Genomic DNA, 99495 nt, shown 5'->3' with positions numbered 1-99495 from the left:
GCTGGCCTCCATCGCAGATACCGGCTTGAATCACGATCAGCGGGCGCTGTGAATCCCTTTTGTCAACACGACCTAAGCGCTGCAATAGGTTTAAATCGCCCGCTGAATTCCAGCGTCCAGACAAGATCGAACCAGGACCCTAAAGCCAATCCCGCAAAATCGGGATCAACGGCACATCTGCCGCAGGCATCGGGTAACTGCGCAGATCATTCGCACGCACCCATTTCAGCGCCTGTCCTTCCTTCGATTGTGGAATGCCTTCCCATTTGCGGCAGGCAAACAGCGGCATCAGCAGGTGGAAATCATCATAGCTGTGGCTGGCGAAGGTCAGCGGCGCAAGGCAGGAGGACCATGTGTTGATGCCCAGTTCTTCGTACAGTTCGCGGATCAGGGCGACCTCGGGCGTTTCGCCGGGTTCGATCTTGCCGCCGGGAAACTCCCAAAGGCCAGCCATGGATTTGCCTTCGGGGCGCTGTGCCAGCAGCACCCGGCCCTCAATGTCTATCAGGGCGACCGCAGAAACCAGAACTGTTTTCACGACCGGTAATCCGCGTTGATCTCGATATAGCCATGGGTCAGGTCGCAGGTCCAAACGGTGGATTTACCCGCGCCCAGCCCCAGATCGACGCCGATTACAAGGTCCTGAGCTTTCATGTATTCGGCGGCGTCTTCCTCGCGGTAATCGGGACTGACCCAACCTTTTTCGGCCACAAGGATGTCTCCGAAAGAAATGCTCAGCAGGTCACGGTCGGCAGCTGCACCCGATTTTCCGATGGCCATGACGACGCGGCCCCAATTCGGGTCTTCGCCCGCAATGGCGGTTTTTATCAGTGGTGAATTGGCAATCGCCAATCCATGCACCTTGGCGTCGGCATCGGTGACAGCCCCGGTCACACGAATTTCTACGAATTTCGTGGCGCCCTCGCCGTCGCGGACCACTTGCTGGGCTAGGTCCAGCATCACGGTTTCCAAAGCCTCGGCAAAGGCGGCATTGCCGGTGGCATCCACGCCCGACGCCCCGGTGGCGCACAGCAGCAGGCTGTCCGAGGTCGAGGTATCGCTGTCGACGGTGATGCAGTTGAAGGTGCGGTCGGTTTGCGTACCCAGCATCTGCTGCAGCGCGGATTGTTCGACCTGGGCGTCGGTGAAGATATAAACAAGCATCGTCGCCATATCAGGCGCGATCATGCCAGAACCCTTGGAAATCCCCGCAATAGAGACCGTTTTTCCATCAATCTCGACCTGCGCCGAGGCTCCTTTCGGAAAGGTATCCGTGGTCATGATGGCCCGCGCTGCATCTTCGATTGCGTGGCGACTGAGGCCGGATTTCAGGGCCTCAAGCTGCGCCACGATGCGGTCATGCGGCAAGGGTTCACCGATCACACCAGTTGACGAGGTAAAAACCCGTTCGACCGGTACGCCTGTGGTCTTGGACACTGCTTGCGTCACCTCGGCGACCGAGCTTTGGCCATAATGCCCGGTAAATGCATTGGCATTGCCCGAATTCACAAGGATCGCCGCCGGCCCGTCACTTGGCCCGCCGATCTTGTCCTGACAATCCAGCACGGGTGCCGCGCGTGTGGCAGAGCGGGTAAAGACCCCAGCCACTGATGTGCCCGGATCCAGGACCGCCAGCATCACATCGGTGCGGCCTTGATAGCGTACGCCGGCTTCGACGGTCGCAAAGCGCACACCGTCAATCGCGGGCAATTCGGGAAACGCCGCCGGGGCCAGCGGAGAGACTTTGGTGATCGAGGCCACGGGGTTACTCCTGAATCAGGTCCAACTGACGCACGATGCCCGGGTTCACATCTTCGAGTGCAGGACGTTCGATCTGTGCAGCCTGGGTCAATTCGCCGATACGGGCCTGAATAGCTTCACTTTGCAGATCCTGTGCCAGCTCGTCGCGTACCGCATCAAGTGCGGGCGCTTCGGATTTGCGCTTGTCATTCAGAATGATCACGTGCCAGCCGAACTGTGTCTGCACCGGGTCCGACACCTGATCCTTCTCAAGCGCGACAACGGCGGTTTCAAACTCGGGAACCATCTGCCCCTTGCCGAACCAACCCAGCACCCCGCCATTCGGGCCGGAAGGACCGGTTGATTTTTCTTTGGCCAGCTCGGCAAAGTCGGCGCCATCATCCAACTGAGCCTTAAGGTCTTTTGCCTCATCCTCGGTCTCGACCAGAATATGGCTGGCATTAAACTCATCTTCGCCTTCAAACTCGGCAAAGCGCGCATCATAGGCGGTCTGAATGGTTTCTGCCGTTACAACTTCGTCGATCAGGGCATTTACGGTCTGAACCGCCAGCAACGACCGCGTCTCGTTCTCGATGGCCAAGGCGTTCAGATTGCTCAGCCCTTCTTGCTCCTGGCCCAGCAACTGCTGCTGAATCAGCTGCTCGATGATGAAATCATACAGAACATCATCTTCGACCTGCTGGTAGTTGGGGGGCAGTGTCGCAACTGTTGCGATCACATGCGCCAGAGTGATTTCTTCGCCGTTTACTCGGGCGACCACCGTGCTGGCATCGGGCTTGGTTTCGGCGGCCAATGGCAGCGCCATCACCGTTGCAAGGGCCAGCGATGGCAGAAAAGTGAGGCCTTTGGGCATGGAATCATCCTATTTCTTTGCCACGGCAGGGCGCAGCGTTGACACTCTGGAACCTGCCGCTTACATCGCTTTGAAGCCTTGGACAGGGCCGCCTTTCACCCCCCGTATCTATGGGTTGCGCGCAAGGTGGGCAAGCCTGTCAAAACCAAGACAAGAACAGATCCGCTGGAGTGAACATGCTGGGACTCGGAACGCTCGCCAAAAAGGTGTTCGGAACACCGAACGACCGCAAGATCAAGGCGACCCGCCCCCTGATCGAACAGATCAACGCGCTGGAACCCGAGTTCGAGAATCTGTCGGATGACGGCCTGATCGCAAAGACCGCCGAGCTGCGCAAACGTGCGTTGGAAGGCGAAAGCCTGGATGATCTGCTGCCCGAGGCGTTTGCCAACGTACGCGAAGGGGCAAAACGCGCGCTGGGCCTGCGTGCCTTTGATGTGCAGTTGATGGGCGGCGCCTTCCTGCATCAGGGCAATATTTCCGAGATGAAAACGGGTGAAGGCAAGACATTGGTTGCGACCCTCCCCGCCTATCTGAACGCGCTGACCGGTAAAGGCGTGCACGTGGTCACGGTGAACGAATACCTGGCCAAGCGCGACTCGGAATGGATGGGCAAGGTGTTTGCCGCCGTGGGCATGACCACCGGTGTCATCTGGTCAGGGCAGCCCGATGCCGAGAAAAAGGCTGCTTATGCCTGTGACGTGACCTATGCCACCAACAATGAGCTGGGTTTTGATTATCTGCGCGATAATATGAAGGCGGAACTGGATCAAATTTACCAGAAACACCACAATTTCGCGATCGTGGATGAGGTCGACTCGATCCTGATTGACGAGGCACGGACGCCGCTGGTCATTTCGGGGCCCTCCGAGGACCGGTCGGACCTGTATACCGCGATTGATGCGCTAATCCCATCATTGGGAGAAGATCACTTCACGCTGGACGAAAAGTCCCGGAACGTGACCTTCACGGATGAAGGTAACGAGTTTCTGGAGCAACAGTTGATTGCCAACGGCCTGATCCCAGAAGACCATTCGCTGTATGATCCTGAAAGCACCACAGTCGTTCACCACGTGAACCAGGGCTTGCGCGCGCACAAGCTGTTTACACGTGACAAAGATTACATCGTGCGGGACGGCAATGTCGTTCTGATTGATGAGTTCACCGGTCGCATGATGCCAGGTCGTCGCCTTTCGGAAGGTCTTCATCAGGCCATCGAAGCCAAGGAAAACGTGCAGATCCAGCCCGAAAACGTAACATTGGCCAGCGTGACGTTCCAAAACTATTTCCGTCTGTATGACAAGCTGGGCGGCATGACCGGCACCGCGCTGACCGAGGCTGAGGAATTTGCCGAAATCTACGGTCTGGGCGTTGTCGAAGTACCAACCAACAAACCGATCGCGCGTCTGGATGAGGACGATCAGGTCTTTCGTACCGCGGCCGAAAAATACGGCGCCATGATCGACGAGACAAAGGAAGCCCAGAAAAACGGACAACCGGTCCTTCTGGGCACCACGTCCATCGAAAAGTCCGAATTGCTCAGCCAGATGCTCACCAAAGAGGGTATCCAGCACAATGTTCTGAATGCCCGCCAACACGAGCAAGAGGCGCAGATCGTTGCCGATGCGGGCCGATATGGCGCAGTAACCATCGCCACCAACATGGCCGGTCGCGGTACTGATATTCAGCTGGGCGGCAATGTGGAAATGAAGGTTCTGCAGGCGCTGGCCGAAAACCCCGAGGCAGATCCGGCCGAGCTGCGTGCCGCGGAAGAAGCTCGCCATGCTGAAGAAAAAGAAAAGGTCCTGGCTGCCGGTGGGCTGTATGTCATGGCGTCCGAACGGCACGAGAGCCGCCGTATCGACAACCAGCTGCGGGGCCGGTCCGGCCGTCAGGGTGATCCGGGCCGCACCGTGTTTTACCTCAGCCTCGAAGACGACCTAATGCGCATCTTCGGCTCGGAACGGTTGGACAAGGTTCTGACCACGCTGGGCATGAAAGAAGGTGAGGCCATCGTCCACCCTTGGGTGAACAAATCGCTGGAGCGGGCGCAATCCAAGGTCGAAGGTCGCAACTTTGACATGCGCAAGAACGTCCTGAAATTCGACGATGTGATGAACGACCAGCGTAAGGTGGTATTCAGCCAACGGCGCGAAATCATGTCCGCCGACGATCTGTCCGAAATCGTATCAGACATGCGTGAACAGGTGATCGACGATCTGATCGACGAATATATGCCGCCGAAATCCTATGCTGATCAGTGGGATACCGAGGGTTTGCACGCAGCGGTCAAGGAAAAATTGACCATTGACGCCCCGGTTCAGGATTGGGCCGCTGAGGAAGGCGTGGATGACGAGCAGGTGCGCGAACGGCTGATCAACGCCGCTGACGAGATGATGGCGCAAAAAGTGGCCGCGTTCGGCCCCGAGAACATGCGCAACATCGAAAAGCAGGTCTTGCTGAACACGATCGACAGCAAATGGCGCGAACATCTGCTGACGCTGGAACATCTGCGCTCGGTCGTGGGCTTCCGCGGCTATGCCCAGCGCGACCCGCTGAACGAATACAAGAACGAAAGCTTCCAGCTGTTCGAATCCATGCTGGATTCGTTGCGCGAAACCGTGACCCAGCAGCTGTCCCGCGTGCGACCGCTGACCGAAGAGGAGCAGCGCGAAATGCTGACCCAGATGCAAGCGCAGCAGGCACGGGCGCAGCAGGCGGTAGATCAGGCCACTGGTCACGCCGAAGCGGTGGCCGAGGCCGAAGCCTCGGGTGATGCGCGGCCTGGATTTGTCGAAGACGACCCGGCAACTTGGGGAAACCCGTCGCGCAACGACAAGTGCCCCTGCGGTTCAGGCAAGAAGTTTAAGCATTGCCATGGCCGGTTGACCTAACGTCATCACAATCGAGACACAATGAGTCCGCCTCACGGCCACATATTAGCCGTGATTCAACTGCAGGGTGCGAATCGCTCCTTCAACTGGGGAGGGTGTCTTGTTTGTAATTAAGAACTACGTAACCACTGGCGGCACCGTTGCTTGTGCATTGGCCATTGGCTACCTCATGCAGAACGGAACCCCTGCGCAACCGCGAGGGGAGCGGGCTTCTGTTGATGTGGCATCAGTTACGGATCAGGCTTCAATCATCCCCGGGTTAAGCGAAGTCGTTCTGACCTCATCTGCACCGGCTCACGGAACAAGCAAAGAGACCGGGTCCGACAACCGTTTTATCGAATCCAGTCGATCAGAACCTGTCAATCCCATTGACTGCACCCTCAGTGCGCGCGCTACTGCCGTTCCCGGTGCTGCCGCCCGGCTGGTCGTCAACGCCCCCTGCCACAGTAATGAATCCGTGGAAATTCACCACAGCGGCCTGACAGTCACACAGCGCACCGACGCAGTAGGGCGCATGGACATGACAATCCCGGCCCTGTCAGAATATGCGATCTTTCTGATCTCGTTTGAAGACCAACATGGAACAGTCGCAACCACCCATATCGCTGACATTGCCAATTACGAACGCATTGCCCTGCAATGGCAGGGTGAAACTGACCTGCAAATTCATGCGCTGGAATTCGGGGCCATCTATGGCGGCAATGGCCATGTCTCGGCCGAGACCCCGACCGAAGGCGCCGGACAGGTAGTGCGTCTGGGCAATACCGGAACCGGGGACATGAAAAACATCGAAATCTATTCGTTCCCTGCTGGTCTTTCCAACCAAAACGGGTCGATAGAAATCACTGTCGAAACCGAGGTGACTTCAGAAAATTGCGGGCGCGACCTGAACATCCAGTCGCTTGAATTGCGGGATGATCGGTTGAGATCAAAAGACAGGACGCTGAGTTTTCCTGAATGCTCCCGCACCGGAGAGTTTCTGGTGTTGAATAATCTCTTCCAAGACCTGACAATCGCCGCAAACTAAATCCGCAGGCAGGCTCGGGCATCTTATGACATTCTTTCGTGTGGCAGCGGCTGCACTGGCTTCCGTTACAATCGCTTCGGGCGCACAGGCGCAAGACATCTCGCTTATGTCGCATGACGGCAAGGTCGAAGTCACCGGTGACCTGCTGGGATTTGATGGCGAGTTCTATCGCGTGGCAACACAATTCGGCACGCTGACAGTTGATGGGTCCGGTGTGACCTGTACCGGACCTGCCTGCCCAAGCCTGACCGATTTTGTGGCTGAAATCCGATTTGCCGGATCTTCGGTCATGGCGGAAAAGGTTCTACCAGCGCTGATTGTTGGCTTCGCACAGCAGCAAGGGTTGTCGGCGACCCCAAACAGGCTGACCGCCAACACATTTTCTTACGAACTGCACCAACCCGGGCGGGCAGCACCGCTTGGTCGGTTCTTCTTTGACGCAGGGAACACTGAGCGCGGATTTAGGGCGCAGGCAGAAAACCAGGCTGATATTGTTCTGGCGTTGCGCGAAATCCGACCCGAAGAGGAGCAAGCCGCACAAGCGGTAGGCCTTGGCGATCTGACCCGCACCCGCCGGGCCCGCGTCATCGCGCTTGACGCTTTGGTACCAATCGTTGCCAACTCGAACCCGTTACAGCAAATCTCGCTTGCGGAATTAACCCGGGTGTTTTCGGGCGAGATTACGAGTTGGGCCGAGTTGGGCGGGCCCGATGCGCCAATTTCACTGCACCTTCCGGAAGCCGGTTCGGGTCTGGCCCAGAATGTCGAAGACAGGCTTCTGGGACCCTCCGGCACAGCCCTTTCCGAGGCGGCCATTCGGCATGACCGCAGTACTGATCTGGTGCGTACCGTTGCTGCGGATCCCTTTTCAATAGGTGTCGCAAGCCAAGCCGAAGCCAGCACCGCGCGCGCCCTGCCTTTGACCGGCGGGTGTGGTCATGCGCTGGCGGCAACTCGGGAGTCAATCAAGACCGAAGATTATCCGCTGACCTCGCCTATGTTTCTATACCTGCCGGACCGGCGATTGCCGCGTTTTGCACGTCAGTTCCTGGCCTACACCCAGGGAGCCGAGGCGCAGATGGCAATACGCGAGGCTGGCTTTGTCGATCAAACCCCAGAGACTATGGGTCTTGGGGTGCAAGGGGATCGACTTGCCAATGCGATCGCGTCGGGCGGATCAGAAGTTGGTTTGGAGGAACTTCAGCGGCTGGTCGAGATATTCAGGCCCATGTCCCGCCTGTCATTGTCCTTCCGGTTCGAGCCCGGTTCCTCGCGCCCGGATGCGCAGTCACGGTCCAATATCCGACATCTTGCCCTTCTTTTGGAATCCGGGACCCTCGATGCCCGAAAGCTCAGGTTTGTCGGCTTCAGCGATGGCGAAGGGGCAGCGTCAACCAATGCGCGGATCGCATTGTTGCGGGCAAAAACCGTTCGCAATGCCGTATTGGCCGAGATTGAAACCGCTATCGGGGACAGCGTCGAAATCACGGTCGACGCCTTTGGCGAGGCCATGCCCATGGCCTGCGACGACACGAAATGGGGCCGAAAGGTCAACCGCCGAGTCGAGGTCTGGGTTCAATAGCACTCACAGATAGCCTTCGGACCTGAAGCTCAACTCGTTCGACTTTCCAATGATCAGATGGTCATGCAGCGTCAGGCCCAGTGCCAGGCAGGCATCCTGAATTCGGTTGGTCATGTCGATATCCGATTGCGACGGGGTCGGGTCACCTGACGGATGGTTATGCACAAGTATCAACGCCGAGGCATTCAGCTCCAGCGCCCGTTTGGCAACCTCGCGCGGATAGACAGGGACATGATCCACCGTGCCCTTGGCCTGCTCCTCATCAGCGATCAGCACGTTTTTGCGATCCAGATAGAACACACGGAATTGTTCGGTCTCGCGATGGGCCATGGTGGTGTGGCAATAGTCCAGCAATGCGTCCCATCCGGAAATCACATGTCGCCTCATCACCCGTGCGCGGGCCATGCGATGGGCGCAGGCCTCAAGGATTTTCAGATCGGTGATCACGCTATCCCCGACACCTTTGATTTGGCGCAGCCGTTCCTCGGGCGCGGTCAGCACCCGGTTGAAATCGCCAAACGCCTCCATCAGCGCACGCGCCAGCGGTTTCACATCCTGCCGGGGGATTGAACGGAACAGCACCAACTCCAACAGCTCATAATCCGGCATGGCGGCGGACCCGCCAGACAGGAACCGTGCGCGCAGCCGCTTGCGATGATCTTTGATGTAGGAGGGTAACCGACCCGTCGGCAGCGGCTGCGCGGGGGTTTCGTCTGTATCGAACAGCATTGGGGCTTCGGAAAAGGCGTCCTGTGTCATGCTCTCAGCCTGACGCAGAATCGGTTTCCAGATGGTTAACGCACCTCACCTGCCATGCGGGCAGTGGCGCGGCGGACAGCCATATGCAACACGATGGAAAACACCCCCAAGGTCAGCATTGCGGCGAACATCAGATCGGTCTTTGCACGGCCATTGGCCAACAGCATCAAATATCCCAACCCTTGGGACGAGCCGACCCATTCACCAATCACCGCCCCGATCGGCGCATAGACGGCGGCCAGCCTCATCCCCGACGCCAGCGAGGGCATCGCCGCCGGAATGCGGATATACCACAGCACTGCACGCGGACTGGCCTGCATCGTGCGCGCAAGGTCCAGATAGCCCTGCGGCGTCCGCATCAGCCCATCGAAGAAAGACGAGGTGATCGGGAAATAGATGATCAGCACCGCCATCGCAACCTTGGACCACAGACCATAGCCCAGCCAAAGCGTCAGCAACGGGGCCAGCGCAAAAACCGGCAGAGCCTGCGTGAACACCAGCATCGGCTGTACCAACACTCGCGCCGCCCGCGAATTGGCCAGCTGCAGCGCCGTCACCACCCCCAGAACAGTCCCGAATGCCAGTCCGATCACCACTTCGACCGCGGTGATCCAGGTGTGTTCGGCAATCAGCCAGCGGTTCTGCCACCAGGTCTCAGCCACCACGGCGGGGCTTGGCAGGATGAATTTGGGCAAGCCGGTCGTCCAGACGATCCCCTGCCAGATCGCAATCGCAAACACGGTGGCTGCAAGGGCTGAGAGATATTTCATGCGACCGCCTCGCGCAGCAAGCGCAACAGCGAACCTTGCGTCTCAAGCGTCTCAAGGTCGTCCACATGGCGCGGGGCGAGGGCATGCGGCGGCTTACAGGGGGTCAGGCCTTGTTGCGTCATCACCATGATGGACTGGCCCAACCGCGCAGCCTCACCCGGATCATGGGTGACCAGCAGAACAGTCCGGCCTTGCAACGCCTCGACCGCAAGATCCTGCATGTCGGCGCGGGTGCGAGCATCAAGGGCCGAGAACGGCTCATCCAGCAGAACAATCGGGCGATCTTCCATCAGCGTGCGGGCCAAGGCCACGCGCTGGCGCTGACCGCCGGACAGCTCGGACGGTTTCTTGGTCATATGATCCTGCAGCCGCATGCGCCGTATCAGACGGTTGCGCCGCTCCAGATCTGGCTTTTGACCCCGCAACCGCGCACCTAACGAGACATTCTGTGCGACCGTTGCCCAGGGCAGCAGCAGATCATCCTGCGCCATATAGGCCACGCGGTCCTGCATCGGAGCACCGTCGCCGGCGGTGATCTGCCCGGTGAACACGGCCCCCGTGTCCAGCCCCGCAATCAGACGTAGAATTGTGGTTTTACCGACGCCCGATCCGCCCAACAGGCAAGTCCACTGCCCGGCCCCAAGGGTCAGGGTAAGCGGCGCGAACAACGTCGCCCCGTCAATCGTAGCCGTGCCGTTGATGCTCAGATCGGGCGCCCGTGTCATGGGGTCAGGCCCATTTGCCAGAAGTTGACTTCTAGCTCGGTTGCGGTGCGGAAGGTCTGGCACAGGCGGTCCCAGCGAGGCGAGGCTGCAAAGTTCTCACCAATACGCCGTATTAGAGCCTGATCTAACAGTTCTCCGACCGCTTCGCACGCGCCTTGGTAGTCGTCACTGGCATAGGTATTGATCCAGTCACGATAGACCTCGGATGTAGCTTCAGAGGCCAACCGCGTCCCGATTTCGCCATAGCCCATCACACAGGGGGCCAGAGCCGCCAGCAGGTCCAGCAAATCGCCACTATACCCGGCCTCAAGCACAAAGCGCGTATAGGCCAGGTTTTCGGCGCGTTCAGGGGTAGCGAACAGCTCCTCCTGGGAAATCCCGGCGGCCTCGCAGATACCGATATGCAGCTGCATTTCCTCGGCAACCAACGCATTTACTGTGGCCACAGCCGTCAGCATTTCCGAATGAGTCTCGGACTTAACAACCGCCAGTGCCCAAGCACGGGAAAAATGGATCAGGAACACATAGTCCTGTCGCAGGTAATGCAGGAACGCCGCGCGCGGCAGCGTTCCGTCTTTCATTCCTTCCACAAAGGCGTGGCGGGTGTAATTCCCCCAAGGCCCTTGCGCAGCATCGCGCATCAGCGCGAAAGCTTTGCCGTAATCGCTCATTGCGCGGTCACATCAATGGCAATGTCGCTGACCGGGTTCAGGCTGTCGATCATGCCGCTGTTCTTCAGAAACTCCTCGAACCGCGCATAGCGACCCGCATCAAACGCCGCCGGACGCAGCGCGAACCGGGGCAGCGTGTCGACCCAGGCACGGGCATTCAGTTCATCCTGCAGCTCGGGCGAGGTGGCCGCGAAGATTTCCCAGCTTTTTTCCGGGTTGTTGACGATATACTGGGTCGCTTTTTCGGTCGCGGCCAAGAATCGGGCGATTTTGTCGGCATCCATCGTGTCGGGATTGGCGACATAGATCAGCTCATCATAGGGTGGGATGCCTTCCTCTTCGATATAGAAACAGCGACCCGCGACACCTTCGATATCCATCTGGTTCAGCTCAAAATTCCGGAACGCCCCGATAACCGCATCCACCTGACCGGTCATCAGCGACGGCGACAGCGAGAAGTTGACATTGACCATCTCAATCTCATCCAGACCGATATCATGCTGCCCCAGAAGGGTTGTCAGGATCGCCTCTTCGACACCGGCGACCGAGAAACCGATTTTCTTGCCCCGCAGATCGGCCAGCGACTTGATCGGGCCATCATCCAGCACCAGCAGGCAGTTCAGCGGGGTGGCAACCAGCGTGCCGACCCGTTTCAGCGGCAAGCCCTCATGGATTTGCAGATGCAGCTGCGGCTGATAGGATACCGCCAGATCGGCCTGACCGGCAGCAACCAGGCGCGGCGGCGCGGAGGGGTCCGCAGGCGGGATGATTTCAACCTCAAGCCCCTGGTCGGCAAAATAGCCGTTTTCCTGTGCGACGATAATTGGACCATGGTCCGGGTTCACAAACCAATCCAACAAGACGGTCATCTTATCCTCGGCCCAGGCCGGCGCGGCAGCCAGCAGGGCGATTGCAGCGATCAGTTTTTTCATATCTCGCGGTTCCTTCTGTTCACGAGGTTGAAGCCGCGACAAGAACAATCTCGCCCGGCCAATTCGGTTGAATTCGTTCGGCAGCACGCCAGGCGCGCAATCCGGTAGCACAGCACAATGCCAGCCTTTTGCCTTTATTAGGGTCTATCTGATTCAGATCATCCGGCGATATCCGTTGCGCATCAGGATGTACCGGGCGCGGGGATTCCTTGGGGCTGCGCAGCTCGATGATCTGGTCATCTGTCGTCAGTTGCCCGGCCGAGAGAAACCGGAAACAGCCGTTCGGTTCGGGCGCATCGTCAAAGCGGAAGGCCGTGCTGCGGAGTGTCCGACCATCGTACTGAACCATCTGACCCAGCACCGAGGGCGTCAGTCCAAGGATCAGGTTCAACGCCATCTGTGCCTGCATCGCGCCGACCGTCCCGACGACCGAACCCAGAACACCAGCGGTGGCGCAGCTTGCCCCGCTGTCCGGCGCATCCGGGAACAGCGCCCGCAAAGACGGCGCGCCGCCGCAGAAACCTCCGACATAGCCCGACAGCCCAAGCACCGAGGCGCTGATCAGCGGCTTGCCTTGCGCCAAGCAAGTGTCCGACAGGATATAGCTGGCCGCATAGCTGTCTGCGCAATCCAAGATCACATCCGCCTGAGCGACCAGGTTACTGGCATTTTCGTCTGTTAGAGCCTGTTTTTTGCCGCTGACGTCTATGTCTCCATTGATCGCCTTGCACCGTGCCGCCGCACGCTCGGCCTTGGGGTGTCCGCAATCCGTCTCAGAAAACAAGGTCTGCCGATGCAGGTTGGACAGCTCAACCTGATCCCTATCCAGGATCGTGATCTGCCCGACCCCTGCCCCAGCCAGCAACGGCAGGACCGGGGCGGCCAAACCGCCCGCACCCACCACCAGAACACGGGCCGAGGACAGGCGCGCCTGCCCTTCGGCCCCAACCTCTGGCAACAGCGTCTGACGGGCATATCGGCTCATCTGGTGACCTCGATCCATTGACTCAAACGCGCCTCGGGGTTGGTATCCAGGGTAATATCGGTCACGACCGAGACGATATCCGCCCCAGCCTGCAGGACACCCGGTGCACGCTCGACGCTCATCCCGCCGATGCCAACCAGTGGAGTATCACCAACGCGCGCTTTCCATTCTGTGACGCGGGGCAGACCCTGCTGCTGCCATTTCATCTTTTTCAGGATGGTGGGATAGACCGGGCCAAGCGCCACATAGTCGGGGTCCATGGCCAACACGCGCTCTAACTCATCATCATCATGGGTGGACACGCCCAGTTTCAAACCCGCCTTGCGGATGGCAATCAAATCGGCCTCGTCCAGATCCTCTTGCCCCAAATGCACCCAGTCACAGCCGGCGTCGATGGCCGCCTGCCAATAGTCATTGACCACCAGAACTGTCCCATTTGCGCGGCACAGGTCGCGCGACTTGGCAATCTGGTCACACACCACATCCATGGGCTGGTCCTTGACCCGCAGCTGCACCAGTTTCACACCCAGCGGCAGCATCCGGCGCAGCCAGTCCGAATGATCGAAGATCGGATAAAACCGGTCGAGTGTCATGACAGAAATGCCTTTCCAATAACCGGGGTCGAAGGTTCCGCCATATCGCGCGCCTCGATCGGGTCGGCCTGATGGGCCAGTTGCCCGGCCTCGATCGCGCGGGCCATTGCGCGGGCCATCAACGCGGGGTCTCCGGCACGGGCCACGGCGGTGTTCAGAAGAACGGCGTCATAGCCCAGCTCCATCGCGTGGGCCGCGTGGCTGGGCAGACCGATACCAGCGTCAATCACCAAGGGCACATCCGGGAATTCTGCCCGCATCGCCCGCAGGGCATATTCATTGTTCAGCCCCCGCCCTGACCCAATCGGCGCGCCCCATGGCATCAGCACCTCACACCCGGCGGCAAGCAGCCGTTCGCCAACAATCAGATCGTCGGTCGTATAGGGAAAGACCTGAAACCCGTCGCTGGTCAGAATGCGCGCAGCTTCGACCAGCTGGAACACATCCGGTTGCAGGCTGTCGGTATGGCCGATCAGTTCCAGCTTGATCCACTTGGTATCAAAGACCTCACGCGCCATATGGGCGGTGTTCACCGCCTCTTTGACCGTGTGGCATCCGGCGGTGTTGGGCAGCACCAACACGCCCAGATCGCGGATCATCTGCCAGAATGTCTGCCCTGCACCGGATTCACGTCTGAGCGAGACAGTGGCAACACCCGCCCCGCTTTCGCGAAAGGCCTGCTCCAGAATAGCCGGGCTGGGATATTGCGCCGTGCCCAGCATCAGCGGGTTGGGTAATGTGGTTCCGTAAAAGGATTTCATCCTCAGCCCCCCTGCATCGGCGCGACGATTTCGATCCGATCCCCTTCAACCAAAGCATGGGCAACACGCAGCCCCGAGGGCACGAATTCTTGGTTCACCGCAGTGGCGACACGGCCCGAGTAGCCGCATTCCATCAGCAATTCCGATAGGGTTTCGGCCCGCACCTCGCGCGGCTCGCCATTAAGCACGATCTTCATCGACCATCTCCGAATGTTTGTGTTCAAGCGCCAGATCGGCAACGCCTTGGGCCAGCGCAGGTGCCAGCAGGTACCCGTGGCGGTACAGCCCGTTGGCGTAAATCGTCCCGCCCCGACGCCGGATCCGAGGCAGATTGTCGGGAAAGGCCGGGCGCAGATCGACGCCGATCTCTAGCACCTCGGCCTCGCCAAAAGCGGGGTTCAACGCATAGGCCGCGCTGAGCAGTTCCAGCATCGAGCGCGCGGTGATGCGGGTTTTATCCTCGGATTCAATCATCGTCGCGCCCAGCATGTAGATGCCATCGCCACGCGGCACGATGTAAAGCGGCATCCGGGGATGCAACAGGCGCACGGGCCGGGTCAGCGTCACATCAGGGCAGCGGATCACCAGCATCTCACCCTTTACGCCCCGAAGATCAGACAAGGCGTCCCGCGCCTGAAGACCACGGCAGTCAATCGCGTTCTCCAACCCAGCAGGGGCGGGTTCGCGATGAAAGGCAACGCCCCGCGCGATAAGATTGTCGAAGACATCCTGCAGCGCCATGCGTGGGTCTATATGGGCTTCGTCCTTGAAATACAGACCGTTGCCGAAACCATGTAGATCAGGCTCTAATGCGGCTAGTTCCTGCTGATCTACCTCATGATGCCCCTGCGTTCGACGACCAAATCGACGCAAATCCGGCAAGTCGCGCGCACCGCAAACGACCAAAGTACCGCGCTGATGAACCTTGGTCCGGTTCGCCCACCAGTCAAAAGCACCCTGCCCCAGGCGCAAGACCGGCTCTTCGGCATTTTCGAACTCGCACCACGGGGCCAGCATTCCCCCGGCCCACCAAGAACAGCCATGCGGACCCGGCAGGCCGGCGGGGTCAAAGACCTGCACCCGTGCGCCGCGATGGGCCAATTCGGACGCAACAGCCAAACCGGCCACGCCTGCCCCTATGACAGACCAGATCGTCACGCCGGCCAGACCCAATGGAAATGATGCACCGGACCATGGCCCCGGCCCACGCACAGCCCATCAGCCTGGGCGATAGCGCCTTGCAAATAAGCATGTGCCTCTGCCACGGAACCCTGCAAGCTCAGACCTTTGGCCAACCCGGCGGAAATTGACGAGGACAATGTACACCCGGTTCCGTGGGTGTTCTTTGTGTTCCGGCGCTGCGCTGTGAATTCATCCACCAATCCCGAACCGTCGACCAACAGATCATGACATATCTCGCCCTGTCCATGCCCTCCTTTCATCAAAACAGACGCGGCCCCCTTTGCGCAAAGGGCCTGTCCCTGAACCACCATTTCATCCGGAGACTGCGCTTCGGACTGTCCAAGCAGGCGCGCAGCCTCGGGCAAATTGGGCGTCAGAACAGTCGCGCGTGGTATCAGAAGGTCCATAAGGGTCCGGATTGCATCACCCGCCAGCAATGCATCCCCGGATTTCGCTATCATGACAGGGTCCAAAACTATGGGCCCGGCATAGCCTGAAAGGGCATCTGCAACGGTCTCGATAATCTCGGGAGTTGCCAGCATGCCGATCTTGATCGCCCCGACATCCAGATCGCTCAGCACGGCGTCGATTTGCGCGCGGATCACACTCAGAGGAATGCCATGAACGGCTGACACGGCCAGGGTGTTCTGAGCAGTCACCGCCGTAATAACGCTGGCCCCATAAACGCCCAGCGCAGACATCGCCTTGAGGTCCGCCTGAATTCCGGCCCCGCCTCCGCTGTCGGACCCTGCAATGGTCAGGGCAATTGCCGCCATGTCGTTGCTCCATCTTCTAGGGGCAACGGGGCAGGGAAAACGTCTGTATTCATAAGACCGTTCCCTCCGCCGGTATTGCCCGGATCAGGTTCGATGGGTTGATGCAGCAGCACCTCTCAGCCTTGCGAACAGGGCACCCCAACGGTTGCGCGGACCATCTCAGGAGCGGCGACAATAATCAAGCGGAGATTTGCGAGGCTCTGCCTCGCGCTCCGAGGTATTTTAGCCCGATGAAGAGCGGATCACCTGCTTCATCTGACCCTAAATACCTCGGGGGAGTCGCGGGGGCAGCGCCCCCTTTTTTGGGAAAAGACTTCAGCCCTTCATCCCGTCCCAGAAGGATTTGACGGAGGAGAAAAAGCTGTTGGATTCCGGGTGATTATCTTCACCCAGGTCGTCGAACTCGCGCAGCAGCTCTTTCTGGCGGCTGGTGAGGTTTACCGGAGTTTCCACGGCCAGCTCAATGAACATATCTCCAACACCGCCACCACGTAGGGCTGGCATGCCCTTGCCGCGCAGGCGCATCTGGCGACCCGATTGGCTGCCCGCTGGAATCTGCACACGCCCGCGGCCACCGTCGATGGTCGGAACTTCGATCGAACCACCAAGCGCGGCTTTGGCCATGCTGACCGGCACGCGGCAATAGAGGTTCACGCTGTCACGCTCGAACAGCCTGTGATCTGAGACCTCTACAAAGATGTATAGATCACCCGGAGGGCCACCGCGCATTCCAGCCTCGCCTTCACCGGCCAGACGAATGCGCGTGCCGGTTTCGACACCGGCTGGAATGTTAACGGACAAAGCGCGTTCTTTTTCAACACGGCCCGCACCCTGACAGGATTTGCAGGGGTTCTTGACGATTTGACCCAGGCCCGAACAGGTCGGACAGCTGCGTTCTACTGTGAAAAAGCCTTGTTGCGCACGCACCTTGCCCATACCTGAACAGGTCGGACAGGTGGTGGGCTCAACACCGCCTTCAGCCCCGGATCCGTCGCAGGACGAACAGGCAACCGCTGCCGGGACATTGATGGTTTTCTGCTGACCTGAATACGCCTCTTCCAGCGAGACGCGCAGGTTATAGCGCAGATCCGAACCGCGTGCGGCACGACGTCCACCGCCCCCGCCCCGTTGGCCGCCCATGAAATCGCCGAACAGGTCGTCGAACACATCCGAAAATGCACTGGAAAAGTCGCCCTGACCAAAGCCAGCGCCAGGTCGGCCACCGCCGCCCATGCCATTTTCGAATGCAGCATGACCGAACCTGTCATAAGCCGCCTTGCGTTCAGCATCTTTCAGGACGTCATAGGCCTCGTTCGCTTCTTTGAACTGTGCCTCTGACTCCGGATTGTCCTTGTTGCGGTCGGGATGTAATTCTTTGGCCTTCTTACGAAAGCCTTTCTTGATCTCGTCCGCTGATGCACCCTTGGATACGCCGAGCACATCGTAATAGTCGCGTTTTGACATCAGTATTTCCTTCTGCCTCAACGTAATCGGGCCGGCCCGGTGACCGGACCGGCCCGAATTGGCCCGGTTACCCGTTAGCTACGCTTGTCGTTGTCCAGATCTTCGAACTCGGCATCGACGATGTCATCCTCGCCCGGTGCAGCATCCGCAGCGGCAGGTTCATCTTCGCCGTCTTCAGCTTGCGCTTTGTAGATGGCTTCGCCCAGCTTCATGGCCGCTTCGGTAACGTTCTGGATGCCCGACTTGATCTTGTCGGCATTCTCGGTTTCCAGCTCGTCTTTCAGCGCGGCAATCGCCAGCTCGATGGCTTCGATGGTTGTTGGATCAACCTTGTCGGCATGTTCTTCCATCGACTTTTCTGTCGAGTGGATCAGGCTTTCCGCCTGGTTCTTTGCGTCGACCAGCTCGCGGCGTTCCTTGTCGGCCTCCGCGTTCTCTTCGGCGTCCTTGACCATCTTTTCGATGTCCTCGTCGGACAGGCCGCCGGATGCCTGGATGGTGATCTTCTGCTCTTTGCCAGTGCCTTTGTCCTTGGCCGAAACCGAGACGATGCCGTTGGCGTCAATGTCAAAAGTCACCTCGATCTGCGGCATGCCGCGCGGTGCTGGCGGGATATCTTCGAGGTTGAACTGACCCAGGATCTTGTTGTCCGCAGCCATTTCACGTTCCCCTTGGAAACAGCGAATGGTCACCGCGTTCTGGTTGTCTTCGGCGGTCGAGAAGACCTGAGATTTTTTCGTCGGGATCGTGGTGTTGCGGTCGATCAGTCGGGTGAACACGCCACCCAGCGTCTCGATCCCCAACGACAGCGGTGTCACGTCCAGCAGAACAACGTCTTTGACGTCACCCTGCAGAACACCGGCCTGAATAGCGGCGCCCATGGCAACCACTTCGTCCGGGTTCACACCTTTGTGCGGCTCTTTACCGAAGAATTTAGTGACCTCTTCGATCACTTTCGGCATCCGGGTCATACCACCGACCAGAACAACCTCATCTACATCGCCAGCCGACAGGCCAGCATCTTTCAGAGCAGCCGCGCAGGGCTTCATCGACTTCTTGATCAGGTCGCCAACCAGAGACTCCAGTTTAGCACGGGTCAGTTTCATGACCATGTGCAGCGGCTGGCCGTTGGCGCCCATCGAGATGAACGGCTGGTTGATCTCGGTTTGTGAGGTCGAGGACAGTTCGATCTTGGCTTTTTCCGCAGCTTCTTTCAGACGCTGCAGCGCCATCTTGTCCTGGGACAGATCGACACCGTGTTCCTTTTTGAACTCATCCGCTAGGTAGTTGACGATGCGCATGTCAAAGTCTTCACCACCCAGGAAGGTGTCGCCATTGGTCGATTTAACCTCGAACAACCCGTCGTCGATTTCCAGAATGGTTACGTCGAAGGTACCGCCACCAAGGTCATAAACCGCGATGGTTTGGGTTTCTTCCTTGTCCAGACCATAGGCCAGAGCGGCAGCTGTCGGTTCGTTGATGATCCGCAGCACTTCCAGGCCGGCGATTTTACCGGCATCTTTGGTCGCCTGACGTTGTGCGTCGTTGAAATAGGCCGGAACGGTGATAACGGCTTGTGTGACTTCCTCACCCAAGTAGCTTTCAGCGGTTTCCTTCATCTTGCCCAGAGTGAAGGCCGAAATCTGGCTTGGGGAGTACTTTTCACCGCGGGCTTCGACCCACGCATCGCCATTGCCGCCATCAACGATGGCGTATGGTACCATTTTCTTGTCTTTTTCGACTTCGGCATCATCCACACGACGACCGATCAGGCGTTTGACGCCAAAAACCGTGTTGTCAGGGTTGGTGACCGCCTGGCGTTTCGCAGGCTGACCGACCAGTCGCTCATCTTCGGTGAAGGCGACGATCGAGGGTGTGGTCCGCGCCCCTTCGGCGTTTTCGATGACCTTCGGCTGCGAACCGTCCATGATGGCAACGCACGAGTTGGTGGTGCCGAGGTCAATCCCGATTACTTTTCCCATATGTTCAATCCCTTTCTCTTCAAGGCGATGTCCCGAGGCCCGACCCGTTATGGCATCTGGCCCCGATCTGATTTGCGCAATGGTCCTACACCATCGCGCGTCCCGGCGTATATAAGGACGGGAACAGGGGCCTGCAAGCATTCACAAATGCAGGTTTTCAGGAATCTGCAGCCTTTTTAGCAAGGTTTTGGCAAGGATTGAGGAATCTGGAATGGCGCGGCTGCTTTTACGCGGTTTTGAAATCAGGAAAGCTTACCTTGACGGAGTTGCCCAGGCACAGCTGATCACGCTGTTGCGTCCGATTCTGAAATCAGCACCTTTGTTCCGCCCGACCACCCCTTCGGGCAAGGAAATGTCTGTTCGCATGACCTCGGCCGGGGCGCTGGGTTGGGTCACTGACAAGAACGGGTACAGGTATCAGCCGCACCATCCAAAGGGCATGGAATGGCCCACCATTCCAGACTGCATTCTGGATATCTGGCGCGATCTTGCCAGCCCCGAACGTGACCCCGACTGTTGCTTGGTCAACTACTATGGCGAAGGGGCGCGAATGGGCCTGCATCAGGATAAGGACGAGGCCGATTTTTCCTGGCCGGTCCTTTCGATCTCATTAGGTGACGACGCGTTGTTCCGCATTGGCAACACGACCCGAGGGGGCAAAACGGAATCGATCTGGCTTGGCTCGGGCGATGTTGTTGTGATGGGCGGACCCGCGCGCCTAACCTATCACGGGGTAGATCGCATTCGTTTCGGGTCTTCAAAACTGTTGCCAAAGGGCGGGCGGATCAACCTGACCTTGCGCGTGGCGGGTTAACGGCGTGCGCTCCAGCTTTGCGACACATGCTGGCGGGTAAAGAAAATTCCAAGCAAGCCGATCAACAACAGAGCCAACCCGACCCAGACAGGATATTCCCAGTTGGTATTGCGCGGATAGTAATTCCGAAAAACGAAACCCCGACACTGGTCGATAATGTGAAACAGCGGATTCCAGGCGAACATGGTCAACATGAACCCGCCCAGCGCATTGCCGACGAACATTTTTCCCGAGAACACCATATTCAGGCGCCGGTAAATCGTGCTCATGATCGTCGCAGTGGTCGGAAACCAGGGCTTGATCGCCATGAACACCACGCCGACCGCACAGCCCGTGAACCAGGCCAGCATCAGCATGGCAAAGGCGCCACCGGGCTCCTGAATCTCCAGCGGAGCAACCGATACGCTGTAGACAAACAGAATGATGACGATTGTCAAAACCTGAGTATACAGCGACCCGAAAGCGGCAGCCATAAGCACGACCATCATGTTCATCGGCGAATGCAGCATCATCGGGTTATTACCCGTGTCCACTCCGGAAACCGAACCGACGGCTTTAATGTGCGTCAGAAACAGGAAAACCCCAGACAGCAGATACAGAATGAACTCACCCCGGATTTTGGCAACGCGCGCGCCAAGAAGGGACATGATTACGTAAAACACACTCACCAGCACCAGAACCTGGAAAATATTGATAAGCACCGAAAGCACGGCATTGCTGTGTTGAGACCGGACATTCCGGACCACGGCGTGAAACACCAGTTCCGCCGTCGTAAACGCACCGCCTATAAGCGACCGGTTTCGCTTGTAATAAAACACCCGAAGCGTCTTTCCTGTATTATTGCCTGCAATCTGGCACGAAATTCTTGCCGTTCCGTAACCAGCACAGCATAAGGCCGTCAGGTTATTCGATCAACAAATCACAGGAACGGAGCTTTTTTGTGACCTATGATGCCCTCATCCCCGTCATCCGACGTCTTGCCCTGGAAGCGGGCGATACGATCATGGACATCTATAACTCGGATGAGTTTGACGTGAAGGTCAAATCCGATGCCAGCCCCGTGACCGAAGCAGATGAGGCCGCCGATGCGCTGATCTCGGTCGGTCTGCGCGCGGCGTTCCCCGATATCCTGCTGGTGACTGAGGAACAGGCCGCCTCGCATTCTGAAAAAGGCGATACGTTCCTGATCGTTGATCCGCTGGACGGCACCAAAGAGTTCATCAACCGGCGCGGCGATTTCACCGTTAATATCGCGCTGGTCGAAAACGGCACCCCAACGCGTGGCGTGGTTTATGCGCCAGCCCGCGGCCGGATGTTCTATACTTTGGCCGACGGGCAATCGGTCGAGGAAACCGGCGCGTTGGACAAGGATCAACCCGGCGCCGTGACTCCGATTTCGGTCTCTGATCCAGACAATTCCGCGCTTTTAGTCGTGGCCTCGAAGTCACATCGTGACCAGGCGACCGACGATTACATCAACAAATATCAAGTGCAGGACAGCAAAAGCGCGGGCTCGTCGCTGAAATTCTGCCTAATTGCGACGGGCGAGGCAGATATCTATCCCCGCGTTGGCCGCACGATGGAATGGGATACCGCAGCAGGTCACGCCGTGCTGACAGGTGCGGGCGGCAAAGTTGTCCGGTTCGACAATCATGCGCCGCTGACCTATGGCAAGGACGGCTATGCAAACCCGTTCTTTATCGCCTACGCTCCGGGTGTAGACCTGAAGGAGGCCTGATGTCCGTTCTGATCGCCATTCCCGCCCGCTACGCCTCGACCCGCTATCCGGGCAAACCTCTGGTGCCGCTCACCGGAGCCAGTGGCAATGCAATGACTCTGATCGAGCGGTCATGGCGCGCGGCCAGTTCGGTCTCGGGCGTGGACCGCGTTGTGGTTGCCACCGATGACGACCGCATTCGCGAGGTGGCCGAAGGGTTCGGGGCCGAGGTTGTGATGACCTCGGGAACCTGTGGCAATGGCACCGAACGCTGCGCCGAAGCGCATGATGTGCTGGGCGCAAGCTATGACATTGTGGTGAATCTGCAGGGCGATGCACCGCTGACCCCGCATTGGTTCGTCGAAGATCTGATCACCGGTCTGCGTGCCGCACCCAAGGCTGGGGTGGCCACTCCGGTTCTGCGCTGCGACGGCGATGCGCTCAACAGCCTGCTGAATGACCGCAAACACGGGCGCGTCGGTGGAACAACCGCCGTTTTCGCCGCCGATCACGGAGCGATGTATTTCTCGAAAGAGGTCGTGCCCTTTACTTCACAGACTTATGCGGGTGGGGAGGAAACGCCGGTGTTTCACCATGTCGGCGTCTATGCCTACCGCCCTGACGCGCTGGCGGCTTATCCGTCCTGGCCTGTCGGTCCATTAGAGCAACTGGAAGGGCTGGAACAGCTGCGTTTCATGGAAAACGGGCGTAAGGTTCTGTGTGTTGAAGTCGAATCCAAAGGCCGCCAGTTCTGGGAACTAAACAATCCGCAGGACGTTCCCAAACTTGAAGAGATGATGGCCGCGATGGGGCTGGACTGAGTGCCGCAGGCTGTCGCACCTTGAAAAACCGGAATAACGGGATCTGATATGACACATATCCTTGTAACCGGCGGTGCCGGATATATCGGATCCCATGCCTGCAAGGCACTGGCGCTGGCCGGGTACACACCTGTCACCTATGACAACCTGATCACTGGTTGGCAGGACGCGGTCAAATTTGGCCCGTTCGAACAGGGTGACCTGCTGGACCGGGCGCGCCTGGATGAGGTTTTCGCCAAGTATCAACCCGCCGCCGTGATGCATTTCGCAGCGCTCAGCCAGGTGGGTGAGGCGATGTCCGAACCCGGAAGATATTGGGCGAACAATGTCACCGGTTCGCTGACCCTGATCGAGGCCGCCGTGGCGGCTGGATGTCTGGATTTCGTGTTTTCGTCGACCTGCGCCACCTATGGCGAACATGACAATGTGGTCCTGGACGAAAACACCCTGCAAAATCCACTGAACGCTTACGGCGCCTCCAAACGCGCGATCGAGGATATCCTGCGTGATTTCCAGGCCGCTCACGGGATGAACCATGTGATTTTTCGCTATTTCAACGTGGCTGGCGCCGATCCGGACGGAGAGGTAGGCGAATTCCACCGCCCCGAGACCCATCTGGTTCCGCTGATGTTGGATGCGATTGACGGCAAGCGCGACGGGTTGACTGTGTTCGGAACCGACTATGACACGCCCGATGGCACCTGTATCCGCGATTACGTGCATGTCTGCGATCTGGTTGACGCGCATGTTCTGGGGCTGCGCTGGCTGGAACAGGGCAAAGGCAGTCGCGTTTTCAATCTGGGCACCGGGTCCGGCTTTTCGGTGATGGAGGTGATCGAACAGTCGAAATCCGTCACCAATCGCGCAGTGCCCTATACTATCGGTCCGCGCCGCGCCGGAGATTGCACCAAGCTGGTTTCGGGCTCGGACCGGGCCGGGCAAGAACTGGGCTGGTCCCCCAAAAGGTCCGTGTTAGAGACGATGATTGCCGATGCCTGGCGCTGGCATCAGAACGGGCATTACGACAGATGAGGGCCGCGTGAGCGATACCCTGCCGCCAATCGGATGGGTGCAACGCTATCGCTTGCGCCTGAAACGCAGGCGGCTGTTGTGGCGATCCTTTCGCAGCCGCCATCAGTTAACCCAACTGGTCGACCGAACCGACCAGATACGCCCGGGTGCGATACTGGTCTTTACCACCCTGCGAAATGAAATCACGCGCCTGCCCTGGTATTTCCATCACTACCGGTCGCTGGGCGTTGATCATTTTCTGATCGTGGACAACGGCAGCGATGATGGCTCGGTCGCATATCTGAAAGATCAACCGGATGTATCCTTGTGGCAAACCGATGCCAGCTATCGCGCCTCACGATACGGGCTGGATTGGCTGACCTGGCTACAGATGCGATTTGGTCACGGCCATTGGACTTTGATGGTGGATGCGGATGAGTTGCTTATCTATCCCGAATGGGACAGCCATCCGCTGCAGGATTTGACCCAACAGCTAGAGGTGCAGGGGCGCGACGCTTTCGGAGCCTTGATGTTGGACCTGTACCCCAAAGATCAGCTCGGCACACAGCCCTATGACCCCGGGACCGACCCGATCGAAGTTTTGGGCTGGTTTGATCCAGGCCCGTTGCGCGCCAAACGGCAATCGCCGCTGGGCAATCTCTGGGTTCAGGGCGGTGCACGGGAACGCGTGTTTTTTGCTGACCGGCCCGAGCGGTCACCAACTTTAAACAAAATACCGCTGGTACGCTGGTCGAGGCACTATGCTTACGTGAACTCCTGCCATTCCGCCCTGCCCCGAGATTTGAACGCCACCTATGACGGACCGGGGAGCCACGGCCCTTCGGGCGTGCTACTGCACACAAAGTTCCTGCCCGAGGTGGTCATCAAATCAAGAATCGAGAAAACCCGAGCGCAGCATTTTCACGACCCGGCGGAGTTCGACAGCTATTATGATGGCATAGTTAACCGCCCGATCATGTGGGATCCACAATCGGTGGAATATATCGGATGGCGCCAACTGTGTGAGCTTGGCTTGATGGGCAAAACTGACTGGAAAAACAACGTTCCGGACTAACTACTTTTAAATGCGTTGCTTCATTAGATGGTAAAGTGGCATAAAATGGCATTCGCCCGGCTCCACTCTGGCTTGTTCAGGCCCCGGGTATGCTCGCGTATAAACAAAGGTTGGGCAGTCGCGTGAGCCTGTTGGATTCATACCGAATGAGATTGCGGCGCAAGCGCCGCCTGTTGCGTTGCGTTCGCAAACGACGCGAATTAGAAGCGGTTTCCGACAAAACCAACGCCATTCAACCCGGTGACATCCTGTTGATGAGCGTTGTGCGAAACGAAAAAATCCGCCTGCCCTATTTTCTGGAATATTACCGAAAACTTGGCGTTGATCGTTTTTTGTTTGTGGACAACAACAGCGACGACGGCACCCGCGAGTTTCTGAGTAGTCAGCCGGACGTATCGGTCTGGCAGTCCAACGGCAGCTATAAGCGGGCCACATATGGCACTGATTGGTCGAACTATCTGCTGCGCAAATACGCCGATGGGCACTGGGTTCTGACGGTCGATCCGGATGAGTTCTTCATCTATCCGTTCTGCGACACGCGGCCCATTCGTGCCCTGACCGACTGGCTTGATGGCTGTGCCGTCCGCAGTTTCGGCACCATGCTGATCGACATGTACCCGCAGGGCCCGGTAGATGCCGAACCCTATCGTGAAGGGCAAGACCCCTTCGAAATTGCCCGTTGGTTCGATGCCGGGAATTATGTGATCAGCAAAAACCCTGAATACGGGAATCTCTGGATACAGGGTGGACCGCGCGCCCGTGTCTTTTTCCGCCAGGCTCCGGAAAAGGCGCCTGCGTTGAACAAGATACCGCTGGTCAAGTGGGACCGTCGGTATGTCTATGTCAGTTCGACCCATTCGCTGCTGCCACGCGGGCTGAACCAGGTCTATGACGATTGGGGCGGCGAAAAGACCAGCGGGGCGTTGCTGCATGCCAAGCTGATCAACACCTTGGGCGACAAGGCACATGAAGAGATGGAGCGGCGTCAGCACTATCGCGGGTCCGGCGAATATCGCGCCTATGCCGAAGGGCTGAACGACCGTCCGGTGTTTTGGTGCGACTGGTCCGAGGCATATATCAACTGGCGACAGCTTGAGATTCTTGGCCTCATGTCGAAAGGGAACTGGGCATGAGCAGCCTTGGCGTCATCATGCTGGTGCACGCCGCGCTTCCAAGGGCGCAACAGGTCGCGCGCCATTGGGCGGCATCCGGCTGCCCGGTGGTGATCCATGTCGACCGCAAGGTTGCGGACACTGTTTTTGATGACTTTGTAGCCTCCTGTGCGGACGAACCTCTGATCCGGTTCTCGGAGCGCCACACCTGCAACTGGGGCGGTTGGGGCATTGTTGCAGCCTCGCAATCAGCGGCTGAACTGATGCTGAAGGCCTTTCCCGATGTACACCATATCTTTCTGGCCTCGGGCGCCTGCCTGCCGCTACGGCCCGTCGATGAGCTGGTCACATATCTAGCGGAACGGCCCCGTGTCGACTTTATCGAAAGCGCGACAACAGCCGATGTAAGCTGGACGATTGGCGGACTGGATCAGGAACGATTTACGCTGAGATTTCCGTTCTCGTGGCGTAAACAGCGCAAATTGTTCGACGCTTACGTAAAGCTACAGCGGACCATCGGAATCCGACGGTCGATACCCGAAGGTCTGGTGCCACATATGGGCAGTCAATGGTGGTGCCTGACCCGTCAAACGCTGTCCGCCATTCTGCAAGATCCCAAACGCAAAACATATGATCGCTATTTCCGGCGCGTCTGGATTCCCGACGAAAGCTATTTTCAGACCCTAACTCGACTTTATTCAACACATATCGAAAGTCGCTCTCTGACCCTGTCCAAATTCGATTATCAAGGTCGCCCGCATATCTTTTATGACGATCACCTACAGCTATTGCGACGGTCGGACTGTTTTGTAGCACGCAAGATCTGGCCCCAGGCCAATCGGCTTTATCAGGCGTTTCTGACCAACCAGGCACAGGCGATGAAGCCTACAGAACCCAACCCGGGCAAGATCGACCGGTTATTCTCGAAAGCGGTCGAGCGCAGGACCCGAGGCCGGGATGGCCTGTATATGCAAAGCCGCTTTCCCCGCCACGGCAGCGAGAACGGACTGACGTCGTTCCCCTATTCGGTATTCCAAGGGTTTACCGAACTGTTCGCAGATTTCGAGCCCTGGCTGTCGGAAGCCACCGGAACAAAGGTCCACGGTCACCTCTTCGGTCCCGAACGTGCGGAATTCGCCGGCGGAGCGCCTTTGGTCAACGGCGCACTAAGCGATTGTGCCAGCCTGCGGGACTATAATCCTACGGCATTTTTGTCGAACCTGATCTGGAATACTCGGGGCGAGAAGCAGTGCTTTCAATTTGGCCCCACGGATACGCAGGACATCAACTGGTTTCTGGCGCGCGACAGAAATGCGCAGATTTCCGTTGTCACAGGCGCCTGGGCCATTCCCCTGTTCCGTTCGAATGGAAATTTCGCGGATATCCGTAACGAAGCCGCCCGCCTGCAACAAATCGAGACCAAACAGCTTGAGGTTTTAACTTCGGTCTGGACCAAGGCCAAAGTGCGCACCTGGTCGCTGGCCGAGTTTGTGGAATCTCCGATGGAGCCTCTGCAATCCATTCTGGAAGAAACCGGATGCCAGAACCCCAGCCACCTGACCCAAGCCCCTACGATGGTTGACCTGTCCGGGTTCGGGAAGTTCCTGCAAAACCTAAAGAACCAGGGTATGCACCCTTATCTTATGGGAGATTTTCCAGCCGATGACATTTTTGGCCGGCAACTCAGGCCTTATCGAAAACCATATCTGGTGCAATAGCGTTTCATGTCATCCAAATTCGACTATTTCGTAATACTTGCCGCCATGCGGACCGGATCGAACCTGCTTGAGGCAAATCTGAACGCATTGGAAGGTGTCTCCAGCCATGGTGAGGCCTTCAATCCTCATTTCATTGGCAGGCTAAAGGGGGACAGCCTGCTGGGCGTCACTCTCGAAGAACGCGACAATGACCCTAAAACCCTGCTGAACGCCATCCGATCAGCTGAGGGTGAAATGAACGGGTTTCGCTTTTTCCAGGGCCATGATCCGCGTGTATTAGAGCCTGTTTTGGATGATCCGAGTTGCGCCAAGATCATTCTGACGCGCAACCCTCTGGACAGCTATATCTCATTGAAGATCGCGCGCGAGACCAAGCAATGGCAGCTGAAAAACGTCAAACGGCGGCGCGCCGAGCAGATCGCCTTCAACCCTCGTGAATTCGAAACCTATCTGGACCAGCAACAGGCCTTTCAACTGACTTTGCTGCATCATCTTCAGGCCAGCGGGCAAACCGCCTTTTTCATCGCTTACGACGATCTGAACCGGCTCGACAGCCTGAACGGCCTGGCGGCCTGGCTTGGGGTATCGGGCCGGTTGACCACGATCGACGACACGCTCAAACCCCAAAACCCTGAGCCGGCCTTGTCCAAGGTGACAAACCCTGATGAGACCGAACAGGCCTTGTCGCGCATCGACAGTTTCAGCCTGCACAGAACTCCGAATTTTGAACCTCGGCGTGGCGCGGCCGTTGCGACCTATGTCGCCACGCCGAAAACCCCGTTAATGTATCTGCCCGTGCGGAGCGGCATTGAAGGGGTTGTGAAGCAATGGATGGCAGCGCTTGATTCAATCAGTGCGGATGACCTGATCACTGATCAAAACCGCAAAAAGACCCGCCAGTGGTTACAGGATCATCCGGGGCATCGCAAATTCACCGTGGTGCGGCACCCGCTGGTACGCGCACATTCGGCCTTTTGTTCCTATATCCTCAGCACCGAGCCCGGCGCCTATCTGAAAATCCGCAATATGCTGCGCAACCGGTTCAAGCTTCCGATCCCCGGACAGTTACGCGCTGAAAACTACCCCATCGAACAGCATTATGAGGCATTCTCGGCTTTTCTGACCTTCCTGCGGCAAAACCTGGCGGGACAAACCCCTGTGCGCGTTGACGGCGTTTGGTGCAGTCAGGCGCAGGTGTTGGAGGGCGTAGTCGGTTTTGCCCTGCCGGATCTGATCCTGCGCGAGGAAGAAATTGCAACTGCCCTGCCGGATCTGGCGCGGCGGCTGGGTCATGACAGCCCGCCCGCGCCCGGCAATACCAGACCAGATATCCCGTTTTCACTGAGCGATATCTATGACACCAAACTTGAGGCGCTGGCGGCCGAAACCTACCAGCGCGACTATATGCAATTCGGGTTTGACGTCTGGAAGCCGGTTACGGGCGCAGCGTAATCACTGTGCCGCGATTCACCATCGCATAGATCTCTTCGATCTCTTCATTCTTGACAGCGATGCACCCTGCCGTCCAATCCGATTGCTTCTTGGCACGCTTTTTCTCGGACCGGGTTTTCGGCTCGCCGTGGATGAAAATGTCACCGCCCGGATCAACGCCCGCAGCCTTGGCCTCTGCGATATCCTTCGAATCCGGATAGGAAATCCCCAGCGACAGGTGATAGCGGCTTTTGGGATTGCGCCGGTCGATCAGATAGGTGCCCTCTGGCGTGCGGCCGTCGCCGCGTTTTGTTTTGGTGCCGTTGGGGGCAAAGCCAAGATCGACCTTATATTCCTTGAGGACATGTTCATTGTGCAGAAGATAAAGCTTCCGCGCGCTTTTGTTGATGACCATAGAGGTCACCTCGGGGCCATCATAGGCCAGAAATCTGGGGTTGGCCGAGGCGCAGGCCGAAAGACCCAGCGTAGCCACAGCACCCATTCCAAATGCTCGACGATCCATGTTTAATGCCTGCTTCTGCTTTTTTTTGTGATTATGCCAGAAATCCAGAAAACTGAAATCACTTTTTGCTGTTCGACTGCTCAAGCAAGCGGCGTTCGATGGATTCCAGCCTTTCCAGCACCTCATCACGATAGGCATCGGTTTTCACCTCATCCTCGGCGTGATGGGCATCCTGCATTGAATTCACAATCAGACCAACCAACAGGTTCACCACTGCAAATGTCGTAACCATGATGAATGGCACAAAGAATATCCACGCATAGGGATAAACCTCCATCACCGGGCGCACGATGCCCATGGACCAGCTTTCCAGCGTCATGATCTGGAACAACGTATAGGCCGACAGGCCCAAATCGCCGAACCAGTCCGGGAATGTGCCCGAGAACAGCTTGGTTGAAATTACCGCGCCGATGTAAAACAGGATCGCCATCAGCAGGAAAACGCTGGCCATGCCCGGCAAGGCCGAGATGAAACCCTCAACCACCCGGCGCAGCCGTGGCGCGACCGAGATCACCCGCAAGACCCGCAGGATCCGCAGCGCCCGCAGAACTGACAGGCCACCGGCGCTTGGGATCAGGGCAATGCCAACAACGATGAAATCAAACAGGTTCCAACCATTGGTAAAGAAACGGCGCCCTGTGGCGACCAATTTCATCGCAATCTCAGCCACGAAAATCGTTAGGCAAAGGCTGTCCAGGGCTACGATCAAGGGGCCCGCAGCCTCCATCAGCGTAGGTGAGGTTTCCATGCCAAGCAGAATGGCGTTGAAGATGATGACACCTGTGATGAACCAACCAAAGGTCGGGTTTTCGGTGATATCTTGCAGGCGCTGGGCAAACCCCATTCTGAAACTCTCCTGTTTGGTCATGATGCGGGGTTCAATGCAAACCGCGCGGCAAGTTCCGTGTGTGACGACCATCGAAATTGGTCCACCACCTGTACCCATTCAAGGGTATAGCCTGTGTTAATCAGGTTTTTTGCATCCCGCGCAAAGGTCACGGGGTTGCATGAGACATAGGCGATGACCGGGGGCAGCGCTTGCGCCAGCTCGGCCACCTGCGCCTCAGCCCCGGCGCGGGGCGGGTCCAGGACAACCGCGTCAAAGTTCTTCAGCTCATCAGGCATCAATGGGCGGCGGTACAGGTCGCGCGCCTCGGTCGTGACCCGTTTCAGACCTTGCGCGCGACGCCAGCCTTGATCCAGAGCGGCGGTCATCAGGGCCTCACCCTCAACCGCGTGTACTTCGGCGTCCTCGGCCAGTGGCAATGAGAATGTCCCGCAACCCGCAAACAGGTCCACAACCCGCTTGGCGCCCTTGGTTGCCTGCAATACTGCCTTTAATAGAGCCTGTTCTCCGTCCTTCGTGGCCTGCAGAAATGCCCCTGGAGGCGGCACGACAGCCGCCACGCCAAATCGCTGAATCGGGGCGTGACGCGAGGCGATCACCTCGCCATCCCAGCTGAGCCGCGCAAGCCCATGTGCCTCGGTCGCCTGTGCCAGGGCCAGTTCCAACGGACCGTCCAGCGATTTGCCGCCTTTGACGGCGACATCCAAACCGCCCTCGGACAGGGTCAACGTAACGGCCAACGCCCCCTTTCGGCTACCGCCCAAAAGGGCAAGCGCCTCGGCCACCGGGACAGATGCAATCAGGGCCGGATCAAGCAGATGACAATCGGAAATCTCGGTGATCGTGTCCGAGGCGCGGCCATGGAACCCGGCCATGGTGCCTTTTTTGGTCCGCCGAACCGCAATCGTAGCCCGTCGCCGTGATCGTTCCGGCGAGGTATAGATCGGCCGCATCGGGGCCTCGAGCCCCTGCGCGGCCAGTGCGTTGCGCACGACCTCAACCTTCCAATCAGCGACAAAATCATCTGCGGCATGCTGCAGCTGGCAGCCACCGCAGGCTTTGTAGTGCCGGCATGGTGCTTTGACCCGCTGGTCAGAGGGGGTCTCGACCCGAATGTCGCTCAGCACTTGACCAACCAATGTCCCGCTAACCACCTCCCCCGGCAAGGTGCGGGGGGCGTAGATCGGTCCATCGGCGATGCCGTCGCCCTGATGACCAAGGCGTAAAATGCTGTAATGCCGCGTCATGAGGGCCTGATAGCTGGGCTTTACCCACAACAAAACCCTTATTCGGCGGCGGCGGCCTGAATAAACCCGCCCGATTGGCGATCCCAGAACCGGGCATAAAGCCCGCCCTGCTCCAGCAAGTCGTCATGGCTTCCCATTTCAACGATCTGCCCTTGATCCAGAACGACGATCCGGTCCATCTCGCTTAGCGTCGACAGCCGATGTGCAATCGCCAATACCGTCTTGCCCTGCATCACCCGATGCAACGCGGTCTGGATCGAGGCTTCGACCTCGGAATCCAAGGCCGAGGTCGCCTCATCCAGCACCAGAATCGGCGCGTTTTTCAGGATGGCGCGTGCAAGCGCAATCCGCTGCCGCTGACCGCCGCTCAGTTTGACGCCGCGCTCGCCCAGATGAGCATCATAGCCCTTGCGACCATGGGCATCCCGCAGGCCAAGGATAAATTCATGCGCCTCGGCCTTTTGCGCCGCGGCGATCATATCGTCTTCTAAGGCATCAGGACGGCCATATAGGATATTCTCGCGCGCCGAGCGGTTGAACATCGCAGTTTCCTGCGTGACCATTCCGATTTGACTGCGCAGACTGTCCTGCGTCACCTGTGACACATCCCGCCCATCAATCCGAATTGCGCCGTTTTCCCCTTCATAGAGCCTGAGTAGAAGCGAAACGAGCGTAGATTTCCCCGCACCCGATGCCCCGACGATACCCAGCTTTTCGCCAGGATGTACGGTCATGTGCACGTCGGTCACGCCGCCGATGTCACCGCCATAGGCAAAGCTGACATGGTCGAATTCGATCTGACCTTCTGGCACGCTGAGCCTGACTGCCCCTGCCGCATCCTCGACCCGGTCGCGCTTGGCGAGCGTCTTCATGCCATTCTCGATCTCACCAACATTGGCATAGAGCCCCATTAGCGTGAAACTGACCCAGCCGGTCATCTGCGAAATTCGCACGGACATCGCGCCCGCCGCAACGATATCACCAGCGCTGGCCATCCCGGACCGCCACAGCAGCAAGGTCACCCCCAGCAACAGCACAGGCAACACCCCGGCCAGAACCATCAGTATGAACCTAAAACTGGCGGAGAGCTTGCCAAAGGCCAGCATCTTTTCGCGCAGATCGACCATCGAGTTTCGGGCCGCCTGATCCTCGAACTCGGAATGGGCGAACAGCTTGACGGTTTTGATATTGGTGATCGTGTCGACCACCTGCCCCGACACCATCGCCCGCGCCCCGGCCCGCGCCGCTGAGCGTGCCCGGATGCGTGGCAAATACCAGCGGATCAGCAGGAAATACACCGCCAACCAGGCGGCGAAGGGCAGCATGACCAGAAGATGAATAGACCCTAACAAAAGCAAAGTTCCTGCCAGAGACGCCAGCGCAAAAACCATTGCGCTTATCGTCTCGGACACGACCGAGGCCATCGCGTTCGAAGTTTGCATCTGTTTCTGAGCGATCCGCCCGGCAAAATCGTCGTCGAAATAGGTCACAGACTGACCCAAAGTCCACCGGTTCAGCTTGGCCAGAACCAGGGGCGGGATATTGGGCATGACAATATAGTTGTTGGAAAAGGCCGAAAGACCAAACAGCGCCGGTCGCAGCAGCATGAAAAATGCGGCGACCCCTCCAATTATCCAAAGATTGCCCGCCGTCAGAACCCCATCCGGCCCGCTTTCGTTTGCCATGTCGATCACCAGACCCAGCATCCAGGCGGTTCCGGCCTCCATCGCCCCGGCCGAGGCCGAAAACACGGAGGCAACAAGGATCATCGGCCAAGCTCCGGACAGGCACCAGCGAATGAACGCCCCCAGCCTTTGCGGCGGGGGCGTTTCGGTGGGTTTGAACGGATCTATGAGATCGGCAAGTTTCACTCAGCTGCCTCCGTGTTCAGGAAGCCCCCAGATTGCCGTGCCCAGAACTGGGCGTAAAGCCCGCCCTGTGACAGCAATTCGGAATGGGTGCCCTGCTCGACGATCCGGCCGCCATCCATCACCAGGATGCGATCCATTTGGGCAATGGTGCTGAGGCGGTGGGCAATCGCGATCACGGATTTGCCCTGCATCATGCCATAGAGCGTTTCCTGAATGGACGCTTCAACCTCGGAATCCAGCGCGGAGGTCGCCTCATCCAGCAACAGGATCGGCGCGTCCTTCAGGATCACCCGCGCCAGCGTCACCCGCTGCCGCTGACCACCTGACAACTTCACGCCCCGCTCGCCCACATGCGCATCATAGCCCGTACGCCCCTTCGGGTCCTGCAGGTCAAGGATGAACTCATGCGCCTCGGCCTGTTTGGCGGCGGCAATCATCTGCTCTTCGGAAGCCTCGGGGCGGCCATAGAGGATATTGTCGCGCACCGAGCGGTGCAGCAACGCGCTGTCCTGTTGCACCATACCGATATGGATGCGCAAGCTGTCCTGAGTGACCCGGGCAATGTCCTGATCGTCGATCAAAATGGCCCCCTGCTCCACATCGTAGAACCGAAGTAGGAGCTTAACTAGGGTCGATTTCCCAGCTCCCGACCGTCCGATCAGACCGATCTTTTCGCCCGGCTCGATGGTCAGGTTGATATGGTCCAGCCCGCCGGTATTGCGACCGTAATGATGCGACAGATCACGAATCTCGATCTTGCCGTTGGACAGATGCAGGGGTTTGGCCTGCGGCGCATCCAACAGGTCGATCGGCTGAGCGATTGTCTCCATACCTTCGGCAACGACACCAAGCTGGCGGAAAAAACTGGTCAGCGCCCACATGATCCAGCCGGTCATCGCGTTCAGGCGCAGGGTCAGGGCTGTGGCCGCCGCGACCACACCGACCGTAGCACTGCCCTGCATCCACAGAGCAATCGCCCAGCCAACCACACCAACGATCAGCAGCCCGTTCAATGCAACCAGAACCGCATCCATGATGGTGAAAATCCGCATCTCAGCCTGAAAGGTACGGCGGGTTTCCTCGATCGCTTCGCGCGCATAATCCAGTTCCTGTGCCCCATGGGCAAACATCTTTACGGAATGGATATTGGTATAGCTGTCCACAACCCGGCCCGTTACGGCCGAGCGCGCGTCTGAGGCCGCCTTCGAAGCCGGTCCCACCCGCTGCACCGTCCAATGCACCAGAAACCCATACAGCACGAGCCAGATCAACAACGGCAACAGCAGCCGGGCATCAGCCGTCATCAACAAAATGGCTGCGCCGATCAGGTATGCCAGCGAGAAGGAAATCGCATCAAACACCTGAAACACGGCCTCACCCGCAGCGGGCGGCGTCTGCATGATCCGGTTGGCAATGCGGCCTGCAAAATCATTCTCGAACCAGCCCACCGATTGCCGCAACACGTGCTTATGCGCGCGCCAACGGATCAGAGTGCCAAAATTCGGCAGGATCGTGTTGTTCAGCAACAGCACGTCAACGACATGCAGCATGGGTCGCAGCAGCAGCACAAAAAGCGCCACCAGGATCAGTTCCGTACTATGGGTCTGCCAAACTTCGTCCGGCGGAGCGGACAGCAAGTCAACAACGCGACCCATATAATAGATCAGACCGACCTCAACCGCGGCCACCACGACCGAAATCAATCCGGCCCAGAAGAACACCCGCATAAAAGGGCGGGAATAGTTCAACATAAACGGCCACAGCCGTGTCGGCGGCGTGTCGGTTTCTTCGTAGTCGACAAAAGGGTCGACGAGATTTTCGAAATAGCGAAACATAGAGAGTGCTCCGATTGAGCAGATAACAAGTCATGCGAAAAAAGATGGCGCCAGAACACCACCCCTACGGGTCAAGTGTTATGGCTTTAGCCGAACCAGATCCCGTAATACATTCGCATCCCTCCATTCATGTTACAGGCGCAAGAAAACACAAACGATCCGGCTTGTCATCCCCTTTTGAGACTTCAATTTACTCGACCAGCAACTCGGAGCGCGTCAGGGTGAAACCCGAGGCGATCCAGCGCGCCTCAAGCTCGGCCAGTTTCTTGCCCAGCGCCGGGCCGGTAAAGTCAGGGATCAGGTCAGCGGCCCGCACGGGAAAATCCGCTGCCGCCCCGTCCCGGAGCGCTTGCCGCTTATCCTCGGACCAGGGCTGTTCCAACAAAGCACAACGCAGCAGAACTTCGTGCAGGCCGTCCTCTTCGCCATAACGGAACCCAAGCTCGGCAGTGCCCGCGGTTCCCGCGGCCTCATCCCGCATCCGTGTCAGGCGTTGCATCTGGGCCTTGCTCAGACGCAGGGTCTGGGCAATCTCGGGCGTGGCGATGGAGGAAAGCCGCCGGACCGGCTCGGGCTTTGCCCCAGCCTGCTGTTCCAAGGCGATCAGCGGGGCAAGTGATCGATCCTCAACCCCCGGCAATATCTGTGCCAGAACGCCCGTGCTGCGCATGGCAGCGACCGAAGGCGCAGGGTCAGGCGCGGTCAGCAATTTCATAAACTCGGCCCCAACCCGTTCGCGCGACAGGCCTGCCAATCCGTCCAGATTGGTTGCGATGGCCGACAGCGCTTCGGGATCAAACCCGGCTTCGGCATCCCCATACCAGGCGTGAAACCGAAAATAGCGCAGAGACCGCAGATAGTCCTCGCGGATGCGGTGCTGGGCGTTGCCTATGAACCGAACCTTTCGGGCCTTTAGATCGGGCAATCCATTCAGCGGGTCCAAAAGCGTCCCATCCGGGCGGGCATACAGCGCGTTCATGGTGAAATCGCGCCGGCTGGCATCTTCATCAACATTGTCCGAGAACGCCACAACAGCCCGGCGGCCATCGGTTTCGACATCTCGCCGGAAGGTCGTGATCTCATGCGGGATGCTTTGGCTGACAACGGTTATCGTGCCATGCTCGATCCCAGTTGGAATGGCCTTCAACCCCGCCGCCCGCATCAAATCCAGTACCTGCTGGGGCGGAGCGTCCGTGGCAATATCCAGATCCGAGACCGGCGCCCCCAAAAGCGCGTTGCGGACGCAGCCGCCGACGAAAAGCGCCTGAAAACCGGCATCGATCAAAACGGCGCAGACTGTCTGAGTTGCCGGGTTTGTAACCCAGCTTTCTGATAGCTTCATCATTCACTCACCCGCGCAGCCAAGCCCCGCAACATCCGGGCCGTAGCCCCCCAGATGTAATAAGGGCCATAGGGCACGGTGAAATAGTACCGCCGCTGGCCCCGCCAGCGACGCGACTCAACGATATAATTCGCAGGGTTTAGAACATGCGCAAGTGGGACTGAAAAAACTTCGTCAACTTCACCCGGCTCAGGAATTGGGTCGAACCCGTCTCGTAGGATCGCGACAACCGGGGTTACGACAAAAGACGTCACGGTTTCATGGGTAGGCAAATGCCCGAGAATTTCAGGCATATCCGAGGAAAGGCCAATCTCTTCCTGTGCTTCCCGCAGGGCGGTTGCGGTTATATCCGGATCGGTCTCATCCTGTTTTCCGCCAGGAAAGGCGATCTGGCCGGGATGGTGTTTCAGCGCCGACGAGCGCTTGGTCAAAAGCAGGCGCGGGGCCTCATCCGTCACAAGAATCGGAACCAGAACCCCGGCTGGGCGCAGCTTGCGCCCCGCTGGCAAAACCGCATCAGGGTTCAGATCGAAATCACTGGACCCGTTGCCGGGGCGGCTCAAGGCCGCCCGCAGCTGTTCTGTTGGATCAGGCTTCACCGGCATCGAAGCCAACGGTGACGGGGTCCAATACGTAATGGGCACCACAGAACTGACAATCGGCGGTGACCTGGCCTTCGGGAGTTGTCATCTTTTCGATGTCGCGCGCCGAATAGATCGACAGGCTTTGGCGCACGCGCTCTTCCGAGCAGGTGCAGCCGAACTGAACCGATTGCGCATCATAAACCCGTGGCTGTTCCTCATGAAACAGCCGGATCAACAGGTCGGTTGGCGCAATCGAAGGGCCGATCAGTTCAAGGTCATCAACAGTATCCAGAAGGATGTTGACGCGCCCCCAATTTTCACCTTCCTCACCGTCAACCAGATCATCCGCCGACAGAATCTGACCGTCACCCTCTGCATTGGCTACAAATGGTGACGCTTTGGGCATGTGCTGCAGCATGATGCCGCCTGCGCGCCAGTGCTCACCGACGCCAGGTTCAGTTGATTTGCCGAAACTCAGTGAAAACCGCGTCGGCAACTGTTCGGACTGTGCGAAATACGCCTCTGCGCATGCGCTGAGAGAGCCGCCAGCCAGCGGTGTGATCCCCTGGTAAGGCTGCGTGCCCTCTCCCTGATCAATCATGATGGCGAAATAGCCTTCACCCACCTGATCAAACGGTGTGGAATCGGTCAGGCGGTCCGGGTCAAAACTGGCATAGGCGCGGATGCGAGCCGGTTCGCCCTCGGCCTGCGGAGCGTAGTAATCGGTTGCGATCATCCGAACGGCGCCTTTGGACTGAACCTGAAGCGACAGCTTCCAGCGCAGCGAGACGGTCTGGCCGATCAGAGCAGTCAGCAAGGCCATCTCGGCCACCAAAGCCTCGACCTTTTCGGGATAGTCGTGCTGTTTCAGAATGCCATCCAACACTCCGTCCAGCCGCGCCACACGTCCGCGCATATCCGGTATATCAAGTTGAAAGGGCAGGACGGTGTCGTCCCACGCGATTTTTGTTCCAAGAGACATGGGGTTTCCTTAAACGCCACAGATTGGCATACCGCCAGCATATAGGTCGAAGATTTCGGGTTGTAAGGGGCCATACATGATCAGACGGTTCGGTGAAACCCCACAAGCGGGGCGCAAATACACACGACGTGTGGGTGTATACGCATTGTTGCCTCGAGGACGGCATCTGTTGCTGACCTGCCAGACAGAGCCCGGCCCTGATCTACAGTTGCCGGGTGGCGGTATTGACCCGGGCGAATCGCCCATCACCGCCCTGCATCGCGAAGTCTTTGAAGAAACCGGCTGGTTGATTGCCAGCCCGCGGCGGGTCGGCGCCTTTCGCCGTTTCACATACATGCCCGAATATGACCTGTGGGCCGAAAAGGTCTGTTTGATATATCGAGCCCGCCCTGTGCGCCGCATAGGTCCACCTTCAGAGCCATTCCACGAAGCCCTTTGGCTGGACAGTGCGGATGCCGCGCAGATGCTGGGCAACAGCGGCGACCGACATTTCGCTTCGGGACACCTGATGGGGCTTTAAGGCCCGCTGTATTCAAAGAAAACCGCAGATACGTCATCATCCATACCCTGGTCCGGATCCATGGCCTGTGTCAGCCGCCAGAACATATCGTCCAGAAATTCGGGCCCGCTGAGATCGGTGGCACAATCCGTCACCATTCTGCACAGCCCCTCTTCTTCCAGCAGGGATCCATCCGCCATCCGGCATTCCGTGAACCCGTCTGAATACAGCAACAGCTTGTCACCGGGCTGCATGTAGGTATCGGTTCGCTGAAACGTGACATCCGGCAACAGTCCGATGGGCAGGCCACCTTGCCCCAGATACTCGGTCCCACCATCCTGTCGCAACAACAGCGGATGCGGATGCCCTGCCTGCACCATCTTGAGATGTCCGTTTCGCAGGTCAATAATAGCATAGACCATAGTAAAATACTCTTCGACGCCTGCATCGGCCATAAGGCGGGAATTGAGCATCTCTGCCACCTGATCAGGTGGTAGCAATGCGTAAAATTTATCGAACCGCTTTTCCATCGCCACGTTCTGATCGAAATGTTTGCTGGACAGATACCCGCCCAGCCGTGCTGTCATCATCGCCGAGGTGATGCCGTGGCCGGACACATCGATGCTGTAAAACCCCACACGGTTGACCCCCGGTGAAAACATTCCCACCAGATCGCCACCGATATGCCCACAAGGTTTCAGCAACATGCTGATACGCGACCTACCGAAATCACGCGTGAGTTCGGGGACCAGAGATTCCTGTATCTTACGCGCCTGAATCAGGTCCTTGTCGATCGCATCATGGACCACTTTCAGTTCTTCGAGCGCGGTCTCGATCATACGGTTCTTATCAGACAGCTCACGCTGCATATCCAATATCCGTGCGCCCGCAGATATGCGCGCCCGCAATTCATCGGCCTCAAGAGGTTTGATCAGAAAATCATCCGCCCCGGCATCCAGTCCGCGCGCAACCTCCTGCTTTTCGCTTTTTGAAGTCAGAAGGATGAAATAGCTGTATTCGTCATTCTCCAGCGCCCGAAATGCCTGACAGAATTCCAGCCCGCTCATCCCCGGCATGACCCAGTCGCTCAAGACCAGATCGGGGGACATGGCAGCACAGATTTCGATGGCGGCCACTCCGCTATCGGCCTCGAGCACCTCAAAGCCCCATTTCTTCAGCGAGGCCACAAGGATGCGACGTTGCAGACGACTGTCATCAACGACCAGCACCTTGCGAATCGCACCAAAATCCAGCTCTGCCTTTGTTTCTGCCTGACTGACCTCTGCCACCTGACCCTCAGCTCTGCCACATAATGCGGAACGGGACGACCCTAGCGCACGGCTGTTTAACATCCTGTGAAGGTCGTAAATGCATCCATCTTAACCACGGATTTACCAACGGCCTGTAGTGATAGTCGGGTCGTTATCTTTAGGGAAAGGATGGCCATGATCGACTGGTCCAGGGTCAGACAGCTGCGGGACGAGGTCGGCGCCGACGAGTTTGACGAGGTAGTGGAAATCTTTCTCGATGAGGTGCAACAAGGCCTGGAGCATTTGCAGGGCGATGATGATCGGTCTGACTTCGAACAGAATCTACACTCCTTGAAGGGCAGCGCGCTTAGTCTGGGATTCAGGACATTGGCCAGGCTCTGCCAGGATGGTGAGCGCCATTCGGCACAGGGTCAGGCCGCAACCGTCGATATCGCCGAAATAGTCGGCACATTTCGGACCTCAGCAACGGAGTTTCAGGCAGGATTGAACGAGCTCTGAGCGGCGCCGTACAGGCAGCAAGCAGGTAACTAGCGATGGGTGACAACCCGGCCCTGTATATTGTCTGTTTCAGGCGCAGTTGATCTATCACTGCGACAGACAACATTGCAGTCTGGTCATTTGCTCAGATCACAAACTGGGCGAGGGTCTCGTCCTCGGTGATATCCGTAAAAGTGAACCCGGCTTCATCCAGATGCGCGAACAGACGGGCAAAGTTTTCGGGCTTGCGGGTTTCGATACCAATCAGAACCGAGCCGAAGTTACGTGCCGATTTCTTCATGTATTCAAACCGCGCAATGTCATCCTCGGGGCCAAGGATGTTCAGGAACTCTTTCAATGCGCCAGGGCGCTGTGGCAGGCGCAGGATAAAGTATTTCTTCACCCCCAGATAGCGCTGCGCGCGTTCCTTGACCTCGGGCAGACGTTCGAAATCGAAGTTGCCGCCAGAGGTTACGCAGACAACGGTTTTCCCTCGGATAAAACTCTGAATATCGCTCAGCGCCTCAATCGCGAGGGCCCCGGCGGGTTCCAGGACGATGCCCTCGACATTCAGCATCTCGATCATGGTTGTGCAGATTCGGTCTTCGGACAGGACCAGAGCATCCGACAGATGACGGGATTTCAGCAATTCGAACGGTTTTTCACCGATCCGACCAACCGCAGCACCGTCAACGAAATTGTCCACCTGATCCAATGCCACCGGATGTCCTGCTGCCATTGCCGCGTGCAGACAGGCACCGCCTCTGGGTTCCACAAACAGGCAATGGGTTCGATCGCCAAACCACGTAGCCACGCCCGCAGACATGCCGCCACCGCCTACTGGCAAAAGGATGTGGTCCGGTAACCCACCCAACTGCGCTTCGATCTCAACCGCAAGCGAGGCTTGCCCTTCGATCACATCAACATCGTCAAAGGGCGACAGAAAATGGCCGCCCTGTTCGGTGCACCACGCCTGGGCGGCGGCCAACGTGTCATCGAAATAGTCGCCGGTCAGATGAATCTCGATATTGTCGCCGCCGAAGATACGAGTTTTCTGGATTTTCTGCTGCGGCGTCGTCACGGGCATGAAGATCACACCCTTCACATCCATGTGCTTGCACATAAAGGCCACGCCCTGCGCATGATTTCCCGCGCTGGCGCAGACAAACAGGTTCTGCCCCTGCTGTTTGCGCATGGCGTTGAACGCACCGCGGATCTTGTAGGACCGCACCGGGCTGAGGTCCTCACGTTTCAGCCAGATATCGGCCCCGAAACGATCAGACAGATGGGCATTGCGCTGCAGAGGCGTCACCGGAAACACAGAGCGCATCGCCTGTTCGGCAGCGCGGGCGCGGGTCATGAAATCACTCATGCCGGTTTCCCTGCCCCATCATCGCTGAAAGAGCAAGGAATACATATGTGTACGAGTTCAGGTCAGCTGGCGCTTTTCAACGAACACGCCGTACATGGTGGTCAAGATACTGACATTGATCAGCGGCAAAACCAGAACCCCAAAGAACAGTGAGAGCAAAACACCCAGAACCGGGATGAAAGCGAGCGCTGTAAAGACCAACTGGACCACGACCTGGAACACAAAGCTTACAAGCAAAAGAACGATGATCGCACCACCCGCACCGGCGGTGTTGTTCCAAGCTTGCCCAAGCGTCAACGGTTGCCCAATCGCTGCTGCGGGCAGGATTATGGACAAACGGTAGAAGCAGATGATGAGGAAGACGACAATGACAATGACAAACACAACTGACAATGCTCCACCACCCAGCGCTGAAAGTACCACGCCCGCCGGCAGGAACGCGATAGCCATCAGGATACCCAACAGAAGAACCCGCCCGAAATAGGCCAGAATTCTATCGAACCGGAAGGTTGGGAATATACCTCTTGGATATTCTTCAAGCAGGACAAAGCGGTGCCACGACACCACAATCCAGAACATCGTCACAAATATCACGGCCATAAAGCCCACCAGAAAGCCAATCACCGATCCGCTCGAAACGCCTGCAGGCAACTCTCCGGTGGTTGTATTGAGTTGATCCAGCGGAACGTCCAATACAAAAAACAGGGCGACAATCACCGCTGTCGCAACCAAAGATGGCCCGAAGGTAATCTGCAAAACCTGTTTGAGATTCCCAAAAACCATCCGCACCGAATGTGCAAAAATCTTCCAACCCAACATCTGAAATCTATCCCTTCAACCAATCCTTGTTTTCTTTCCTTCTGTTTCACCCCAAATCCCGACCTGCGTCAACGCAGATAACTTGCCCCCGCGTTCAAAACCCGCTAGGGGCCAGTCGTTCTACGCATAAAGGGAAGTCAGATGTCCGCGCCCAAGAAAGTTGTTCTGGCCTATTCCGGTGGCCTTGATACCTCGATCATCCTGAAATGGCTGCAGACCGAGTATGGTTGTGAGGTCGTAACCTTCACCGCCGATCTGGGTCAGGGCGAGGAGTTGGAGCCCGCCCGCAAGAAGGCCGAGCTGCTGGGGATCAAGCCCGAAAACATCTATATTGAGGACATCCGCGAGGAATTCGTCCGCGATTTCGTCTTTCCGATGTTCCGCGCGAATGCGCAGTATGAGGGCCTGTACCTGCTGGGCACCTCGATTGCGCGCCCGTTGATCTCGAAACGTCTGGTCGAGATTGCCGAGGCGACCGGAGCGGATGCCGTATCTCATGGTGCGACCGGTAAGGGCAACGATCAGGTGCGGTTCGAACTGGCCGCTTACGCGCTGAACCCTGACATCAAGGTGATTGCCCCGTGGCGCGAGTGGGACTTGTCCAGCCGCACCAAGCTGCTGGAATTTGCCGAGGCCAACCAGATTCCGATCGCCAAGGACAAACGTGGCGAGGCGCCGTTCTCGGTTGATGCCAACCTGCTGCACACCTCATCCGAGGGCAAGGTTCTGGAAGACCCCGCCGATATGGCGCCCGATTACGTCTATCAGCGCACGGTCCACCCCGAGGACGCGCCGAATAAACCAGAATTCATCGAGATCGGGTTCGAAAAAGGTGACGCGGTCAGCATCAATGGCGAGGCGATGAGCCCGGCCACCATCCTGACCAAGCTGAACGAATATGGCGGCAAGCACGGCATTGGCCGTCTGGACCTGGTTGAAGGCCGGTTCGTGGGCATGAAATCCCGCGGTATCTATGAAACACCGGGCGGCACAATCCTGTTGGAAGCACACCGTGGCATCGAATCCATCACCATGGATCGGGGCGCGATGCATCTGAAGGACCAGCTGATGCCTCAATATGCAGAGCTGATCTATAACGGCTTCTGGTACTCGCCCGAGCGCGAGATGCTGCAGGCCGCGATCGACAAATCTCAGGATCATGTCACCGGCACCGTGCGCGTGAAGCTGTACAAAGGTCTGGCATCGACCGTTGGCCGCTGGTCGGAACACTCGCTGTATTCCGAGGCGCACGTGACCTTCGAAGAGGATGCTGGTGCCTACGATCAGAAAGACGCTGCGGGATTCATCCAACTGAACGCCCTGCGCTTGAAACTTCTGGCAGCACGCGACAAACGCCTATCGAAGTAAGACAGCTGAGATTTTGACCTGAAGACCCGGCAGCCCCTCAGGATGCCGGGTTTTTTATGCGCCCATTTTTGCCACCTCCCGTCAGGTCACTCTTGCTCCACCGCAGGATATGTCTTTACCCAAGTCACAACACTGAAAGGATGGGGCATGTTGCAGGATATCGCAGAAGGTATTCAGAACGGTCTGAATGGCAAAAACTTCGATGGGTCGTTGAAATTCGATTGCGGCGATGACGGTGTGATCGTTCTGGCCGACAATCAGGCGACGACGCAGGATCAGGACACGGATTGCACCATCCGTATCTCGCAAGAGAACCTGACCAAGCTGTTGACCGGCAAGCTGAACCCGATGACCGGTATTGCCATGGGCAAGCTCAAGATCTCGGGCAATATGGGTGTGGCGATGAAGCTGGGGCAGTTGCTGGGCTAAGGCGATAAACTCGTCTCACCAGCGCGTGAGAACAGATGTCAGCGCGTTGCGCCTGAGGTTTTCCCAAGGCAGTCTGATCATGGAAGGAGACCCACCATGATCCGAACCACATATCTTGATGCAGTCAAGCCATGGCTTTTGTTCGCGTTGATCCTCATCGTCGCAATGCTGCGCGCCGCCCCTGCACCCGCTGCCGGGACCGAAACGCTGACTGTGGCCGGGGGATGTTTCTGGTGCGTTGAATCCGATTTCGAATCCGTGCCGGGCGTGATTCAGGCGGTCTCGGGCTATACCGGCGGCGCAACGGCGGACCCGACCTATGGCGAGGTGTCCAAAGGCGGCACAGGCCATTACGAGGCGGTTCAGATTACCTTTGACCCGGCCCGTGTTTCCCGTGAAACCCTGCTGAACCTGTTTTTCCGCTCGGTCGACCCTACGGATGCGGGCGGACAGTTCTGCGACCGGGGAGAGAGTTACCGCACAGCGATTTTTGTCTCTAATACAGGCGAAAAGGCGTTGGCCGAGGCTGCAAAATCCAAAGCGCAGAACGTCCTGCGTCAAACGATTGTCACCCCGATCCTGCAACAGGACCGGTTTTACCCGGCCGAAGCCTATCATCAGGATTACTATAAGGGCGAAAAACTGGTCTTTACGCGGTTCGGTCCCAAACGCCAGCGCAACGCCTATAAGGCCTATCGCAAAGCCTGCGGTCGCGACGCCCGCGTCAAACAGCTGTGGGGCAGTGACGCGCCCTTTGCCGGGTCTTAATCAAAGCGCGCTTCGCGCACTTCTTTCAGATCAGGAATGACATCCGCCGTACCGTGCCGTGTCACCATCAACGCGGCAGCCCGGTTTGCCTGCAATATTGCCTGCTCCATCGGCATGCCACGATCCATTCCTGCCAGAACGTAACCTGTGAACGTATCGCCCGCACCAGTTGTGTCCACCGCCTGAACCTTGTGAGCCAAAAAATCCGAGGTCGTCCCCTTATGATGATATCGCGCGCCCTTTGATCCGAGGGTCACAATGACATGCTCTATCCCCAACTCGGACAGGCCCTGTCCGGTTGCCTGCCGCAGCTGCTCGGCCTCGACTTCATTTAGGATCAGGAAATCCAGATACGGAAGAACCGCCCGCACTGCATCGGCTTGAAAAGGGGCCGCCGCGTAACAGACAGTCAGCCCCATTTCGCGGCCCATTTTTGCGGCTTCAACCTGCAAGTTGGTTTCGTTTTGCGTCACAATCAGATCACCCTGATCCGCCGATGACAGCGCCTGGCCCAGTTGATCTGACGTAATTGCATGATTCGCGCCTTGAAACAGGATGATGTTGTTTTCACCCTCGGCGTCTACGGCGATAATGGCGTGCCCGGTAGGATCTGAAACCTCGGCAATCCACCGGGTATCGACGCCATATTCGGTCAGCCTGTCACGCGCCCAGCGCCCGTCGGGCCCTATGGCCCCAATATGCGCCACCCGCGCGCCGGCCCGCGCGCCGGCGACGGACATATTCGCGCCCTTGCCGCCCAGAAACCGATCCAAACGGTTGGCCGAAAGCGTCTCACCCGCGCCCGGCAGGTGTGGCACATCATAAATCATGTCTGCGTTGATCGAGCCTAGATTCCAGATTGTCATGGCTTAACCAATATCGCAGGAGGCCAAAATGGCCATGTTCAGAATGTCATTGGCCGTCGATATGGTCGAACAGATCTGAATCGGCTTGTCGATGCCCGACAAGATCGGGCCGATCACCGTGGCCCCACCCATTTCCTGCATCAACTTGGTCGAGATCGAGGCCGAATGCCGTGCTGGGACAATCAGGATATTCGCCGGTCCGGTCAGGCGCTGGAACGGATAGTTTGCCTGCTGGTCGACATTCAGCGCCACGTCCACCGTCATTTCACCTTCGTATTCGAAATCTACGCCACGCTGATCCAGAACGGCAGGAGCGCGGTGCATCTTTTCGGCCCGCTCCGACACCGGGTAGCCAAACGTCGAAAAGCTGACAAAGGCAACGCGCGGCTCCAGCCCCATATGGCGGGCAACGGCTGCTGAGCGCTCGGCGATATTGGCCAGATCGTTTTCGTCCGGCCATTCATGGACTAGAGTGTCGCCGATCAGCACGATCCGCCCCTTGTGCAACAGCGCCGTCACACCCGCCGCGCCACGGGCCGCATCTGCGTCGAACACATGGTTGATCCGATCCAGCACATGCGCCGATTTACGCGTCGCGCCCGAGACCAAACCGTCGCCATGCCCATGCGCCAGCATCAGCGATGAAAACACATGCCGGTCGCGCGCGGCAAGTCGATGAATATCCTTTCGATCAAAGCCTTTACGCTGCAGGCGATCGTACAAAAAATCAGAATAGGTATCGAGATGCGCAGTGTTGGCGGCATTCACGATCTCCAGCTCACGCACAGCATCGCCCAGCCCGGCCTCTTCCAGCTTTTGCTTGACGTCATCCGGGCGGCCTACGACCAGCGCCTTACCAAAGCCCGAGCGTTGATACATCACCGCAGCCCGCAGCACACGCGGATCGTCGCCCTCGGCAAAGATCATTCGGCTTTGCGCCTGACGGGCCCGCGCGTTCAGGCCGCGCAGAATGCTGGCGGTCGGATCCATGCGGGATTTCAGGCTCAGCTCATACGCGTCCATGTCGATAATCGGGCGCCGCGCCGCGCCGGTATCCATCCCAGCCCGCGCAACGGCGGGCGGAATGCGGTGAATCAGGCGCGGATCGAAAGGTGTCGGGATAATATAATCGCGCCCAAAGGTCAGCGACTTACCATAGGCCATCGCGACCTCATCCGGGACATCTTCGCGCGCGAGGTTGGCCAGGGCGTGGGCACAGGCAATTTTCATCTCGTCATTGATGGCGCGGGCGTGGATATCCAGCGCACCGCGGAACAGGTAGGGAAAGCCCAACACGTTGTTGACCTGGTTCGGATAATCGCTGCGCCCTGTGGCGACGATGGCATCTACGCGCACCTCATGCGCCTCTTCCGGTGTGATCTCGGGGTCGGGGTTTGCCATCGCAAAAATCACCGGGTTATCGGCCATGCTGGCTACCATATCTTGCGTCACAGCCCCTTTGACCGACACGCCCAGAAAGACGTCTGCGCCTTTCATGGCGTCTTCCAGCGTACGCAGATCCGTGGTGATCGCATGGGCCGATTTCCACTGGTTCATGCCCTCGGTCCGGCCCTGATAGATCACGCCTTTGGTGTCACACACGATGCAGTTTTCATGCCGCGCGCCCATGGACTTGAGCAGTTCGATACACGCTATCCCAGCAGCCCCAGCACCGTTCAGAACAATCTTCACATCTTCAATCTTCTTGCCCGAGATACGCAGCGCATTCAGCAGGCCCGCTGCACAGATCACCGCCGTGCCATGCTGATCATCGTGGAAGACGGGGATATCCATTTCTTCCTTCAGGCGCTGTTCGATGATGAAACACTCGGGCGCCTTGATGTCTTCCAGATTGATGCCACCAAAGGTCGGGCCCATCAGACGCACGGCGCGGCAGAACTCATCCGGGTCTTCGGTGTCCAGCTCGATATCGATCGAGTTTACGTCAGCGAAACGCTTGAACAGGACTGACTTGCCCTCCATCACCGGTTTTGAGCCCAGCGCGCCCAGATTACCAAGACCCAAAACCGCCGTCCCATTTGAAATCACGGCGACCAGATTTCCCTTGTTGGTATAGTCATAGGCCGTTTCTGGATTTTCCGCGATTGCTTCACATGGAACAGCCACGCCGGGGCTGTAGGCCAGCGACAGGTCGCGCTGCGTGGTCATGGGAACGGTGGCTTGTACCTCCCACTTGCCAGGAGTTGGATCCAGGTGAAAGGCCAGCGCCTCTTCGTTGGTGATCTTCGCTTTGGGCATTTGATACGTCGTTTCTCTGCAACTACGGGGCTTCTGCCTCATAGCGCAGGCACGCGCGCGCCTCAACGAGAATACTTTTGCCTTTCGCACCAGATGGCGGATTTGTAAGGTCGCGACCGAACGCCGTCAAAAGGGATCAGCCTTGTCCACAGTCACGCCGATGATGGCGCAATATCTCGAAATCAAAGAGGCCCATGCCGACGCCCTTCTGTTTTACCGGATGGGCGATTTCTACGAGATGTTTTTCGAGGATGCCGTCAACGCCGCCGAGGCGCTGGACATCGCCCTGACCAAACGCGGCAAGCACAACGACGCCGACATCCCGATGTGCGGTGTGCCGGTCCATGCCGCCGAAGGATACCTGCTGACGCTGATCCGAAAAGGCTTTCGCGTGGCCGTTTGCGAGCAGATGGAAAGCCCGGCTGAGGCCAAGAAGAGAGGCTCTAAATCAGTGGTAAAGCGCGGTGTTGTCCGACTGGTGACACCCGGAACACTGACCGAGGACGCGCTGCTAGAGGCACGCCGCCACAACTTTCTGGCCTGTTATGCCGAGGTGAGGGATGAAGCGGCGCTTGCCTGGGCCGATATCTCAACCGGGGCGTTTCACGTGATGCCTTTGACCTCTGTACGCCTAAGCCCTGAACTGGCCCGGCTGGCCCCGTCGGAACTGATCGTGGCGGACGGGGCCGAACAGGTCCTGCACGAACCTGCCCGCGATCTGGGCATCTCGCTGACGCCCATTGGCCGCGCCAGTTTCGACAGCACGGCGGCTGAAAAGCGCATCTGCGCTCTGTTTCACGTGGGCGCGCTGGACGCGTTTGGAAATTTTGGCCGGGCCGAAGTGTCCGCTATGGGCGCATTGGTTGACTATTTGGAGATCACGCAAAAAGGCAAATTGCCCCTGCTGCAAACGCCGCTGAAAGAATCCGAGGACCGCGTAGTGCAAATCGACGCCGCAACGCGCCGCAATCTGGAGCTGACCCGGTCGCTGTCTGGCGGGCGCGCCGGATCGCTTTTGTCGGTGGTTGACCGTACGGTGACGCCAGGTGGCGCGCGGCTGTTGGAACAGCGCCTGTCCAGCCCCTCACGCAATCTGGATGTGATCCACGGGCGGTTGGATGCGGTAAGTTTTGCAGCCGATGACAGCCTGATCGCCCAAGATCTGCGCGATGCCTTGCGCAAAACCCCCGATTTGGACCGCGCCTTGTCGCGCCTGTCGCTAGATCGCGGCGGTCCTCGCGATCTGGCCGCCATCCGCAACGGGCTGGCGCAGGCCGCAACCATCGCCGAACTGTGCAATGCCGGAGATCTGCCGGTATTGCTGGCAACTGCGGTGCAAAACCTGACAGGGTTTGATGATCTGCTGACCCTGCTGGATGAGGCGCTTGTGGCCGAACCGCCCCTGATGGCGCGCGATGGCGGCTTCATTGCCCCCGGCTATGATGTGGAACTGGATGAAGCCCGGACCCTGCGCGACGAAGGTCGATCCGTCATCGCCGGGTTTCAGCAGAAATACTCCGAGCACACCGGCATCACCTCGCTGAAGATCAAACATAACAACGTGCTGGGCTATTTCATCGAAACCACGGCCACCCATGCCGAGAAGATGTTGAACCCGCCGTACTCCGAAACCTATATCCACCGGCAAACCACGGCCAATCAGGTGCGGTTCACGACAGTAGAACTGTCCGAGATCGAAACCCGTATCCTGAACGCCGGAAATCATGCTTTGGAAATCGAAAAGCGGCTCTATCAAAGGCTTTCTGATGAGATTCTTACCCGTGCTGCGCAACTGAACCAAGCCGCGCGCGGGCTGGCAGAACTGGACCTAACCACTGCGCTGGCCGATCTGGCACGGGGCGAGAGCTGGTGTCGCCCGCAGGTCGATGCCTCTCGTGCCTTTGATATTCAGGGCGGGCGGCATCCGGTTGTTGAACATGCGCTGCGCCAACAAAGCGGTGACGCGTTTATCGCCAATGATTGTGATCTCAGCGCGGAAGATGGTGCTGCAATCTGGTTGCTGACCGGCCCCAACATGGCGGGTAAATCAACCTTCCTGCGGCAGAATGCGCTGATCGCCCTGCTTGCACAGATGGGCAGCTATGTTCCAGCCGAACAAGCCTATATCGGTGTGGTCAGCCAGCTGTTCAGCCGTGTCGGGGCATCTGACGATCTGGCCAGGGGTCGGTCGACCTTTATGGTTGAAATGGTCGAAACCGCCGCCATCCTCAATCAAGCCGACGATCATGCGCTGGTCATTCTGGATGAAATCGGACGCGGGACGGCCACCTATGACGGGCTTTCCATCGCCTGGGCCACGCTCGAACATCTGCACGCCGCCAATAAATGTCGCGCGCTGTTTGCAACGCATTATCACGAGCTGACCGCGCTGGCCGGAAATCTGGAAGGTGTCGACAACGCCACCGTTGCGGTCAAGGAATGGGAGGGCGAGGTGATCTTTTTGCACGAGGTTCACAAAGGCGCCGCAGACCGGTCCTATGGTGTCCAGGTGGCGCAACTGGCTGGCCTGCCGGCATCCGTTGTCGAACGTGCCCGCGTTGTGCTGGACCAGCTGGAGAAAACCGAACGCGAAGGCGGCAAGCAAAAGGCTTTGATCGACGATCTGCCGCTGTTCTCGGCTGCCCCGCCGCCACCGCCTCCCCCAAAAGCTTCACCCGTTGCGGATATGTTGGGTGAGATCTTGCCGGATGAGCTTAGCCCGCGCGAGGCATTGGACCTGATCTATAAACTGAAAGAGGCGGCCAGATCCTGACCGCCTCAATAATTGATTGATATCTTAGGTGCTTAGCTTGCCGGCGTGGACGACACACCCACCTGCGCGGGGCGCAAGAGCCGGTCGTACAGCATAAAGCCTTCTGCAGATACCTGGATGATGTCACCAGCGCGTGTTCCGGGCACGGGGGCCTCGAACATCGCCTCATGCACATTGGGGTCAAACCGATCGCCAACTTCTGGCGTGATCACCTGAATCCCGTGTTTCTGAAACACGTTCTTCAGTGCGCGCATGGTCAGTTCAACACCTTCCAGCAAAGCGCCTGCGACCTCTTTTTGCTCGTCGGTTGCGGCCTCAAGCGCGCGTTTCATATTGTCATAGACCGGCAGCATGTCACGAGCCAGTTTCGAGCCGCCATACTGTTCGGCATCGCGCCGAGCCTTGTCGCCGCGCTTGCGCGCGTTTTCCGCATCGGCCAATGCACGCATGAATTTGTCTTTGTAGTCGTCGCGCTCGGCGCGCAGCTCATCCAGCTCCAGCGCTTCATCGCTGATCTCAGCAAATTCATCAGCCAGTTCTTCGGCCTCGGCCGTTGCGATATCGTCCAGAAAATCTTCGTTCTTGGGCTCTGCCATCTCTTACCCTCTAGCTCCGGTCGGATATCAGTTTGCCGACCAGTTGCGCCGTATAATCCACGATCGGCACGATCCGTCCATAATTCAGACGTGTGGGCCCGATGACCCCAACCGCACCGATTATCTTACGATCAGCGTTCATATATGGAGACACCACCAAAGAGGAACCCGAAAGTGAGAAAAGTTTGTTCTCAGACCCGATAAAAATGCGTACACCTTCGCCTTCTTCGGTCAATTCCAGAAATTCGGCGATGTCGCGCTTGCGTTCGAGGTCGTCAAACAGGGTGCGAATGCGCTCCAACTCATCTGCTTCGCCGCGTTCACCCAGCAGATTCGCCCGCCCTCGGACGATCAAACGGGCCGAGTCGCCATCATCCCCGTCCCATGCGGCCATGCCGCTTTCGACCATTTCTCGGGCCAACACGTCAATTTCCTGCTTGCGCGCATCTATCTGGGTCAGCATCTGACGGCGGACTTCGCTGATTGTGCGGCCCTCGATCAGAGCGTTCAGAAAATTCGCCGCTTCCCGCATCGAGCTGGGCGTTTGCCCGGGTGGCGGCTTGAACAGCCGGTTTTCCACCTGACCGTCGGAAAAGACCAAAACCACCAGGGCCCTGTCATGCCCAAGCGACACAAATTCGATATGTTTGATTTCCGCTTCGTGTTTCGGCGTCAAAACCAGCGAGGCCCCTTGTGTCACGTGTGACAAGGCCGCGCCGACACGATCAAGCATCCCGCCGACATCCCCCGAGTTAGCGCCCAGTGTGTCGTCCAGCTTCTGCCGGTCATCCGCGCCCAGATCACCGACCTCCAGCAATCCGTCCACGAACATCCGTAACCCGTGTTGCGTTGGAATCCGCCCCGCACTGACATGAGGGCTGTCGAGCAGGCCCAGAAACTCAAGATCCTGCATCACATTGCGAACCGTCGCCGCACTGACTTTTTCCGACAAAGTACGCGTCAGGGTACGGCTGCCGACAGGCTCACCGCTATCCAGATAGCTTTCGACGATCAGCCGAAACACCTCGCGCGACCGGTCATTCATCTCGTTCAGAATTTTGCTTGCGTCACTCATCGGCAATCCTCTGCTGGATGGCCATTAAATAGCAGGTAGGCGAAAGGTCAATCAGGGTTGCATCCTGACGCTGCTGGGCGGTATCCCCAAACCAGCAAACAAAGGAATTCCCATGCGACCCTCAGGACGTGATCTAAACGAAATGCGCGCCGTTTCAATCGAAACGGGATTTACCAAACATGCCGAAGGTTCCTGCCTGATTAAGATGGGCGATACCCATGTATTGTGCACTGCCACGATCGAAGATCGCGTGCCACCGTTCATCAAGGGTTCGGGCCTGGGCTGGGTTACCGCTGAATACGGCATGCTGCCCCGTGCGACCAATACACGGATGCGGCGCGAGGCTGCCAGCGGTAAGCAGGGTGGTCGTACCGTGGAAATCCAGCGTTTGATCGGCCGTGCCCTGCGTGCAGGTGTCGATCGGGTTGCCTTGGGTGAACGCCAGATCACCGTCGACTGCGATGTGATCCAGGCCGATGGTGGCACCCGATGTGCCTCGATCACAGGCGGTTGGGTTGCGCTGCGTCTTGCGGTCAACAAGCTGATGAAAACGGGTGACGTGATCTCGGACCCGCTGGTTGACCCGGTTGCAGCCGTGTCCTGCGGTATCTACGCCGGTCAACCGGTGCTGGATCTGGATTACCCCGAAGACAGCGAAGCCGGCGTGGACGGCAACTTTATCATGACCGGGTCCGGCAAATTGGTCGAAGTTCAAATGAGCGCCGAAGGCTCGGTCTTTAGCCGCGTTCAGATGGATCAACTAATGGATCTGGCTGAACAGGGCGTTAGTGAACTGGCTGCTGCGCAAAAGGCCGCCACCGCATGACCCGCAAGTTCGACGGCGACAGGTTGCTGGTGGCCACGCATAACAAAGGCAAGCTTGAGGAGATGGCACATCTGCTTGAACCCTTTGGCGTCACTGTTATCGGTGCCGCGGACATGGACCTGCCTGAACCGGAAGAGACCGAGGATACATTCGTCGGCAATGCCCGGATCAAGGCCCATGCCGCCGCCAAAGCCACCGGCCTTCCTGCCCTGTCGGACGATTCCGGGATCACCATCGACGCGCTTGACGGGGCGCCGGGCGTCTACACCGCCGATTGGGCAGAAACCGGCAATGGCCGCGATTTCCTGGTGGCGATGACACGCGCACATGGGGAGCTTGAGGCGAAGAACGCTGCCCATCCCCGCACCGCACAATTTCGTTGCACGCTGGTTTTGGCCTGGCCCGACGGGCATGATGAGGTGTTCGAAGGCATCGCCCCCGGTCACTTGATCTGGCCCATTCGCGGTGCGGACGGCTTTGGTTATGATCCAATGTTTGTGCCCGAGGGTCATGACATTACCTTTGCCGAGATGGATCGCTGGGAAAAGAACAAGATCAGCCATCGCGGTCGCGCGGTTGAGATGTTCGTGAAAGGCTGTTTTGGCGGATGATTGGCGCAATGGGGGCTTTGGCCTGTATGTGCATTGGCCCTTTTGCGAGGCCAAATGCCCCTATTGCGATTTCAACAGCCATGTTTCCAAAAATATTGATCAAAAACAATGGCTTGATGCATATCTGGTCGAGCTGCGCCGTAGCGCTTCCGAAACCCCCAACCGTGTCCTGAACACCATCTTCTTTGGCGGCGGCACCCCGTCTCTGATGGATCCCGAAACCGTCGCCGCAGTGATTGATACCGCCCGCGCCCTTTGGCACCCCGCCAATGACATGGAAATCACACTTGAAGCCAATCCCGGCTCGGTCGAGGCGGGACGGTTCGCTGCCTACCGAGAAGCAGGCGTCAACCGTATCTCGATGGGGGTACAGGCGCTGAATGATGACGATCTGCGCCGGTTGGGCCGCATTCACAGCGTGGCCGAAGCGCGGGCTGCTTATGACATAGCCCGTCATTGTTTTGAACGGGTCAGCTTTGACCTGATCTATGCGCGGCAACATCAAACCCTTGATGCCTGGCGCGCAGAGTTGACCGAAGCCCTGTCGATGGCGGTCGATCACCTGTCGCTGTACCAACTGACCATAGAAGACGGAACCGCCTTTGGTGATCGCTATGCCGTGGGCAAGCTACGCGGCCTGCCCTTGGATGATAGCGCCGCCGATATGTATCTGGCCACGCAAGAAATCTGCGAGGCTCATGGTCTGCCCGCCTATGAGGTATCGAACCACGCCCGCCCCGGCGCGGAATCACAGCACAATCTGATCTATTGGCGCTATGGTGACTATGTCGGCATTGGCCCCGGCGCCCATGGGCGGATCACCCAGAATGGCCAGAAATACGCGACTGAAACCTATCTGAATCCGCAACGGTGGTTGGATGCGGCTTCCTGTGGTAGCGGAGAGAAAGAACGCGCCGCATTGTCGCGTGAAGATCAGGCAAGTGAATACCTTATGATGGGTCTTAGAGTTTCCGACGGGCTAGATATAGATAGATATATGGGAATATCAGGCCACCCCTTACCACAAGACCCATTGGGCCATCTTCAGGATATCGGCATGGTTCAAATGCTGGATGGTAGACTGATGGCTACAACCGACGGGCGGGCCGTCTTGAACGCCGTGATCCGCGAACTTTTGGGGTAGACCATGCAATATCTGTGGGCAGGGCTTGGATTGTTATGTGTCGGGCTGGCCGCTGTTGGGGTGGTACTTCCCCTACTACCAACGGTTCCATTTCTGCTACTCGCCGCCTTCTTCTTTGCCCGCTCGTCTTCACGGCTGCATAGCTGGCTGATAACGCACCGACTGTTTGGCCCAATGATCGTCGATTGGCAGAGTTCGGGTGCGATTCGTCCGGCCGCAAAAAAGGCGGCCACCCTGTCGGTCGCCGCCGTATTTGGATTATCGGTCATGATGTCTGCGCCGTCTCATGTCCTGATCATCCAGGCGATTGTACTTGGCGGCGTGATGATATTTATCTGGACCCGCCCTAGCGGCTGAGCTTGGAACAAAGATCATCCAGTTGATCCAGGTTCTCATAGGTCAGGACCACCTGCCCCGTTTCCGAGCCCGCTTTGTGATTGATCGCCACTTTCATCGCCAGAATCGCGGAAAGATCCTTTTCCAGCGCCCGGGTATCCGCATCTTTACCCGCATTCAGATCCCGAGACCTTGGTGCCGGTCGGGCCGCATCCCCCTGCTGTTGCTTCTTCACCAGCGCTTCCGTTGCCCGCACCGACAGCCCGTCTTTGACAATTTGCTTTGCAAGGTCCGAGGCATTCTCGGCCGTGATCAGCGTCCGTGCATGGCCAGCCGATAATTTTCCTTCTATTACAAGGGTTTGTACATCCATTGGCAGGGACAACAGGCGCAGCAAATTGGCAATATGACTGCGGCTTTTGCCCAATGCTTCAGCCAGCTTTTCTTGCGTATGACCAAAGCGGTCCATCAGCTGCTTATAGCCGGCCGCCTCTTCCACCGCATTCAAATCCGCGCGCTGAATGTTTTCGATAATGGCGACTTCCAGAACCTCAGTGTCATCAAAATCGCGAACGATAACGGGGATATCATGCAACTGCGCCATTTGCGCCGCGCGCCAGCGGCGTTCACCCGCGACGATTTCATAATCGCCTTCGGCAATCTCGCGGACGATCAGCGGCTGAATGATCCCCTTCTCTTTGACCGAAGCGGCAAGCTCATCCAGATGCTCCCGGGCAAAGGTGCGGCGCGGCTGATTTGGGTTTGCGTGAAGCTTTTCGATTGGAATCGTCAGGTCCGGCCGCCGTGAATCAGTTGGCACGCGTCCCTGGGGCTCTTGTGTGACATCTGCCATCAACGCCGAAAGCCCGCGACCCAACCCTCTTGGTTTTGATTTTCTGGCTGTCACAGGGTCCTCCTAGTACCGCTCAGACTGCGGTTTTATTGTTCTTATGCATGACTTCCCGGGCCAAATGCCGATAGGCCATCGCGCCCAGAGACCCCGAGTCATATTGCAAAACCGGCAACGCGTATGACGGAGCCTCACTGACCCGCACATTTCTGGGTATTTTGGTTTTAAATACCATCTCACCCAGATTGTCACGTGCGTCTTTTTCGACCTGACGGGACAAGTTGTTGCGGTTGTCATACATAGTCAGCACAACACCTTCGATTCTGAGGTCTGGATTCGCAGTCTGTCGCACCTCGCGAATGGTCAGCATGAGCTGGGACAAACCCTCTAATGCGAAGAACTCACTTTGCAATGGCACCAGTACGGAATGCGCTGCGACCATCGCGTTTACCGTCAGAAGATTCAGCGATGGCGGACAGTCAATCAGGACGAAATCCAGATCGTACTTATCAATAGCAGTCTGGCGTAACGCATCATGCAGTAAATAGCTGCGTTTTTCGTTCGAAATCAGTTCAATATCGGCGGAACTGAGGTCTACCGTAGCGGGGACAACGAGAATGCCTTCAATCTCCGAGTCCTGAACGACCGCATCCAAAGGCGCATCATCCAGAATCAGGTCATAAGTTGTCCAATCTCGATCCTCGACACCTAAACCGGTTGAAGCATTCCCCTGTGGATCCAGATCAACCACTAAAACCCTGCATCCGGCCTCGGCCAGGCCTGCTGCCAAGTTTATGGCTGTTGTCGTCTTCCCAACCCCGCCCTTCTGGTTGGCTACCGCTATGATCCGGGGGCCTGAGGGACGAGATAGATCAACCACGTGATACTCCTTTGACCTTGAGGATGACGGCTTGGGGCTCTGTTAAACTTGTAATCGGATCACAGGTGAAATTCCATTCTTCCTGCGCATCCTGCACCTCTTTTTTCCAGCTTACACCTTTCGGCAACAAAGCGACGCCAGAATCGCCTAAATGTCTGTCACAAAAAGATAATAATACCCCGAGATCTGCCAAGGCGCGGGCAGACAAAACATCTGCATTCAGGGGGTCCACCGCTTCAATGCGTTTCGCCACCACTTTACAGTTTGCACCACATTCCCGGGATACATTGCGTAAAAACGCAGATTTTCGCTGATCGCTTTCAACAAAGGTGAATTTTGCGTCTGGCGATTCTTCGATCGCCATAATTGCACAGACCATACCGGGAAACCCACCACCACTTCCAATATCAACCCAATGCGAAAAGTTCTCGGCACATCGAAAAACCTGAACGGAATCCAAAATGTGCCGTGTCCAGATTTCGGACAAGCTTTTGCGCGATACAAGGTTGATTTTCGGGTTCCAGCGCTCGACAAGGGCAACATATGTTGCCAGTCGATCAAATGTTTCACGTGAAACATTCAGACCGTCAAACAGCTCTTCCTTCATGCTTTGCGCACCCTCTGATCTCGGCGAAGCTTGGCCAACACCAGAGTCAGCGCTGCCGGCGTCACACCCTCTATCCGGCTTGCCTGCGCTACATTCTCAGGACGGGCGTTGGACAACTTCTGCTTCATCTCTGACGACAGCCCATCCAATGCGAAGAAGTCAAAATCACGCGGAATCTCATAGGCTTCATCGCGTTTCATCGCTTCGACATCACGTCTTTGCCGCTCGATATAATTCGCATACAGCGCATCGCGTTCCACTTGCTGCCGAATGCCTGAATCAACGTCCTGCAACTCAGGAATCAAGGGAACAAGGTCTTCAAAGCTCACATCAGGAAAGGCCAAAATCGCCATACCATCGCGGCGATTGCCATCCTGATTGACCTCGATACCAGCTTCTCGCACTTCTTTCGGAGTATAGGTATGATCTGTGAGCTTCTTTTTCGCAGCCCCCAACTTCTCCATCTTTTCAGAGAAGTGCGTGCTGCGTGTCTCGCTTACGCAACCTAGGCGTAGGCCAATAGGTGTCAGTCGTTGGTCGGCATTATCGGCGCGCAAAGACAATCTAAACTCTGCCCGTGAGGTAAACATCCGATAAGGTTCTGCCACTCCGCGAGTGGTCAGGTCATCGACCATGACACCAATATAGCTGTCGGAACGCGTGAAATGGATTGGATCCCGACCCAATACCTGAAGGGCAGCATTGAGGCCAGCCACCATTCCCTGAGCTGCAGCTTCCTCATATCCTGTGGTGCCGTTAATCTGACCCGCAAGATATAGTCCTGGCGCCTCAGGCAACGACAGTGATGATGTCAGAACGCGAGGATCTACGTAGTCATATTCGATGGCGTAGCCAGGTTGGAGGATCTCTGCCTTTTCCAGCCCCTTAATGGATCTGACATAATCGACCTGAACATCCTGTGGCAGTGAGGTAGAAATTCCATTCGGATAGATTGTGTGATCATTCACACCTTCTGGCTCGAGGAAAATCTGATGAGATTCCTTATCCGCAAACCGCACAATCTTATCTTCGATCGAAGGGCAATATCTGGGGCCTATACCGTCAATATGTCCCCCATACATCGCCGATCTGGAAAGATTCTTTTCAATGATCTCATGTGTTCTGGCATTGGTATGCGTAATCCCGCAAGAAATCTGCGGTGCCACCACCCCCATCGAAAGGAATGAGAACAGCGTAGGTTCATCATCGCCGTCCTGACGTTCGAGACCTGACCAATCAATCGTCCGACCATCCAGCCGGGGTGGTGTCCCCGTTTTCAAGCGTCCTAGCGGCAGGTTAAGGCTATCCAAACGCTCGGCCAGCTTTACCGAGGGACGATCCCCCATACGTCCGCCAGGGCGCGATACGTCACCAATGTGAATAACGCCTCGCAAAAATGTCCCAGACGTCAGGATCACAGCGCCGGCCCGTATTTCAGACTCATCCGCCAATCGAATTCCGGTAACAGCAGGTCCATTCACCAGGAAATCTGTCACCTCGCCGACTACGACGCTGAGGTTCGGCTGTGCCGTGGTTTCTCGCTGCATCGCAGCTCGGTACAAAGCCCTGTCTGCCTGCGTTCTGGGCCCCTGCACAGCGGGGCCTTTACGGCGGTTCAGTAAACGAAACTGAATTCCCGCCTGGTCTGCGACGCGCCCCATCACCCCGTCCAACGCGTCAATTTCGCGGACAAGATGCCCTTTGCCGAGGCCCCCAATAGCGGGGTTACAGGACATTACGCCGATATCAGTGGCCGACAGAGTCACAAGGGCGGTAGTCGCACCCATCCGGGCGGCCGCATGGGCCGCCTCTGTTCCGGCGTGGCCCGCTCCGATAACGACGACGTCAAAATCCGAATGTTTCACGTGAAACACTCCTTACTTTCCCAGGCAGAAGCTTGAGAATATTTCATCCAACAAGTCTTCTACACCAATTCTGCCAACCAGAGCTTCCAAAGCGCGGATCGCGGTCCTCAGTTCCTCGGCTGCAATATCATACAGGTCGGGACCTGATTCCAGAACAGCGATTGCAGCACTAAGTGCGTCGCGCGCTGTGATCAGCGCTATACGATGCCTTTCACGCGTGGCGATACCATGGGTAGTAGTACGATCACCCAAAACACGCGATATGTTGGAAATCAACCGATCCACACCCTGCCCGGTTTTCCCGGAGATTCCCTCATCAGAACTGTTTCTCAGATCGGACTTCGGAAGAACCTGAATATCTCCTTCCAACATCTGAACGCCCAGCTCTTTTGGATCATCAGTCAGAAATACGCGCAGGTCGGCGGCCTCGGCGCGCTTTTTGGCCCGCTCAATTCCCAGGCTTTCGACGTGATCGTCGGTTTCCCGCAAGCCCGCTGTATCCAACAAAGTAACGGGAAGTCCCTCAAGGTCCATTCGAACTTCAATCACATCGCGCGTTGTTCCGGCATATTCCGACGTGATCGCTGCATCGCGACCGGCCAGAGCATTCAGCAATGTCGACTTTCCGGCATTTGGCAAGCCAACAATCGCAACCTCGAACCCGGTTCGAATGCGTTCTGCAATACGAACCCCTTCAGCTTCACGTTGTAGATCTGCAATGACATCCGTGATCAACTGGCGCACTTCAGGGGTAACATCGGTTGGCACCTCTTCATCGGCAAAATCAATCACTGCCTCAAGCAGCGATGCGGCGCGGATCAAATCGCGCCGCCAGCGTTCAGCCAAATTCCCAAGCTCTCCGGCCAGAATGATCTGTGCCTGCTTGCGTTGAGCCTCTGTCTCAGCGTCGATCAGATCGGCAAGGCCCTCGACCTGTGTCAAATCCATTTTGCCGTTTTCCAAGGCACGGCGGGTGAATTCCCCGGGATCGGCCAGGCGCAAACCGTCCATGTCCGCAAGGCAGCGCATGACGGCGTTGACCGCCGCTGTACTGCCGTGAATCTGTAGCTCTGCCACGTCTTCGCCAGTAAAGCTGGCCGGGGCCTGGAAGGTCAGAACTACCCCATCATCCAGGCGCGATCCGTCTTTGCCATACAGGCTGCGCACCCGCATCCCGCGGGAGGGCAAAGCAGCACCGGAAAGAGCAGCCGCGGCAGGATGCGCCAAGGGGCCCGAGAGACGGATGACCGCCACCCCTGCCTTGCCTTGTGCGCTGGCCAAGGCGAATATCGTATCCATTCGACCGCCTCGCTTGCGTCCAGGACCTGTGTCAGGTGTTCATCGAATCGAAGAACTCGCCATTTGTCTTGGTCTGTTTCAACTTGGACAACAGGAACTCGATCGCGTCGGTGGTGCCCATCGGGTTGAGGATGCGGCGCAGAACGAAGGTTTTCGCCAAATCGCCTTTGTCGACCAGCAGGTCCTCTTTCCTTGTGCCAGATTTGAGGATGTCGATGGCCGGGAACACACGCTTATCTGCGATCTTACGATCCAGAACGATTTCCGAGTTACCAGTGCCTTTGAATTCTTCGAAGATGACTTCGTCCATCCGGCTGCCGGTATCAATCAGCGCAGTGGCGATGATGGTCAGCGAGCCGCCTTCTTCGATATTCCGTGCCGCACCAAAGAACCGCTTAGGCCGTTGCAGAGCGTTTGCATCTACACCGCCGGTCAGAACCTTACCCGAGGATGGAACCACGGTATTAAATGCCCTACCAAGTCTTGTGATCGAGTCGAGAAGAATAACAACATCTCGTTTATGTTCGACCAAACGCTTGGCTTTTTCGATAACCATCTCAGATACGGCAACGTGGCGGGTGGCGGGTTCATCAAAGGTCGACGACACGACCTCGCCCTTCACCGAACGCTGCATGTCAGTCACTTCTTCCGGCCGCTCGTCGATCAATAGGACGATCAGATAGCACTCAGGGTGGTTCTTTTCGATCGAGTTCGCAATATTCTGCAGGATCACCGTCTTACCGGTCCGTGGCGGTGCCACAATCAACGACCGCTGACCTTTACCGATCGGCGAAACCAGATCGATGACACGGGCGGACTTGTCCTTGATGGTTGGATCTTCGACTTCCATCTTCAGGCGCTCATCCGGATAAAGCGGTGTCAGGTTGTCGAAAGCAACTTTATGCCTGGCTTTCTCGGGATCTTCGAAATTGATCTTGGTGACCTTGATCAGTGCGAAATACCGTTCGTTCTCGTCCGGCGCCTTGATATCACCTTCGACCGTATCACCGGTGCGCAACGAATGCTGGCGGATCATTTCTGGCGAGACATAGATATCATCAGGACCGGGCAAATAGTTCGCCTCGGGCGAACGCAGGAACCCGAACCCATCTTGCAGAACCTCAAGTACGCCATCGCCGCCCACGGTCCAGCCTTCATCTGCGCGTTCGCGCAGAATCTGGAACATCATCTCGCCTTTTCGCATGGTCGAGGCGTTTTCGATCTCAAGCTCTTCGGCCATCGCCAGAAGGTCTTTGGGGCTTTTGGCTTTCAGATCGGCCAGATTGAGGGATTCATTAGACATGATGATAAGAACCTTGGCCGCATGGATGCGGCTCGGACTGGAATTTCAATACGGAAGATACGCCGCCCGGACGGGCGTGTTACGCGATAAATAAGCGCTTACCTACAAAGAGTCAAATAGCTGCTCAGAACTTCAGAACGACCGCCAGAACGATGATAACCATCAAAATGGTAGGCACCTCGTTCATCATGCGATACTGCCGCCCAGTGAGCGTATTTCGGCCCTCTAAGAAGTCCTTTCGACGTACCATCAGCCAGTAGTGGAACCAAGTCATCGCAATCACTGCTGCGCCTTTGACCCAGGGCCAGGCAAAATCCCAGCCGACTATGCCTGGTGTGAATACCATGATCAGGCCGCAGGCCCAGGCCACGTACATCGCCGGGCGCATGATCACCCGCAGCAGCTTTTCTTCCATTTCAAAGAAGATCTCCTGCGCCCCGTCAACGCCTTGGGCTTTTTCTACGTGATAGACGTACAATCTAGGCAGATAGAACAAACCGGCCATCCAAGAGATCACGGCCATGATGTGTAGGGACTTCACCCAAGGATAGATGGCGAAAAGAAGATCAGTCATTCCAGCTCCGGGCGTGGTTTGGATCTCTCCCTATAAAAAAAATAGGAAAAGAGAAAGGATGATGGTTTTGTAGGGAGATCAAATTCCGTGGATTACTTATTTACCCATCTGTTTTCCCCAGGTGGATAGTTTCACCCGAGAACTGGGTGATTCTGTTAATTTCATAAAAAACCACAATAAAACAATATGTTATTAATATGTAATGCGTAATTCTCCGGGGATAAATTGATGAATAAGCTGGGATATCCCGCTTGTCCCGATGTTCAAAGTTATCCTTGTCCAGACTGGACAGGGTTCGGGCGACTCATAGAAGTTTTTCGCGAAAACACCGGGCTTGCGTGTCAACAGGAAAACCATACAAACCATCCTTGAACGATCAACCATTTGCTCAGGGGGTTTTCCACATTTCTGTCCCCATCATATTGGCCTCGGGGTCATCCATTCGCGCGCAGTTGCTAGAGAATGCGGGCGTGCGGTTTACCGTTCAAACTGCACGCGTGGACGAAGAGACCGCCAAACGGGCTTTGCTGGCCGAAGAGGCATCTCCACGTGATATTGCCGATACTCTGGCAGAGATGAAAGCCCGCAAGGTCAGCGACAAGGTGCCGGGGCCGATGGTTCTGGGATGTGATCAGGTGCTGGATTTCGAAGGTCAGCTTTTGTCCAAACCGCAATCGCCCGAGGATGCGCTGGCGCAGCTCAAAGCGATGCGGGGCAAGCGGCATATGCTGTTATCCGCAGCCGTCATCTATCAGAATGGTGAGCCGATCTGGCGACATGTAGGTCAGGTGCGCCTGCGGATGAGGATGAGTTCGGACGCCTATCTGCGCGATTATGTTGCGCGGAACTGGGACAGCATCCGCCACGCTGTCGGGGCCTATAAGCTTGAGGAAGAAGGCGTGCGGCTGTTCGCAACCATTGACGGTGACTATTTTAACGTTTTGGGTATGCCCCTATTGGAGCTGTTGAATTTTCTGGCGGTCAAAGGGGTGATTGATCAATGAGTGGCAAGCAGATCCCGCTGGCGGGTGTGATCGGGCATCCGATTGCCCATTCGAAATCCCCAATACTGCATGGCCATTGGCTGAAAACTTATGGCCTGGCCGGTCACTATATCCCCATGGATGTCGCACCGGATGATCTTGAGGCTGTTCTACGAACCTTGCCCAAAGCCGGATTTGTCGGGGCCAACATCACAGTGCCCCATAAAGAGGTGGCCTTGGATCTGGCGGATACGGCTTCGGACCGGGCCAGGCAGATCGGGGCTGCTAATACGCTTGTGTTTCAGCCCGACGGTTCGATCCATGCGGATAACACCGATGGGTACGGGTTCATGCAGAACCTGCGCAGCGGCGCCCCAGATTGGATTCCAGCGGATGGTCCCGCGGCTGTCTTTGGTGCCGGAGGCGCCGCGCGTGCTGTTCTTCAAGCGTTGGTCGATGCAGGTGTGCCCGAGATTTTCTTGACCAATCGGACGCGCTCACGTGCAGATCGCCTGAAGGAAGAGTTTGGTACGACCATAACGGTGGTGGATTGGTTGAAAGCGGGCAACGTGGTTGAAGATGCGGAACTTGTGGTCAACACAAGTTCGCTTGGGATGCAGGGCCAGCCCGAGCTGCGGGTGCCTCTGGACGGGTTACAGCCCGGTGCCATTGTCACCGATCTGGTCTATGCGCCACTTAAGACACGCTTGCTGGAAACAGCAGAACAGGCGGGATGCACACCCGTAGATGGCCTTGGCATGTTGCTGCATCAGGCCGTACCTGGATTTGAAAGCTGGTTTGGGGTGCGCCCTGAAGTCACTTCTGATTTGCGTGCTGCGGTGCTGGGATGAGCTTTGCACTTGGCCTGACCGGTTCTATCGGCATGGGAAAAAGCACAACTGCCAGCATGTTCGTCGACGAAGGCTGTGCGTTGTGGGACGCAGATGCCGCCGTGCATCGGCTATACGCGTTTGGCGGGACAGCGATCAAGCCGATGCGTAGGGCGTTTCCTGAGGCCATTATCGACGGCGCGGTTAGCCGGGAAGTATTGAAACGGTTCATTTCAGCAGACCCGGCAGTGCTGAAAGCGATTGAGGCCATTGTTCACCCGCTGGTGGCGGCGGATCGAGCGGCGTTCCGGGAACAAGCCACCGCAGATATTCTTGTTTTCGATATTCCGCTGCTTTTTGAAACCGGTGGAGATGCGGCGATGGATGCGGTTGCTTGTGTTTCGATCCCGGCGGATGAGCAGAAACGCCGCGTGATGGACCGCGGCACCATGACCGAGGCGCAGTTCGAGCAGATCAAAGCCAAGCAGATGCCGAATGACGAAAAATGCGCGCGGTCTGATTTTGTGATCGTCACGGACAGTCTGGACCACGCCCGCGCGCAAGTGCAGGATGTGGTCAGACAGATACGGGCAGGGCTGACAGATGCGTGAGATCGTACTCGATACAGAAACCACAGGCTTTGATCCTGAAAGCGGCGACCGGATTGTGGAAATCGGTGCGGTTGAGCTTTGGAATCATGTGGCCACGGGCGAGACCTATCACGTCTATATCAACCCCCAACGGTTCATGCCCGAAGAGGCGTTTGGCGTGCATGGCATTGGCCCGGACCTGCTGGAACCGCCCCGCCCGGTGGAAAAAGGTCAGGTCACGCTGAAGGACAAGCCGGTTTTTGCCAAGGTTGGTCAGGGGTTTCGGGATTTTGTCGCTGACTCGAAACTGGTGATCCACAATGCGTCATTCGACATGAAATTCCTGAATGCCGAGCTGGGCTGGATGGGTCTGGCGCCGATCCCGATGGATCAGGCGCTGGATACGCTGGCGATTGCGCGCAAACGGTTTCCGGGATCGCCCGCCTCATTGGATGCGCTGTGCCGGCGGTTCAATATCGACAATTCGAACCGGGTTTTGCACGGGGCGTTGCTCGACTCTGAAATTCTGGCTGAGGTCTATCTTGAGCTGATCGGGGGCCGTCAGCCAGATTTCGGGCTGTCGACCTCTGCGTCTTCTTCGGTTGGCGGAGCAGAAGAGTGGCGGCCATCGCCGCGCAAAGACGCCCTGCCGCCCCGGATCACCCAGGACGAATGCGCGGCACATGAGGAATTTGTGGAAAAACTGGGCGAAAACGCCCTTTGGTCCCGCGCCTGAGGTCACTCCGGCGCGGGGAGGCCTGATTAGGCCTGAGTCTTTTGTGTCTCGGCCTGGCGACGCATCAATTCATTCCGGTACAGGCTGACAAAATCAATATTGTCCAGGTTAACCGGCGGGTATCCTCCATCGCGCGTGATGTCGCTGACGATGCGGCGCAGGAACGGGAACAGCATGCGCGGGCATTCGATCATCAGGAACGGATGCAGCTGGTCTTCGGCGACACCTTCCACATGGAACAGGCCGCAATAATCCAGCTCGCACAGGAACAGGATGTCTTCCATGCCCTTGGCTTTGGATTTGAGGTTCAGCTTGATCGACACCTCGTATTGATGCTCAGCCGGGCGCTTTTTGGCGTCCAGATTGACCTGAACCGCGATCTCGGGCTGGACATCGCCAGACACGCCTTTTTGCGCCATCACGTTTTCAAAGGACATATCGCGAATGAATTGTCCCAGAACGCGCATCTGGATCTGGGGTGCGGTCTGGGCCGCGGTGTTTTCTTGGGCGCCGTCTTCGGCCATGGGTCTACTCCGAAACTGAAATTCGCCACTGCTTAGCAAGTTGGGCGAGGCACCTCAATGCTGGTGCGGCCCTTCGACCCATTTCGATGGCTTTGACGGGTTCTGACGGGGGCGAACCTCGGTGTATTCACCGTCGATCACATCGCCCTGGGTCGATGCTTGGGGCTCGGTCCTGAACTGCGTCCCGCCGCCCATCTGAAACTGCGTGATTGTGACCTTCGAGCGGAGATAACGGAATACAGAGACCCGGACGCCAGGGATTAACAGCGCAAATCCAACGGCATCGGTGAAAAACCCCGGTGTCAGCAGCAAGACACCAGACAGCAAGATCATCGCGCCATGGGCCAAAGGTTCGGTCGGGTCGTCAAGCTCTGCAAAGGATCGTTGCAGGTTTTCCAACGCCATGCGACCTTGTGTCCGTACCAAAGCGGTGCCCAGAACGGCCGTTAGAACCACGATCGCAAGGGTTGGCCACAGTCCGATTAGCCCACCAACCTGAATGAACAGGCCGATTTCGATGATCGGAACAAGTAAAAAAGCCAGGAACAGGTACATTTGCATTATCCTTTACTGCAGGTCGGGCGGTAGACTTGTCCCGAACTGTCACCTACATAGTGGCAAGAGGCCGTGTATACAAAGTCGCGGTCTGACCAAGAGGATGAAATGAACGAACCAATGATCCAGTTGCTGGTCCTGGCCGGAATTGCCGTTTTCCTGATCCTGCGCCTGAAAAGCGTACTGGGTACACGTGAGGGTTTTGAGAAACCCCCGCTTCAACAACAGTCCGAAGCCAATAAGTCGCGCCGTGATTTTGAGGTGATTGAGGGTGGGCCAGATCACGACATTACCGATCACGTGCCCGAGGACAGCGAACAGGCGCAGACCCTATCCGCTATGAAACGGATCGAGCCGGGCTTTTCGGTGGGTGAATTTGTTCAGGGCTCTCGCGGCGCTTATGAGATGATCGTCATGGGGTTCGAAAAGGGCAATCTGGATGAAATCCAGCCCTTCCTGTCGGAAGAGGTGTTTGAAACCTTTGTTTCGGTCGTCGCCGCGCGCGAGGATCAGGGGCTGACCATCGAGGCCGAATTTATCGGTGTGCGCGAAACCACACTGGCAGATGTGAGCTTTGACAAGGATACCAACCAGGCCGAAATCACCATGAAATTTGTTGGTGAGCTGACTTCGGCCGTGCGGGATCGTGGTGGCGATATCATCGAGGGCAACCCAAACACGGTTAAACGTCAAAAGGACAGCTGGACCTTTGCCCGCGTTATGGGCTCGGACGATCCGAACTGGCTGCTTGTTGCCACGGACGCATGATTGCAGCGTTTCGGTCGCTTTTCCTGGTGGCTGTCATGACCACCTCTGCCAGCGCCGAGGTGACACGATCCATACTGTCCTATGATGACCTGAATGGTTGGGCCGCCGATGATCACGGGGCGGCCCTTTCGGTTTTTCTGAACACGTGCGGTGATCTGGATGATCCGGACTGGCAGGCATTGTGCGGCGTGGCACGCACCTATAAGCCCGATGCGGCCCGGTCATTTTTTGAGCTGTTCTTCCGTCCCGTTCTGGTCGAAGACGGGAAGGATGGCCTGTTCACAGGCTATTTTGAACCCGAACTGGACGGGTCCAAAACCAGATCGGAGCGGTACAGATACCCGATCTATAAAATGCCTCCTGAGGCGCGCGGAGCCGAAAAATGGTTATCCCGTCGCGATCTGCTGACCGGTGATGTCATGCAGGGCCGCGGTCTTGAAATCGCCTGGGTGGACGACCCAGTCGAGCTGTTCTTTCTGCAGATTCAGGGCTCAGGCCGTATCCGGTTGCCCGATGGGAAGGCGCTGCGGGTCGGTTATGGGGGCGCCAATGGGCATCCTTATCGTTCGATCGGGTCCGAACTGATCCGGCGCGGTGCCCTGGGTGCGCATCAGGTCAGTGCGCAGATGATCAAATCCTGGGTCCGCAAGAATCCCGAGGCGGGTACCGAATTGCTGTTTCACAACCCGTCTTATGTGTTCTTCCGCGAGGTGAATCGTGTTGCACCGGAATTTGGCCCTCTGGGTGCGATGAACCGTTCGGTCACCACCATGCGCAGCATTGCCGCCGATCCGGTATACACACCGCTGGGTGCTCCAGTCTGGGTCGAAAAGGACGGCAAGGATCCTTTGCGCAGGCTGATGATCGCTCAGGATACCGGGTCGGCCATCAAGGGCGCACAACGGGCTGATATTTTCTTTGGAACCGGCGATGCCGCAGGGGCCGCAGCGGGGCGCCTGAAAGATCCGGGTCGCATGGTGGTTCTGCTGCCGATTCAGCGCGCATATGCTCTTTTACCGGACGAGTTCTGATGTCGCGCCGCAAATTGACCCCTGACGAAATGGATCTGTGGCGCAAGGTGACCAAACAGGCAGATCGCCTGCATCCCGAACTGCCGCAGTCGGTGCACCCCACCTCATTGCCCAGGCCGAAACCGACAAAGACATTTAATCCCCGGATCGAGGCGTTTGAAGTCGGGCAAAACGCGGCTGGCAGGGGTGTGCGGCATGTGTTGAAACCATCCGTTACCGAAGGGTTACGCGCCAACCCGGTGCAAATGGACAGCAAGGCTTTTGCCCGGATGAAACGTGGCAAGCTCCGACCCGAGGGCAAGTTGGACCTGCATGGCTTGCGGATGGACACGGCCTATCCGGCGCTGGTGCGCTTTGTGCTAACCGCGCAGGCTTCGGGCAAGCGTCTGGTTCTGGTGGTGACCGGAAAGGGCAAGGATCGGGACGAGCCCGGCCCCATCCCCACTCCGCGCGGCGTCTTGCGTAATCAGGTACCGCAATGGCTGTCACTGCCGCCCTTGGCACAGGCTGTGATGCAGGTGACGCCCGCGCATATCAGCCATGGTGGCGACGGGGCCTATTACGTCTATCTGCGTCGCAGTCGCTAAAGCGTGCGTGCGGCGCGGCTGATGCCAATCCAGGTCAGCAGACAAACCAGCAGGAAGAATACTCCGATCCACAGGAACTGCGTGTCCAGCGGAACCCCCTGATCAATCAACACGCCGGTCAGTCCGGGGCCAATCGCCGACCCAAGGACCATGACCGCAGTGGCCATGGCCTTGATCGCGCCAATATGACGGGTTCCATAGAATTCCGCCCAGAACGCACTGGGCAAGGTGCTGTTTGCGCCGACGGTAAGCCCCAGAAAGACCAATGCAGCAACCGCACCCCCAATCGAGGTGCTTGCAGCCGCCAACATGAAGCCGATAGCTATTGGCACCTGATAAAAGGGCATCATTCGGGCGGTTCCCCATTTATCCAGTGCCCATCCCGCGACAAACATCGAGATCAGGGAAACACCTGTGTAGACGGGAAACAGCGCCACCAATTCGATATGTTGCCAGCCTTTGACCTCGGCCAGATGGACCTGATGAAAGAAGAAGGCGGTGATAAAGGCAGAAGGACCCAGCAAGGCGGGGGCCATGAACCAGAACAACGGGTTCAGCAAAGCGTCGGTGCGTGTCCAGTGCCGCCCCTGCATACCTGCTGCTGAGTACTCGCTGGCCAGACTTTGCGGTGTGCGCTCTTGCCGAAGCAAGCGCAGCAGAATCGGAATGCCGGCCACACAAATACCTGCCGAGATGATCCAGAGCAGGCGCCAATCCAAAAACACCATCGCAGCGACAAAGATTACCGGCAAAAGCGCTTCGCCAACCGCAAATCCGACCGAGGCGATCGACAAGGCCTTGCCGCGCGTTGTGGTAAACCAACGCGCCATCGCGACCAAGGCAAGATGGGTGCTCATCCCCTGCCCGAACAGACGCAACAGGAAGATCACCAGCGGTAGCAGGATCAGCCAGCGGTTCAACGCCATCGCTAGCGCCGCCACGGCTAGCCCAGCCAGGACAGCGGGGCCGAGCACACGCACCCGGAAGATATCCGTAAGCCCGCCCGCCCAGATCATGATGATGGCGGATGCGGTCGTACCCAGCGAATAGATCCCACCCCAAGCCCCATGGCTCAACCCGAACGTCGCACGAATTTCGCCGGAAAAGATCGAGATGAAGAACGTTTGCCCAAAACAGGACAGAAAGGTCAGCAGAACTCCAGCGCCAAGCCATGAGGCATTTGCTTTCAGATAATGCCCCAGGTGAAAGGACATTACGGAGAGCTGACCTTGGCCTGCCCGGTCTCGGTCAGCTCAATCTCGGTCGCCCCGGTCGGGTTGCGGACCTCGGCGGGGGCGATCACGTCAATCCCGCGTTGCCTGCCAAAGGTACTGCTGACCCGACGGGCGGAATTGATAATCGCCAAAAGCGCCGGAGAGGTTGCAGCCACGAAATGAGACGACCCGGCATCGCTGTTGAAGGCGGTCGTATCCAGAATACTGATCTTATATTCGGACAGCGCATCGGCCGAGCTGATATTTCCCAGACGTTCGCTTTTGGCGGTACCGCGCAGGCGTGCGGATATACTCAGCAGCCTGTCTTTGCGTGAGATCATCACAATGAACGGGTCAGGCAGCGTTTTGATGCTGTCCATCTGCGACCGGAACAGATCGACATCCAGATCCGGTGCGATCAGAACAACCCCTTCGATATTCCGATGCGACCAGCCCGGTTCGCGTAGCTCGGCCTGCCGCATCATCTCCATCGTCAGGGCGGTGCCCATGGAATGCGCCACAAGGATAACCCGATCGACCCCCATTGATTTCAGCTGGCGAACAGTTTGTTCCAGACCATCACGGGCGAACAGCATGCTGTCGATGTCATAGGCATAGCCATAACCCGTTGCCTGGCTTGGCCAGGAATAGACCATGGTTTCACCCGGTATTTCCAAATCATGTTCCAACTGCGCGGCGCGGAACACTGTTTCCGACTGGGTCGTGTTATAGCCGTGGATAAAGATCGAAACCTCGTCCACACCTCTTAGTCGCGAGGCAAGACCCTGGGGTCCGGCAAGCTCGTCCTCATCAGCCATCACGAACTGATTTTCCGGGTCCGGGTCGGCATAGGAAAAATCCAATGTCCCGGGTTTGTGATTGGGTGGAATTGAGACTGTCATCTCGAGAAACTGCAGCTGATCGCTGCGGCGGTACCCATAGGATCCGTCCGCTTCGCGCGCGCGGGTGGTTGCTGCGTAAATGGTTTTGGGCGTGCCAATGTCCAGTGCCGAAGGCACGGTTTGAGATACGGTCCGGTCGACACATGCGGCAAGCGTTGCCGCAGTCAGGACAAAAATAATATAGCGCAGCACCTGTCGCCCCCTAAGGAATTTGCGCACACGCTACTCTATTCTGATCCCAGGTCCAGCGGGGTCAATGACACGGACCGGCAAAAACCGGCTGGAGATATTACAGAACGTAACGGCTGAGGTCCGTAGACTTTGTCAGCTCTCCAAGATTGTCGTCAACGAACTGTGCATTCACGGTAATTTCCAAACCGGCCTGATCAGGGGCTGTGAAAGACAATTCCTCGAATACGCGCTCCATCACGGTGTAGAGCCGACGTGCGCCGATATTCTCGACGCTTTGGTTCACATCCGCTGCGATTTTCGCCAGGGCCGCGATGCCGTCCTCGGTAAAGCTGACCGTGACATCCTCGGTGCCCATCAAGGCAGTGTACTGGCGGGTCAGCGCGTTGTCTGTCTCGGTCAGGATGCGGACGAAATCCTCTTCGGTCAGTGCGCGCAGCTCGACACGGATCGGCAGGCGACCCTGTAGTTCCGGCAACAGGTCGGACGGTTTGGCAATATGAAACGCGCCTGAGGCAATGAAAAGAATGTGGTCGGTTTTGACCGGCCCATGCTTGGTGGAGACGGTTGTGCCTTCGATCAGAGGCAACAGGTCACGCTGCACCCCCTCGCGGCTGACATCACCGCCGCGTGCGTCCGAACGGGCGCAAACCTTGTCGATCTCGTCCAGAAACACGATGCCGTTCTGTTCAACCGATTCCAGCGCCGCGCGGTTTACGGTTTCGTCATCCAACAGTTTGTCAGCCTCTTCTCCGATCAGCATGTCATAGCTTTCGGCGACGGTCAGGCGTTTCTTGACGGTGCGCCCGCCAAAGGCCTTGCCGAAAATATCGCCCAGATTCATCATGCCCATCTGACTGCCGGGTTGGCCAGGGATATCGAACATCGGCATCTGGCTTGAGGTATCCGTCAGTTCCAGCTCGATCACTGTGTCGTCCAGCTCTCCGGATTTGAGCTTTTTGCGGAACATCTCGCGGGTGCCCTTACGTGCGTCTTCCCCGGCAATGGCAGTAATCACCCGGTCTTCGGCGGCCTGATGGGCCTTGGCTTTGACGTCCTCACGCATGAATTCACGGGTCTGCAGGATCGCGGCATCGGCCAGATCACGCACGATCTGTTCCACATCGCGGCCAACATATCCAACCTCGGTGAATTTGGTGGCCTCGACCTTGATGAAAGGTGCGCGGGCCAACTTGGCCAGACGCCGGCTGATCTCAGTCTTGCCAACGCCGGTGGGGCCGATCATCAGGATATTCTTGGGATAAACCTCATCCCGGATGTCATCAGCCAGTTGCTTGCGCCGCCAGCGATTACGCAGCGCCACGGCGACCGCGCGCTTGGCATCCTTCTGCCCGATGATAAAGCGATCCAGTTCCGAGACAATCTCGCGCGGGGTCAGGTCGGTCACGGGGGCAGTCCTTTCGGTCGGCATAAGTTGGCTGCGGTCTAGGTAATCACCGCAACGGCGAAAACAACAGCGGCAGCGTTGGTTAGCAACGCCCCACCCGGTTTGCAAATGCTTTCCATAGGTAAAGCGCCCGGCTTCTGGTACAGTGATTTCAAAGCGTTGAGGGCCTGGAGCGCGGAAATGACCAAGATTGCCAAGATCACCCTGCTGTTTGTCGTGTTTGTCGACCTGATCGGGCAAGGGTTGGTCTTTCCGATCATCAACTCATTGATCATGGAGACGAAATCGGGGTTCCTGCCTGAAAACACGGCCATGGGCACCCGGCATTTCTACTACGGCTTGGTGATTGGCTGTTTCTTTCTGTCCTGGTTTCTGGGCGTGGTCTATGTCTCTAAGGTTTCAGATTCCATTGGTCGCAAGAACGCGCTGCTAGTGTGTCTGGGAGGGGCATTGATAGGTTATGCGCTGACCATCGCTGCGCTGTATCTCAACAGCCTGTTGCTGTTGATTGTCGGCCGGTCGATCACGGGGTTTACGGCTGGCAACCAGCCGATCGCGCAGGCGGCAATGATTGACGGCAGCACCGATGTCACTGACCGCGACCGCAACATGGGCTATATCGTGACAGGTGTCAGCTTTGGCCTGGTTGGCGGTCCCATTATTGGCGCGGTCCTGTCGGACTCGGCCCTGCTGGGCAGCGCGGCGACGCTGAAAACGCCATTCTACGGCGCCCTTGTTCTGGTGATGATCGCCATTTTCCTTGTCGCCGCGTATTTCAAGGATACCCGGACCGAGCGTGAGCCCTTTGTCTTTCGCCCCCGCGATATCACCGACAGCCTGATAGCGGTGCGCGAACATCCGATGGTTCTGAAAATCATGCCGGTCTATGGCCTGTTCATGATCGCCAATGTGACCTTCTATGTGTTTGTCGACAACTTCCTGACCAGCGCATTTGGATACGGGGTCATCGGCGGCAGCATGGCCATGGTCGTCATTGGGGTTGCGCTGGCCTTTTCCAGCACCTTCCTGGTCAAACCTGCGCAGGAACGGTTCAGCAAACACCAGATCATCTATGTCTCACTGGTTGTGATGGTGATCAGCGGCCTAGGTTTCGCCTTCAGCCCCAGCGGTGTGCTGAGCTATGTCCCGGTCTTTTTCTTCTATTTCTTCTTTGGCGTCTCATACCCGACACTGCTGGGCCTGTTTTCCTCCAGTGTCAGCGACACCGATCAAGGCTGGGTCATGGGGGTGACCACGGCTGTCTTCTGTCTGGCCGGGGGCGTCATGTCCTTGATCGGCGGCGGGTTGATGAGTATCGACATCCGCCTGCCCTATTACATCGTGATCGTCGCGGCGATACTGGGGCTGATCGGCATGCATCGGCGCTGGAAATCCAAGGAAATCTCGGCTCTATTGGCTTAGACGGATATTGTCCACGAATGAGAGCAGGGAAGATGAAGGTAATCCAATCCCTCAGGATTACGGGCGCGGCACTATTGATTGGGCTGTTGGCCACGGGCCCATTGCCTGCGCAGCAGGTGGCGCCGCCGCCGCCGTTTCTGGCAGATTCCTCTGATCTAGGCGGTCACGTTGTCAACAAGCGGGCAGCACACGAAAGTTCGAGTACAGTTTTGGGGCCGAGGAAACCGCCTGGTTCCCAATCCGGCCAATTTATGGGGCGCAAGTTTGATCCACTTGAGTCTGTTGGCCCAAATCTTGGAGCGCGATCTGGGCAATTCATGGGTCGCAGTTTTTACCCACTTGAGTCTGTTGGTCCAAATCTCGGCGCGCGGTCTGGGCAATTCATGGGTCGGCCAGGGTCTTCTCGGCAGATAAACCTGCCGGGTCCGAATATTGGCGCTCGGTCGGGAACGATTCTGGGGCCAAAACTGCCGTCGAAAAGGTAAGCAGCCGGATTAGCCGCCGATCTTCTCAACCGTGAGATTGCCATTGGTATAGACGCAGATATCGGCGGCGATGGCCATGGCTTCGCGGGCGACTTGTTCCGCCGGTTTGTCGCCATCCATCATCGCGCGCGCCGCCGCCAGGGCAAAATTGCCACCCGATCCGATGGCAGCCACGTTGTGTTCCGGCTCCAGCACATCCCCTGCCCCGGTGATCACCAGCAGATCCTTGCCATCAGTGACGATCAGCATCGCCTCAAGCTTTTGCAGGTATTTGTCGGTGCGCCAGTCCTTGGCCAGCTCGACCGAGGCGCGGGCCAGTTGGCCGGGCGTGGCCTCAAGCTTGGTTTCCAGACGTTCCAGCAGGGTAAAGGCATCGGCGGTTGATCCGGCGAAGCCTGCGACAACCTCGAATCCGCCGGGTGACAGGCGGCGTACCTTGCGCGCGGTCCCTTTGATCACGGTCTGGCCCAAGCTGACTTGCCCGTCCCCGGCAATGACCACCTGCCCGCCTTTTTTGACGCCAATAATGGTTGTGCCGTGCCAACCGGGAAAGTCGCTGTCTGCCATGGGGGCCTCCGTTTTCGCCTGCTGTTCTATATGGGCCGGTCTCATCCGCAGCGCAACAGTTCACAACTTGCTTATAAGATATGCAAAAAACGCAAATCGGGGCTGTAAAACCAGCAATTGTGGGACTCAGCTGAAAATCCTACATGAGGCTCACAACCGACAACGGGTCGGCTGTTTCTGTTTATAAGGAATGCGCAAATGGCAACTACCGCAAATATCCATGCGCCGCTCGGAGCAGCTACCATCCTGCATGTAGTGGACGCGTTTTTTGGCGCTTTTGAAAAAGCCGCCGATTGGAATGAATCCCGCAAAACCCGCAATGCCCTGTCGGCTCTCAGTGATGAACAGCTGGACGATATCGGCCTGTGCCGCGCGGATATCACCACCCTCTGATCCACGAGAATTCGTGAATTCAAGATAAGCCGCCCGGGTCTGGGCGGCCTTTTCTTTTTCTGCGCAGCTTTTTCCAGTCAGACAATTCAGCCGGAAGCGCTTTGCCCCAGATACGAAAAAAGGCGCCCCGAATAAGGCGCCTTCAAACGTTGTTTCCCGAACCGGATCAGAGCGCTTCTTCGATCCAGCTTTGCAGCGCGGCTTTCGGTGCGGCGCCTGCGCGGTTCGAAACGACCTGACCATCCTTGAAGATGAACAGCGCCGGGATGCCACGTACGCCCATGGCGGCGGCAGAGTTCGGGTTGCTGTCTACATCGACTTTGGCGATCTTGACCTTGTCGCCATATTCAGCCGCCAACTCTTCCAGAGCGGGTCCGATCTGTTTACAGGGGCCACACCATTCGGCCCAGAAATCGACAACTACGGGGATGTCGGAATTCTTGACTTCGGCGTCAAAAGTATCGTCGGTAACAGCTACGGTCGACATATTCTGTCTCCTGAATGGGGAATGCTTGGTCACTGAAACTAGGTGTCGGGTATGCCAAGGTCAAGGCGTCAGCGCACGGGTTAGCGCAGCTTTCACCAGATCGTGTGGCAGCCACATCAGCTGGGCTGTTCGGGTCCACAGAATTGCAGTTCTGACTTCGCGGTCCGGATAGATCTGCGACAATGAATCAGCATAGGCACCCATCTGCCGCAGCAGTCCTTCGGGGCAGGATGCTGCATTGTCTGGAACTGTCATATTCGATTTAAAATCAATTACTTGGACGTCCGTTTCAGTGACGATCAGCCGATCAATGACACCATGGATACGCCGACTGCCCAGATCGGCCGTTACCGGGACTTCGGCCAAGGTATCGGGGGCGAACACGGCCTTCAGGTGATCCGCCGTCAACACATTTTGCACCTCGGCCAGCAATCCTTGCCGCTCGGCCTCACGCATATCGGGAAGAACCCGTGCGCAAAGCTGCGGCCAGTTCTCAGGAAGGACCCGCGGCAAATGCTCCAGCAGCAGGTGCAGGCGGGTGCCGCGCAGCTTGGCGGCCTCTTCATCCTGGCCCATGTCCCCGGGCAAGGCCTTGGCCCCGCCCAGATCAGACGGGCTGAGGGTTTCCGGCGCCGCATCAATGGCGGGGGCGGAATTCAGGAAGGTCGGTGGCAATTCGCTGTGGGCATGAACGGCACCTGTGTGTTCGATAAATTCCGGACCATGCCAATCTCCGTGCGACAAGCGCAGGATCTCACTGTTGGGCAGAGCTGTTGCCCCTGCCCGCGCCATAGCCGCCTGCACCAGTTGATACCAACTGGTTCCGTCCTTGCCGACATCCCCTGCCGCACCGACGATTAGCCACTTCTCTGCCCGGGTCAGCGCCACGTATAACAGGCGCAACCGCTCATTCTCTTCCCGTTCGCGCGCTTCGGCTCGCGCCTGCGCGATCAGCGCCGGGGACGCGTCTGCCGGTACTTTCCATAGTGGCTTAGCATCCGCCACCATGATCTCGGCATCGCGCGGGGCTTGTCGTCTGCCGGTATCCGGCAGGATCACGATGGGGGCTTCCAACCCTTTCGATCCGTGCACGGTCATCACGCGGATCATGTTGCCGACACCGCTCATCTGCCGTTTGATCTCCAGATCGTCCGTCTGCATCCAGACTAAAAAACCTGTCAGGCTTGGAATGTCGGTGCGTTCATAGGCCAGCGCCTGTGACAACAGCGCGTTGATGCCGTCTTCGGCCTCGGGGCCCAGCCGACCCAACAACAGGCGTCTCCCGTGATGACGGGTCAGAATCCGCTCGATCAGGTCATAGGGGCGCAGAAAGTCGATTTGGCTGCGTAGGTCATTCAGAATGGCCAGCGTCTCGGGAAACTCCTCGGCCCGATTTCGCAGCGCTGCCCAAAGGAATTGCTCTTGTCGCCGATGTGCCAGATCAAAAAGCCGCTGTTCGGACCAGCCAAATAGAGGCGATTTCAGTACCGTGGCCAGCGACAAGCTGTCTTCGGGCGTGGCCAAAAAGCTCAGCAGAGCCGCCAGGTCCTTGACCGCAAGCTCGGCTCCGACCTTCAACCGGTCAGCCCCTGCAATCGGCAGCTCGGCAGCCTTGCAGGCGCGGATGATCTCAGCAAACAGGTCCGAGCGGCGCTGGACGAGGATCAGAAAATCCCCCGGCTGTACCTTTCGCCGGACGAAACTGCCCGATACCTCGCCATCTTCGGGGATGGTTTCCCCCTGTTCGATCATATCCCTGATCGACTGTGCAACCTGCTCGGCCAGAACAACGGTATGGTGGCGCGCACCAGGGCGGTCCACCGGATCAGTCCATTCGGTATCTTCCTCGTCTTTGACTTTTTCGACCACCGGCCACAGGTCGACGCGTCCAGGCAGATCGGACTTGAAGGCGCGGTGCTGGCTTTCTTTGTGAAACCCGGCCTCGGAACGGTTTTCGAACAGAATATCGACCAGCGACAGAATGGCGCTGGAGGAGCGGAACGAGTGTTCCAGCGTGGAATCCCACAGTTTAGAGCCTGATTCTTCCAGTTTCCGCCCAAATTCGGCCTGCATCCGATCAAAGGCTTGAGGGTCGGCCCCCTGGAAGGAATAGATCGATTGTTTCTTGTCACCCACCACGAAAATAGTGCGCTCAATCCCGGACCGGGCCCCCTCCCCGCTGGTGAATTCCTGCGCCAGCTTTTCGACGACGTCCCATTGGTCCGGGCTGGTATCCTGCGCCTCATCCACAAGGATATGGTCAATCCCGCCGTCCAGTCGGTACAATACCCAAGACGCTACCGCCGGGTCGTTCAGTACGTTTCGGGCGCGCAGGATTAGGTCGTCAAAGTCCAGCCAGCCGCGCAGTTGCTTGCGCCGTTCATATTCCGGCAGAAAGGCCATTGCGAACCGGTGAAGTGCCAGCGTTTTGCGGGCTGCAACCAGTGCAAGCCGCTGTTCACGCGCGGCTTCGATGCGCAGCATCAACGCCTCTAGCTGTGGCATCTGACCCGCCAGAACACCTTCGCGCAGGGGTTTGGTCGGGAAAGCGTTAATCTTGGCGATAAATGGGTCCTTGGCCGCCTTTCCGGTCAGAAACACATCCTCAAGCACTCGCAGCGCACCGATTTCGGCGCGGGTGAAGGCCGCAAGCCTGGTGGCTGCCTTGGCGTTGTTCCCGCCGCTTTCGGTCAGTGCGGGCAGGACGCTGCGGATAAAGTCGACCTCGCCCCCCAAAAATACCTGATCCAGCAAGAGCTGTTCGTCAAAGCCTGCGGGCAGATTGAATTGCTGCAAAATCTGTGACCAATCTGCCGTCTGCGCAAACAGATTGCGCTTTTGCGTGATGGCGGCGGTCAGTTTGTCGAACCCTGTGTCAGTCACAAAACGGGCGACATCGCCGATCAGATTGGCCATCGGCCCTTGGGCAAAATCCTCGACGATTTCTTCGCGCAGCAAGGCGGCGGCCCGATCCTCCATCTCGGTGAATTGTGGGCTTACTCCGGCCTCAAGCGGGAAACGGCGCAGTAGCGAGGCGCAGAAAGAGTGGATGGTCTGAATTTTCAGCCCGCCGGGCGTTTCGATCGCACGGGCAAACAATGTGCGGGCCTGCGCCAGGCGGTCCGGGTCAATCGCGCCCTGAACGCCCAGATCGGTCAACTGCGCCAATAGCGGAGCATCCCCCAGCATGGCCCACTCACCGAGGCGTTTGAACAACCGGTTTTGCATCTCGCTGGCTGCAGCCTTGGTGTAAGTCAGGCAGAGGATGTGTTGCGGCTGCACCCCGTCCAGCAACAGCCGCGCCACCCGATCGGTCAGAACCCGCGTTTTGCCAGATCCCGCATTTGCCGCCAGCCAGGTCGAGGTATCGGGTCGTGCGGCCTGCACCTGCCGTTCGGTTGCGTCGTTGCGGGTGCTCATTTCAGGTCCTCAGGGGCGCTGTTGCTGGTTCGGTCCCACTCTCCGAAACGTGCCAGATTATCATAGTCCCCGATATCGGTATCCTTGTGCAGCATGCGGCGCGAGGTGAAGCCTTGATCAGGCTCTAAATAAGAGGAAATGAGCTGTTTCAGCTCGGCTAGGACCTTGTCGACCGGCTCTTTGGTCAGAGGCGCGGGCACCTCTTTATAGGTGCCGCCCATGCCGATAAAAATTGCTTCGGCCACAGGCAGCGGGTCAAACCCTTCGATCCCGCCCTGCTCGGCCATTGCGGCTTCGATCAGCAACTGTTTGTCAAACTTGGCCTGCTGACTTTCGGTCGGAGGCGCACCGGTTTTGTAATCGAGAAGCCGCAGCGCCCCGCGGCTGTTCAGGTCAATGCGGTCGGCGCGCCCGACTATGGTGAAATCCAGCGGACTGAGCGCCAGTTTCATCGCGGCCTCAAAAGCCACAGGCCCACCATCGCTGCGCCTGGTGGTCTCGGCCCGCAGGAAATCATCCGCAATCCGTTCCAGCCGCGCGAGCCATAATTTGCGCGCTGTGGGCCATGGGACATGCTGGACCAGCAGGCTTTCGGCGCGTTTCAGGAAGCTTTCGCGTGTCAGCAAGGCCGTGTCCAACACGCTGTCCTTCACGAACTGCTCCAAAATCTCGTGGATCACGATCCCGCGCAGCAGCGCATCCGGGGCCTGAACCAAAGGGTCCAGAGGTTTCAACCGCAGCACATGTTTGGCGTAGATCGCATAAGGATCACGGATCAGGCGCTTGATCTCGGTGACGCTCAGGCGGCGCGGGCGCGACCCGACCGGAGGGCGCGGAGATGGGCGCGGTGCCGCCTTGATTTCTGGAGCGTATTCAAGTTGTTCGGACCACCCCAGATATTGCCGCCCTCGGCCGCGCATTTCTGCAAGGGCGGTTTGGCCACCCTGTCCTGCCAGGCCACTCAACAGGTTGGTTAACCGATTCAACCAGCGGGAAGGAACGGTTTCGGCATCGTCGGACCGGGTCGACCGGGTCAGCCAGACCTCGGGCGCGCCGATAGCCTGCTGAAAGTCATGTGCCGACAGGCCAATGCGCCGCTCTGGCAGCAACAGCCCGGCCTTATCGCGCATCTGCCTGTTCAACCAGGGATCGGGCGCGGGCGCCTCGGGCCAACTGCCCTCGTTCAAACCGCCAAGGATTAGCAAATCGGCGCCCTGCACCCGGGCCTCGAGCGTGCCCCAGATCATGATCCGGGGGTGTGGCGCGTCGCGGTCGCGGACCTCTTCTCCGGCCAGCAAAGCACCCAGCAGATCGGCAAAGTCATGGGCGGTCATGGTGCCGCCATGCTGAGCCTCATTTCGCAGCTCGGTCACAACCGCCAAGGCCCTTTGACCGGCGTTCTTGTCCCACAAAGTGCCGGGATCGTCAGTGTGACCGGCGGAAATGGCCTGAGCCAACCCGCAGAGGCGACCAACCCAATCCGCCAGTGGCAACTCATCAGCAATTTGCTGGTCGCAGAAATGCTGCACCAACCAATGGACCCAGCCTTCGGGCACCTCTTTGCGGATGGCAAATGCCGTCAGGCTGGCGGCATCCGGGAATGGCGGCCCGTGGCGGCGCAGGTCCAGTTCCAGATCGCGGGTGTGCAACAGATGAGAGCCACGCTCGCCCCCGTCATGGCAGAGCGGATGTTTCAGCAGGGTCAACAGCGCTTCGCCGTCCAATCGACGCGCGAACAGGGCCGCGACATGGCGCAGGAACCGTCCGGGCGGGGACAGCTGCAGCGGCAGGCCAGCACTGTCATCGGGCAGGATGTTCCACCGGTCCAGCGCAGCGCTGACCTGACGAGTCAGCATGCGGTCGGGGGTGATCAGAGCGGCGGTCTGGCCGGTTTCAGCCGCCTCTCGCAAGCGGAGTGCTATGGCCAGGGCCTCGGCCCGGGGGGACTGCGCCTCGACCAGGGTCAGGTCCTTGGTTGCACCATGCAGATCGGTCAGTTGCGGGCCTTCGGACATCCACGCATCCGTGATCGGGGCAGGGCGTAACGCAAGCGATATCAGTTTGTTACGGGCGGGTGAGGGTGGATTGTCCTGGGTCCAGGCTGTGATTTGATCCGGACTCAGCCCAAGCTGGTTCATGAGTTTTCGGAACCGGTATTGCGGGTGATCCTCAGAGGTTAACGCCGCATCCAGCTGAGCCCAGACCTTATCGGGCTGGTCAAAGTCAAAACCCGGCAGGATCAATGCGCCTTGCGGCAGGCAGGCAACGGCTTGCATCAGCATCAGTGTCGTTCCCCGTGACCCCGTCGAGCCGGCAAGAATGACCGGGTGCTGAGGTGGATCCACTCGCCAATGTTCGATTAGGTTCTCGACCACGCGGCGCTGCCGGGCCTGCGTGTCCAGGATGTCGTCTTCTGTGTCGATGAACTGATCCGCAATCCCGATAAACGCCTGCGCGCGGGCCCAATGCCCAGACATGTCGCCGACATCTAGCCGCCGGATCGCTTCGGGTGAAACGCCTTCGCCCTGCATCTCATCTATCAATGCGGCCAGACTGTCTGACAGGTCAAACAAAGACGAGCGCGCCGCCAGATCCGGTTGTTGATCCAGCAGCTTCGAGACCAGCTTCGTCAATTCCAGCCGCCGTCGTAGGGGCGGGATTGCGGGTGGTATCTGCGCCAGATTCACGCTTTCACCCAGATCAGTCACCAGTGAAAGGCGCGGCAACAAACAGGCAGGGCCCTGGTCGAATAGCTCACGCACCCTGCGAGCCATACGCCGCGTGTTAACAACCAGCTCCACTCGGGCCAAAGCCTCGGGCGGAAGAGCGGCACAGCGATTTCTCAACCCCCGGACCAGCGTCTTTGGAAAATCCACACCCGGAGGTACGGCAAAGACGCGGGGCAGGGGTGAGGGGTCAAACATCCGCCAACAGACCTTCAGCAAGGGCGATCCCTTTCGGATGGCCAACATCGCACCAGCGGCCGGGATAGGTTAGGGCAAACAGCCGGTCTTTCTTTTGCATCCGATCCCAAAGCAGGTTCAGCGAAAACACCTTGTCTGGAATTTTGACCAGCCCTTCCGTCTTCATGATCTGCGCGCCTCCGTAGATCAATCCGGGGCCGCGGGTAATCCGACCCGCTTCATCAGCAGTAAAGTCTCCGGCGCCGGCATGACCAATCGCCTGCGCGGTCGGGATGCACATTAGCAATGCGTCCATCAAATCAGGGTTCCAGGCGGCCCGCAGCATTGTCAGCGGGTTTGGGCCGGACCATATGGCATCTGAATTCAACGTGAACACTGAATCAGACCCTAATAAGGGCAAAGCTGCCCGTAATCCGCCCCCAGTATCCAGAATGTCGGGCTGTTCGTGTGAAGCAAGTACGCCTTTCGGTGCCAAATGCGCCTCAAGCTGATCCGGCAGATAGTGCAGGTTGGCCACTTTGCGAACCGGCCCAAGCGCGTCAACCAAATCAAGCGCGTGGTCGATCAGCGGGCGCCCGGCTACCTCGATCAGCGGCTTGGGGCGGTTCAGGGTCAGGGTGCCCATACGGGTGCCGAACCCGGCTGCGAACAGCATGACGGCATTGGGGGGCTGGGTCATCTCTGTCTGAGCCTGTTCAGGTTTTCGGGTGTTGGTGTGGGCAGAGCCGCGCGCAGCAGGTCGGCAACATTCACCAGCGCCGGGTGATCCAGATCCCGCATTAGATGGTCCCACGCAGCGGGGATAAAATCGATGTAATGGGGTTTGCCATACTCAGTCGCAAGCCGGGTAAACACACCAAGAATCCGCAGATTTCGCTGGGCCCCCAGCACGGCATAGGCACTGCGGAAATCATGATCGTTGACGCCCATAGCCGAGATATAGTGGCTGACCATCCGCATTTCCGTACCCGGCGTCACTTTGCGGCGCACATCCTGGAGCAAAGACACAAGATCATAGGCAGGATGGCCCAGCATGGCGGTCTGAAAATCCAGCAATCCAACCCGCTCAACCCCTTGGCGGTCAGGGAGCCAGATCAGGTTTTCCGCGTGGTAATCCCGTTGGACAACAACTTTGGTGCTGGATGTTTCTTGATGCAGGATATCAGCAAATCGGTGTTCGAACCGATCCTGCGCATCCCGGTCATATTCGCCAAGAACCCCTTGGGCGTATTTGGTGAAGGATAAGGCCGCCAGTTCGGTCATCAGTGCCGGGCCGTAAGATTGCAGCGACAGGGTCGGGGCCTCGTGCAACGTGATCAGGACATCTGTTGCGGCCTCGTATAATTCCCGCTCCATATCGGGATGTTTGACCAGAACCCGCGCGAACAGGTCATCGCCAAGGTCTTCCAGAAGAAGAAACCCATATTGCGTGTCTTCGGCGTAGATCTGTGGGGCGCTTAGTCCGATAGATTGTAAATGCCGGGCCATCCGTACGAAGGCTTCGACCGGTTCCGCCTGGCCCGGTGGTGAATCCATCAGAACAGCGGACTTGCCCGTAACCGGGTCGGTCAGGCGCTCGTACCGGCGGTTCGAGGCATCCCCCGCCAAAGGCTCTCGGCGGGCCTTGGACCACGGCGTGCGTGAAATCAGAGCTTCGGCAAGGACGGCGCGGTTTGTCATTCGCTGACCTCCAGTTTTTGAGCCCATTTTTCGTCGGTCCATGTGAGGGTGATGTGACGCATATCCAGCATGTCCGGGTCTGTTTCAAATGTCATGGTCAGGGCAGAACCGGGTGTCAGCGGGCCCAGTTTCTCGGGCCACTCAATCAGGCAGATCGCTTGTTCCATCGCTTCGGCCAGCCCAAGCTCTTCGACTTCCTCCACCGCGCTCAGCCGGTATAGATCGCAGTGCCAGATCTCACCTTTACGGGTGTCATAGACCTGAACCAGCGTGAATGTGGGCGAGGGCACATCCTCGGGCCGGGTCATCAGCGATTGGATCAGACTGCGCGCGAAATGGGTCTTACCGGTTCCGATCTCACCCTGCAGCAGCAGGATGTCGCCCGGATGCAGAATCGCGCCCAGCCGACTGGCAAAGTTTGTCGTATCTTCGGGCGAATTCAGGGTGATCCTGAGGGGTGGTAACGTCATGGCGCCACAATGGCCCCACGCTGGATTGGCTGCAACCCGGTTCAGGCGCTGATTTGCTGTATCTCGTGCTGTGGCAACGCATTGTGCGTGGCAAAGCGAATGATGGTGGCCCCGTTTTGCAATGGGCAGATGGTGCAGTTCAGATCGGTTCCGTTACGCATCTGGATTCTGGCTGACCACTCAGCCCGGCTGTCCCGCATTTCCACGAAATCCCGGATTTCACCCAAAATTGGAGTGGCCGTGCAATGTTTCTGCCAGTTGCGGGTCACGTCCAGAACCGTGTCGGGTTCAAATCCGGCACCATCGGCTTCACCCCATAATTTCTGATAGGCATAATTGGTGAAGGCCAAGGTACCGTCATCACCGAAAACGGCAACCGCGTCGGCCAGCTTATCCAGGATGGATTGCATCAAATCCATTTCCGCCCGAAAGCGGCGGGTCAACGTGATCTCGGCCGTGATATCTTCGAACAGAAAGGCCACCGCACCATCCGGGTGCGGGCGGCCGCTGACGGAATAGACCGAGCCGGATGGCAGCGACCATGTTTCCTGGTAATTTCCGTCTTCTGCGGCCTCTAGCAGATCGTTCATCTGATTGCGCCAGCTGCGATAGTTCTTGGGTTCCGGCATCATGTGCTGATCGCGCAGGCGGTCAAAGAAACTGGACAGGTTGGGGCGGCAGCTCAGGAAATCCGGGGGCAGGGTGGTCAGGTCAATCAAGGCGGGGTTGAACAGGGCAAGTTGGCGATTTCTGTCAAAAATGGCCAAGCCGATGGACAGCTGTGCAAAGGTTTTGGTCATCGTCTGTACGAATTTTCGCTGCGCCGTCTCGGCGGCGACGATGGCGTTGATGTCCACAGCGTAGCAAAGGCTGCCTTCCGGATGGTCCACCATCGTCAGGTCAAACCAAAGCTTGTTTGCACTGTCTTCGGACGAAATGAATACACGGGTCTTGGCGCTGATACGCGCGCCATTTTCGGGCCCGGGAAAAAGAGGTGCAGTCAGGTCGGTATCGCCACCGCGCACTTTGCGGACAAGCGAGACATAGGCGGCGTTGCACCAGCGGATCTTGTTTTGATAATCCAGATGCCAGACCGGGTAGGGCGCCAGTTCCATCGCCAGGCGGATCGGATCGCTATTCTCGCGCAATACGGTTCTGGGGTAATCAGAGCTTTCCCGCAGCTGTACGCGCACGACCCCGTCGATCCATTCGCACAAAACGTCCCGCTCGACCGAACAATCAATGGCGGGGATGACAAGATTCCCTTCGTGCCTGACGCGTTCAGGGGTTTCAGGAAAGCCCGGAAAATCTCGCTGCAGCAGCCGACGCAGATCTGACCAGTCGCGCACAGCCTCAAACCCATCCAGAGCGATGTCTGTGTGGCTGATCAGGCGGTCACCGTCGAACAGAAACACGACATTGAACAACGAGGCCGGCTCGGACAGGCCGAAATTGTCACTTGTCTGCTGACGACGGGGCAAAAGCCATTGAACCGCCAGACTGGCAGACACCACACTGATGACGGCCAATATGATCCAGTCGACCATGTGCTCTCCCGCGGTGAATTCACGGGTATAGCTATGGGTGGAAATGGTTAACGGGGTCTTAACTCAGACTTGGATATGCTGATTTACACCTGAAGGAACGGGGGTGTCGCCGGTCTGTGCATCCACAAGTTTTCGCGGCCAGGATACCCGGACGATGGCCCCTATACGTTCGGGATTGTCCGACAAGGTCTGATATGGATCAGAGCCATTGGCGAAATCCAAATGCGCACCGCTGCGTTCCAGTAGGGTTTTTGCGATGAACAGGCCCAGGCCCATACCTTCATATTCCGGCCGGGCCCGCTTTTCCGATTCTGCCCGCCGTCGGCGCATGAACGGATCCCCGATCCGGCCAATCATTTGCGAAGGATACCCGCGGCCGTCATCCATGATGTTGATCGTAATCCTTTCGGCTGTCCATTCCGCTTCGACCCAGACGTTGCTGCGCGCGAAATCCACAGCATTCTGGATGAGGTTGCGCATTCCGTGGATGATCTCAGGTTTACGCAGGATCGAAGGTTGTTGAACATCGCCATCCCCAACCGGACCTTCGGCAAAGTGTACCTGCTTGCCGCGGTTGATATGTGGCTCGGCGGCCTCATGGATGACAGTGGACAGGGGGGCCTGTCTCAGGTGGAGGTCGTCTTTGCCAGCCCGACCCATGTCGCGCAGAATGTCGCGGCAACGATTGGCCTGTTCGCGGATCAAGGCGGCGTCTTCTTTCAGGTCCGGGCGGTCGTCCAGCTCTTCAATCAGTTCGGCACTGGTCAGTTTGATTGTTGCCAGAGGTGTTCCAAGTTCGTGCGCGGCGGCGGCGACAACTCCACCAAGATCGGTCAGTTTCTGTTCACGAGCGAGGGCCATATGCGTGGCCGACAGCGCCTGAGACATCGACTGCACCTCAGAGCTTACGCGGTGGGAATAGGCCCCCAGGAAAACGATCGCGATAACGATGGCAGCCCAGTTTCCGAACAGAAGGATATCAGGGATCTCAAGATCCACACCGCCATCCGTGTGCAGGGGAAGGTGAAATTCGGCTAGCAGCGTGGTCAGAATGATGGCCACCGTACCGATGATCAGGGTTGACCGGGTGCTCATGACATTGGCCGAGATCGTCACAGGACCCACCAACAGCAAGGCGAACGGATTATTGAGGCCTCCGGTAAGGTACAGCAGGATGGTCAGCTGCAACAAATCGAACAACACCATCAGAAAGTTCTCGAACTCGGACAGGCGTTTGTTGCGTGGAAAGACAAGAATAGCCGTCAAGTTGCCCATGACCGAAATGCCGATGGCCAGATAGCACAGCGTCACATCCAACTGCACATCATAGGTCTGTTGCGCCACGGTGATTGCGGTGATCTGGCCAAAAATGGCCACCCAGCGCAGCAGGATCAGCGTCCGCAGGCGAATCCAGCTGCGTTCCTGACCAGGCCAAAAAGTGATGTTGGAATCTGCCATTGGTCCATTATGTCCTGTTGCATCGGCTGTTCATCTTGATAGGTGTCCCGGCCGGAACGATCAACAACTCCTCTATCGTCAGGTAAGATGCCATGGTCCGTCTATACGCTATCCTTGCAACAGTTGTTTTGGCCGTAGGTCTGGGGGCCATGTGGCTGCTGACGCGCGGCGCAGGCTCGGACGACAAATTCGCACAGTGCCGGTCCAGCCAGATCGCAGGGGGCACGGCCACCATTGGCGGGCCCTTCGAACTGATCAACGGCAAGGGCGAGACTGTGACCGACAAACAGGTGATAACCGAACCTACGCTGGTCTACTTCGGCTATACCTTCTGTCCGGATGTTTGCCCCTTTGACATGTCCCGCAATGCCGAAGCGGTGGATATTCTGGCCGAACGCGGGCAATCGGTGACGCCGCTGTTTATCTCGATCGACCCGGATCGCGACACACCCGAAGTTATGGCCGATTACGCCTTTAACCTTGGTGGTAAGACCATCGCCCTGACCGGCACGCCCGATCAGGTCAAGGCCGCCAGCAAGGCCTATAAGACCTATTATAAGGCCCATGACAAAAGTGATGAGTACTATCTGGTTGATCATTCGACCTTTACTTATCTGGTCACACCCCAGGACGGGTTTATCGAATTTTTCGATCGCAATGACACAGCCGAGCAGATGGCTGACAAGGTGGGCTGCTTTCTGGACAAGATCTAGAACGCAACGGTCTGTTTGACCTTTGCAATGGCGCTGCTATTACTCATGTTTAAGCCAACGGCGTGAATTAGCGGAAAGAATAGAATATGGCGGACAGCTCTGACCTCGACATCGGCCCGGATAAATCGCTGTTATTGGTGGATGATGACGAACCGTTTCTGAGACGTCTGGCCAAGGCCATGGAAAAACGCGGGTTCGAGGTTGAAACCGCGGGCTCTGTCGCCGCTGGCCGCGCAATTTCCACAGCACGTCCACCTGCATATGCGGTTGTTGACCTGCGGTTGGAGGATGGCAACGGCCTGGATGTGGTCGAAGTGCTGCGCGAAAAGCGCCCCGACAGCCGGGTTGTGGTTCTGACAGGGTACGGCGCGATTGCCACCGCTGTGGCTGCCGTCAAGATCGGTGCCACCGACTATTTGTCGAAGCCCGCCGACGCCACCGACATCACCAACGCATTGCTGGCAAAGGGCGACGAGCTGCCCCCGCCGCCGGAAAACCCAATGAGCGCGGATCGCGTGCGCTGGGAGCATATCCAGCGGGTCTATGAGTTGTGTGATCGCAACGTCAGTGAAACCGCGCGACGCCTGAACATGCACCGCCGGACATTGCAACGGATCTTGGCGAAGCGTAGCCCGCGATGAGGTCGTGGGTTTAGCTTGCGCATAACAGACCAGAACTCATGAAGCCGAAAAACCGAATTGAGTCTCGACATGCGGCCACCAAACATATGCTTTGTCGCGGCTGATGGACCGCCACCCCTGAAGACTTTAATTTAGTGTCTGTTAACCAATTTGTGTTGTCGTTAAGTTCAATAATTATATTTTCCGAACAAATAGTTGAGATGTATCGAAGTGTCGCCGCTCCCTAATACGCCATACGAAAGCCTCCGTATTTCCAACCCTGCCCTTAAAGTCATTGTCTCTGTTGTCACCTGGGCAGCAGAGAGATTTGGGTTTTGGGCGCGACCACGAAAGGGCGCTGCGGGTGAGCTTTCCGAAATGAACATTTTGGACAACCTGTACTGGGTCTATAAAAGTAAGAACCCCATTCAGCAGCCTGAAGCGGAGCTGGATCAGTCCGGCTTTATGACTAAAACGGCCGTACGACTTTCAACCGCTGACATCAGTGACACATCAAATTCGGTCACTCTGAGCTTTGCCGGGGACATTCTAAGAACCCACAGGGCCAGTGTCGCAAAAGACCAGGTATATGCTGAGATCGAAGATCTTTTGTTTCAGGATGATATTTTGGTCGCCAACTACGAGTCACCTGTAACGACACAGCCTTTGATTGACGAAGTGATCGGGGACGCCGGCCCGCCGATCGAATGTGCGTCGGAAGAACAGTTCGATGCTTTGACCAGCCATAACGAGAGGTTCATTGATGTTTTGAACCTTGCAAACAACCATATTCTCGACATGGGTGTTGAGGGGCTTGAGACGACTCTAAACGTCTTAAGTGACAGAAATATCATGCAAATCGGCGTGAATGAGAGTTTGACAGAAGCCACAGCCGTCAAAACGATCGAACGTAAAGGGGTAAAGTTCGGATTTGCGTCCTGCGCTTTTGGTACCAACGGCCACGCGCTTCCTGAAGGTCAAAAGCAGAGCATCAATATCGCCAAGCTGACTTCAAAGCATCAAGCGCCGGACACCACCCTTCTAAAGACACAGATTTCGAACGCAAAAGCGGCTGGCTGTGATCTGGTTATTGCGATTATTCATTGGGGTCATGAGTTCGAGCTGTTCCCGCGCCGAGCGCAGCAAGAGGCCGCACAGGACTTGGCCGAATTCGGAGCTGATCTTATCGTCTGCCACCACCCCCATGTCCCCCAGCCGATTCAGCTGTATCGCACACAGACCGGAGATCGGACGGTGCCAATCGCCTATTCCCTGGGAAGTCTGCTGTGGGGTTTCGCCGATAGAGACATTGCCAGCAGTACGATTATGCAGATTGAAGTACAAAAGACTGAGGGCAAGGCCGAAATAACAAATCTGAAGGCGACGCCAGTGCGTTGGCATGCCCATGAGATGGACGGTAACGTCTTTCAGAAGGTGGCGCGATCAGAAGGCTGATAGTGGTCAGGGCCCAATCTCGGCCATCAATGCCGAATGTCTATGCGTATAGGCACATCTTACTTCAACAGGTGGCCGCAATTTGATTTGCAGCCCTTCCATAATAACCCTGTCCGGGCGGCCGAAGAATTTTGTCGCCTCGGTCTCGGAAAAGCCCGCGATCTGGGTGGCTTCCATCCAGGCGCTGATCTTGTCGGCCTTTTTGATTTGCCGTTTTACTGTTTTAGGCACCGCAGCGGGTAGGCCGAACCGGATGTGGATCGCCGCAGCCAGCCGGTCATCCAGTGCGCCATAGTCGGGACCGACAGCGGATTTGACCGGAGAGATCATATCTCCGATCACGTATTCCGGCGCATCGTGTAACAGGGCCGCCAGCCGCCATTTGACCGGTGCCTTGGGGGCAATACGACCAAAAAGCTCTTCGACCAACAGCGAATGCTCGGCCACCGAATAGGCGAAATCGCCATGTGTCTGCCCGTTCCAGCGGGCCACAAAGGCCAGCCCATGCGCGATATCCTCAATCTCGATATCCACCGGTGTTGGGTCCAGCAGGTCCAGCCTGCGCCCGGAAAGCATTCTTTGCCATGCGCGGGGTTGTGTTGCCATTCTGCCATGCCTTGTGAAGTGGGACACATTAAATTCGCATTTTTGTGGTAAGCTGTACCTGTCAAGATCACCAGCTGCCAACTTTTTCTTGAGCAATCGTGCTTTGAACAAGCGCGCGGTGATACCGACATTTGTACCGAGGGGGGCGCATGCTCCTCCCGGTGTGCCCCTCTCGGACGTAACTCGTATCGAAAGGAGCTTGCTATGTTCAAGCGTTTGTTAGGAATTGCTCTGGCCTTTGGTATGGCCGCCACTGCACCGCCTGCCTTTGCCCAGCAAAGCTGTGCGCTGCGTGATCAACTGATTTCAACGCTACAGGACAGTTATTCCGAGGAACTGGCCTTTGGCGGATTGCAAAAATCCCGTGGCTCGCAATCGGTGATGGAGGTCTGGACCTCAGAGGAAACGGGTAGCTATACCGTTTTGGTGACACGTCCGAACGGCATCAGTTGCATTGTCGCCGTTGGGACCGACTTTTTCCAAGCGATCCCCAAAATCAAGGTAGAGGGCATACCAAGTTGATTTTGGCGGCTTAAAACCCCGTTTCCGGCCATCTGCGTTGCCACGTCCCAAAAGGGATGCTAGGGCAACCCGGATTGAATTATACCGGAATGGAGCACCTGATGGCCGGGGACTATATCGTCAAAGACATTTCGCTGGCCGGGTTTGGCCGCAAAGAACTGGATATTGCAGAGACCGAGATGCCGGGCCTGATGGCCCTGCGCGCGGAATACGGTAACGCAAAGCCCCTGAAGGGCGCGCGTATTGTCGGGTCGCTGCACATGACCATCCAGACAGCCGTTCTGATCGAAACACTTGTGGCGCTGGGCGCGGATGTGCGTTGGGCGTCGTGCAACATCTTCTCAACCCAGGACCACGCGGCGGCGGCGATTGCCGAAGCCGGAATTCCGGTGTTCGCCATCAAGGGCCAGACGCTGGAAGAGCATTGGGATTATCTGGACAAATCCTTCCTGTTCACCGACGGCCCCAACATGATCCTGGACGATGGTGGCGATGCGACGCTGTATATCCTGCTGGGCGCCCGCGCCGAAGCGGGCGAAGACATTATCCCCGTACCGGGCTCGGAAGAGGAAGAGGCCATCAAGGCGCAGATCGCCAAACGTATGGCCGCGTCCCCCGGTTGGTTCACCAAAATGCGCGACCAGATCCAAGGCGTGTCCGAGGAAACCACGACCGGCGTGAATCGTCTGTACCAGCTGGTCAGGGAAGGCCAACTGCCTTTCCCCGCGATCAACGTCAACGACAGTGTCACCAAGTCGAAGTTCGACAACAAATATGGCTGTAAGGAATCGCTGGTCGACGGTATCCGCCGCGCCACCGACACTATGATGGCTGGTAAAGTTGCCGTGGTCTGTGGCTATGGTGACGTGGGCAAAGGCTCGGCCGCGTCGCTGCGCGGTGCCGGTGCCCGTGTGAAAGTGACCGAAGTTGATCCGATCTGCGCCCTGCAGGCCGCGATGGACGGGTTCGAGGTTACGCTGCTGGAAGACGAAGTTGACAGCGCGGATATCTTCATCACCACGACCGGCAACAAGGACGTGATCCGCATCGAGCATATGCGCGCGATGAAGGACATGGCCATCGTCGGCAACATTGGTCACTTTGACAACGAAATTCAGGTGGCTAGCCTGAAGAACCACAAGTGGACCAACATCAAGGAACAGGTGGACATGATCGAGATGCCCTCGGGCAATCGTCTGATCCTGCTGTCCGAAGGCCGCCTGCTGAACCTGGGCAACGCCACCGGTCATCCGTCTTTTGTGATGTCGGCTTCGTTCACCAATCAGGTGTTGGCCCAGATTGAGCTGTTCACCAAAGGCGATCAGTACGAAAACAAGGTCTACATCCTGCCTAAACATCTGGACGAGAAGGTTGCACGCCTGCATCTGGACCGTATCGGCGTGAAGCTGACGCAGATGGACAGCGAGCAGGCATCCTATATCGGAGTGAAGCCGGAAGGCCCCTATAAGCCTGAACACTACCGCTATTAATTGCGGGTCAGCTATGACCAAACCTTCTGGACGCCGTCGGATTTTGCATCTGGCGGCGTCTTTTCTTTTCTCGGTACTCACCCTGGTGGTTTTGGTCGGCGGGGGTGGCTATTGGCTTTTGTCTCACCCGCAATCACCGGTTCCGGACCATTGGAACCCGTTGCGTGATCTGTCCATTACGGCGCGGCTCACGCCGGTCACATCCTTGCAAATGCGACGCGCTTTGGCTGATGACGCCCAATGCAGGGCCGCATTGGCCGGGGCGGGGGTCAGCTTTTCCGTGGTCGAGGATCTGGTTGTCGATCAGAATTGCGGAATAGCCGGGCGTGGGGTTCTGTCTGGTCTAACCACAGCCAGTGTTGGCGGTGTCGAAACCCGATGTGCCACGGCCGTGCGACTGGCGATGTGGGAGCACCATGTGGTCCAACCCGCCGCGCGCGAGATGTTGGGCAGCAGGGTGCGCAGCTTGCGCCACCTGGGCAGCTATAGCTGCCGGCGAATGCGCACCGCGCAGGGAAAGGACAGCGGTTGGAGCAGTCATGCCACCGCTGATGCCATCGATATTGTCGGGGTCGAGTTGGCAGATGGGCGAAGCCTGAGCCTGCTATCGGACTGGACAACACCCGGACCCGAAGCAGATTTTCTACACCGGATTGGCCGGGGTGCATGCGAATGGTTTCGGGTGGTACTTGGGCCAAACTACAACCGGCTGCATGCGGACCACTTCCATCTTCAGGGACCGGGTTGGGGATATTGCAGATAACCACCGGTCGGTTAGTAGGTGCCATGTCGGCACGCTGCACTGGTTTCAACATTTTCCCGCTGCGCCCTGAATCCAAACCACCTGACCCTTACAGAAGGCCAGAATCAGGCATTGTGGTACGCGGAGTCTATCTGTGCTGCCATAATTTCGCTTACGGGGAATGACCTGAAATTTTCCCTTTGTGTAAACAGAACAACTGACTAACCTTCCGACACCTGTTCATAGGCGCATTGAAAATCGCAGCCAAAGCTGCTCAACGGGAGAAATATTCATGGGAAAACGCGACGAACTGATCGCCAAATACGCAGATGATCTGAAAAACAAATGCGGGATGGACGCCGACATGGACCTTTTGACCAAGGTCACAATCGGATGTGGTCCGGCGATTTATGACGCCGACGCGTCGACCGTGGCAGCCACTCAGTCAGGTGAGCTTGAGACCGTCAAAAACAACTTCCTGGTCAAGAAACTGGGCCTTTCCGACGGTCCCGAGCTGATGGAAGCGATCAACAAGGCGCTGGAAACCTACGGCATGTCCGAGCGCAACAAGTATCGTGCTGTCGTTTACTATATGCTGACCAAGCATTTCGGCAAAGAGTCGGTCTATAGCTAAATCCGGGTTTCGACCAATCAGCGCCCGCCCGATCTGTGGCGGGCGTTTCCAATTTTAAGTACTTGTTGTTTGTGCCAAACCGGCCAAATGGGCTAGTGTCAGTTTGTGACCAGGACGGTCAGAACCGAAATTCTATACGCGTGTGGTGAGTCGGGAGCACGCGGGGTAGGGAAGGTTCTGCATCTGTCAGGACCTTCCCTTTAATCAATCCGATTTCGTCTGCCCCAGATCGCAGATCACTTGCCACTCGGCATCGCTGACCGGTTGTACGGACAGGCGGGAATTCTTGACCAGAACCATCTCATCCAGACGTTCATCCACTTTGATCTGATCCAGCGTGACCGGGATGGTGAACGGGCGCACGGCTTTGATATCCACACACTCCCAACGCTCATCCTCGGTGGTGCTGTCTGGATGGGCTTCGGCGCAAACCTCAACAATGCCGACAATCGCCTTGTCTTTTTGCGAATGATAGAAAAAACCACGGTCGCCCACGGCCATCTGCCGCATGAAATTGCGTGCCTGATAGTTGCGCACCCCATCCCATTCTTCGCCCTCTGCGCCCTTGGCGACTTGCTTGTCCCAACTCCAGGTCGAGGGTTCGGATTTGAACAGCCAATACGCCATCAGCCGACCACCTTTTTCCAGACGATCAGATCAACTGACTGGAACAGACCTGCCTTGGCATAGGGATCATTGTCGGCCCAGTTTTGCGCCGCCGTCATATCCTCGACCTCGAGGATGATCAGTGATCCGATCATCGCATCGCCTTCCAGAAGGGGCCCGGCCTGGGCTACAACACCGGTTTCTTCGATATAGGCAAGATGGGCGGAACGGTTATCCAGCCGGGTTTGCAGCGCGTCGGGTTTATCCTTGGCGATAAGGGCGATCAGCATGTTATTCCTCCTTCAGGGGTCGGTTCAGCAGCCAGCGCATGGCTTCACCAACGCTGCATTCTCCGGTGCTTATTTCTGACACGATGGTGCTAATGGGCATGTCCAAATCTTCTGCTTTGGCAATTTTGGCCAAAGCCTTGGCCGTGGCAACACCTTCGACGGTTGTGTTTGTGTCAAAAGCATCCTGACGCCCAAGCGACAGGCCAAATCGATAGTTCCGGGACAGTTCGGAACAGCAGGTCAGTACCAGATCACCCATACCCGACAGGCCCATCAATGTTTCAGGGCGGGCCCCGCGCATCAGCGCAAAGCGCTGCATCTCGGCAAAGCCCCGCGTCAAAAGGGCGGCACGGGCGCTTTCGCCCATGCCTTCGCCAATGCAGGCCCCGCACCCGATGGCCATGACGTTTTTCAGGGCCCCGCCGAGCTCGGCACCGACAGTATCCGCAGTGCGATAGAGGCGCAGATTTTTGGTGCTCAATTCATGCTGCAGGTCACGGCCAATCGCATCATCCGCACAAGCGAGGGTCAATGCGGTGGGAAGGCCGCGCGCGATGTCGTCCGCAAAGCTTGGCCCGGTCAACAACGCAGCGCGTGCCTCTGGGATGGTTTCACGGATAACGGAAACCGGCCCAAGGCCCGAGGTCAGCTCTATCCCTTTGCAGCAGGCGACCAGCGTTTTATCTCTGAGGGTAGCGGAATGCACACACAGCGCGCTCCGCAATTTCTGCATCGGCACGGACAGGAGGATGATTTCGCTTTCTGCCGCCAGATCAGCGTCCGAAGTAACCGTGATCGCCTTGGGCAAAGGTGCATTCGGCAGGCGCGCGCTGTTTACGCGATGGTTCTGCATCATCTGGGCCTGTTCCGGATCCCGAGCCCATAGCGTGACGGGGCCTTTCCCGGCCAGCGAAATCGCCAGAGCTGTTCCAAACGCTCCGGATCCCAGAACCGACACGCTCATGCTTTGGCTCCTTTTTTACCGCTGCCCAACATGGCCGGGCTGGTTTGATCCAGAGGCCAACGCGGACGCGCGGTCAGGGTCAGATCATCGCGGGCACCCGTGCGGAAACGTTCAATTCCGGCATAGGCGATCATGGCGGCATTGTCGGTGCACAGGGCCAACGGGGGGGCGGTAAATCTGGCACTTTTTTCGGCGCAGATAGACTCTAACGCGGTGCGAATGGCCGTATTTGCTGCAACGCCGCCCGCAACAGACACAACCGCCTCCGCAGGGCCCTCCAATAGGTAAAGGTCGATTGCGCGGCGGGTTTTCTCGGCCAAAGTGTCCACGATGGCCTGTTGGAACCCGGCGCAAAGATCGGCGCGGTCCTGTCGCGTCAGGCCACCTTTTTCGGCCACGATCTGGTCGCGCATTCGCATCAGCGCGGTCTTGAGCCCGGAAAAGGACAAATCGCAGCCCGGACGGTCCAGCAGTGGCCGCGGAAACCGGAACCGTTTGGGATCGCCCGTGCGGGCTTCGACCTCGACCGAGGGGCCACCGGGTTGCGGCAGGCCCAGCAGGCGGGCTGTCTTGTCAAAGGCCTCGCCCGGGGCATCGTCGATGGTGCCGCCAAGGCGGGTGAACTCCTCGGGCCCATGGGCAATCAGGTATTGGCAGTGCCCGCCCGAAACCAGCAGCATCAGATAGGGAAACGCGATCCCGTCCGTCATGCGTGGCGTCAGCGCGTGACCGGCCAGATGGTTGACTCCGATCAATGGCAGGCCCGTGGCGGCACTGATCCCTTTGGCGCACATGACGCCTGACATAACCCCCCCAATCAGGCCGGGACCGGCGGTTACGGCAATAGCGTCCATGTCGGCAAGGCCCAAACCTGCGGCCTCTAACGCCTGCATCACACAGATATCCAGCTTTTCCGCATGGGCGCGGGCGGCAATCTCAGGCACCACGCCACCAAATGCGCTGTGCAATTCGGTCTGGCCATAGACAACCGAGGACAGCACCTCGGCGGCTGTATCATCGGATTGGCGCACGACTGCGGCGGCCGTGTCATCACAGCTGCTTTCCAACCCGAGGACAGTAAGTGTTTGCACCATTGGCCTGATCCGTTACACCTTGGTTGCCAAGCGGGGTATCACCCTGCGCGGATGCAAACAATCCCAAGGCCGAAGGCGCCAACTGTTGTATTTGTTGATGACCCGCCCGCGCGCTGCGTCTGAAAGGTTCGTCGCGCAGTTGCCAACCCGCATCAGAAGCCGGGTAGAGGTTATCCATTCGCCGATCCTGGAAATAAAACCTTTGGCGGTGCAAGTGCATGCGGATGAAGCAAAGGGGCTGATCTTTACTTCGGCCAACGCCGTTAATGCGGCGATGTCTTTAGATGTATCTCGAAAGATGCCGGCCTTTTGTGTCGGTCCTGTTACCACCGGAACTGCCAAAGGCGCGGGCTGGGATGCCCGGATGGTGGGTGCTACCGCCGAAGAGCTGATTGCAAACCTGCTAAAGCACCGGCCCCAAAGCCCGCTGCTTCATCTTCGGGGGGAACACAGCCGGGGTAACATTGCTGAACGGTTGACCGAATCCGGTCTGGCTGTGCGTGAACAGCCTGTCTATAAACAGCACCTGTTACCGCTCACAGATCGGGCAGGCGCCGTTGCTGAAGGCAATGAACCGGTGATTGCCCCCATATTTTCACCCAGAACAGCGCGACAATTTGCCGACATCTGGGTGGGTTCGGCACCACTTTGGCTGGCTGCAATCAGCGAGGCCACGGCTGAACCCCTTTATTCCTTGGATTATGTCCGCCTGAAGATTGCCAAAGAGCCGACACCGAAGAAAATGCGGAAAGCCGTTAAAAAGCTTGTGAAACATGCGATGCGGGTTGAGGGCGGCGAGGCCACAGATTAACTTAGTCTGGTTAGTTGTTCAGGTTGTTTTGGATTCGAAAAGGGGAACATTGCGGTGGCTGGTAAGAAGAAAACCGATCAAAAGCCGGAAGATGACCCCAAGGCTGACGCAGTCGAGGACATTGTCCAGACCCCGGATGAGGCACCTGTTGACGATGCTGACCCCGTAGACGAAACGCCTTCCGAAGCCGAAGCCGAAGCCGAAGCCGAAGCCGAAGCCGAAGCCGAAGCCGAAGCCGAAGCCGAAGCCGAAGCCGAAGCCGAA

96 protein-coding genes, 1 pseudogene and 1 riboswitch are annotated in these 99495 nt (G+C 57.6%); of the genes and pseudogenes, 39 read left to right on the top strand and 58 right to left on the bottom strand.

Annotation, left to right across the window (positions count from 1 at the left end; translation table 11 throughout):
- Nucleotides 1-139: 139 nt before the first annotated feature.
- The 3 genes from AC2FLE_RS18075 to AC2FLE_RS18065 are packed head-to-tail and all read right to left on the bottom strand — an operon-like array spanning nt 140 to nt 2614.
- On the bottom strand, nt 140-538 hold the full coding sequence (locus tag AC2FLE_RS18075; RefSeq protein ID WP_142637315.1) for a (deoxy)nucleoside triphosphate pyrophosphohydrolase: 399 nt from the start codon (nt 536-538) through the stop codon (nt 140-142).
- Nucleotides 535-1761 carry a bifunctional glutamate N-acetyltransferase/amino-acid acetyltransferase ArgJ gene (gene argJ, locus AC2FLE_RS18070; protein ID WP_496698759.1) on the bottom strand — a complete coding sequence of 409 codons (1227 nt, stop codon included), beginning with the start codon at nt 1759-1761 and terminating at the stop codon, nt 535-537. Before argJ ends, AC2FLE_RS18075 begins: the two co-directional genes overlap by 4 nt.
- 4 nt (nt 1762-1765) lie before the next feature.
- Nucleotides 1766-2614: a peptidylprolyl isomerase gene (locus AC2FLE_RS18065; protein ID WP_496698758.1), complete on the bottom strand. Its 849-nt coding sequence runs from the start codon at nt 2612-2614 to the stop codon at nt 1766-1768.
- Between the two features lie 176 nt (nt 2615-2790).
- On the opposite strand from AC2FLE_RS18065, the gene secA reads away from it, so the two are divergent.
- The 3 genes from secA (at nt 2791) to AC2FLE_RS18050 (ending at nt 8117) form a co-directional block, all read left to right on the top strand.
- Nucleotides 2791-5508: a preprotein translocase subunit SecA gene (gene secA / locus AC2FLE_RS18060; protein ID WP_496692629.1), complete on the top strand. Its 2718-nt coding sequence runs from the start codon at nt 2791-2793 to the stop codon at nt 5506-5508.
- A 100-nt stretch (nt 5509-5608) separates the two neighbouring features.
- Nucleotides 5609-6535, top strand: coding sequence for a hypothetical protein (locus AC2FLE_RS18055; RefSeq protein WP_496698756.1), 927 nt, complete (start codon nt 5609-5611; stop codon nt 6533-6535).
- Nucleotides 6536-6560: 25 nt separating this feature from the next.
- A complete protein-coding gene (locus AC2FLE_RS18050; RefSeq protein WP_496698754.1) occupies nt 6561-8117 on the top strand; it encodes a phosphate ABC transporter substrate-binding/OmpA family protein in 1557 nt (518 codons plus the stop codon).
- Nucleotides 8118-8120: 3 nt separating this feature from the next.
- On the opposite strand, the gene radC is transcribed toward AC2FLE_RS18050, so the two are convergent.
- From radC to dnaK, 13 genes are all read right to left on the bottom strand, one after another.
- Nucleotides 8121-8876 carry a RadC family protein gene (radC, locus tag AC2FLE_RS18045; protein ID WP_496698752.1) on the bottom strand — a complete coding sequence of 252 codons (756 nt, stop codon included), beginning with the start codon at nt 8874-8876 and terminating at the stop codon, nt 8121-8123.
- 35 nt (nt 8877-8911) lie between these two features.
- The gene (locus tag AC2FLE_RS18040; protein ID WP_496698750.1) at nt 8912-9646 is read right to left on the bottom strand and encodes an ABC transporter permease; all 735 of its coding nucleotides are present in this window, start codon (nt 9644-9646) and stop codon (nt 8912-8914) included.
- A complete protein-coding gene (locus tag AC2FLE_RS18035; RefSeq protein ID WP_496698749.1) occupies nt 9643-10371 on the bottom strand; it encodes an ABC transporter ATP-binding protein in 729 nt (242 codons plus the stop codon). The genes AC2FLE_RS18040 and AC2FLE_RS18035 overlap by 4 nt, the downstream gene beginning before the upstream one ends.
- Nucleotides 10368-11042: a thiaminase II gene (tenA, locus tag AC2FLE_RS18030; RefSeq protein WP_496698747.1), complete on the bottom strand. Its 675-nt coding sequence runs from the start codon at nt 11040-11042 to the stop codon at nt 10368-10370. The genes AC2FLE_RS18035 and tenA overlap by 4 nt, the downstream gene beginning before the upstream one ends.
- The gene (locus AC2FLE_RS18025; protein ID WP_496698745.1) at nt 11039-11974 is read right to left on the bottom strand and encodes an ABC transporter substrate-binding protein; all 936 of its coding nucleotides are present in this window, start codon (nt 11972-11974) and stop codon (nt 11039-11041) included. The genes tenA and AC2FLE_RS18025 overlap by 4 nt, the downstream gene beginning before the upstream one ends.
- A 19-nt stretch (nt 11975-11993) precedes the next feature.
- Nucleotides 11994-12959: a ThiF family adenylyltransferase gene (locus tag AC2FLE_RS18020; RefSeq protein ID WP_496698743.1), complete on the bottom strand. Its 966-nt coding sequence runs from the start codon at nt 12957-12959 to the stop codon at nt 11994-11996.
- Nucleotides 12956-13552, bottom strand: coding sequence for a thiamine phosphate synthase (locus tag AC2FLE_RS18015; RefSeq protein ID WP_496698741.1), 597 nt, complete (start codon nt 13550-13552; stop codon nt 12956-12958). The genes AC2FLE_RS18020 and AC2FLE_RS18015 overlap by 4 nt, the downstream gene beginning before the upstream one ends.
- Nucleotides 13549-14313: a thiazole synthase gene (locus AC2FLE_RS18010; RefSeq protein ID WP_496698739.1), complete on the bottom strand. Its 765-nt coding sequence runs from the start codon at nt 14311-14313 to the stop codon at nt 13549-13551. Before AC2FLE_RS18010 ends, AC2FLE_RS18015 begins: the two co-directional genes overlap by 4 nt.
- Nucleotides 14314-14315: 2 nt before the next feature.
- Nucleotides 14316-14510: a sulfur carrier protein ThiS gene (gene thiS, locus AC2FLE_RS18005; protein ID WP_496698738.1), complete on the bottom strand. Its 195-nt coding sequence runs from the start codon at nt 14508-14510 to the stop codon at nt 14316-14318.
- Complete coding sequence (locus tag AC2FLE_RS18000) at nt 14494-15471, bottom strand: FAD-dependent oxidoreductase (protein WP_496698736.1); 978 nt, start codon at nt 15469-15471, stop codon at nt 14494-14496. The genes thiS and AC2FLE_RS18000 overlap by 17 nt, the downstream gene beginning before the upstream one ends.
- The gene (thiD, locus tag AC2FLE_RS17995) at nt 15468-16271 is read right to left on the bottom strand and encodes a bifunctional hydroxymethylpyrimidine kinase/phosphomethylpyrimidine kinase (protein ID WP_496698735.1); all 804 of its coding nucleotides are present in this window, start codon (nt 16269-16271) and stop codon (nt 15468-15470) included. The genes AC2FLE_RS18000 and thiD overlap by 4 nt, the downstream gene beginning before the upstream one ends.
- 44 nt (nt 16272-16315) lie before the next feature.
- Nucleotides 16316-16422: riboswitch (TPP riboswitch) on the bottom strand.
- Nucleotides 16423-16586: 164 nt separating this feature from the next.
- Complete coding sequence (gene dnaJ / locus AC2FLE_RS17990; protein ID WP_142637347.1) at nt 16587-17735, bottom strand: molecular chaperone DnaJ; 1149 nt, start codon at nt 17733-17735, stop codon at nt 16587-16589.
- 74 nt (nt 17736-17809) lie between these two features.
- Nucleotides 17810-19717: a molecular chaperone DnaK gene (gene dnaK / locus AC2FLE_RS17985; RefSeq protein WP_281973405.1), complete on the bottom strand. Its 1908-nt coding sequence runs from the start codon at nt 19715-19717 to the stop codon at nt 17810-17812.
- 211 nt (nt 19718-19928) lie between these two features.
- Between dnaK and AC2FLE_RS17980 the strand changes: the two genes are divergently transcribed.
- Complete coding sequence (locus tag AC2FLE_RS17980) at nt 19929-20531, top strand: alpha-ketoglutarate-dependent dioxygenase AlkB family protein (protein WP_496698734.1); 603 nt, start codon at nt 19929-19931, stop codon at nt 20529-20531.
- Here AC2FLE_RS17980 and AC2FLE_RS17975 read toward each other — a convergent pair.
- A complete protein-coding gene (locus AC2FLE_RS17975; protein WP_496692621.1) occupies nt 20528-21349 on the bottom strand; it encodes an ABC transporter permease in 822 nt (273 codons plus the stop codon). The genes AC2FLE_RS17980 and AC2FLE_RS17975 overlap by 4 nt on opposite strands.
- Nucleotides 21350-21471: 122 nt before the next feature.
- On the opposite strand from AC2FLE_RS17975, the gene cysQ reads away from it, so the two are divergent.
- The 7 genes from cysQ to AC2FLE_RS17940 all read left to right on the top strand — a co-directional run bounded on the left by cysQ (nt 21472) and on the right by AC2FLE_RS17940 (nt 29437).
- Nucleotides 21472-22269, top strand: coding sequence for a 3'(2'),5'-bisphosphate nucleotidase CysQ (gene cysQ / locus AC2FLE_RS17970; RefSeq protein WP_496698731.1), 798 nt, complete (start codon nt 21472-21474; stop codon nt 22267-22269).
- Nucleotides 22269-23069, top strand: a complete 801-nt coding sequence (locus AC2FLE_RS17965) for a 3-deoxy-manno-octulosonate cytidylyltransferase (protein WP_496698730.1) — start codon at nt 22269-22271, stop codon at nt 23067-23069. The genes cysQ and AC2FLE_RS17965 overlap by 1 nt, the downstream gene beginning before the upstream one ends.
- A gap of 48 nt (nt 23070-23117) precedes the next feature.
- Nucleotides 23118-24101, top strand: coding sequence for a UDP-glucose 4-epimerase GalE (gene galE, locus AC2FLE_RS17960; protein WP_496698728.1), 984 nt, complete (start codon nt 23118-23120; stop codon nt 24099-24101).
- Nucleotides 24061-25155: a glycosyltransferase family 2 protein gene (locus AC2FLE_RS17955; RefSeq protein WP_496698726.1), complete on the top strand. Its 1095-nt coding sequence runs from the start codon at nt 24061-24063 to the stop codon at nt 25153-25155. The genes galE and AC2FLE_RS17955 overlap by 41 nt, the downstream gene beginning before the upstream one ends.
- A gap of 146 nt (nt 25156-25301) precedes the next feature.
- On the top strand, nt 25302-26288 hold the full coding sequence (locus AC2FLE_RS17950; protein WP_496690221.1) for a glycosyltransferase family 2 protein: 987 nt from the start codon (nt 25302-25304) through the stop codon (nt 26286-26288).
- Nucleotides 26285-27985: a DUF5927 domain-containing protein gene (locus tag AC2FLE_RS17945; RefSeq protein ID WP_496690220.1), complete on the top strand. Its 1701-nt coding sequence runs from the start codon at nt 26285-26287 to the stop codon at nt 27983-27985. Before AC2FLE_RS17950 ends, AC2FLE_RS17945 begins: the two co-directional genes overlap by 4 nt.
- Nucleotides 27986-27991: 6 nt before the next feature.
- Nucleotides 27992-29437, top strand: a complete 1446-nt coding sequence (locus AC2FLE_RS17940) for a nodulation protein NodH (RefSeq protein ID WP_496698723.1) — start codon at nt 27992-27994, stop codon at nt 29435-29437.
- On the opposite strand, the gene AC2FLE_RS17935 is transcribed toward AC2FLE_RS17940, so the two are convergent.
- The 8 genes from AC2FLE_RS17935 to hslO all read right to left on the bottom strand — a co-directional run bounded on the left by AC2FLE_RS17935 (nt 29421) and on the right by hslO (nt 38647).
- Nucleotides 29421-29939 carry a L,D-transpeptidase family protein gene (locus AC2FLE_RS17935; protein WP_142637369.1) on the bottom strand — a complete coding sequence of 173 codons (519 nt, stop codon included), beginning with the start codon at nt 29937-29939 and terminating at the stop codon, nt 29421-29423. The genes AC2FLE_RS17940 and AC2FLE_RS17935 overlap by 17 nt on opposite strands.
- A 58-nt stretch (nt 29940-29997) precedes the next feature.
- On the bottom strand, nt 29998-30783 hold the full coding sequence (locus tag AC2FLE_RS17930) for an ion transporter (protein WP_496698721.1): 786 nt from the start codon (nt 30781-30783) through the stop codon (nt 29998-30000).
- Between the two features lie 20 nt (nt 30784-30803).
- Nucleotides 30804-32033, bottom strand: a complete 1230-nt coding sequence (locus AC2FLE_RS17925) for a class I SAM-dependent RNA methyltransferase (protein ID WP_496698720.1) — start codon at nt 32031-32033, stop codon at nt 30804-30806.
- Nucleotides 32034-32071: 38 nt separating this feature from the next.
- Complete coding sequence (locus AC2FLE_RS17920; RefSeq protein WP_496698719.1) at nt 32072-33904, bottom strand: ABC transporter ATP-binding protein; 1833 nt, start codon at nt 33902-33904, stop codon at nt 32072-32074.
- On the bottom strand, nt 33901-35739 hold the full coding sequence (locus AC2FLE_RS17915) for an ABC transporter ATP-binding protein (RefSeq protein WP_496692612.1): 1839 nt from the start codon (nt 35737-35739) through the stop codon (nt 33901-33903). Before AC2FLE_RS17915 ends, AC2FLE_RS17920 begins: the two co-directional genes overlap by 4 nt.
- A 190-nt stretch (nt 35740-35929) precedes the next feature.
- On the bottom strand, nt 35930-37081 hold the full coding sequence (locus AC2FLE_RS17910; protein WP_496698763.1) for a CCA tRNA nucleotidyltransferase: 1152 nt from the start codon (nt 37079-37081) through the stop codon (nt 35930-35932).
- Nucleotides 37081-37686, bottom strand: a complete 606-nt coding sequence (locus tag AC2FLE_RS17905) for a CoA pyrophosphatase (RefSeq protein WP_496698716.1) — start codon at nt 37684-37686, stop codon at nt 37081-37083. Before AC2FLE_RS17905 ends, AC2FLE_RS17910 begins: the two co-directional genes overlap by 1 nt.
- On the bottom strand, nt 37670-38647 hold the full coding sequence (gene hslO / locus AC2FLE_RS17900) for an Hsp33 family molecular chaperone HslO (protein WP_271950591.1): 978 nt from the start codon (nt 38645-38647) through the stop codon (nt 37670-37672). Before hslO ends, AC2FLE_RS17905 begins: the two co-directional genes overlap by 17 nt.
- A gap of 76 nt (nt 38648-38723) precedes the next feature.
- Here hslO and AC2FLE_RS17895 point away from each other — a divergent pair, with 76 nt between their 5' ends.
- The gene (locus AC2FLE_RS17895; protein WP_271950593.1) at nt 38724-39167 is read left to right on the top strand and encodes an NUDIX hydrolase; all 444 of its coding nucleotides are present in this window, start codon (nt 38724-38726) and stop codon (nt 39165-39167) included.
- Here the strand turns inward: AC2FLE_RS17895 and AC2FLE_RS17890 are convergent.
- Complete coding sequence (locus tag AC2FLE_RS17890; RefSeq protein WP_496698714.1) at nt 39164-40435, bottom strand: PP2C family protein-serine/threonine phosphatase; 1272 nt, start codon at nt 40433-40435, stop codon at nt 39164-39166. The two genes, AC2FLE_RS17895 and AC2FLE_RS17890, sit on opposite strands and share 4 nt — an antisense overlap.
- Before the next feature lie 150 nt (nt 40436-40585).
- Here AC2FLE_RS17890 and AC2FLE_RS17885 point away from each other — a divergent pair, with 150 nt between their 5' ends.
- A complete protein-coding gene (locus AC2FLE_RS17885; RefSeq protein WP_496698713.1) occupies nt 40586-40915 on the top strand; it encodes an Hpt domain-containing protein in 330 nt (109 codons plus the stop codon).
- Between the two features lie 124 nt (nt 40916-41039).
- Here the strand turns inward: AC2FLE_RS17885 and ilvA are convergent, their stop codons facing one another.
- Together ilvA and AC2FLE_RS17875 are read right to left on the bottom strand one after the other, a co-directional pair.
- On the bottom strand, nt 41040-42266 hold the full coding sequence (gene ilvA, locus AC2FLE_RS17880) for a threonine ammonia-lyase IlvA (RefSeq protein WP_496698712.1): 1227 nt from the start codon (nt 42264-42266) through the stop codon (nt 41040-41042).
- Nucleotides 42267-42323: 57 nt separating this feature from the next.
- A complete protein-coding gene (locus AC2FLE_RS17875; protein WP_496698711.1) occupies nt 42324-43085 on the bottom strand; it encodes a hypothetical protein in 762 nt (253 codons plus the stop codon).
- A 141-nt stretch (nt 43086-43226) separates the two neighbouring features.
- On the opposite strand from AC2FLE_RS17875, the gene AC2FLE_RS17870 reads away from it, so the two are divergent.
- The 3 genes from AC2FLE_RS17870 (at nt 43227) to msrA (ending at nt 45650) form a co-directional block, all read left to right on the top strand.
- On the top strand, nt 43227-44453 hold the full coding sequence (locus AC2FLE_RS17870; RefSeq protein WP_142637390.1) for an argininosuccinate synthase: 1227 nt from the start codon (nt 43227-43229) through the stop codon (nt 44451-44453).
- Nucleotides 44454-44600: 147 nt separating this feature from the next.
- Complete coding sequence (locus AC2FLE_RS17865; protein ID WP_496698709.1) at nt 44601-44882, top strand: SCP2 sterol-binding domain-containing protein; 282 nt, start codon at nt 44601-44603, stop codon at nt 44880-44882.
- A gap of 96 nt (nt 44883-44978) precedes the next feature.
- Nucleotides 44979-45650: a peptide-methionine (S)-S-oxide reductase MsrA gene (gene msrA / locus AC2FLE_RS17860; protein WP_496698707.1), complete on the top strand. Its 672-nt coding sequence runs from the start codon at nt 44979-44981 to the stop codon at nt 45648-45650.
- On the opposite strand, the gene AC2FLE_RS17855 is transcribed toward msrA, so the two are convergent.
- Together AC2FLE_RS17855 and AC2FLE_RS17850 are read right to left on the bottom strand one after the other, a co-directional pair.
- Entirely contained in the window at nt 45647-46516 is an 870-nt protein-coding gene (locus tag AC2FLE_RS17855) for a ribokinase (protein ID WP_496690211.1), read from the bottom strand. The genes msrA and AC2FLE_RS17855 overlap by 4 nt on opposite strands.
- 3 nt (nt 46517-46519) lie before the next feature.
- Nucleotides 46520-48775 carry an NADP-dependent malic enzyme gene (locus AC2FLE_RS17850; RefSeq protein WP_496698705.1) on the bottom strand — a complete coding sequence of 752 codons (2256 nt, stop codon included), beginning with the start codon at nt 48773-48775 and terminating at the stop codon, nt 46520-46522.
- A 160-nt stretch (nt 48776-48935) separates the two neighbouring features.
- Between AC2FLE_RS17850 and mutS the strand changes: the two genes are divergently transcribed.
- On the top strand, nt 48936-51548 hold the full coding sequence (mutS, locus tag AC2FLE_RS17845; protein WP_496698762.1) for a DNA mismatch repair protein MutS: 2613 nt from the start codon (nt 48936-48938) through the stop codon (nt 51546-51548).
- A gap of 32 nt (nt 51549-51580) precedes the next feature.
- Here the strand turns inward: mutS and AC2FLE_RS17840 are convergent, their stop codons facing one another.
- On the bottom strand, nt 51581-52144 hold the full coding sequence (locus AC2FLE_RS17840; protein ID WP_496698703.1) for a nucleotide exchange factor GrpE: 564 nt from the start codon (nt 52142-52144) through the stop codon (nt 51581-51583).
- A 10-nt stretch (nt 52145-52154) separates the two neighbouring features.
- On the bottom strand, nt 52155-53219 hold the full coding sequence (gene hrcA, locus AC2FLE_RS17835) for a heat-inducible transcriptional repressor HrcA (protein ID WP_496698701.1): 1065 nt from the start codon (nt 53217-53219) through the stop codon (nt 52155-52157).
- A 112-nt stretch (nt 53220-53331) separates the two neighbouring features.
- Between hrcA and rph the strand changes: the two genes are divergently transcribed.
- From rph to AC2FLE_RS17815, 4 genes are read left to right on the top strand one after another with little or no spacing between them, the layout of a single operon-like run.
- The gene (gene rph, locus AC2FLE_RS17830) at nt 53332-54045 is read left to right on the top strand and encodes a ribonuclease PH (protein ID WP_496698700.1); all 714 of its coding nucleotides are present in this window, start codon (nt 53332-53334) and stop codon (nt 54043-54045) included.
- Entirely contained in the window at nt 54042-54656 is a 615-nt protein-coding gene (gene rdgB, locus AC2FLE_RS17825) for an RdgB/HAM1 family non-canonical purine NTP pyrophosphatase (protein WP_496698698.1), read from the top strand. Before rph ends, rdgB begins: the two co-directional genes overlap by 4 nt.
- The gene (gene hemW, locus AC2FLE_RS17820) at nt 54646-55800 is read left to right on the top strand and encodes a radical SAM family heme chaperone HemW (protein WP_496698697.1); all 1155 of its coding nucleotides are present in this window, start codon (nt 54646-54648) and stop codon (nt 55798-55800) included. Before rdgB ends, hemW begins: the two co-directional genes overlap by 11 nt.
- Nucleotides 55801-55803: 3 nt before the next feature.
- A complete protein-coding gene (locus AC2FLE_RS17815) occupies nt 55804-56157 on the top strand; it encodes a YbaN family protein (RefSeq protein WP_496698695.1) in 354 nt (117 codons plus the stop codon).
- Here the strand turns inward: AC2FLE_RS17815 and AC2FLE_RS17810 are convergent.
- The 7 genes from AC2FLE_RS17810 to AC2FLE_RS17780 form a co-directional block, all read right to left on the bottom strand.
- Nucleotides 56147-57043: a ParB/RepB/Spo0J family partition protein gene (locus tag AC2FLE_RS17810; protein WP_142637412.1), complete on the bottom strand. Its 897-nt coding sequence runs from the start codon at nt 57041-57043 to the stop codon at nt 56147-56149. The two genes, AC2FLE_RS17815 and AC2FLE_RS17810, sit on opposite strands and share 11 nt — an antisense overlap.
- Nucleotides 57044-57062: 19 nt before the next feature.
- Complete coding sequence (locus tag AC2FLE_RS17805; RefSeq protein ID WP_142637414.1) at nt 57063-57866, bottom strand: ParA family protein; 804 nt, start codon at nt 57864-57866, stop codon at nt 57063-57065.
- Nucleotides 57859-58473, bottom strand: a complete 615-nt coding sequence (gene rsmG, locus AC2FLE_RS17800) for a 16S rRNA (guanine(527)-N(7))-methyltransferase RsmG (RefSeq protein ID WP_496698693.1) — start codon at nt 58471-58473, stop codon at nt 57859-57861. The genes AC2FLE_RS17805 and rsmG overlap by 8 nt, the downstream gene beginning before the upstream one ends.
- The gene (mnmG, locus tag AC2FLE_RS17795; protein WP_496698691.1) at nt 58470-60338 is read right to left on the bottom strand and encodes a tRNA uridine-5-carboxymethylaminomethyl(34) synthesis enzyme MnmG; all 1869 of its coding nucleotides are present in this window, start codon (nt 60336-60338) and stop codon (nt 58470-58472) included. Before mnmG ends, rsmG begins: the two co-directional genes overlap by 4 nt.
- Before the next feature lie 12 nt (nt 60339-60350).
- Entirely contained in the window at nt 60351-61637 is a 1287-nt protein-coding gene (gene mnmE, locus AC2FLE_RS17790; protein WP_496698689.1) for a tRNA uridine-5-carboxymethylaminomethyl(34) synthesis GTPase MnmE, read from the bottom strand.
- A 31-nt stretch (nt 61638-61668) separates the two neighbouring features.
- Nucleotides 61669-62940 (bottom strand): transcription termination factor Rho, encoded by a 1272-nt coding sequence (rho, locus tag AC2FLE_RS17785; RefSeq protein WP_142637421.1) that lies wholly within the window; start codon nt 62938-62940, stop codon nt 61669-61671.
- 124 nt (nt 62941-63064) lie between these two features.
- Nucleotides 63065-63514: a CopD family protein gene (locus AC2FLE_RS17780; protein ID WP_496698687.1), complete on the bottom strand. Its 450-nt coding sequence runs from the start codon at nt 63512-63514 to the stop codon at nt 63065-63067.
- A gap of 404 nt (nt 63515-63918) precedes the next feature.
- Between AC2FLE_RS17780 and AC2FLE_RS17775 the strand changes: the two genes are divergently transcribed.
- Genes AC2FLE_RS17775 through dnaQ form a run of 4 tightly spaced genes read left to right on the top strand, consistent with a single transcriptional unit; the run spans nt 63919 to nt 66653 of the window.
- Nucleotides 63919-64518 carry a Maf family protein gene (locus AC2FLE_RS17775; protein ID WP_142637605.1) on the top strand — a complete coding sequence of 200 codons (600 nt, stop codon included), beginning with the start codon at nt 63919-63921 and terminating at the stop codon, nt 64516-64518.
- A complete protein-coding gene (locus tag AC2FLE_RS17770; protein ID WP_496698685.1) occupies nt 64515-65348 on the top strand; it encodes a shikimate dehydrogenase in 834 nt (277 codons plus the stop codon). The genes AC2FLE_RS17775 and AC2FLE_RS17770 overlap by 4 nt, the downstream gene beginning before the upstream one ends.
- The gene (gene coaE, locus AC2FLE_RS17765) at nt 65345-65938 is read left to right on the top strand and encodes a dephospho-CoA kinase (RefSeq protein ID WP_496698683.1); all 594 of its coding nucleotides are present in this window, start codon (nt 65345-65347) and stop codon (nt 65936-65938) included. The genes AC2FLE_RS17770 and coaE overlap by 4 nt, the downstream gene beginning before the upstream one ends.
- Entirely contained in the window at nt 65931-66653 is a 723-nt protein-coding gene (gene dnaQ, locus AC2FLE_RS17760; RefSeq protein WP_496698682.1) for a DNA polymerase III subunit epsilon, read from the top strand. The genes coaE and dnaQ overlap by 8 nt, the downstream gene beginning before the upstream one ends.
- Nucleotides 66654-66679: 26 nt before the next feature.
- Here dnaQ and secB read toward each other — a convergent pair whose 3' ends face one another.
- Nucleotides 66680-67177 carry a protein-export chaperone SecB gene (gene secB / locus AC2FLE_RS17755; protein ID WP_142637430.1) on the bottom strand — a complete coding sequence of 166 codons (498 nt, stop codon included), beginning with the start codon at nt 67175-67177 and terminating at the stop codon, nt 66680-66682.
- Between the two features lie 54 nt (nt 67178-67231).
- On the bottom strand, nt 67232-67732 hold the full coding sequence (locus AC2FLE_RS17750; RefSeq protein WP_496690198.1) for an FxsA family protein: 501 nt from the start codon (nt 67730-67732) through the stop codon (nt 67232-67234).
- 108 nt (nt 67733-67840) lie between these two features.
- Between AC2FLE_RS17750 and AC2FLE_RS17745 the strand changes: the two genes are divergently transcribed.
- From AC2FLE_RS17745 to AC2FLE_RS17735, 3 genes are read left to right on the top strand one after another with little or no spacing between them, the layout of a single operon-like run.
- Nucleotides 67841-68500 carry a Tim44/TimA family putative adaptor protein gene (locus AC2FLE_RS17745; RefSeq protein WP_142637434.1) on the top strand — a complete coding sequence of 220 codons (660 nt, stop codon included), beginning with the start codon at nt 67841-67843 and terminating at the stop codon, nt 68498-68500.
- Nucleotides 68497-69531, top strand: a complete 1035-nt coding sequence (gene mltA, locus AC2FLE_RS17740; protein ID WP_281995816.1) for a murein transglycosylase A — start codon at nt 68497-68499, stop codon at nt 69529-69531. The genes AC2FLE_RS17745 and mltA overlap by 4 nt, the downstream gene beginning before the upstream one ends.
- Nucleotides 69531-70118 (top strand): Smr/MutS family protein, encoded by a 588-nt coding sequence (locus AC2FLE_RS17735; protein WP_496698679.1) that lies wholly within the window; start codon nt 69531-69533, stop codon nt 70116-70118. The genes mltA and AC2FLE_RS17735 overlap by 1 nt, the downstream gene beginning before the upstream one ends.
- Here the strand turns inward: AC2FLE_RS17735 and AC2FLE_RS17730 are convergent.
- The 3 genes from AC2FLE_RS17730 to hslU form a co-directional block, all read right to left on the bottom strand.
- Nucleotides 70115-71332 (bottom strand): MFS transporter, encoded by a 1218-nt coding sequence (locus AC2FLE_RS17730; RefSeq protein ID WP_271950632.1) that lies wholly within the window; start codon nt 71330-71332, stop codon nt 70115-70117. The two genes, AC2FLE_RS17735 and AC2FLE_RS17730, sit on opposite strands and share 4 nt — an antisense overlap.
- Nucleotides 71332-72426 carry an alpha/beta hydrolase gene (locus tag AC2FLE_RS17725; RefSeq protein WP_496698677.1) on the bottom strand — a complete coding sequence of 365 codons (1095 nt, stop codon included), beginning with the start codon at nt 72424-72426 and terminating at the stop codon, nt 71332-71334. Before AC2FLE_RS17725 ends, AC2FLE_RS17730 begins: the two co-directional genes overlap by 1 nt.
- Before the next feature lie 97 nt (nt 72427-72523).
- Nucleotides 72524-73831: an ATP-dependent protease ATPase subunit HslU gene (gene hslU, locus AC2FLE_RS17720; RefSeq protein ID WP_496698675.1), complete on the bottom strand. Its 1308-nt coding sequence runs from the start codon at nt 73829-73831 to the stop codon at nt 72524-72526.
- A gap of 180 nt (nt 73832-74011) precedes the next feature.
- Between hslU and AC2FLE_RS17715 the strand changes: the two genes are divergently transcribed.
- Entirely contained in the window at nt 74012-75253 is a 1242-nt protein-coding gene (locus AC2FLE_RS17715; protein ID WP_496698673.1) for an MFS transporter, read from the top strand.
- Nucleotides 75254-75747: 494 nt separating this feature from the next.
- Here AC2FLE_RS17715 and hslV read toward each other — a convergent pair whose 3' ends face one another.
- Entirely contained in the window at nt 75748-76305 is a 558-nt protein-coding gene (gene hslV, locus AC2FLE_RS17710) for an ATP-dependent protease subunit HslV (RefSeq protein WP_496698671.1), read from the bottom strand.
- Nucleotides 76306-76503: 198 nt separating this feature from the next.
- On the opposite strand from hslV, the gene AC2FLE_RS17705 reads away from it, so the two are divergent.
- A complete protein-coding gene (locus AC2FLE_RS17705) occupies nt 76504-76698 on the top strand; it encodes a DUF1127 domain-containing protein (protein ID WP_142637449.1) in 195 nt (64 codons plus the stop codon).
- A 166-nt stretch (nt 76699-76864) separates the two neighbouring features.
- Here AC2FLE_RS17705 and trxA read toward each other — a convergent pair whose 3' ends face one another.
- The 8 genes from trxA to regB all read right to left on the bottom strand — a co-directional run bounded on the left by trxA (nt 76865) and on the right by regB (nt 88684).
- A complete protein-coding gene (gene trxA, locus AC2FLE_RS17700; RefSeq protein WP_271950641.1) occupies nt 76865-77185 on the bottom strand; it encodes a thioredoxin in 321 nt (106 codons plus the stop codon).
- Nucleotides 77186-77245: 60 nt separating this feature from the next.
- Entirely contained in the window at nt 77246-80605 is a 3360-nt protein-coding gene (gene addA / locus AC2FLE_RS17695) for a double-strand break repair helicase AddA (RefSeq protein WP_496698670.1), read from the bottom strand.
- On the bottom strand, nt 80602-83529 hold the full coding sequence (gene addB / locus AC2FLE_RS17690) for a double-strand break repair protein AddB (RefSeq protein ID WP_496698668.1): 2928 nt from the start codon (nt 83527-83529) through the stop codon (nt 80602-80604). Before addB ends, addA begins: the two co-directional genes overlap by 4 nt.
- A complete protein-coding gene (locus AC2FLE_RS17685) occupies nt 83522-84208 on the bottom strand; it encodes a nucleotidyltransferase family protein (protein WP_496698666.1) in 687 nt (228 codons plus the stop codon). The genes addB and AC2FLE_RS17685 overlap by 8 nt, the downstream gene beginning before the upstream one ends.
- The gene (locus AC2FLE_RS17680) at nt 84205-85209 is read right to left on the bottom strand and encodes an aminoglycoside phosphotransferase family protein (RefSeq protein WP_496698664.1); all 1005 of its coding nucleotides are present in this window, start codon (nt 85207-85209) and stop codon (nt 84205-84207) included. Before AC2FLE_RS17680 ends, AC2FLE_RS17685 begins: the two co-directional genes overlap by 4 nt.
- The gene (gene tsaE, locus AC2FLE_RS17675; RefSeq protein WP_496690190.1) at nt 85206-85679 is read right to left on the bottom strand and encodes a tRNA (adenosine(37)-N6)-threonylcarbamoyltransferase complex ATPase subunit type 1 TsaE; all 474 of its coding nucleotides are present in this window, start codon (nt 85677-85679) and stop codon (nt 85206-85208) included. The genes AC2FLE_RS17680 and tsaE overlap by 4 nt, the downstream gene beginning before the upstream one ends.
- 41 nt (nt 85680-85720) lie before the next feature.
- On the bottom strand, nt 85721-87226 hold the full coding sequence (locus tag AC2FLE_RS17670; RefSeq protein ID WP_142637463.1) for a PAS-domain containing protein: 1506 nt from the start codon (nt 87224-87226) through the stop codon (nt 85721-85723).
- 63 nt (nt 87227-87289) lie between these two features.
- Nucleotides 87290-88684 carry a sensor histidine kinase RegB gene (regB, locus tag AC2FLE_RS17665; protein ID WP_142637465.1) on the bottom strand — a complete coding sequence of 465 codons (1395 nt, stop codon included), beginning with the start codon at nt 88682-88684 and terminating at the stop codon, nt 87290-87292.
- Nucleotides 88685-88776: 92 nt separating this feature from the next.
- Between regB and AC2FLE_RS17660 the strand changes: the two genes are divergently transcribed.
- The 3 genes from AC2FLE_RS17660 to AC2FLE_RS17650 all read left to right on the top strand — a co-directional run bounded on the left by AC2FLE_RS17660 (nt 88777) and on the right by AC2FLE_RS17650 (nt 91472).
- Nucleotides 88777-89397, top strand: a complete 621-nt coding sequence (locus tag AC2FLE_RS17660; protein ID WP_281973374.1) for an SCO family protein — start codon at nt 88777-88779, stop codon at nt 89395-89397.
- An 86-nt stretch (nt 89398-89483) separates the two neighbouring features.
- Nucleotides 89484-90038 (top strand): ActR/PrrA/RegA family redox response regulator transcription factor, encoded by a 555-nt coding sequence (locus AC2FLE_RS17655; protein WP_142637470.1) that lies wholly within the window; start codon nt 89484-89486, stop codon nt 90036-90038.
- Nucleotides 90039-90395: 357 nt separating this feature from the next.
- A complete protein-coding gene (locus tag AC2FLE_RS17650) occupies nt 90396-91472 on the top strand; it encodes a CapA family protein (protein WP_496698661.1) in 1077 nt (358 codons plus the stop codon).
- Between the two features lie 6 nt (nt 91473-91478).
- On the opposite strand, the gene AC2FLE_RS17645 is transcribed toward AC2FLE_RS17650, so the two are convergent.
- Nucleotides 91479-92078, bottom strand: coding sequence for an HD domain-containing protein (locus AC2FLE_RS17645; protein WP_281995807.1), 600 nt, complete (start codon nt 92076-92078; stop codon nt 91479-91481).
- Nucleotides 92079-92282: 204 nt separating this feature from the next.
- Here AC2FLE_RS17645 and AC2FLE_RS17640 point away from each other — a divergent pair, with 204 nt between their 5' ends.
- From AC2FLE_RS17640 to AC2FLE_RS17625, 4 genes are all read left to right on the top strand, one after another.
- A complete protein-coding gene (locus AC2FLE_RS17640; protein ID WP_496698658.1) occupies nt 92283-92600 on the top strand; it encodes a hypothetical protein in 318 nt (105 codons plus the stop codon).
- A gap of 101 nt (nt 92601-92701) precedes the next feature.
- The gene (gene ahcY, locus AC2FLE_RS17635; protein ID WP_496698761.1) at nt 92702-94090 is read left to right on the top strand and encodes an adenosylhomocysteinase; all 1389 of its coding nucleotides are present in this window, start codon (nt 92702-92704) and stop codon (nt 94088-94090) included.
- A gap of 13 nt (nt 94091-94103) precedes the next feature.
- Nucleotides 94104-94853, top strand: a complete 750-nt coding sequence (locus AC2FLE_RS17630; protein ID WP_496698657.1) for an extensin-like domain-containing protein — start codon at nt 94104-94106, stop codon at nt 94851-94853.
- Nucleotides 94854-95124: 271 nt separating this feature from the next.
- Nucleotides 95125-95466: a DUF2853 family protein gene (locus AC2FLE_RS17625; protein WP_281973371.1), complete on the top strand. Its 342-nt coding sequence runs from the start codon at nt 95125-95127 to the stop codon at nt 95464-95466.
- Nucleotides 95467-95670: 204 nt separating this feature from the next.
- On the opposite strand, the gene AC2FLE_RS17620 is transcribed toward AC2FLE_RS17625, so the two are convergent.
- Genes AC2FLE_RS17620 through tsaD form a run of 4 tightly spaced genes read right to left on the bottom strand, consistent with a single transcriptional unit; the run spans nt 95671 to nt 98420 of the window.
- Nucleotides 95671-96093 (bottom strand): EVE domain-containing protein, encoded by a 423-nt coding sequence (locus tag AC2FLE_RS17620; RefSeq protein WP_496698655.1) that lies wholly within the window; start codon nt 96091-96093, stop codon nt 95671-95673.
- A complete protein-coding gene (locus AC2FLE_RS17615; RefSeq protein ID WP_282027485.1) occupies nt 96093-96362 on the bottom strand; it encodes a YciI family protein in 270 nt (89 codons plus the stop codon). Before AC2FLE_RS17615 ends, AC2FLE_RS17620 begins: the two co-directional genes overlap by 1 nt.
- A 1-nt stretch (nt 96363) precedes the next feature.
- On the bottom strand, nt 96364-97326 hold the full coding sequence (locus AC2FLE_RS17610) for an NAD(P)H-dependent glycerol-3-phosphate dehydrogenase (protein ID WP_496698653.1): 963 nt from the start codon (nt 97324-97326) through the stop codon (nt 96364-96366).
- A complete protein-coding gene (gene tsaD / locus AC2FLE_RS17605; RefSeq protein WP_496698652.1) occupies nt 97323-98420 on the bottom strand; it encodes a tRNA (adenosine(37)-N6)-threonylcarbamoyltransferase complex transferase subunit TsaD in 1098 nt (365 codons plus the stop codon). Before tsaD ends, AC2FLE_RS17610 begins: the two co-directional genes overlap by 4 nt.
- 85 nt (nt 98421-98505) lie before the next feature.
- Here tsaD and AC2FLE_RS17600 point away from each other — a divergent pair, with 85 nt between their 5' ends.
- Both AC2FLE_RS17600 and AC2FLE_RS17595 read left to right on the top strand, forming a co-directional pair.
- Nucleotides 98506-99231: a uroporphyrinogen-III synthase gene (locus tag AC2FLE_RS17600; protein WP_496698650.1), complete on the top strand. Its 726-nt coding sequence runs from the start codon at nt 98506-98508 to the stop codon at nt 99229-99231.
- A gap of 54 nt (nt 99232-99285) precedes the next feature.
- Nucleotides 99286-99495, top strand: a pseudogene (locus tag AC2FLE_RS17595) (hypothetical protein); the annotation flags it as partial.

It is taken from the genome of Ruegeria sp. CDSA077 (assembly GCF_059612265.1).
Note: the sequence above shows the minus strand (reverse complement) of the source record. Positions and strands in the feature narration are given on the sequence as shown.

Coding starts and splice junctions, on each gene's coding strand:
- AC2FLE_RS18065 (WP_496698758.1), bottom strand. CDS start 2,614: ATGCCCAAAGGCCTCACTTTTCTGCCATCGCTGGCCCTTGCAACGGTG.
- secA (WP_496692629.1), top strand. CDS start 2,791: ATGCTGGGACTCGGAACGCTCGCCAAAAAGGTGTTCGGAACACCGAAC.
- AC2FLE_RS18050 (WP_496698754.1), top strand. CDS start 6,561: ATGACATTCTTTCGTGTGGCAGCGGCTGCACTGGCTTCCGTTACAATC.
- radC (WP_496698752.1), bottom strand. CDS start 8,876: ATGACACAGGACGCCTTTTCCGAAGCCCCAATGCTGTTCGATACAGAC.
- AC2FLE_RS18040 (WP_496698750.1), bottom strand. CDS start 9,646: ATGAAATATCTCTCAGCCCTTGCAGCCACCGTGTTTGCGATTGCGATC.
- AC2FLE_RS18035 (WP_496698749.1), bottom strand. CDS start 10,371: ATGACACGGGCGCCCGATCTGAGCATCAACGGCACGGCTACGATTGAC.
- tenA (WP_496698747.1), bottom strand. CDS start 11,042: ATGAGCGATTACGGCAAAGCTTTCGCGCTGATGCGCGATGCTGCGCAA.
- AC2FLE_RS18025 (WP_496698745.1), bottom strand. CDS start 11,974: ATGAAAAAACTGATCGCTGCAATCGCCCTGCTGGCTGCCGCGCCGGCC.
- AC2FLE_RS18020 (WP_496698743.1), bottom strand. CDS start 12,959: ATGAGCCGATATGCCCGTCAGACGCTGTTGCCAGAGGTTGGGGCCGAA.
- AC2FLE_RS18015 (WP_496698741.1), bottom strand. CDS start 13,552: ATGACACTCGACCGGTTTTATCCGATCTTCGATCATTCGGACTGGCTG.
- AC2FLE_RS18010 (WP_496698739.1), bottom strand. CDS start 14,313: ATGAAATCCTTTTACGGAACCACATTACCCAACCCGCTGATGCTGGGC.
- thiS (WP_496698738.1), bottom strand. CDS start 14,510: ATGAAGATCGTGCTTAATGGCGAGCCGCGCGAGGTGCGGGCCGAAACC.
- thiD (WP_496698735.1), bottom strand. CDS start 16,271: ATGGCGGCAATTGCCCTGACCATTGCAGGGTCCGACAGCGGAGGCGGG.
- dnaJ (WP_142637347.1), bottom strand. CDS start 17,735: ATGTCAAAACGCGACTATTACGATGTGCTCGGCGTATCCAAGGGTGCA.
- dnaK (WP_281973405.1), bottom strand. CDS start 19,717: ATGGGAAAAGTAATCGGGATTGACCTCGGCACCACCAACTCGTGCGTT.
- AC2FLE_RS17980 (WP_496698734.1), top strand. CDS start 19,929: ATGGCGCGGCTGCTTTTACGCGGTTTTGAAATCAGGAAAGCTTACCTT.
- AC2FLE_RS17965 (WP_496698730.1), top strand. CDS start 22,269: ATGTCCGTTCTGATCGCCATTCCCGCCCGCTACGCCTCGACCCGCTAT.
- galE (WP_496698728.1), top strand. CDS start 23,118: ATGACACATATCCTTGTAACCGGCGGTGCCGGATATATCGGATCCCAT.
- AC2FLE_RS17955 (WP_496698726.1), top strand. CDS start 24,061: ATGCCTGGCGCTGGCATCAGAACGGGCATTACGACAGATGAGGGCCGC.
- AC2FLE_RS17950 (WP_496690221.1), top strand. CDS start 25,302: ATGAGATTGCGGCGCAAGCGCCGCCTGTTGCGTTGCGTTCGCAAACGA.
- AC2FLE_RS17945 (WP_496690220.1), top strand. CDS start 26,285: ATGAGCAGCCTTGGCGTCATCATGCTGGTGCACGCCGCGCTTCCAAGG.
- AC2FLE_RS17940 (WP_496698723.1), top strand. CDS start 27,992: ATGTCATCCAAATTCGACTATTTCGTAATACTTGCCGCCATGCGGACC.
- AC2FLE_RS17935 (WP_142637369.1), bottom strand. CDS start 29,939: ATGGATCGTCGAGCATTTGGAATGGGTGCTGTGGCTACGCTGGGTCTT.
- AC2FLE_RS17930 (WP_496698721.1), bottom strand. CDS start 30,783: ATGGGGTTTGCCCAGCGCCTGCAAGATATCACCGAAAACCCGACCTTT.
- AC2FLE_RS17925 (WP_496698720.1), bottom strand. CDS start 32,033: ATGACGCGGCATTACAGCATTTTACGCCTTGGTCATCAGGGCGACGGC.
- AC2FLE_RS17915 (WP_496692612.1), bottom strand. CDS start 35,739: ATGTTTCGCTATTTCGAAAATCTCGTCGACCCTTTTGTCGACTACGAA.
- AC2FLE_RS17910 (WP_496698763.1), bottom strand. CDS start 37,081: ATGAAGCTATCAGAAAGCTGGGTTACAAACCCGGCAACTCAGACAGTC.
- AC2FLE_RS17905 (WP_496698716.1), bottom strand. CDS start 37,686: ATGCCGGTGAAGCCTGATCCAACAGAACAGCTGCGGGCGGCCTTGAGC.
- hslO (WP_271950591.1), bottom strand. CDS start 38,647: ATGTCTCTTGGAACAAAAATCGCGTGGGACGACACCGTCCTGCCCTTT.
- AC2FLE_RS17895 (WP_271950593.1), top strand. CDS start 38,724: ATGATCAGACGGTTCGGTGAAACCCCACAAGCGGGGCGCAAATACACA.
- AC2FLE_RS17885 (WP_496698713.1), top strand. CDS start 40,586: ATGGCCATGATCGACTGGTCCAGGGTCAGACAGCTGCGGGACGAGGTC.
- ilvA (WP_496698712.1), bottom strand. CDS start 42,266: ATGAGTGATTTCATGACCCGCGCCCGCGCTGCCGAACAGGCGATGCGC.
- AC2FLE_RS17875 (WP_496698711.1), bottom strand. CDS start 43,085: ATGTTGGGTTGGAAGATTTTTGCACATTCGGTGCGGATGGTTTTTGGG.
- AC2FLE_RS17870 (WP_142637390.1), top strand. CDS start 43,227: ATGTCCGCGCCCAAGAAAGTTGTTCTGGCCTATTCCGGTGGCCTTGAT.
- AC2FLE_RS17865 (WP_496698709.1), top strand. CDS start 44,601: ATGTTGCAGGATATCGCAGAAGGTATTCAGAACGGTCTGAATGGCAAA.
- msrA (WP_496698707.1), top strand. CDS start 44,979: ATGATCCGAACCACATATCTTGATGCAGTCAAGCCATGGCTTTTGTTC.
- AC2FLE_RS17855 (WP_496690211.1), bottom strand. CDS start 46,516: ATGACAATCTGGAATCTAGGCTCGATCAACGCAGACATGATTTATGAT.
- AC2FLE_RS17850 (WP_496698705.1), bottom strand. CDS start 48,775: ATGCCCAAAGCGAAGATCACCAACGAAGAGGCGCTGGCCTTTCACCTG.
- mutS (WP_496698762.1), top strand. CDS start 48,936: ATGATGGCGCAATATCTCGAAATCAAAGAGGCCCATGCCGACGCCCTT.
- AC2FLE_RS17840 (WP_496698703.1), bottom strand. CDS start 52,144: ATGGCAGAGCCCAAGAACGAAGATTTTCTGGACGATATCGCAACGGCC.
- hrcA (WP_496698701.1), bottom strand. CDS start 53,219: ATGAGTGACGCAAGCAAAATTCTGAACGAGATGAATGACCGGTCGCGC.
- rph (WP_496698700.1), top strand. CDS start 53,332: ATGCGACCCTCAGGACGTGATCTAAACGAAATGCGCGCCGTTTCAATC.
- rdgB (WP_496698698.1), top strand. CDS start 54,042: ATGACCCGCAAGTTCGACGGCGACAGGTTGCTGGTGGCCACGCATAAC.
- AC2FLE_RS17815 (WP_496698695.1), top strand. CDS start 55,804: ATGCAATATCTGTGGGCAGGGCTTGGATTGTTATGTGTCGGGCTGGCC.
- rsmG (WP_496698693.1), bottom strand. CDS start 58,473: ATGAAGGAAGAGCTGTTTGACGGTCTGAATGTTTCACGTGAAACATTT.
- mnmE (WP_496698689.1), bottom strand. CDS start 61,637: ATGGATACGATATTCGCCTTGGCCAGCGCACAAGGCAAGGCAGGGGTG.
- rho (WP_142637421.1), bottom strand. CDS start 62,940: ATGTCTAATGAATCCCTCAATCTGGCCGATCTGAAAGCCAAAAGCCCC.
- AC2FLE_RS17780 (WP_496698687.1), bottom strand. CDS start 63,514: ATGACTGATCTTCTTTTCGCCATCTATCCTTGGGTGAAGTCCCTACAC.
- AC2FLE_RS17770 (WP_496698685.1), top strand. CDS start 64,515: ATGAGTGGCAAGCAGATCCCGCTGGCGGGTGTGATCGGGCATCCGATT.
- coaE (WP_496698683.1), top strand. CDS start 65,345: ATGAGCTTTGCACTTGGCCTGACCGGTTCTATCGGCATGGGAAAAAGC.
- dnaQ (WP_496698682.1), top strand. CDS start 65,931: ATGCGTGAGATCGTACTCGATACAGAAACCACAGGCTTTGATCCTGAA.
- secB (WP_142637430.1), bottom strand. CDS start 67,177: ATGGCCGAAGACGGCGCCCAAGAAAACACCGCGGCCCAGACCGCACCC.
- AC2FLE_RS17750 (WP_496690198.1), bottom strand. CDS start 67,732: ATGTACCTGTTCCTGGCTTTTTTACTTGTTCCGATCATCGAAATCGGC.
- AC2FLE_RS17745 (WP_142637434.1), top strand. CDS start 67,841: ATGAACGAACCAATGATCCAGTTGCTGGTCCTGGCCGGAATTGCCGTT.
- mltA (WP_281995816.1), top strand. CDS start 68,497: ATGATTGCAGCGTTTCGGTCGCTTTTCCTGGTGGCTGTCATGACCACC.
- AC2FLE_RS17735 (WP_496698679.1), top strand. CDS start 69,531: ATGTCGCGCCGCAAATTGACCCCTGACGAAATGGATCTGTGGCGCAAG.
- AC2FLE_RS17730 (WP_271950632.1), bottom strand. CDS start 71,332: ATGTCCTTTCACCTGGGGCATTATCTGAAAGCAAATGCCTCATGGCTT.
- AC2FLE_RS17715 (WP_496698673.1), top strand. CDS start 74,012: ATGACCAAGATTGCCAAGATCACCCTGCTGTTTGTCGTGTTTGTCGAC.
- hslV (WP_496698671.1), bottom strand. CDS start 76,305: ATGGCAGACAGCGACTTTCCCGGTTGGCACGGCACAACCATTATTGGC.
- AC2FLE_RS17705 (WP_142637449.1), top strand. CDS start 76,504: ATGGCAACTACCGCAAATATCCATGCGCCGCTCGGAGCAGCTACCATC.
- trxA (WP_271950641.1), bottom strand. CDS start 77,185: ATGTCGACCGTAGCTGTTACCGACGATACTTTTGACGCCGAAGTCAAG.
- addA (WP_496698670.1), bottom strand. CDS start 80,605: ATGAGCACCCGCAACGACGCAACCGAACGGCAGGTGCAGGCCGCACGA.
- addB (WP_496698668.1), bottom strand. CDS start 83,529: ATGTTTGACCCCTCACCCCTGCCCCGCGTCTTTGCCGTACCTCCGGGT.
- AC2FLE_RS17685 (WP_496698666.1), bottom strand. CDS start 84,208: ATGACCCAGCCCCCCAATGCCGTCATGCTGTTCGCAGCCGGGTTCGGC.
- AC2FLE_RS17680 (WP_496698664.1), bottom strand. CDS start 85,209: ATGACAAACCGCGCCGTCCTTGCCGAAGCTCTGATTTCACGCACGCCG.
- tsaE (WP_496690190.1), bottom strand. CDS start 85,679: ATGACGTTACCACCCCTCAGGATCACCCTGAATTCGCCCGAAGATACG.
- AC2FLE_RS17670 (WP_142637463.1), bottom strand. CDS start 87,226: ATGGTCGACTGGATCATATTGGCCGTCATCAGTGTGGTGTCTGCCAGT.
- regB (WP_142637465.1), bottom strand. CDS start 88,684: ATGGCAGATTCCAACATCACTTTTTGGCCTGGTCAGGAACGCAGCTGG.
- AC2FLE_RS17660 (WP_281973374.1), top strand. CDS start 88,777: ATGGTCCGTCTATACGCTATCCTTGCAACAGTTGTTTTGGCCGTAGGT.
- AC2FLE_RS17655 (WP_142637470.1), top strand. CDS start 89,484: ATGGCGGACAGCTCTGACCTCGACATCGGCCCGGATAAATCGCTGTTA.
- AC2FLE_RS17650 (WP_496698661.1), top strand. CDS start 90,396: ATGAACATTTTGGACAACCTGTACTGGGTCTATAAAAGTAAGAACCCC.
- AC2FLE_RS17645 (WP_281995807.1), bottom strand. CDS start 92,078: ATGGCAACACAACCCCGCGCATGGCAAAGAATGCTTTCCGGGCGCAGG.
- AC2FLE_RS17640 (WP_496698658.1), top strand. CDS start 92,283: ATGTTCAAGCGTTTGTTAGGAATTGCTCTGGCCTTTGGTATGGCCGCC.
- ahcY (WP_496698761.1), top strand. CDS start 92,702: ATGGCCGGGGACTATATCGTCAAAGACATTTCGCTGGCCGGGTTTGGC.
- AC2FLE_RS17630 (WP_496698657.1), top strand. CDS start 94,104: ATGACCAAACCTTCTGGACGCCGTCGGATTTTGCATCTGGCGGCGTCT.
- AC2FLE_RS17625 (WP_281973371.1), top strand. CDS start 95,125: ATGGGAAAACGCGACGAACTGATCGCCAAATACGCAGATGATCTGAAA.
- AC2FLE_RS17620 (WP_496698655.1), bottom strand. CDS start 96,093: ATGGCGTATTGGCTGTTCAAATCCGAACCCTCGACCTGGAGTTGGGAC.
- AC2FLE_RS17615 (WP_282027485.1), bottom strand. CDS start 96,362: ATGCTGATCGCCCTTATCGCCAAGGATAAACCCGACGCGCTGCAAACC.
- AC2FLE_RS17610 (WP_496698653.1), bottom strand. CDS start 97,326: ATGAGCGTGTCGGTTCTGGGATCCGGAGCGTTTGGAACAGCTCTGGCG.
- tsaD (WP_496698652.1), bottom strand. CDS start 98,420: ATGGTGCAAACACTTACTGTCCTCGGGTTGGAAAGCAGCTGTGATGAC.